The sequence below is a fragment of the Pseudomonas sp. GW823-FHT02F05 genome (genome assembly GCF_058797315.1).
Genome location: NZ_JBXAJM010000017.1, coordinates 1 through 113,770, shown reverse-complemented (window position 1 = coordinate 113,770; position 113,770 = coordinate 1). Strand labels below are relative to the sequence as shown.

Sequence of the window (113,770 nt, the reverse complement as noted above, 5' to 3'; positions counted from 1 at the left end):
CTTGGTTGCTACCAGCACCAACGGCTGGCCGAGCGTGAACAACGACATGATGGGGATTCTCGGCAAGGTCGGCGGCAAGCTGATGCCGCCGGGTTTCTACTACAAAACCTTCATGTACCCGCAATCGTTCTGGATGACCTACGAGAAGTACATCCGCAAGGCGGCAGGCCTTGGCCGGTCGCCCACCGAGAACGACCCGGACACCTATGACAACTTCAACCGTCATTGCGACGTGCTGGTCGTGGGCGCAGGCCCTGCGGGCCTCGCGGCTGCGCTGGCCGCTGCGCGCAGCGGTGCCCGTGTGATCATCGCCGACGAGCAGGAAGAGTTCGGTGGTTCGCTGCTCGATTCGCGCGAAAGCCTCGACGGCAAGCCGGCCACTGAATGGGTTGCCAGCGTCATTGCCGAATTGAAAGCCCTGCCGGACGTGGTGCTGCTGCCCCGCGCCACCGTCAACGGTTACCACGACCATAACTTCCTGACCATTCACGAGCGTCTCACCGACCATCTCGGTGATCGTGCGCCGATTGGCGTGGTGCGTCAGCGTATCCACCGTGTGCGTGCCAAGCGTGTGGTGCTGGCCACCGGTGCGTGCGAGCGTCCGCTGGTGTATGGCAACAACGATGTGCCGGGCAATATGCTCGCGGGTGCGGTGTCTACCTACGTGCGTCGCTACGGCGTGGCACCGGGTAAAAAGCTGCTGCTGTCGACCAACAACGATCATGCCTACCGCGTTGCGCTGGATTGGTTCGATGCGGGCCTCACCGTTGTTGCGGTGGCCGATGCGCGCCACAACCCACGCGGGGCTCTGGTTGAAGAAGCTCGCGCCAAAGGCATTCGCATCCTCACCGGCAGCGCCGTGATCGAGGCCCGTGGCAGTAAGCACGTGACCGGTGCCCGCGTGGCAGCCATCGACGTCAAGGCGCACAAAGTCACCAGCCCCGGCGAGTGGCTGGACTGCGACCTGGTCGCCAGCTCCGGCGGTTACAGCCCGGTGGTGCACCTGGCCTCGCACCTGGGCGGCAAGCCGACCTGGCGTGAAGATATTCTCGGGTTTGTACCCGGCGAAGCACCGCAAAAGCGCGTGTGCGTGGGTGGCATCAACGGTGTCTACGGCCTTGGCGACTCCCTCGCCGATGGCTTTGAAGGCGGCGTGCGTGCGGCCAGCGAAGCCGGTTTTGCCCCGGTTGAAGGCACGCTGCCAAAAGCCTTGAGTCGTCTTGAAGAACCCACCCTGGCGCTGTTCCAGGTACCCCACGAAAAAGCTACCGCACGGGCGCCAAAGCAATTTGTCGACCTGCAAAACGACGTGACCGCCGCCGCCATCGAACTGGCCACCCGCGAAGGTTTCGAGTCGGTGGAGCACGTCAAACGCTACACCGCGCTGGGCTTCGGCACTGACCAGGGCAAGCTGGGTAACGTCAACGGCCTGGCCATCGCCGCCCGTTCGTTGAACGTGACCATCCCGCAGATGGGCACCACCATGTTCCGTCCCAACTACACGCCGGTGACGTTCGGCGCCGTAGCGGGCCGTCACTGTGGGCATATCTTCGAGCCGGTACGCTACACCGCGCTGCAAGCCTGGCACGTTAAGAACGGCGCCGAGTTTGAGGACGTTGGCCAGTGGAAACGCCCCTGGTATTTTCCGCGTAACGGTGAAGACCTGCACGCCGCCGTGAAGCGTGAATGCCTGGCGGTGCGTGACAGCGTCGGCCTGCTGGATGCCTCCACCCTCGGCAAGATCGACATTCAAGGTCCGGATGCCCGTGAGTTCCTTAACCGCATCTACAGCAACGCCTGGACCAAGCTCGATGTGGGCAAGGCGCGCTACGGCCTGATGTGCAAGGAAGATGGCATGGTCTTCGACGACGGCGTGACGGCCTGTCTGGCCGATAACCACTTCCTGATGACCACCACCACCGGCGGCGCCGCCCGCGTGCTGCAGTGGCTGGAAATCTACCAGCAGACCGAATGGCCGGACCTCAAGGTGTACTTCACCTCGGTCACCGACCATTGGGCAACCATGACCCTGTCGGGCCCCAACAGCCGCAAGCTGCTCAGTGAAGTCACCGACATCGACCTGGACAAGGACGGCTTCCCGTTCATGACCTGGAAGGAAGGCCTGGTGGGCGGCGTGCCGGCGCGGGTGTTCCGTATCTCGTTTACCGGTGAGCTGTCGTACGAAGTCAACGTGCAGGCCGACTACGCCATGGGTGTGCTGGAAAAGATCGTCGAGGCCGGCAAAAAGTACAACCTGACCCCGTACGGCACCGAGACCATGCACGTCCTGCGCGCTGAGAAGGGCTTCATCATCGTCGGGCAAGACACCGACGGCTCGATGACCCCGGACGACCTGAACATGGGCTGGTGCGTTGGCCGTACCAAGCCGTTCTCGTGGATCGGCTGGCGCGGGATGAACCGTGAAGACTGCGTGCGTGAAGAGCGCAAGCAGTTGGTGGGGCTCAAGCCGATCGACCCGAACGTGTGGCTGCCGGAAGGCGCGCAGTTGGTGTTCGATCCGAAGCAGACGATTCCGATGAAGATGGTGGGTCACGTTACCTCAAGTTATGCGCATAACTCCCTGGGCTATTCGTTTGCCATGGGTGTGGTGAAGGGCGGCTTGAAGCGCATCGGTGAGCGGGTGTTCTCGCCGCAAGCGGATGGCAGCGTGATCGAAGCCGAGATTGTGTCTTCGGTGTTCTTTGACCCCAAAGGTGATCGGCAGAACGTCTGACACCTGATCGTTCCCACGCTCTGCGTGGGAATGCATTCCGGGGCGCTCTGCGCCCCAAGGGCGGACGCAGAGCGTCCATGGCGGCATTCCCACGCAGAGCGTGGGAACGATCAACAGAATTCAGAACAGGTGCTTTATGACAGCAGCCAATGTTTACCAACAACGCCCCACCACCGGCGCCAAGGCCGAGTCGTCGCTGCACCATGCCGACCTCGCAAGCCTGGTCGGCAAGGGCCGCAAGAACGCCGGCGTGACCGTGCGTGAAAAGAAACTCCTCGGCCACCTGACTATCCGTGGCGATGGCCACGACGCCGCCTTCGCCGCCGGCGTACACAAGGCCGTCGGTATCGAACTGCCCGGCCCGCTGAGCGTGGTCTTCAAAGGTGAAACCAGCCTTCAGTGGCTCGGCCCGGATGAGTGGCTGTTGATTGTGCCGAGCGGTGAAGAGTTTGCCGCCGAGCAAAACCTGCGCGCCGCCCTGGGCGACCTGCATATCCAGATCGTCAACGTCAGCGGCGGCCAGCAGATTCTTGAACTGAGCGGCCCGAATGTGCGCGATGTGCTGATGAAGTCCACCAGCTACGACGTACACCCCAACAACTTCCCGGTCGGCAAAGCCGTGGGTACGGTGTTCGCCAAGTCGCAACTGGTGATCCGTCATACGGCTGAAGACACCTGGGAACTGCTGATCCGTCGCAGCTTCTCGGATTACTGGTGGTTGTGGTTGCAGGATGCCTCGGCTGAGTTCGGCCTGAGCGTTGTCGCATGATGATCATTCCCACGCTCCGCGTGGGAATGCATACCGGGACGCCCCGCGTCCCAAAAGCGGACGCAGAGCGTCCATGGCGGCATTCCCACGCAAAGCGTGGGAACGATCAGCCTGAGGAGTGACCCATGAGCCGCGCACCCGATACATGGATTTTGACCGCCGACTGCCCCAGCGTGCTCGGCACGGTGGACGCGGTCACCCGCTACCTGTTTGAGCAAGGCTGCTACGTCACCGAGCACCATTCGTTTGATGACCGCCTCTCGGGTCGTTTTTTCATTCGTGTTGAGTTCCGTCAGCCTGACGGCTTTGACGAGCAGGCGTTCCGCGATGGCTTGGCCAGCCGTGGTGAAGCCTTTGGCATGATCTTCGAACTGACGGCGCCGAACTACCGGCCCAAAGTGGTGATCATGGTCTCCAAGGCCGATCACTGCCTCAACGACCTGCTGTATCGCCAGCGCATCGGCCAGCTGTCGATGGACGTAGTCGCGGTGGTGTCCAACCATCCCGATCTGAAGCCCTTGGCTGATTGGCACCAGATTCCCTACTACCATTTCCCCCTCGACCCCAACGACAAACCGTCCCAGGAGCGCCAGGTGTGGCAAGTGGTGGAAGACACCGGCGCCGAACTGGTGATCCTTGCGCGCTACATGCAAGTGCTGTCACCAGAGCTGTGTCGCAAGCTGGACGGCAAGGCCATCAACATTCACCACTCGTTGCTGCCGGGCTTCAAGGGCGCCAAGCCTTATCACCAGGCGTACAACAAGGGTGTGAAACTGGTGGGCGCCACGGCGCATTACATCAACAACGATCTGGATGAAGGGCCGATCATCGCCCAGGGCGTGGAAGTGGTGGATCACAGCCACTATCCCGAAGATTTGATTGCCAAGGGGCGGGATATCGAAGGGCTCACATTGGCGCGGGCGGTGGGGTATCACATCGAGCGGCGGGTGTTCTTGAACGCCAATCGCACGGTGGTGCTCTGACTGACGCCTTCGCGAGCAAGCCCGCTCCCACATTCGACAGCATTCCAAGGTTGGAACCCGATCCACTGTGGGAGCTGGCTTGCCTGCGATGAGGCCCTTACAAGCAACACAAGAAACAGCATCTGTACCCGAGCACTTAACGCGCTGCCCCAAGGGGCAACGCAGTTCCATAAAAACAACAGCGAGGTGAAAGCATGTCTGGTAATCGTGGTGTCGTGTATCTCGGCAACGGCAAGGTCGAAGTACAGAAAATCGACTATCCCAAAATGCAGGACCCCCGTGGCAGGAAGATTGAGCACGGCGTCATCCTGCGCGTGGTCTCCACCAACATCTGCGGCTCCGACCAACACATGGTGCGTGGGCGCACCACGGCCCAGACCGGCCTGGTGCTCGGTCATGAAATCACCGGTGAAGTCATCGAGAAGGGCAGCGACGTCGAGAACCTGAAAATCGGCGATCTGGTGTCCGTGCCGTTCAACGTCGCGTGCGGCCGCTGCCGTTCTTGCAAGGAACAACACACCGGCGTCTGCCTGACCGTCAACCCGGCCCGTGCCGGTGGCGCCTACGGCTACGTGGACATGGGCGACTGGACCGGCGGCCAGGCCGAGTACGTGCTGGTGCCGTATGCCGACTTCAACCTGCTGAAACTGCCGGACCGTGACAAGGCCATGGAGAAAATCCGTGACCTGACCTGCCTCTCCGACATCCTGCCCACTGGCTACCACGGCGCTGTTACTGCCGGCGTCGGCCCAGGCAGCACTGTCTACATCGCGGGTGCCGGCCCGGTGGGTCTGGCGGCTGCCGCCTCCGCTCGCTTGCTGGGTGCAGCGGTGGTGATCATCGGCGACGTCAACTCGATCCGCCTGGCCCACGCCAAGGCTCAGGGTTTTGAAGTGGTCGACCTGTCCACCGACACCCCGCTGCACGAACAAATCGCCGCGCTATTGGGCGAGCCCGAAGTGGACTGTGCCGTTGACTGCGTGGGCTTCGAAGCACGCGGCCACGGCCACGACGGCGTCAAGGCCGAAGCCCCGGCCACCGTGCTCAACTCGCTGATGGGCGTGGTACGTGTGGCAGGCAAGATCGGTATCCCAGGCCTGTATGTGACCGAAGATCCAGGTGCTGTCGATGCCGCCGCAAAAATGGGCAGCCTGAGCATTCGCTTTGGTCTGGGCTGGGCCAAATCCCACAGCTTCCACACCGGGCAGACGCCAGTGATGAAGTACAACCGCCAACTGATGCAGGCGATCATGTGGGACCGTATCAACATCGCTGAGATCGTCGGCGTGCAGGTGATCAGCCTTGATGATGCGCCACGTGGCTATGGCGAGTTCGATGCGGGTGTACCGAAGAAGTTTGTGATTGATCCGCACAAGCTGTTCAGTGCGGCGTAAAGGCAAAGCAAACAAAGGGCGACCCGCGGGTCGCCCTTTGTTTAACAAAGACGCGCATCATTCTCGCGATGAGCTGCCAAGGCTCACCTGCCCGGGTGCAAGACCAAAAACTTCTACGCCCTCGGCGTTGGCATGGCCCACCTCTACGATCCGGCGTTCAATCGGCTGGCCCTCGCCTTTACGGTAAATCACGACCATTTCACTGCCTTCCTGGCTTATCGCTTCGGGCGCCACGATGATGGCCTGTTCATTGTGGTAGGCCGTGATGTTCAGGCGTGCGCTCATACCGGGACGGATACGCTTGGCCTGTCCTGGCGTCAATGCCGCCACGCTCAGTGTGACGGGAAACAGTGCACTGTCACCGGGGTCATCGCTGGGCAAGGCCAGGTTGCCGACCGCTTGCACATGGCCAAGCAGCGGCTCGCCGAGAAATCCATCACCCAGGATTTCAACGCGCTGTCCCGGTTGCAGCTGGTTGATATCCAGCTCGGATGCCGTAGTGACGATCTTCAGTGTTTCGGTATTGGCCAAACCCAGCAGAGCCTGATTCTGACTGACCCTTGAGCCGGTCTGTACGAGAGGCGTTACTTCGGCCCCTTGTGCGGCATTTACAGGAACAATAACGCCGGTGAACGGTGCTACCACGACTTGTTTGGCAATCAACCGTTGCAGCTGTTCGTACCTCACCGTGGCATTGGTCAGCTCCATTTCGGCAATCTGCCGAGCCTGCCCTTTCCCTTCGTCTAATAACGCGTTCAGCTCGTTTTGAGCGCTGCTGCGTTCAAGTCGTTGCAACTTCGTTTGCTGCTCCAGTTCGTCAAGTTCGTTGCGCGCAATAATGCCGCGTTCGAACAGATGGCGGTTTTCTCGTAGCCTGCCTTCCAGGTTGCTCAGTGAGATGTCGGCGGTGCGTAACGCACGACGCGCTCGTGTGACTTGAGTGCCATTTTCCCAATTGTTCAACTCGTGCACGGTTCGTTGGGCTTTGAGTTGCCCGGACAGGGCTTCGCGTAACTGCAGCTCGATCAGCGTAGGGTCCATGCTCAGAAGCGCTTGGCCTTTCTGTACCCACTGGCCCTGTTCGGCTTCGAGGGACTGGATAACGCCTTCGAATGGTGCGTTGAGCACTATGGTTTGGATAGGCTCGAATTTTCCGACCAGGCCGATATGTAGTGTCATTGGCTTGGTTTGCACGCTCACCCATTGCGGTGCGGGGGGCGGCGCAATCGCAACTTTTTTCACGATCAATGCAGCGCCAATCAACGCTATCAGCATCATCGAACCTATGCGCCAATAGTGCGAGTGACAGGCCTTTTCAGTGTGGGCCTTCAAGTGCAATCTCCCATTTTTCCAAGGTCATGCCGAGGGTTTCGTCCAATTGCGTCTGGGCGTTCAGATAAGCGATGAGTGCGTTGATACGTGCATTTTCCGCATCGCGCAGATCGTTTTCGAAACTGATGATTTGAAAATTGCTGGAGCGCCCGACGCTGAGTTTTTCGCGCTCGATGTCCAGCTTGCGCGTGGACAGTTCGTTGGCACGCAGGGCGATTTCATATTGACGCCAGCGGGTGCCCAGTTCGCGCACTACGTTGCTGACGTTGCGTTCCAATTCTTGACGGGCGTCGGCGATTAGCAACTGCTGTTGTTCTACATTGATACGCGCACGTGTCTGCGCTTGGCGGGTGCTGATGTCGCCAATGGGGATTTCCAACTGAAGGCCGGTATAGCTTTCCCAGCGCCGAGCAGAGCCGGTGCCTGGGTGCTCACGCACCTGACTGGCACCTGCCACCAGAGAGAGGTCCCAGCGAGCGGCATCCTTGGCGAGGATCATGTCCAACGCGGCCTGCTGGCCATTGAGCAATGTGGAGAGGTACTGAGGTTGCTGAGCTTGCGCCAGGTGAATGGCTTGTGGCAGATCGACCTCCAGGGGAGTTGCCTGTACGGCCTCGGTGGCCTGAATGTTCGTGGACAAATCCAGTGCCAGCAGGCGCAGCAGGGCGAGGCGTTGAATATCTAGCTGGTTTTGCGCTTCTTCGACACTCAGTTCCTGGACGGCGATGTCAGCTTCGGTCTGCACGATTTCAAATTGAGCCATGCGCCCGGCGTTGATCAGTGCTTTGTTCACCGTCAACAAGGCCTGCGCCCTTTGAAGCGACGCCTGGACGATGCCCAGTTGCTCCTGAGCCCTGATCAGCTCCCGATAGGTTGTGATGATGGTGGAGACCGTTTGAGAAATATTCGCCTTGAGGTTCAGGCGGTTGGCTTGCTCTGACAGTCTTGCGAGCCGCAGGGGGGCGGTGGTGACATCCGGGCCGGATCCGCGCAATAACGGTTGGATTATTTCCAGGTTTATCCCGTCGCTGCGCAGGTGGCCCACCTGCTCGGAATGGTTGAGCTGCTGGGTCCATCCCACGTTCAAGCGCGTGCCGTACTGTCCGAGCAACGTAGCCGTGGGGGTAAGTGCGAGTTGACGAGCTTGGTCTTCGCTGCTTCTGATGTTTGTGTATTCACTCTTGAGCAAGAGTTTTGGCTTGAACGCGTCCTCAGCCACGCGCAGGTCGAATTTTTGGCCCTCCCTTTGCAAGTAAGCGCTGCGTATTTCACGGTTGTTGCGCAGGCCAAGGTAAAGGGCATCCGCCAGACTCATGCCGATAGTCTGCTCGCTTAACAGCGAGGAGGCTTTGGCATTCTGGACACACAAGAAAAACGCTGCGGTCAGCACCAAGTATCTACTCGTCTTCACGCAGCGCTTCCACAGGTTGTAGCCGCGAGGCGGAAAGGGCGGGGTAAAGCCCAAAAAACATACCGACTACTATCGCGCTGCCAATGCCCAACGGCACCGACATTGGCGACAGCGCGAAGCTCCATCCCGATACACGGGCATAAATGAGGGCCAAGCCGACGCCCAGGATGGCTCCGGTAAGTGCTCCCAAGGTGGTCAAGGTCAGTGCTTCGATCATGAACAGGTTGCGGATATCGCGGGGACGAGCGCCCATGGCCATGCGCAAACCGATTTCTCGGCGCCGTTGCGCGATGCTCATCAGCATGACGTTCATCACCCCGACACCACTGGTGATAAGCGAAATGCCAGCGAGGGCGGCTAGCAGATAGGTGAAGGTTCGATTCTGTTGGGACAGGCCGTCGATGATCTGCTGGGGGACCAGAACGTCGATGTCCTGGCCGGGAAATAGCTGTCTTAATCCGTGTTTGAAGTCGGACGCCACGCTACCAATAGGACGCGCGCCCGGAGCACGTGCGAAAACGTGGGTGACTGGCGCCCAAGCTTGTAGTCGGCTGACACCTTGCAGTGGAATAAACATGGAGGTGTTGGGGTCGAACGGAGCAATCGCCGACGCAAACCGTGGATGCAGAACGCCTATGACTTGGAACAGTGCATGTTGCACTCGTAGTGTGTCGCCTATGCGCACCGGCGTGCCAGCGCTGGAGAGTTCATTGGCGAGCTGGCGGCCTATCACTGCATGAGTGGCTTGGTCATCGAATTCGCTCAGAAAACGCCCTTCATGCACTTCCAAGCCCAACGCCTGTTTCAGTGGGGGCGTTGAGCCGATCAGTTGGATAGAAATGTCGCGCCCCTTGAACGTCACTGAGTTGCCCATCAGGGCAACGGGTGCAATGTTCACTAAATCAGGGACTTTATTGCGCAGTTGAGTAATGCCTGCGGGCAGCGGCGAGGCTTGCCTCGTATCTGCGGCATTTGAAACCTGTGCAACTAGTGTATCGACACCCATTCCCTGGAAGATTGCAGCGGCTTCTTCGGCGGCGTTGTGACCGATATTGATGAGGGCGACCACCGAGCAGCTCCCCATGACGACGCCGAGAAGGGTGAGCACTGCGCGTTTGCCCAAGGTCCGCAGGTTGGTTCTGACGTCATGTATCAGGTCGCGAAAAGTTTGGCTCCCGCCGCTCATCAGTTCTGACACGGTTCGTGCTCACGCAGGGTTCGGTCCTGAACGAAGATTTGTCTGTCCAGGCGCGCGGCGATGTCTAAATCATGGGTGACGACAATCAGCGTGACGCGGTGCTCACGATTGATTGCCAGCAACAATTGCAGAATGTCGTTTGCCGTGCGGCTGTCCAGATTGCCAGTGGGCTCGTCCGCGAGAATCAGGGAAGGCTCCCCCACGAGAGCTCGCGCAATTGCGACTCGCTGTCGTTGGCCGCCAGACAGATCGGCGGGTAGGTGATGTGCCCGGTGGCTGAGGCCGACCTGGTCGAGTCTGTGCATGGCACGCTGCAGGGCTACTCGCCGGCCAAGGCCACGGTAGGAGAGAGGCAAGGCGACGTTGTCCAGTGCGCTGAGGCGTGGCATCAGGTTGAAGTTCTGGTAGATGAAGCCTAGGTGTCGGTTGCGTAACACGGCCAGTTGATCCGGTGTCGCCTTGGATGTGTCGTGTCCGTAAAACTCATACCGCCCTTCATCAGCCCGGTCCAAGAGGCCGAGTATGTTAAGTAATGTGCTCTTACCTGAGCCCGAAGTGCCAAGCACGGCACAGTGGTCACCTGCGTTTATCTGCAAGTTTATGTTCTCAAGAATTGAGATGGGCTGTTTGGCAAGTTGATAATACTTGCATACGCCCTGCAGCGAGAGGGCGAGCGGGGGGGCAGGGATCACGAGCATTTGAAGTTCAGGATGTTCGATAAAAGAGGCGGGATGGCGACAATGTATTTGACTGTTCGCATGCAAACAACAAACCGTGTGCGAGTTGTCTTTTCATTTGGCTAGGTGCCTGACGCCGGTGCTTTTGTAAATGCAAGAGCACCAGCGGCGAACAATCAGCGGCTTAGATCGAGATAAAGCATCTAGGGTCGGACCCGGACTTATCAAATATCATCTCAATTTCCGCACTTCGCAAACCGGGGTTATAGTTGGCCATTTTCAAATCATGCCATTGCCTGTCCTGCTTCATGGCATCTGCTGACTTTGTCACGCGGGTTCCATTTCGGCTGACGGTCTTTATATTGACATTGGCTTTGCTTCTGTCGGTGTGCCCGTCGGTTTTCACAATTCGGTACCTGTCTACGCGCACGTAATGTATGGTACTTCCGCTACCGGCAATAACGCCTTGAACGTAGCCGACAAACTTCCCAGTGCTGCATGAATGAGAAAATGCTGATTCAGTGACAGCTTGATTTGAGAAAGAGTTTCCAATCGGAACAGTGATGGTGCCGATAGCGCTCGCTAACCCGCTCGCACTTGCAACGGCCGGAAGGCCGAACAGCGCAATTGCAAGTAGTCCGGGTTTTAAGAAGGATTTAAACATGTCGTTCTCCGAAAAATTCATTGCTGTTTTCGGCACTTCGTGAGGGGCCTGGCCCGTGGCTTGGTTGTTGTTAGAACGGGTTGGCTGCAGTCTGATAGTTTTCTATTGTTAGTTAAGTAGGACTTGTCTGAGGTTTGCTATTTCCAGCAAACCCGCTTCTACAGGTTCTTTGGAAACTGCCAGTTGATGCGCAAGCAAACAAAGGGCGACCTGCGAGTCGCCCTTTGCATCACTTAAGCGCCGTCAACCGCAAATAGGGATCGGCCACCTCACCGTTTTTTATCAAACGTTTTCCACCGTAATCACAGTGCACCTTACCGTCGCGCACGTTGATGGCTTCTGCCTGCAGTGCGTATTCCGGGTCCAGAAAATCATCGTTGGTCCCGGCGGTTTGCCCCGTCCATGTTTTGCCTTGGGTTTGGGCTGAATACTGATAGCCCTCGCCATAGGGCGGCGGCAGGTCGGGGTCTGTGTAGGGTTTTGAATGGATGTCGCTGACGGCAGGGCATTGGCCCGTGTCGACGGCTGCGTTGCTGGCTGGCAGGTTGTAGGCGGTGACTAGGGAAAAGAGATTAGGTACCCATCCGATCATCGTTATAACTCCTTGTCCACGAGGTAGTCCTCCCTGCTCTGCGTTGGGAGGCCGATCTGGGTGGGGCGTTACACGGGTTAGGTTCCTTGGAAGCTGCTACAGCAGGTTACGGGACATGCAACGGGTCGGCCGGTGAGTCTGCAAATGAGACCATCTCTGGGAGCAGGCTCGCCCGCGAAGGCGATGTGTCAGTCACTGCATTATCGCTTTCGCAGGCAAGCCAGTTCCCACATTTGATCTTTGTTGCTTTGAACATTGCGTTCGCTTAACAGATCGGCATCAGGGCAAGCCCACTCCTACATTTAAACCGAGTGTCAGCCGGTGATTAGCGCGTGGCCAGGGCGCCTTGGTAGACCGTCGGCCCTGTCGGTTGCTTGCTCACCGAGCCACCCTTGGTTTCCGAACTCACCATCAGCTCCACCGGCTTGCTGATGCTTTCTTGCTGGCGCGGATTCAGGCCGATGATGCCTTTGCCATCCTCCGGCAGCAGGCCAAGGGATACCGGTGTGCCGTCTTTGGGAATCGCCCAGAGTTCAAGGCTTTGGTCCGGTGCTGGCGCCGTGGAGGCAATCGGCTGCACTTCCAGGTAATCCTTGTGGGCCATGATTTGTGCGGCTGGCTGCTGGGTCGTGGTCACCAATGTCGCCGCGGATTTGACGCTGTCCTGGGTGTAGAGCGCGCCGCCGATACCGGCAACCACTACCGCACAGGCGCCGATGAACAGGCGAGGGCGGCTCCAGAACGCAGGCTTGTGCTCAATCACTGGGGGTTGGATCGCAGTCATAAGTCTCTTCTCGACAAATTTTGTAGTCAGTTCATGGACCCGCTTATCCCCGATGGGTTCCTCAGGGGCTCCGGAACAACCGACGGGATACCCAGTCCAACGCCTGCGTTTACCCCTATACCCAGAGGTTGTTTCGATGAAGATTTCACGCGGTTTTGCCCTGTCCTGCCTGTTGACCGTGGCCGCCGGCCCGGTGTTCGCCGCAGGTTTCAGCCTTGGCGATGCAGCCAATGCCATTTCCGGCATGCAGGGTGGCAACAACAAGGCTGCCGCCGCCGCGCCCACCTCGGAGACGGCCGACCTGCTGACGGCCTTGACCTCGCAACTGAACATCACCCCCGAGCAAGCAGTGGGCGGCACGGGCGCCATGCTGGGCCTGGCCAAGAACAAACTGAGCGGCAATGACTTCTCGCAGTTGAGCAGCACTGTACCGGGCCTCGACAAGTTGTCAGGTAATAACGCATTGGGCAGCCTCGGTGCCCTGAGCGGGATGCTCGGCCAAACCGGTGGCAGCAAGACCAGCGGCCTGGACGGCCTGTTGGGCAACGTGAAAAGCACCAATGACTTGAACACCGCCTTCAGCGCATTGGGCATGGACAGCGGCATGGTCGGCCAGTTTGCCCCGGTGATCCTGAAATACCTGGGAGGCGAGGGCGCCAGCAGTTCCGTGCTGGGCAAATTGGCTCAGGCCTGGGGTACCGGCAGCTAAGGCTCTTGGCGCAGTTGTTCGATGCGCGCATCCTTTTCCATCCAGAGCTGGTTGACCCAGTTCTGGACGGTCTGGCGAAACGCCGGATCGTTCTCGTAATCCCCTTGCCACAACGCCGGGTCCAGTTCGCGGGTACGGATATCCACGATCACCTTCGGCACTGCGCCGCTGATCAAGTCCCAGAACCCCGGAATCTTTTGCTGCGGATATACCACGGTCACGTCGAGGATCGCGTCCAGTTGTTCGCCCATCGCCGCCAGCACAAATGCCACGCCGCCCGCCTTGGGCTTGAGCAATCGGGTAAACGGTGACGCCTGCTGCTTGCGCTTGGCCTCGTTGAACCGCGTGCCCTCCAGGTAATTGACCACCGTGACCGGCTGGCGCTTGAACAGCTCGCAGGCCTCTTTGGTGATTTTCAGATCCTGCCCCGCCAGCTCCGGGTGCTTGGCCAGGAATGCCTTGGTGTAGCGCTTCATGAAGGGGTAATCCAGCGCCCACCAGGCCAGGCCGAGGAAGGGCACCCAGATCAGTTCTTTTTTCAGGAAGAACTTGAAGAACGGCGTGCGCCGGTTCAGCGCCTGGATCAGCGCCGGGATATCCACCCAGGATTGATGGTTGCTGATGACGAGGTAGGAGGTGTCCCTGCGCAGGTCCTCACCGCCGCGAATATCCCATTGGGTTGGAATGCACAGCGAGAAGATCAGCTTGTCGATCTCGGCCCAGGTCTCGGCGATCCACATAACCGCCCATGAGGCATAGTCACGCGAGCGCCCTGGCGCCACCAGCTTGAGCAGGGCGAAGACCATCAAGGGGCCGATCAGGATCAGCGTGTTGAATAACAGCAGCAGTGTAACCAGACAGCCGGTGAGCAGGCGGCGCATAAGCAACTCTTGGAATTCTGTGGGCGGGCCATGATAAGCAAGGTGAGTCTAGAGGCCAAATCGCAAATTGCCCGACGAATGTTTCACACTGTGCGCGATATGCTCGGTCATCCAACTAAGTGCTGTGTTTGCGGTCTAGACTCCGCCCACTTCTTTCGAGGAAATCCTGCCGTGAAATTGCTCCTTGCCGCGTTCGCCCTGGTTGCTGTGCCTGTCATGGCCGCCGAACCGACCCTTTACGGTCGCTACGAATACATCCAGTTGCCGGAGATCGGCCAGACGTTCAAGGCCAAGATGGACACCGGCGCGCTGACCGCCTCGCTGTCGGCGCGCGACATCGAAACCTTTCAGCGCGACGGCGATGACTGGGTGCGCTTCCGCCTCGGCGGTGAAGACGCGGGTAACAAGGTCTATGAGCACAAGGTGTCGCGCATCAGCAAGATCAAGAGCCGCGCCGACGAAGATGATGACAAGGACGAAGCCAGTGTGGCCAAGCGCCCGGTGATCGATCTGGAGATGTGCCTGGGCGACGTCAAGCGCACCGTCGAGGTCAACCTCACCGACCGCAGCAGCTTCAACTACCCGCTGCTGATCGGCGCCAAGGCCCTGCGTGAATTTGGCGCTGCGGTAAACCCGGCACGTCGCTACACTGCCGACAAACCGGACTGCTGATTGAACCCATGCCGCACATCCTGATTGTCGAAGACGAAGCGGCAATAGCCGACACGCTGATCTTTGCCCTGCAAGGCGAGGGCTTCACCACCACCTGGCTGACGCTCGGCCAGGCGGCGCTGGAACATCAGCGCCTGACCCCGGCCGACCTGATCATTCTCGACATCGGCCTGCCGGACATCACCGGCTTTGAAACCTGCAAGCAATTGCGCCGCTTCAGTGAAGTGCCGGTGATGTTCCTCAGCGCACGGGATGCTGAGATCGACCGGGTGGTAGGGCTGGAGATCGGTGCCGACGATTATGTGGTCAAGCCTTTCAGCCCGCGGGAAGTGGCGGCGAGGGTCAGGGTGATTCTCAAGCGGGTCGGCCCGGGTGTGGCGCCAACCCTGTTCCAAGTGGATCTGGAACGCATGCAGATTCTCTATCGCGGCCAACCCTTGAGTCTCACGCGTCATGAGTTCCGCCTGCTGCAAAGTCTGCTGGACCAACCCGAGCGCGTGTTCAGCCGCGAGCAACTGCTGGACGCGGTGGGCGTACCCTTTGATGCCGGTTACGAGCGCAATATCGATAGCCATATCAAGAGTGTGCGCAGCAAACTCAGGAGCGTGGCGGCGGATGCCGAGCCGATCCAGACCCATCGTGGCCTTGGCTATAGCTACAGCCCGAGACACAGCTGATGCGTCTTGGGCTGCGGATTTTCCTGGTGTATGCGCTGTTTATCGGCCTGACCGGCTACTTCGTGCTCAACACCGTGATGAAGGAAATCCGCCCCGGCGTGCGCCAGTCCACCGAAGAAACATTGGTGGACACCGCCAACCTGCTGGCTGAAATCCTGCGTGCAGACGTTAAAAACGGCACCCTCGGCCAGAGCCATTGGCCCGAGCTGCTCAAGGCCTATGGCAACCGTCAGCCGGGTGCGGTGATCTGGGGGCTGCCGAAAAACCAGGTCAACCATCGCATCTACGTGACCGACGCCAAGGGCAGGGTATTGCTCGACTCCAGCGGTGAAGCGGTGGGCCAGGACTATTCGAAATGGAACGACGTGTACCTGACCCTGCGTGGCGAATACGGTGCGCGCTCCACCCGCAGCGATGCAGACGACCCCACCTCATCGGTGATGCACGTGGGGGCGCCGATTCGCGATAACGGCCAGATCATCGGCGTGGTCACGGTGGCCAAGCCCAACAGCTCGTTGCAACCCTACGTGGATCGCACCGAGCGGCGCCTGCTGTGGTACGGCGCCGGGCTGGTCACCCTGGGGCTGCTGCTGGGCGCGCTATTGTCATGGTGGCTGACGGCGGCCCTCAGGCGCCTTACCGCCTATGCCGAAGCCGTGAGCGAGGGCCGCCGCGCCGAGTTGCCGCATTATCGCGGCGGCGAGCTCAAGCAGTTATCCACCGCCGTGGAACACATGCGCACGCAGCTGGAAGGCAAGGCTTACGTAGAGCGCTACGTGCATACGCTGACCCATGAACTGAAGAGCCCGTTGGCGGCGATTCGCGGTGCAGCAGAGCTGTTGCAGGGTGACATGAGCCGCGAGCAGCAGCAGCGGTTTGTCGGCAATATCGACAGCGAAAGTGCGCGCCTGCAACAGTTGATCGAACGCCTGTTGAACCTGGCCCAGGTGGAGCAGCGCCAGGGTCTGGAAGAGCAGTCGAGCATTCCTTTGGCAACGCTGGTTGAAGATGTGCTGAAGGCTCAATGTGCACGAATCGAAGGCGCCGGCTTGCAGGTGGAGCAGGCCATTGCTGGCGATGTGAAGGTGTTTGGTGAGCCCTTCCTGTTGCGCCAGGCCCTGGGCAACCTGCTCGACAATGCTCTGGACTTCACCCCACCCGGCGGCACGCTGCGGTTTAGCGCCCAGGTGCAGCATCACGATGTGCAGGTCAGCCTGTTTAACCAGGCCAAGGCGATTCCCGATTACGCCTTGCCGCGCCTGAGCGAGCGGTTCTACTCGCTGCCACGTCCGGCCAGCGGGCGCAAAAGTACGGGCCTGGGGCTCAACTTTGTCGAGGAGGTGATGAAGCTGCACGGCGGCTCGTTGCAGATCGGCAACGTACCGGGCGGCGTGCAAGCGGTGCTGCATCTCCACACAGTCTCCACATTGCCCACATAAATCTCCCATACCGACTGGGCAGACTCTCCCCATCAAAACAGGGAGAGACCCATGAACCGCAACCTGCTTTTCAAATTGGGCGCGATTGCGCTGCTGATCCTGCTGTTGCTGATTCCATTGTTGATGATCAACGGCATCATCAGCGACCGCCAGCAACTGCGCGACGGCGTACTGATGGACATTGCCCGCAGTTCGAGCTTTGCCCAGCGCCTCACCGGGCCGGTGATGGTGGTGCCGTATCGCAAGACCGTGCGTGAGTGGAAGCTCAATGAAAAGCTCAACAAGCGCTACGAAGAAACCCGTGAAGAACGCGGCCGTCTGTATTTCCTGCCGGACCGGTTTGAGCTCGACGGCAAGGTGCAAACCGAACTGCGTGCGCGGGGCATTTACCAGGCGCGGCTGTTCCATGCCGACAACCGTATCAGCGGGCGTTTCGACTTGCCGGCGCAGTTGGGGATCACCGAAGACTTTGCCGACTACCGCTTTGAGCCGGCGTTTCTGGCGGTGGGCATCAGTGATATTCGTGGTATTGAAAACGCGCTGAAACTGGAGCTGGGTGACCAGCGGCTGGAGTTCTCGCCAGGCTCCCAAGTCGACTGGCTGGGCGAGGGCGTGCATGTGACGCTGCCGGCGCAGGACGGCAAGAAACCCGCCGTGCTGGAGTTCGCCTTCGACCTGCGCCTGCAAGGCACCGAGCAACTGCAAGTGGTGCCGGTGGGCAAGACCAGCCAGGTATCACTGGCGTCCAACTGGCCGCACCCGAGCTTTGTCGGCAACTTCCTGCCGGCTCAACGTGAGGTGACCGACCAGGGCTTCAGCGCCAATTGGCAGACGACATTCTTCTCCACCAACCTCGAACAAGCCCTGCAGAACTGCCTGGACGGGCAAGGCTGTGAAGACTTCAGCAACCGCAGCTTTGGGGTGAACTTCATCGACCCGGTAGACCAGTACCTCAAGAGCGATCGGGCGATCAAATATGCGCTGTTGTTTATCGCCCTGACCTTTGCCGGCTTCTTTCTCTTCGAGGTGCTCAAGAGTCTGGCGGTGCACCCTATCCAGTACGCCCTGGTGGGCGTGGCGCTGGCGTTCTTCTACCTGCTGCTGTTGTCGTTGTCCGAGCATCTGGGCTTTGCCCTGGCCTACCTGATATCCGCCAGCGCCTGTGTGGTGTTGATCGGCTTCTACGTATGCCATGTGCTGCGTAGCGTCGCCCACGGTGTGGGGTTTTCGGCCGGGCTGGCGGCGTTGTATGGCTTGCTGTACGGCTTGCTCAGTGCCGAGGATTACGCACTGTTGATGGGCTCGCTGCTGCTGTTTGGCCTGCTGGGTACGGTGATGGTGCTGACGCGCAAACTGGATTGGTATGGGGTGGGCAAGCGTAAGGTGGGGGAAGTGCAATGATCGGGCTGCGCGAAGATCAGCGGATGAAAGCGAGGATGGTCAACTTCCTCAATCACACCGCCTCTCACTGTAGGAGCGAGCTTGTGGTGGCGAGCAAGCTTGCTTGCGCTGGGGTGCGAAGCGCCCCTGATAAAGCCGGCTCCAGCTGCGCTGTCGAGCGGGAGCAAGCTCCCTCGCCACAACAAACTCGCTCCTGCAGGGGACTGGTCAAACCGGGGGTTGGGTCTGCTGCATCGAAGCCCGCTGGCTGACTTCGGCGTACCAGGCGGCGAGCTTGGGAGTGTCCGAGCGCCACTGAATATCCGGGTGGCGAAAGTCGATATAGCCCAGGGCACAGGCCACGCTGATGGCGGCGACGTCAAAGTGGCTGGCCAGTTCGGCAATGGCGTCCCGCTCCAGCTCGGCGAGGGCGCGGCGGATCTTGTTGCGCTGCTCATCCAGCCAGGGAGCCCAGTGTTTTTCTGGCGGACGCATGGCAGTCTCGTAACGTAGCAGCACGGCGGCATCCATGATGCCGTCAGCCATCGAGGCCAGGGTCAGGCGCCGCCAGCGGGCCGAGCCGTCGCGGGGGATCAACGGGTTGCCGACATGCTGGTGGTCGAGGTAGTCGAGAATCACCCGGCTGTCGTGCAATACCGAACCGTCGGCCAGGCGCAGGGCCGGGATCTTGCCCACGGGGTTGCCTTGCAGCACTTCGGCATCCGGGTTGACCGGCGTGGGCAGGCACGCGTGCAGGGCCACACGATCCTGCTGGCCGGTCTCGATCAGCAGCACGCGCACTTTACGCACGAAGGGCGAAGCGGGGTTGTGGAACAAGGTCATGCTGGGGGCGGACATGGGCATTCCTCTGTAGGAGCGAGCTTGCTCGCGAATAACGCCAACGATAACGCAGCTCGCCTGGTTTAACGCGGTGCTCTCAGGTTTTTCGCGAGCAAGCTCGCTCCTACAGTAGTTTGTAGACGGCAATGGCCGCGGGTATGCCCAGCCCGATCCAACTCAACGAATCCCACCACCCATCGCCCAGCAACGCCGCAAACAACCCGGCGGCACTGAGCAGGCCGATCCCCAGCGGTATGGCAAAGACCTTCCAGAAATTCGACTGCCGTGGCTTCATACCTTGGCCGCCTTGCGCCGTACGATCCATAAGTAAATGCCGCTCACCAGCACGATGATGGTCAGCACATCCAGCACCGCCCACAAAATCTTCATCGGCATGCCGCCGTAATCACCGAAATGCAGGGGTTGGGACATGCCCATGGCATCCATGTACCACGGCCGTTCGGCGATGGCGGTGACGGCCAGGGTGCTGGCGTCGATCAGGACCGGGGTCAGCAAATGGGAGGTCAGGTGGGTGCTGCCCTTCATGAACACGGCGTAGTGATGTTCGCTGGAAAAACGCGTGCCGGGGAAGGCGATAAAGTCTGGCTCCATACCCGGAGCGGCCTTGGCGGCAATGCTCAACAGCTCCGTGGCGGGCGCGCGTTGGGTCAGTGGCGGGGCGTTCTTGTAGGGTTCGATCATGGCGCTGAGGCTGTCCTCGCGCCACGCCGCGATGATCAAGTCGGCGCAGGCGCTGATCACGCCGGTTACCCCCACTACCAGCGCCCAGGTCAAAGTGACCACGCCGATCAGGTTATGCAGGTCGAGCCAGCGCAGGCGAGTGGACTTGTCCTGGCGCACGGTGGCGAACTTCAAGCGACGCATGAAGGGCAGGTACAACACCGTGCCCGAGATAATCGCCAGCACAAACAGAAGGCCCATGAACGCCAGCAACAACTTGCCGGGCAGGCCGGCAAACATATCCACATGCAGGCGCAGCAGGAACAGAGTGAAGCCCCCATTGGCAGACGGCATTTCGACGGTTTCGCCAGTGCGTGCATCGAGCATGAAGGTGTGCGACGAGTTCGGCTCAGTACCGGCTGTGGCCGCCATGATCGCGATCACGCCGTTATTGTCGTCTTCGTCCCAGGCAAGGTACTGCATGGCCTCGCCGGGGCGATGGGCCTGGGCTTTGGCTACAAGCTGCTCAAGGTTGAGCCGGGGCGTATCGGCAGGCATCTGCGCCAGTTCGGGCTCATTGCCCAGCAGGTGGTCGATCTCGTGGTGAAACACCAACGGCAGGCCGGTGAGGGCGAGCAGCAGCAGGAATACGGTGCAGATCAGGCTGGTCCAGGTGTGGATGAAGGACCAGCGGCGGATGGTTTTGCTTTTCATTGTCTAGCCTTCAGATGCACCAAAGCCGCCTTGTTGGGCGGCCTGGTGGTTAGCTCAGCTGATTACCACTGGTAGGTGGCGCTGGCGACGACGCTGCGTTGGTCGCCGAAGTAGCAATAGGAGCCATCACAGGTGGAAATGTAGTCTTTGTTGAACAGGTTGGTCGCGTTCACTTTCACCGATGCGCCCTTGAGGCTGTTGTCCAGGCGACCGAGGTCGTAATGCACGGAGCCGTCGAACACGGTGTAGGCGTTGGCCTTGCCGGCCCAGGTATTGGCTTGGTCGCCATAGGTATTGCCGGTGTAGCGTGCGCCGAAGCCGATACCGAAACCGTCGAGGGCACCGGTGTGCCAGGTGTAGTCGGTCCACAAGGACGCTTGTTGGTTAGGCATCAGTTGCAGGCGGTTGCCTTTGTACTGACCTTTTTGCACCTCGGACTTGGCCAGGGTGTAGGCCGCGATGACCTTGAGGTTTTCGGTCACATCAGACACGGCTTCCAGCTCCAAGCCCTTGACCTTTACTTCTCCGGTCTGGTCGGTCACGGAGGCACCACCGGACTGGAAGCTGGTGACTTGCACGTTCTTCTGGGTCAGGTCGTAGACCGCCGCACTCAGCAGGGTGTTGGAGCCGGGTGGCTGGTATTTGATCCCCAACTCCCACTGCTTGCCTTCCGTCGGCTTGAACGACTGGAGGGGGTCGACGCTGGCGTTGCTCGCAGGCTGGAACGACTCGGCGTACGAGAGGTAGGGGACGAAGCCCGAGTCGAACACATAGCTCAGCGCCGCATTGCCACTGAAATTCTTGCTGCGGTCGGTATTGGTCGCGTCGTTCTTGTTGAAGTAGGTGGTGCCCTGGTGCACCCAGTCTTCACGACCACCAAGAGTCAGGCGCCAGTTGTCCAGGGCCATCTGGTCCTGCACGTAAAGGCCGGTCTGCACGGTTTTCTGGTTGTAATCGTAGAACGCGGTGGAGCGCGCCGGGCGCACGATCGGCTGGCCATAGACCGGGTTAAAGATGTTCGTGGTGCCACCGTCGCCGAAAATCGCCAGGTACGAGGTGTCGGTGCGTTGATGATCCAGGCCCAGCAGCACGGTGTGGGAGATGTCGCCAGTGGCGAAGTCAGCCTGGAAGTTGTTGTCCACCGCGAACTGGCTGATGTCCTCGTCCACATTGGTCGAAGAGCGGCTGATGTCGCCATTGGCATCGGCGGGGGAGAAGGCAAACGAGCCTACCGTCAGTTGCTGGAACGCCAATTCGGATTTGGTGTAGCGCAGGTTCTGCTTGAATTGCCAGGTATCGTTGAAGCGGTGCTCGAACGCGTAGCCCAATGCGTAGTAGGTGCGGTCGTAGAAGTCGTAGTCCGGGTCGCCGAGGTTCTTGTGGTGGGAAACCTCGCCTAGCGGTGATTTGATTTTGGTGCCTTGGATCGGCAGGAACTGGCTGGTCGCCCCGGTATCGTCACGGGTGAACTGTGACAGCAAGGTCAGCTTGGTATCGGTGTCGATATTCCAGGTCAAGCTCGGTGCGATGTTGTACCGCTTGTTGTCGATGTGATCGACCTGGGTACCGGCATCGCGTACCACGCCGCCAACGCTGTAGAGAAACTGGCCCTCATCATCGATCTTGCCAGTGCTTTCGAAATTGATCTGGCGGTAGTTGTCACTGCCGTATTGCATCTGGATGGCGTGGCTCGATTCAGCGCTGGGGCGGCGGCTGACCATATCCAGCAGGCCGCCCGGAGGGGTCTGGCCATAGACTGACGAGGCCGGACCGCGCAGCAGGGCGAGGCGGTCGAGGTTCCAGGTTTCGGCTTTCGGGTTGGCGTACACGCCACGGGGCAGTGGCAGGCCATCAAGGAATTGCGTCGGCTCGAAGCCGCGTACGCGCATCCAGTCGTAACGGGTGTCGCTGCCGTAGCTGGCAGACACGATACCGGGCATGTATTTGACCGCATCGTCGAGGTTCTGCACGTTACGGTCCTGCATTTGCTCGCGGGTGGCTACCGAGATCGAGCGTGGTGCCTCGACCAGCGCGGTATCGGTTTTGGTGCCGGCGGCGGTGCGCTTTGCTACATATCCCTCCACCGGCCCCCAAGCGCTTTCATAGCTGCCTTGGCCGGTGATGTTGGTGGTCGGCAAGGCAACGACGCCTTCCGGGACCGGCATCAGGGTGTAAGTGCCCGCACTGCTCTGCTCCAATTGCAACCCCGTCCCCCGCAACGCTTCCCGCAACGCGCCCTGCGCATCGAACTGGCCTTTGACCGGCGCCGAGGTCTTGCCGGCGGCGAGTGCGGGGTTGAGGGTCAGCGCCAGGCCGGCCTGGCTGGCGATCTGGTTCAGGGTGGTGGCCAGGGGCGCAGCCGACAGGTTATAGGCGCGCACGCTGGAGGCTTGTTCGGCGGCGATCAGCGGGGTGCTGGCGAGCGGGGCGCTGAGGGCGATCGCCATGGCTAACAGGCTGGGGCGCAACAAGGTGTCTAGCGTGCGGGACATAAGGGTGGCTCCTGAATGGAAATATTTCTCAATTGCCTAGGTGCCGAGCGAGAATCGAAAAGTGATAGGGGTGAATGAAAATATTTTTCGCAGGTGTGCTTGAGGGTGTGATCGTTCCCAAGCTCCGCGTGGGAACGCCTCGTGTGACGCTCTGCGTCACGGCCTGGGACGCAGAGCGTCCGGGCTGCATTACCACGCGGAGCGTGGGAACGATCAAGCCTAAGGCTTACCCTTGACGGTCACCCACCACGGCGTGTGCTGCTCGATCTGCACCGGCAAAGTCGGCAACAGCGCATTCAATGCCAACGTGGTGTCGTGCAGCGGGAAACTGCCGGTGATGCGCAGGTCGGCCACGTTCTTATCCACCCCCAGGTAGCCGGTGCGATAGCGCGCCAATTCCTCGATCACATCCCCCAGCCGAGCGTTGTCCACTACCAGCATGCCGCGGGTCCAGGCATCGGTGGCGGGGGTGACGGCCAACAGTGGCCCGAGCCCGTCGCTGCGCATCAGCACTTGCTGGCCCGCCTTGAACACTTGTTCCTGGTGCAGCGCCTCGGGCTGGGCGGCCACGGCAGACTGCAACACACTCAGGCGCGTAGCGTCGTCTTCGCGCTTGACGATAAACCGGGTACCCAGCGCCCGCAGGCTGCCGTCGCGGGTTTGCACGTAGAAAGGGCGCGAATCGTCGTGGCCGGTTTCGACGAGAATTTCGCCTGCCTGCAACACGATCAAGCGGCGTGTTTCGTCGAAGCGCACATCAATGGCGCTGTGGGTGTTGAGGTTTATTCGCGTGCCGTCCGCCAGCTTCAGCGTGCGCTGTTCACCGGTGGCGGTGCGCTGGTCGGCCAGCCAATAGTGAATAGGCACGTAACGCTCACCGGCAAACAGCGCCAGGCCGCACACCAGCACGATACTGGCCAGGCCCCGGCCCAGCTTGAGCACGCGCTGGCGAATGCCGTGGCGCGACTGCAGCAGCGCCGCCCGAGCCGGGCCCGAGGCCACACTGAAACGCTGGTCGAGCATGCCCAACTGGCGCCAGGCGCGAGCGTGTTCCTCATCGCTGGCCAGCCACTTGCTGAACTCTTCCTGTTCCACCGCGCTGCCGTCGCCCGAGTCGAGGGACAGTTGCCAGGCAATCGCGGCATCCAGCACGCGCGACGACACCGGTTTGGAGCCGATCGCGGTCACGACGGCTCGCCATACAGTGCGATGTAGCACTGGCGAATGCCCTGGGCCAGGTATTGGCGCACGCGCGGCACCGAAACCCCCAGGCGCTGGGCGATCTCGGCATGGCCCAGGCCGTCGAGGCGGTTATAGAGGAACGCGGCGCGGGCCTTGCTCGACAACTTGCCGAGCAGGCGGTCGATGGCCTTGAGGTCTTCGAGGATCAGTTGCTGGGCTTCCGGCGAAGGCTGTTCGTTTTCCGGGATCAGCATCAATTCGGTGAGGTAGGCCTGTTCCAGGGCCGCACGACGGAAATAGTCGAACAGCAAACCCTTGGCGATGGCCACCAGGAACGCCCGCGGTTCGCGAGGCTCGCGCAACTCGTCACGGCCCAGCAGGCGCATGAAGGTGTCCTGGCTCAGGTCTTCGGCGCGGCTTGGGCACCCCACGTTGCGTCGCAGCCACGCCAACAGCCAGCCACGGTGGTCGCGATATAACGCACCAACAAGCTCACTGCGTGGGGTATGGACCGACGACAAGGCATCACCGAATAAGGTTTAAACTAACGAGAATTATTCGCGATTGTGTCAGAGGCGTAGGGTGGGCGCAATTGGCGTCTGTCGGGTGATCGTTCCCGCGCTCTGCGTAGGAATGCATCCCGCGATGCTCCGCGTCGGGCGCAAAGCGTTAAAGGGAAGGGGACTGCTTGCGTCGTTTCCATTGGGCCAAACGCTCATACAGCGCCTGGGGCGTATCGATCTGTTGCTGCCGCGCCCGGCTGAACAGGATCAACATCAGCTCCGCCGTCGCCAGTGCATCGGCGCTGGCATGGTGGCGTTCGCCGGCCTGTAGCCTGAAGTGGTTGAGCCAGTCGTCCAGCCCGGCTTCGCGGATATGCGCCTCTGGGCATAACAGCGGGGCCAGGTCTGCTACATCCATGAACGGATGGGCCAGGCGATAACCCAGGCTGTCCTTGAGCGCCCGGCACAGCATGTGTTGATCAAACGGCGCATGGAAGGCCAGCAGCGGACTGTCGCCCACGAACGCCATGAAATCCAGCAACGCCTCGGTCGGGTCGCTGCCAGCGGCGATTGCACTGGGCCCCAGCCCGTGGATCAGCACACTGGGGCTGAGCTTGGTGTCGGTGCGCTGCAGGGTGCGTTCGAACAGTTGGGAGAAATCCACCGCACCGTCTTCGATGACCACGGCGCCGATGGACAGCACCTGGTCGCGGTGAAGGTTCAGGCCGCTGGTTTCCAGGTCCACCACTACCCAGCGCTGGCTGCGCAATGGGCCGTTGCCCACTTCGGCGGGCTTGGGTAACTGTTCCAGGCGCTGCTGTTGCGCAGCGTTGAGCCCAGGTTTTTTGGCACGCAGCCAGCCAAACAAACTCATAGCTGATACCGCAAGCTCAGGCTGCTTTGCAGGCGTTGGGCCTGGCGCAGGGACTCACGCAGGATGCGCCGGTCCAGGTGGTTGAGGCTGTCGGGGTCGACGCGGTTGGAATAGGGCAGGTTCTCGCGGGTCTGCAATTGGTGCTGCTGCATGCGGGTCTGCTGGATAAAGTGGTAGGCCTCTTCATAGGCGGCGCCATCCAGGGGGTCGATCACGGCCTTGTCCACCAACTGGCGCAGGCGTTCCAGGGTGTTGTTGGCGTGGATGCCATTGGCCAGGGCCAACAGGCGCGCGCCATCTACAAAAGGTGTAAGGCCCTGCACCTTGAGGTCGAGGGTGGCCTTTTCGCCATGTTTGCGGGTCAGCACGAACTCGCGGAAACGCCCCACCGGCGGGCGCCGCAGTAGTGCATTTTCGGCCAGCATCCGTTGGAACAAGCGGTTATCCGCCACCTGATCGAGAATGCCCTGACGCAGTTGCTCGCACCCGCGCTCGTCGCCCCATACCACGCGCAAGTCAAAATAGATGCTTGAGCCCAGCAGGTTTTCCGGCGTCGCCTCACGAATGAACGCGCCGAAGCGCCGCGCCCACTCCACGCGGGACAAGCACAGCTCGGGGTTGCCGGCCATGATATTGCCCTTGCACAGGCTGAAGCCGCACAGCGCCAGGCTTTGGTTGATGTGCTGCGCCAGCGGTAGCAAGCGCTCACGCCTTTCGGCGGCTTCGACGGCGTCCTTGGCCTCGAACAGGATGCCGTTGTCCTGGTCGGTGTACAGCGTTTGTTCGCGGCGGCCTTCACTGCCAAAGCACAGCCAACTGAAGGGCACGCCGGGGTCGCCTTTTTCCGCGAGGGTCAGCTCGATCACCCGGCACACGGTGTGGTCGTTGAGCAGCGTAATGATGTGGGTGATCTGGGTGGATGAGGCGCCATGGGCGAGCATGCGCTCCACCAACTGGCCGATTTCACCGCGAATCGCCACCAGGTTTTCCACCCGGGGCGCGTTGCGGATGGTGCGGGCCAAGTGCACCAGGTCCACACGCTGCAAGGAAAACAAGTCACGCTCGGAGACCACGCCACACAGGCGCTGGTCTTGCACCAGGCACACATGGGCGATATGCCGCTCGGTCATGGCGATGGCTGCGTCGAAAGCGCTGTGCTCCGGGCTCAAGTAAAACGGCGCCTGGGTCATGTGCCCGGCAATGCTCTGGCCGAAGTCGCTGGCGCCATCGGCGACCACCTGACGCAGATCGCGCAGAGTGAAGATGCCCAGGGGCGCCTTGTGTTCGTTGACGATCACAATGCTGCCGACCTGTTGTTCGTGCATCAAGGTCACCGCTTCGCGCAACGGTGTGTGCGGGCTGCAGGTGACCGGGTGGCGCATGGCCAATTCACCCAGGCGGGTATTCAAGGAGTATTGGGTGCCGAGGGTTTCCACGGCTTTTTGCTGTACCTGCTGGTTGACCTGGTCGAGCAGGCTGCTGACCCCGCGCAAGGCGAAATCACGAAACGGGCTGGACAGCGCGAACAGCTTGATAAAGGCCGGTTTGTTCAATTGCAGGCAGAAGGTGTCTTCAGCGGCTTTGTGTTCTGTACGGGTCGCGCGCTCACCCAGCAAGGCGGCGAGGGGGAAGCATTCGCCGGTGGCGATTTCAAAGGTGGTGTCCGCCGAGTCTGGACGCTCACCCACGACCCGGCCCTGCTTGACGATATAAAAGTGCTCGACCGGGCCGCCCGACGGTTTGAGGATGCTGTCGCCGGGGCCGTAGAAACGCAGTTGGCACTGCTCCACCAGGAAAGCCAGGTGCGCCTGTTCCATCTGGTTGAACGGCGGGAAGCGTTGCAGGAATTGCAGGGTGCCGTGGATGTTCTGCAACACAGCGGTTTTACCCGCCTGTGCGAATGCATCAGCTTTACTCATAACAGTGACCGCAGTGTTTTTGTCGTTATCGTGCTGCATGGTCGACTCCTGCGCAGTGGGTGCCCATTGGACGTAAGTCTAGGTCGAGGAGTACCGCGCAAAACTAGGGAAAAACCTTACATGACAATCGTCCAAAACCCGTAGAAAGCCCACTAGGCAAACTTTCCGACGAAGTGCACATTGTTCGCCCTTCCGCAGATGTCTGACGAGTGTGCTGGGAGATTGATGAGAACTGCTGAGAAACGTATGTCCGACCACGATATTTTGAGTGATGCCGAGCGCGAGGCGCTGAGCGCCGTGATGCTGGAGCCCGATTTACCCCCCCAACGCGTTTTGATCGTGGACGACGACAAGGACGCGCGTGAATTGCTGGCGGAAATCCTTGGGCTCGATGGTATTCGCTGCATGACTGCCGAAAGTGGCGAGGCTGCGTGGGATTTGTTGAAGACGAGCAGTTCCATCGGTTTGCTGATCACCGACCTGCGCATGGCGCCCAGCAATGGCCTGGAATTGATCCGCCAGGTGCGTGAGTCCACCCGTGCGGCGTTGCCGATCATCATCATGTCTGGAGACGCGGAAGCGCCGGATGTGATTGATGCGATGCATTTGAGCGTGGTGGATTTCTTGCTCAAGCCGATTGATAGCGTGAAGTTGGCGAAGTTGGTGAAGCGGGAGTTGGGGATGGTGCCCTGAGTGTGGGGTGACTGGCCTGGCCTCTTCGCGGGCAAGCCCGGCTCCCACATTTGAAATGCACTCCCTGTGGGAGCTGGCTTGCCTGCGATTCAGGCAACGCGGTCTAACTGACACTGATAAAAAAGCCCCGATCTTTCGATCAGGGCTTTTTCCATTACAGGCCGTTCTTGGCCTTGAACTCCCGACGCCTGCGGTGCAACACCGGCTCGGTATAGCCATTAGGCTGCTTGGTCCCTTCAATCACCAACTCCACCGCTGCCTGGAATGCGATGTTGCTGTCGAAGTCCGGAGCCAGTGGGCGGTACAACGCATCCCCGGCATTCTGGCGGTCTACCACGGGCGCCATGCGCTTGAGGCTTTCCATCACCTGGTCTTCGTTGACAATGCCGTGGCGCAGCCAGTTGGCGATGTGCTGGCTGGAAATACGCAGGGTGGCGCGGTCTTCCATCAGGCCGACATCGTTGATGTCCGGCACCTTGGAGCAGCCCACACCCTGGTCGATCCAACGCACCACATAGCCGAGGATGCCCTGGGCGTTGTTGTCCAGCTCGTTGCGGATCTCTTCCTCGGACCAATCGGTGTTGCTGGCCAGAGGAATGGTGAGGATATCGTCCACCGAAGCGCGCTCGCGTTTGGCCAGCTCGGCCTGACGGGCGAACACATCAACCTTGTGGTAGTGCAACGCATGCAGGGCCGCGGCGGTCGGCGACGGTACCCAGGCGGTGTTGGCGCCGGCCAACGGGTGGGCGATTTTCTGCTCGAGCATCGCCGCCATCAGGTCGGGCATGGCCCACATGCCTTTACCGATCTGTGCACGACCTTGCAGGCCGGTGCTCAGGCCGATATCGACGTTCCAGTTCTCATAGGCGCCGATCCACTTTTCTGCCTTCATGGCCGCCTTGCGCACCATCGCGCCGGCTTCCATGGAGGTGTGGATTTCATCGCCAGTGCGGTCGAGGAAACCGGTGTTGATAAACACCACGCGCTCGCTGGCCGCCTTGATGCAGGCCTTGAGGTTGACCGTGGTGCGGCGCTCCTCGTCCATGATCCCGACCTTGAGGGTGTTGCGCGCCAAGTTCAGCACCTCTTCGATGCGACCGAACAGTTCGTTGGTGAACGCGGCTTCTTCCGGGCCGTGCATCTTCGGTTTCACGATGTATACGGAACCGGTGCGGCTGTTCTTGCGGGTGTTGTTGCCGTTGAGGCTGTGGATCGCCGCCAGGCTGGTGATCAGGCCGTCGAGGATGCCTTCGGGTACTTCGTTGCCGTCTTTATCGAGGATCGCGTCGATGGTCATCAAGTGACCAACGTTGCGCACGAACAACAGCGAACGGCCGTGCAGGGGCACGTCGCTGCCATCCACGCCGGTGTAGACGCGGTCAGGGTTCATGGTGCGGGTGAAGGTCTGGCCGCCCTTGGCCACTTCTTCGGCCAGGTCGCCCTTCATCAGGCCGAGCCAGTTGCGGTAGATCACCACTTTGTCATCGGCGTCGACGGCGGCGACGGAGTCTTCGCAGTCCATGATGGTGGTCAGCGCGGCTTCCATCAGCACGTCTTTGACGCCTGCGGCGTCGGTTTGGCCGACTGGGGTGCTGGCGTCGATCTGGATTTCGAAGTGCAGGCCATTGTGCTTGAGCAGGATCGCAATCGGCTCGGCCGCAGGGCCCTGGAAACCGATCAACTGGGCATCGTCACGCAGGCCGCTGTTGCTGCCGCCTTTGAGGCTGACGATCAGCTTGCCATCGACGATTTTGTAGCCGGTGGAATCGACATGGCTGCCGGCGCTGAGCGGTGCGGCCTCGTCGAGGAAAGCGCGGGCGAAGGCAATGACCTTGTCGCCACGCACTTTGTTATAGCCCTTGCCCTTCTCGGCGCCGTTGGCTTCGCTGATGGCGTCGGTGCCATAGAGCGCGTCGTACAGCGAGCCCCAGCGCGCATTCGAGGCGTTGAGGGCGAAGCGGGCGTTCATCACCGGCACGACCAGCTGTGGGCCGGCCATGCGTGCGATCTCATCATCGACGTTTTGGGTCGAGGCCTCAAAGTCTGCGGCTTCTGGCAACAGGTAGCCGATGTCTTGCAGGAAGGCTTTGTAGGCCACCGGGTCATGGGCCTGGCCGGCGTGGGTCTGGTGCCAGGTATCGATCCGCGCCTGGAAGTCGTCGCGTTTGGCGAGTAGGGCTTTGTTCTTCGGGGCCAGGTCATGGATGACCTTGTCGGCACCGGCCCAGAACTGGTCGGCAGTGATGCCGGTACCGGGAATGGCTTCGTTGTTCACGAAGTCGAACAGGACTTTGGCGACCTGCAGGCCACCGACTTGAACGTGTTCAGTCATTGCTTGCCTCACTCTGCGGAGCTTATGCGCTTTTTCAGATTTTCATTATGTAGTGCACGGTTGGGCATACTACATGATGACTTGCGGTTGTGAAAATTAGACTAAATACGTCGTTTAGCGACCCACTTTGGTCGTACGGTCACAGCGGAGAACAGGATGTTCTCAAAAAACTATTGGATTGTTCCAGATAAATATCAAAATGGTACACGATTTGTCTGTGAGAGCTGGCTTGCCTGGGATGGACGTTAACGATCACGCGTACCTTCTGGATATACGCGGCATGTCTATAATCGAGGATCAACCAACCGAGGGACTGCGCCATGGACCATCTTGTACTCACTATTATCGCCGCCGACAAACCCGGCCTGGTTGAACGCATCGCGCAGAACATTGCCAGTCATGGTGGTAACTGGCTGGAAAGCCGCATGGCGCACATGGCCGGGCAGTTTGCCGGGATCCTGCGGGTGAGCGTGCCGAGCGAGCAGCGACAGGCATTGGTGGGGGCATTGGAGGATTTATCCACCCATGGCATTCGCGTGTTGGTGGGTGAGGGCAGCAGCGGGCAGGCATCGGCGTCCAAGCCGATCCTGATGACCCTGGTGGGCAATGACCGCTCGGGCATCGTGCGTGAGATCACCGCGCTGCTGAGCCAGCAGGGCGTCAACCTGGAACGCCTGAGCACCGATGTGCGCCCGGCGCCCATGAGCGGTGATCCGCTGTTCAATGCCGAGGCGTTGTTGCAAGTGCCGGCCACGCTGTCGCTGGAAACCCTGCAAGAGGCTTTGGAAACCTTGGCCGATGATTTGATGGTGGAGTTGCGTCAGGAGGAATAACGATCCACAAGGTTATGCAGGGAAATCTTGCATGGGCCTGTGGATAACCTGTAGAGACCCGACGCCAGGCCACGCCCGCCGGCCTTCTGCGTAAGTTGAGCAAAAAACGAGCAGTTTCAAGGGCTTGTGCACAAATGGCGGGGATCAGGTTGTGGATAACCTTTGGGTGGAACGCTGCAAGCCACGAAAGCCGTGGCTTGCAGAGGTTTGTACGTTATTTGATCAGCGTTTGCGCACGGTCAGCCAGGCATCCAGGCTGTACACCACCAACCCGGCCCAGATGAAGGCGAAGGCGATCAGGGTGCTCGGCGCCAGGTGTTCACCGAACAACAGCACGGCTTCGAGCAACACCAGCGTCGGCGCCACATACTGCAAAAAGCCCAGGGCGGTGTAGGGCAAGTGCCGTGCAGCGGCGTTGAAGCACACCAGGGGAATCAGCGTCACCGGGCCTGCGGCCACCAGCCACCAGGCCTCGGAGGTGCTCCAGAACGCCAGTTGCGCGCTGTGGGCGGTCGGGTTGAACAGCAACCAGGCGACGGCAATGGGTACCAGCATCCAGGTTTCCACCACCAGGCCTGGCAGCGCCTTGACCGGCGCCTGCTTGCGGATCAAACCGTAGAAGCCGAACGTCAACGCCAGCGCCAGCGACACCCACGGCAGGCTACCGACTTGCCACACCTGCTGCGCCACACCTACCGCTGCCAACCCCACCGCCACCCATTGCAAACGGCGCAGTCGCTCGCCGAGGATCAGCATGCCCAGCAGCACATTCACCAGCGGATTGATGTAGTAACCCAGGCTCGCTTCGAGCATGCGCCCGGTGTTCACCGACCACACATAAGTCAGCCAGTTAGCGGCGATCAACGAACCGCTGAGAGCCAGGATCGCCAGGCGCTTGGGGTTGTCGCGCAGTTCGCGAAACCAGCCGGGATGTTTCCACACCATCAGCAACAGCCCACCGAACAGTGCCGACCACAATACGCGGTGCACAATGATCTCGGCGGCGGGCACGCTGGCGATGGCTTTGAAGTAGAGCGGGAATAGACCCCAGATGACATAGGCGCTCAGGCCCAGGATGTACCCCTTGCGGGGGTTGGCGGCTTGCATTGCAGAATCCTTGCTCAGGCAGCTAACAAAGCGCAATTGTAAGGATATTTGTCAGACAACGCTCGTTCCCACGCTCTGCGTGGTAACGCCGCCTTGGACGCTCTGCGTCTGCTCTTAAATCGTGACGCGGAGCGTCACAGGATGCGCGCCCATGCAGAGCGTGGGCGCGATGATGGAACGCGTTCAGAAGAGTTTTAGCGGCTCTTCATTGAGCGCCGACAGTTGCTCACGCAACGCCAGCACCTGGTCGCCCCAATACCGCTCGCTGCCAAACCACGGAAAGCTATGGGGAAACGCCGGGTCGTCCCAGCGTCGTGCGAGCCAGGCACTGTAGTGCATCAGGCGCAGGGCGCGCAGCGGCTCGATCAGCGCCAGTTCGCGCGGGTCGAAGTCGTGGAATTCCTGATAGCCGTCCATCAGTTCCGAGAGCTGGCCGAGGCATTCCTGGCGGTCGCCAGCCAGCATCATCCACAGGTCTTGCACCGCCGGGCCCATGCGGCAGTCATCCAGGTCGACGATATGGAACATCTCGTCGCGGCACATCATGTTGCCGGGGTGGCAGTCACCGTGCATGCGGATGTTCTTGTGCGGCGTGGCCTTGTAAACCTCTTCCACACGCTTGAGCAGGTCGCGGGCCACGGACTCGTAGGCCGGCAACAGGCTTTTGGGAATGAAGTTGCCTTCAAGCAAGGTGGTGAGGGAGTCGTGACCGAAATTCTTCACCCCCAGGGCTTCGCGGTGTTCGAACGGGCGGGTGGAGCCCACCGCGTGCAAACGCCCCAGCAGTTGCCCGAGCCGGTAAAGCTGATCGAGGTTGCCCGGCTCCGGCGCGCGGCCGCCACGGCGCGGAAACAGGGTGAAGCGGAAACCTGCGTGTTCGAACAGGCTCTCGCCGTTGTGGATCAATGGGGCGACCACCGGTACATCGCACTCGGCCAGTTCGAAGGTGAAGCGGTGTTCTTCGAGGATCGCCTCGTTTGTCCAGCGCTGGGGGCGATAGAACTTGGCGATCAGCGGTTCGGCGTCTTCGATGCCCACTTGGTACACGCGGTTTTCGTAGCTGTTGAGCGCCAGAACCCGCGCGTCGCTGAGGAAACCGATGCTTTCGACGGCGTCGAGCACCAGGTCTGGGGTGAGTGTTTCAAACGGGTGGGCCATGCGAACTCCTGCGCGCAGCAGGGCGCCGCGTCCGGCCGGGTATGGTAACAGCATAGATAGGCGGTGGCTGTGCGGACGCCTTCGCAGGCAAGCCAGCTCCCACACTGGCATGTATTTACACATCGAGATGTGGGAGCTGGCTTGCCTGCGATAGCGGTCTATCAGGCGCCTACGATCCCGCCATCATCCCGCCGAATCGCCATCACCGACGACCGCGGTTTGCCATTGGGCAGGTGTTCCGGCCAGGTCGAGCCACCGGTTTCCCCTGGGTGCTGAATGCCCACGAACAATGTTTTCTGGTCCGGCGAAAAGCTGATCCCCGTCACTTCACACGCCACCGGCCCCACCATGAAGCGACGGATTTCTCCAGTGCTCGGGTCGGCGCACAGCATCTGGTTATTGCCCATGCCCGCAAAGTCGCCGGCGTTGCTGTAGTCGCCATCGGTCAGGATCCACAGGCGCCCGGCTTTGTCGAAGCCCAGGCCGTCGGGGCTGTTGAACATGTTTTGCGGGTTGATGTTGGACGAGCCGCCCTTGGGGTTGCCGGCATGCACGCCGGGGTTGCCGGCCACCACGAACAGGTCCCAGGTGAAGTCCGTGGCACCGTGGTTATCGGCGTCGGCTTTCCAGCGCAGGATCTGGCCGTAGACGTTCTTCTCCCGTGGGTTGGGGCCGCCTACCGGCTGGCCCTCTTCGCCGCGCTTGGCGTTGTTGGTCAGGGTGCAATAGACCTGGCCGTCGGTGGGGCTGACCACGATCCATTCCGGGCGGTCCATGCGTGTGGCTTTCACCACGCTGGCGGCCAGGCGCGCATGAATCAGCACCTCGGCCTGGTTGGCGAAACCGCTGCTGGCGTCGATGCCGTTTTTGCCATGGGTGAGTTCAACCCACTGGCCTTTGCCCTTGGGGTGGTCGGCATCACCGTCGCCTGCGTCGAAGATCGCCACGTACAAGGTGCCGTGGTCGAGCAGGTCTTTGTTGGCCTTAGGGTTGTTGTGGTTGATCTGATCGCGGCTGATGAACTTGTAGATGAATTCACCGCGTTCATCGTCGCCCATGTACACCACGGCGCGACCGTCACGGGTTTCGGCGAGGGCCGCGTTTTCGTGTTTGAAGCGCCCCAGGGCCGTGCGTTTGACTGGCGTGGATTGCGGATCGAACGGGTCGATTTCCACCACCCAACCATGGCGATTGAGTTCGTTGGGGTTCTTAGCCATGTCAAAGCGCGGGTCGTGCTGATGCCAGTTGATGTCTTTGCTGGCGGCCACCACGCCGTAGCGCTTCTGCCCTGCGTCGAAGGTTTGCTGCGGGTTGCTGCTGCCGAAGCAGTCGGTGAAGTTTTCTTCGCAGGTCAGGTAGGTGCCCCACGGCGTCTTGCCGTTGGCGCAGTTCTGGAACGTGCCGAGGACTTTTTTGCCGCTCTTGTCGGCGCCGGTTTTCAGCCAGTCATGGCCGGCGGCAGGGCCACTCAAACGAATCGGTGAATTGCCGTGGATGCGCCGGTTGTAGCGCGAATCCTGGACGAACTGCCAGGTGTCACCCTTGCGGCGCACTTCGATCACCGACACGCCTTCGCTGGCCAGGGCCTTGCGCACGTCTTCGGCAGATTGTGGCGCGCCGCCGTGGGCGTAGAGGTAGCGATAGTTGGTGTATTCGTTGTTGATCGCCATCAGCGCGCGGTTGTCGTCACCGGGGAATGGAAACAGGCTCATGCCGTCGTTGTTGTCGCCGAACTGTTGTTCCTGAGCCTTGGCGGTGCCATGGCCGGACGGGTCGAAAGCCGGGGCGTTCTTGTGCAGGGGCTGGCCCCAACTGATCAACACCGAAGCACTGTAGCCCGGTGGCAGGGTGATGGTGTCGCTGGTGGCGGCGGCGATGCTGGTGAACCCCAGCAACGGGCTGGCGGTAGCGGCATTCACGGCCAGGGCGCTGCGGCTCAGCAGGTTGCCGCCGAGGAACATCGCGGCGCCGCACAGGGCGCCTGCGCCGATAAAGCGACGGCGGGTCAGGCCCACCATCTGTTCAAGGTCGGTGGCTTGGTTTTCTTCTAATAGGCTCATCACAGGCTCCTTAAGGTTTTTGCAGACACCTTAAGCAGCGCTTGTGACCGAATTGTTGCAGCTTGAAGACGCGCGCCCGTTACACCGGGGTGCCAAGCAATACATGGCTGGGTGCAAACTGCACGCGGATTGGCTGGCCCTGCGCTGCATTAATGGCCTTGAGTGCGACGGGCGGCGCCAGCGCGCACAACACTTGGCCGTTGGCTAGGGCAATACGCACCTCGCTGGGGCCGTCGTCGGCGGCGAGAATGGTCTCGATCCTGCCTTCCAGGCAATTGTGTCCAAGTGTTTCAGCTTGTCCGTCCGCCAGTAATTCAAGCCACCCGGCCTTGATCAGGGCCACTACTTCCACACCGGTCTGCAGCTCCAGGCGCAGGGTGCTGTCGTGGGTGATCTGTGCGTCGAGGTGCAGGCCGCCGGCCAATTGCAGGCGGATCATGTCGTTGTGGCCATGGCTCTCTATGGTGCTGACCTGGCCGTGCAATTGGTTGCGCGCGCTGGTGCGCAGCATCAAGCGGCCCAGCAGGTTGAAGTCGCTGGCCGCTTCGTCCGAGCCAAGGATCTCGGCCTGAAGCAGTTGCAGGCGCTGATAGAGGCGCAGCACCCGTTCGCCTTCCTGAGTCAGTTTGGCGCCGCCACCGCCCTTGCCACCGATGCTGCGTTGCACCAGCGGTTTTTGCGCCAGGTTGTTCAGTTCATCAATGGCGTCCCAGGCGGCCTTGTAACTCAACCCGGCACTCTTGGCCGCACGGGTGATGGAGCCCTGCTCGGCGATATGCCCCAGCAAGGCAATACGCTGGGGGCGGCGGATGATGTGTTGGCTGAGAGGGCTGGGCACAGACATGGCAGATACGCTTGGGTGAGATGCGCCGACGTTGCCGCGCTGGCGCAGGGGAGTCAAGTCAGCTGCCGGGTTTGGGCGTACGGGCCAGGCAATACACATCCACCTGGCGCGCGCCGGCGTTTATCAACAAGCGCGCCAGGCTGTGGGCCGTGGCGCCGGTGGTGAGGACGTCGTCTACCAGCGCCAGATGTTGCCCTGCAACCTGGATGCCGGGGGCCAGTGCGAAGGCGTTGAGCAGGTTGCGTTTGCGCGTCTTGGCATCGAGGTCTTGCTGCGCCACGGTTTCATGGGGGCGTAAGAGCGCGTGTTCATCAAAGGGAATGTCGAGGGTGTGATTGAGCCAGCGGGCCAGCATCAACGCTTGATTAAAGCCGCGTTCGCGCAGGCGTTTGCGCGCCATGGGCACCGGTAGCAGGCAGTCGGGGCGCTCCAGTTCGGCGTTATCGAAGCGATGTTGCAAGTGCTGCCCCAGCAGGCGCGCCAGCAAGTGCCCTAGCGGCCAACGCGCCTGATGCTTGAAGCGGCTGATCAAGGTGTCCACGGGAAAACTGTAGGTCCATGGCGCGACCACCTGGTGAAAGGCCGGTGGCTGTTTTTGGCACTGGCCGCAGAGCAGTCCGTCCATGGGTAAGGGCAGTGCGCAGCGTTCGCACTGTTCCATCAGCCATGGCAATTCTGTTTCGCAGGCGCTGCACAGGGGCTCGTCTGATTCGATGCACTCATCGCAGATCAAACAGGTCTGTATGCTTTTTAACCAGATGTAAACTTGGTGTTTGTGCTCAGGTTGACAGTGCATGAATCTTCCTTAAATATGCCGAGCATCCGTGTCGTGCCTGTGGGTATTGCCTTTCCCGCAGCGCTTGCCAAAGCATAATCAAGGAATCGCCCATGAGCGCCAGCACCTCTGCCACCCTGCGTCACGATTGGTCTTTAGCTGAAGTCAAAGCCCTGTTCGTGCAGCCCTTCAACGACCTGTTGTTCCAGGCGCAGACCGTGCACCGCGCGCATTTCGACGCCAACCGCGTGCAAGTGTCGACGCTGCTGTCGATCAAGACCGGCGCCTGCCCGGAAGATTGCAAATATTGTCCGCAGTCGGGCCACTACAACACTGGCCTGGAAAAAGAGAAGCTGATGGAGGTGCAGAAGGTCCTCGAAGAGGCCGCACGTGCCAAGGCCATCGGCTCGACGCGTTTCTGCATGGGCGCGGCATGGAAACATCCGTCGGCCAAAGACATGCCCTATGTGCTGGAAATGGTCAAAGGCGTGAAGGCCATGGGCCTGGAAACCTGCATGACTCTCGGTCGCCTTGACCAGGACCAGACCGAAGCCCTGGCCCAGGCCGGCCTGGACTACTACAACCACAACCTCGACACCTCGCCGGAGTTCTACGGCTCGATCATCACCACCCGCACCTACAGCGAGCGCCTGCAAACCCTGGCGTACGTGCGTGACTCGGGGATGAAGATCTGTTCGGGCGGCATCCTTGGCATGGGCGAGTCTCTCGACGACCGCGCCAACTTGCTGATCCAGTTGGCCAACCTGCCGGAGCATCCGGAGTCGGTGCCGATCAACATGCTGGTGAAAGTGGCGGGCACGCCGTTGGAAAACGCCGATGACATCGACCCCTTCGATTTCATCCGCATGCTGGCGGTGGCGCGCATCCTGATGCCGCAGTCCCACGTGCGCCTGTCGGCTGGCCGCGAAGCCATGAATGAGCAGATGCAGGCCCTGGCCTTTTTTGCCGGCGCCAACTCGATCTTCTACGGCGACAAACTGCTGACCACCGCCAACCCCCAGGCTGACAAGGACATGCAACTGTTCGCACGCCTGGGCATCCTGCCCGAAGCCCGTGAAGAGCATGCCGATGAAGTGCACCAGGCGGCGATCGAGCAGGCGTTGGTGGAGCAAAAGAGCAGCGAGCAGTTCTACAACGCTGTGGTGTAACCACCTTTGGAATGCATTCCAGCTCCTCCAGTGGATTGAGTTGAACCTGTTAAATCGAGGCCAGCATGTCTTTCGATCTCGCCGCGCGCCTCGCTGTTCGCCGTGCCGACCATCTTTACCGCCAGCGCCCCTTGCTGCAGAGCCCCCAAGGCCCGCATGTGGTGGTGGACGGGCAACCGTTGTTGGCCTTCTGCAATAACGATTACCTGGGCCTTGCCAATCACCCGCAAGTGATCGAAGCCTGGCGCGCCGGTGCGTCCCGTTGGGGCGTGGGCGGTGGAGCTTCGCACTTGGTGGTGGGCCACGCCACACCGCACCATGAGCTGGAAGAAGCTCTGGCTGACTTGACCGGTCGCCCGCGTGCCTTGCTGTTCACCACCGGCTACATGGCCAACCTCGGCGCGGTCACGGCGCTGGTGGGGCAGGGCGATACGGTATTGGAAGACCGGCTTAACCACGCGTCCTTGCTGGATGCTGGTTTGCTGTCCGGTGCGCGTTTCAACCGCTACCTGCATAACGACGCAGGCAGCCTGGCCAAGCGCCTGGAGAAAGCCACCGGCAATACCTTGGTGGTCACCGACGGTGTGTTCAGCATGGATGGCGACCTCGCCGACCTGCCCGCGCTGGCCCGTGAAACCCGGGCCAAAGGGGCCTGGCTGATGGTGGATGACGCCCATGGCTTCGGCCCGCTGGGCGCCAATGGCGGCGGTATCGTCGAGCATTTCGGCTTGAGCCAGGACGACGTGCCCGTGCTGGTTGGCACCTTGGGCAAAGCGTTCGGCACCGCCGGGGCCTTCGTGGCCGGCAGTGAGGACTTGATCGAGAGCCTGATCCAATTCGCACGCCCGTATATCTACACCACCAGCCAACCACCGGCACTGGCCTGCGCCACCCTCAAAAGCCTGGAATTGCTGCGCAGCGAACATTGGCGACGCGAGCACCTCAACGCGTTGATCCGCCAGTTCCGTCGCGGCGCCGAGCAGATAGGCCTGGGGTTGATGGACAGCTTTACGCCGATCCAACCGATCCTGATTGGCGACAGCGCCCGGGCACTGCGCCTCTCGCAGATGCTGCGCGAGCGCGGCCTGATGGTGACTGCCATTCGCCCACCGACCGTGCCCGCCGGCAGTGCCCGTCTACGGGTGACATTGACGGCGGCCCACAGCGAAGCGCAGGTGCAGCTATTGTTAGACGGGTTGCAAGCGTGTTTTCGCTTGTTAGACGTCTCGGAGCCCGGCTATGCGTAATCGACTGATCCTGCTACCGGGCTGGGGCCTGGGTGTGTCACCGCTGGAACCGTTGGCCGCTGCGCTGCACGGCCTGAACGAGCATTTACAGGTACAGATCGAACCCTTGCCGGCGCTGCAGGCCAGCGAACTCGGTGAATGGCTCGATGAGCTCGATGCGACGCTGCCGGACAATGCCTGGCTCGGGGGCTGGTCGCTGGGCGGCATGCTCGCGTCCGAGTTGGCGGCGCGCCGTGGCGAGCGGTGCTGCGGCTTGCTGACCCTGGCGAGCAATCCGTGTTTCGTCGCCCATGACGGCTGGCCCCATGGGATGCCTGCTGAAACCTTCGATGCATTTCTGGCCGGCTGCCACGCCGACTCCCAGGTCACGCTCAAGCGTTTTGGGCTGTTGTGCGCCAAGGGTGCCGAAGACCCGCGCGGCTTGTCGCGGTTGTTGGTCAGCGGTGCGCCGAATACCTCCCCCAGTGTCTTGATGCCCGGCCTGGAGCTGTTGGCCCAACTGGATACGCGGGCGGCCTTGCAGGCCTTTCGTGGGCCGCAGTTGCACCTGTTTGCCGGCCTGGACGGGCTGGTGCCTGCCGAAGCCGCCAGTGACCTGCTGGCCTTGCTCCCCGATGTAGAAATCGGCCTGATTGAACAGGCCGGTCACGCGTTTCTTCTGGAAGACCCTCACGGAGTAGCCGGGGCCATCCAGGCTTTTTTGCATGAGTGTGTCGATGACTGACCTATCCCACCCGCCCTTGCCTGGGGGCTTGCCGGACAAGCGCCAGGTCGCGGCCTCGTTCTCCCGTGCGGCGGCCAGTTACGACAGCGTGGCCGAGTTGCAGCGTGCGGTCGGGCATGAACTGCTCAGCCGCTTGCCGCACGGCCTGGTGCCCCAGCGTTGGCTGGACATGGGCTGTGGCACGGGTTACTTCAGCCGCGTATTGGGCGAGCGTTTGCCCGGCAGCCAAGGTGTGGCGCTGGACATTGCCGAGGGCATGCTCAACCACGCGCGTCCGCTGGGTGGCGCCGCGCACTTTATAGCCGGTGATGCAGAACGCTTGCCGCTTACAGCTGACAGCGTTGAGCTGCTCTTCTCCAGCCTCGCGGTACAGTGGTGTGCCCATTTTGATGCGGTGCTCAGCGAAGCCCGGCGTGTGCTGCGACCAGGTGGCGTGCTGGCCTTTGCCAGCCTGTGCGTAGGCACCCTCGATGAGTTGCGCGAAAGTTGGCGGGCGGCGGATGGCCTGGTCCACGTCAATCGCTTCCGCACCTTCGAGGCTTATCAGCAACTGTGTGCGGCCAGTGGTTTGCGCGTGATCAGCCTGGAGCGAAAGCCCCATGTGTTGCATTACCCGGATGTGCGCAGCCTGACCCATGAACTCAAGGCACTGGGCGCCCATAACCTCAACCCAGGCCGCCCGGGAGGGTTGACGGGCCGTGCGCGGATTGTCGCGCTGGTAGAGGCCTACGAGCAGTTCCGCCAGGCCCAGGGCCTGCCCGCCACGTACCAGGTGGTGTATGCCGTACTGGAGAAACCGTTATGAGCGCCGCTTACTTCATCACCGGTACAGACACCGATGTTGGCAAGACCACCATCGCCGCCGGCCTGTTGCATGCGGCCAGGCTTTCCGGCAAAAGCACGGCCGCCGGAAAGCCGGTGGCGTCGGGCTGCCAACTGACGGCCCAGGGGCTGCGCAATGCCGATGCGTTGGCGTTGCTGGCCGAGTGTTCAGTACCGCTCAGTTATGCCGAGGTCAACCCGGTGGCCTTCGAGCCAGCTATCGCGCCGCATCTGGCAGCGCGCGAGGCGGGCGTCGGGCTCACGGTGCAATCGCTGCTCAAGCCGATGCAGCAGATCCTGGCACGGGGCGCGGACTTCACCTTGATCGAAGGGGCAGGCGGCTGGCGCGTGCCCTTGGCCGACCAGGCCAACCTGTCGGACCTGGCCATGGCGCTCAAACTGCCGGTGATCCTGGTGGTAGGCGTGCGTCTTGGGTGCATCAGCCACGCGTTGCTCACCGCCGAAGCCATCGCACGGGATGGCTTGCCGTTGGCGGGCTGGGTGGCAAATATCATCGACCCCAAGACCTCTCGTCTGGAAGAAAACCTCGCCACCCTGGCTGAGCGCCTGCCCGCGCCTTGCCTGGGGCGAGTGCCGAAACTCAAGCACGCCGGGGCTGGCGCGGTGGCCGAGTACTTGGAACTGGACCTGCTTGACTGATTTTGGCTATCGCTAAGGCAATATGCCATTAGTGTTTTTGACGAGCCTTTTGCCAAGATGTCTGGTTCAATCGGGCTTCACGATTCTCTAAAGGCAGGCTTACGCCATGGAAATCTCTGGAAGCAGCGCGTTTTATTCGGGCCTGAGCAGCATTCAGACCGGGCAGAACCGTGTCGACCAGGCGGCCGGCAAGATTGCCAGCGCCGCGACCACCCAGCCATCGGCCGCGCAAAGCGACCGTCTGCAAGCCAATGACCGCGCCCAAGCGTCCAATTCGGCGAGCAACATGGTGGAAATGGCCCAGGGCAAGTTTCAAATCGAGCTGGGGGCGAAAGTCGCCAAGGCTTCGGACGAAATGCTCGGTACGTTGATCGATACCTACGCTTAACGTCTCTATCGCACGCCCGCTCTCCTGTGGGAGCTGGCTTGCCTGCGATAGCATCCACGCCTATCACCTGATACACCCTGGTGGCTGCATCGCAGGCAAGCCAGCTCCCACAGTCGTTCTGCGACATTCTGCTCTGTACTTTTACCTTCCTTGAATCATGAGGCATCCCCCGCCGCAGGCCTCGCCGTGCCTGGCTGACCCGCGTCAAGACAAACGGCATCTGGCCGACGCTTGACAACCCTGGGTCGTAAACGTATGTTTCAAACACCTGTTTGACCGCCATAAAAAATCCATGCGGTTGTTCATCCCAGTTACATCAGCAGAGGTTTATCGCTATGCCTGACTACAAGGCCCCCTTGCGTGATATTCGCTTCGTTCGTGACGAACTGCTCGGTTATGAAGCGCACTATCAGAGCCTGCCGGCTTGCCAGGACGCTACCCCGGACATGGTCGACGCCATCCTCGAAGAAGGCGCCAAGTTCTGTGAGCAAGTACTGGCACCGTTGAACCGCGTGGGCGACATCGAAGGGTGTACCTGGAGTGAGTCAGGCGTTAAGACCCCAGCGGGCTTCAAAGAAGCCTACAAACAATTCGTCGAAGGCGGCTGGCCAAGCCTGGCCCACGACGTGGAGCACGGTGGCCAAGGCCTGCCGGAATCCCTGGGCCTGGCCGTGAGCGAAATGGTCGGCGAAGCCAACTGGTCGTGGGGCATGTACCCTGGCCTGTCCCATGGCGCGATGAACACTATTTCCGAACACGGCACCCCCGAGCAGCAAGAGGCTTACCTGACCAAACTGGTGTCGGGCGAATGGACCGGCACCATGTGCCTGACCGAGCCACACTGCGGCACCGACCTGGGCATGCTGCGCACCAAGGCCGAGCCTCAGGCTGACGGCTCCTACAAAGTCTCCGGTACCAAGATCTTCATCTCGGCCGGCGAGCACGACATGGCCGACAACATCGTCCACATCGTACTGGCCCGCCTGCCGGATGCACCGGCAGGCACCAAAGGCATCTCGCTGTTTATCGTGCCCAAGTTCCTGCCCAACGCCGATGGCTCTGTGGGCGAGCGCAACGCGGTCACCTGTGGTTCCCTGGAACACAAAATGGGTATCCACGGCAACGCCACCTGCGTGATGAACTTTGACGCGGCCACCGGTTTCCTGATCGGCCCGGCGAACAAAGGCCTGAACTGCATGTTCACCTTCATGAACACGGCTCGCCTGGGCACCGCGCTGCAAGGCCTGGCTCACGCCGAGATCGGTTTCCAGGGCGGCTTGAAATATGCGCGTGATCGCCTGCAAATGCGCTCGTTGACCGGCCCGAAAGCGCCGGACAAAGCCGCTGACCCGATCATCGTGCACCCTGACGTACGCCGCATGTTGCTGACCATGAAAGCCTTCGCCGAAGGTAACCGTGCGATGGTGTACTTCACCGCCAAGCAAGTGGACATCGTCAAGTACGGTACCGACGACGAAGCCAAGAAACAGGCAGATGCCCTGCTGGCCTTCATGACCCCGATCGCCAAGGCATTCATGACCGAAGTCGGTTTTGAATCGGCCAACCACGGCGTGCAGATCTACGGTGGCCACGGCTTTATCGCTGAGTGGGGCATGGAGCAGAACGTGCGCGACAGCCGCATTTCTATGCTGTACGAAGGCACCACCGGCATCCAGGCGCTGGACCTGCTCGGCCGTAAAGTGCTGATGACCCAAGGCGAAGCGCTCAAGGGCTTCACCAAGATCGTGCACAAGTTCTGCCAGGCCAACGAAGGTAACGACGCGGTTAAAGAGTTCGTTGCACCGCTGGCGGCACTGAACAAAGAGTGGGGCGAGTTGACCATGAAGGTCGGCATGGCCGCGATGAAAGACCGTGAAGAAGTCGGTGCTGCCTCGGTGGACTACCTGATGTACTCCGGCTACGCCTGCCTGGCTTACTTCTGGGCCGACATGGCACGCCTGGCCGCCGAGAAACTGGCCGCCGGCACCAGCGAAGAGGCGTTCTACACCGCCAAGCTGCAGACTGCGCGCTTCTACTTCCAGCGCATCCTGCCGCGTACCCGCACCCACGTGGCAACCATGCTGTCGGGCGCCAACAACCTGATGGACATGAAAGAAGAAGATTTCGGCCTGGCTTACTAAGCCTTACCAGGTTCTTCTAGAAACCGCCGCCTCCCTCGGGATGCGGCGGTTTTTTTGCATTTGTGTGGGAGCGCGTCTAAAAAACCGCAGTCTTGCACTCAGGGATTATGATGAGCTGCCGTTACAGTGATGGCAATGTGATACATGGCCGGTCGGTTGTGCTTAACTGATCGCTTAGCGGCACAGTGCCATCATTTGTTAGCGGGTCGGAGCTTTACCCTTGTCACGCGTGTCCGCTGTACGTTTCAGCCATTTTCTCCCTTCGCTGCTGCTGTTGCTGGCCGGGCTCTCGGCTGCGTACGTCAAGGACCTCAGCGTCTTCTTCACCTCGCTGTTCAACGTGCTGCCCACCCTGGTGCTGTTGCTCGGCGGCGCCTATTGCGCGGTGTATCGACGCCAGCGTGAACTGTTCTTGATGGTCACGGTTTACGTCGCCTATTACCTGCTGGATACCCAGACCGACTTCTACCGCGACAATGGTCGCGTGCGTGAAGACGCTGCGGTGGTGTTCCACCTGTGCTGCCTGCTATTGCCCTTGCTGTTCAGCATTTATGCGCTGTGGCAGGAAAAGACCCATCTGTTCCGCGACTTCGTCGCCCGCTGTGCGGTGCTGCTGGCGGTGGGCAGTGTGGCGCTGGCCCTGGAGCAAAGTTTTCCCCAGGCCTTGCTGGGCTGGTTGGCGGAGATCCGTTGGCCGATGCTGCATGGCGCCTGGATGAGCCTGATCCAACTTTCCTACCCGATGTTCCTGATCGGCTTTCTCACCCTGGCCGCCCAATACTGGTACCAGCCGCGGCCGCTGCACGCGGCACAACTGGTGGGGTTGCTGGGCATGTTCTGGATGTTGCCGCAAACTTTCATCCTGCCGTTCACCCTCAACATCATGTGCAGCCAGGTGATGCTGATGATCGCTGCGGGGGTGGCGCACGAGGCGTATCAAATGGCGTTTCGTGATGAGCTCACTGGCTTGCCGGGGCGACGTGCCCTCAACGAGCGCATGCAGCGGCTAGGTCGCAACTATGTGCTGGCGATGAGCGACGTCGATCACTTCAAACGTTTCAATGACACCCACGGCCACGATGTGGGCGACCAGGTGCTGCGCCTGGTGGCGAGCAAGCTGTCCAAGGTCAATGGCGGCGGGCGGGCCTATCGTTACGGCGGTGAAGAGTTTGCCGTGGTGTTTGCCGGCAAGACCCTGGATGAGTGCATGCCCCACCTGGAGGAGATCCGCGAGATCATCGCCAGCTACGACATCAAGTTGCGCAACCCGGACCGCCCCCAGGACGATCATCAAGGCCGCCAGCGCCGTGCCGGCAGCGGCGCGTCCAGTGTGTCGGTGACGGTAAGCATTGGCGTGGCCGAGCGCCAGGCCGAGCAACGCAGCCCCGACGAGGTGCTCAAATCCGCCGACCAGGCGCTTTACACCGCCAAGGGGGCGGGGCGTAATTGTGTGGTCGCCGCCGGGCAAACCCGCCGTGGCGCGGTGCGCATGGAGAGCGCTGCCGGTTGAGTAATGGCGCTGTATTCAGCAGCGCTACAGTGATTGTCCACGGCCATGGCCGGCAGTAGGTTAACCCTATCTGCTGCCGGAGACATTGCCATGCCTGAGTACAACGCTCCCCTGCGCGACATGCGCTTTCTGATCGACACCGTATTCGATTTCCACGGCCACTACGCGGCCCTGGGCGCCACGGATGCCAGCCCGGACATGGTCAGTGCGATCCTGGAAGAAGGCGCCAGGTTCTGCGAAAATGTACTCGCGCCGCTCAATCGCAGCGGCGATGAAGAGGGCTGCCATTTCGATAATGGCGTGGTGACCACTCCCAAAGGCTTCAAGCAAGCCTTTGCCCAGTATGTGGAAGGCGGCTGGCACGGCGTGGCGGCAGACCCGGCCTACGGTGGCCAGGGCCTGCCTCATTCCCTCGGCCTGGTGTTGAGCGAGATGATCGGCTCCAGCAACACCTCCTGGGGCATGTACCCGGGCCTGACCCACGGTGCGATGTCGGCCATCCACGCCCACGGCACCGACGAACAGAAAGCCACCTACCTGAGCAAGCTCACCGTTGGCGAATGGACCGGCACCATGTGCCTGACCGAAGCCCACTGCGGCACCGATCTGGGCTTGATCAAGACCCGCGCCGTGCCGCAGGCGGACGGCAGTTACGCGGTCACCGGCAGCAAGATCTTCATCTCGGCCGGCGAGCACGACATGAGCGCCAATATCATCCACCTGGTGCTGGCCAAGCTGCCGGACGCGCCGGCGGGTACCAAGGGCATCTCGTTGTTTATCGTGCCCAAGTTCCATGCCGACTCCGGCGAGCGCAATGCGGTGCACTGCGGCTCCATCGAACACAAGATGGGCATCAAGGCCTCGGCCACCTGCGTGTTGAACTTCGATGGCGCCAAAGGCTATTTGATTGGCGAGGCGAACAAGGGCCTGAACTGCATGTTCACCATGATGAACCACGCCCGCCTGGGCACGGGAATGCAGGGCCTGTGCAACGGTGAAGCGAGCTTCCAGGGCGCGATCAAGTACGCCAACGACCGCTTGCAGATGCGCTCGCTGACCGGTGCCAAGGCGCCGGAGAAAGCCGCCGACCCGATCATCGTGCACGCCGATGTACGCCGCATGCTGCTGACCATGAAGGCTTTCAACGAGGGCAACCGCGCGTTGACCTATTTCACCGCGCAACTGCTCGATACCGCGCACCTTGGCAGCGACGCTGGCCAACGCCAGGAAGCCGAGGACCTGTTGGCCTTCCTCACGCCGATCTGTAAAGCCTTCATGACCGAAACCGGCCTGGAGGTGACCAACCACGGCATGCAGGTATTCGGTGGCCATGGTTATATTCGTGAGTGGGGCATGGAGCAACTGGCCCGTGATGCACGGATTGCGCCGATCTATGAAGGCACCAACGGCATCCAGGCCCTGGACCTGCTCGGGCGCAAGGTGCTGGGCAGCCAGGGCAAGTTGCTGCGTGGGTTTACCAAGATTGTGCATAAGTTCTGCGCGGCCAATGCCGAGCATGCGCAACTCAAGGCCCATGTGGCGCAACTCAATGAACTGAACCAGCAATGGGGCGAACTGACCTTGAAGGTCGGCACGGCGGCGATGAAAAACCCTGATGAAGTGGGCGCGGCGGCCATGGATTACCTGATGTACAGCGGTTACATCATCCTCGCCTACCTGTGGTTGCGCATGGCGATCGCGGCGCACGGCCAGGACGACCAAGAGTTTGCCCAGGCGAAGCTTGCGACCTGCGACTTTTATTTCAAGCGCTTGTTGCCGCGTACGGCCATGCACCGTGCTGCGGTAGAGGCAGGGAGCGAATGCCTGATGAGTCTCCCAGCTGAAGCTTTCTCCCTGTAGGAGCGAGCTTGCTCGCGAAGAACGTCAACGATAACGCGTGCTTGCTGAATGAACGCGGCGCCTGTGAGTTTTTCGCGAGCAAGCTCGCTCCTACAGGAAAGCTTCCTTGTGTGACTGGTAAATACTTAATGGTCACGAACGGACCCTATGTGTCTGAAAAGTTGTTCGGGTACACTCGGCGTCTGTAAAACCGATCCTATCGAATTACTTTTCACGTTCTCACGAGGTTTGCCATGGCTGATTACAAAGCGCCGTTGCGTGATATGCGCTTCGTCCTCAACGAAGTGTTTGAGGTCGCTGATACTTGGGCCCAGTTACCGGCATTGGCAGACAGCGTTGACGCCGAAACCGTCGAAGCGATCCTGGAAGAGGCCGGCAAAGTCACCGCCAAATCCATTGCCCCGCTCAGCCGCGGCGGCGATGAGCAAGGCTGCCACTGGGCGGACGGCGCCGTGACGACTCCCGACGGTTTTCCCCAGGCCTACAGCACCTACGCCGAAGGTGGCTGGGTAGGCGTGGGCGGCGACCCGACCTACGGCGGCATGGGCATGCCCAAGGCCGTGTCGGCGCAGGTTGAAGAGATGATCAACTCGTCGAGCCTGGCTTTCGGCCTGTACCCGATGTTGACCTCCGGTGCCTGTGTATCGATCAACACCCACGCCAGTGAAGAACTCAAGGCCACCTACCTGCCGAAGATGTATTCCGGTGAGTGGGCCGGTTCCATGTGCCTGACGGAAGCCCATGCCGGTACAGACCTGGGGATGATCCGCACCAAGGCCGAGCCTCAGGCGGACGGCTCCTACAAGGTCAGCGGCACCAAGATCTTCATCACCGGTGGCGAGCACGACCTCACCGAAAACATCATCCACCTGGTGCTGGCCAAACTGCCGGACGCACCGGCCGGGCCCAAGGGCATCTCGCTGTTCCTGGTGCCGAAGTTCCTGGTAAATGCCGATGGCAGCCTGGGCGCGCGTAACCCGGTGAACTGCGGCTCCATTGAACACAAGATGGGCATCCAGGCCTCCGCCACCTGTGTGATGAACTTCGACGAAGCCGTGGGTTACCTGGTCGGTGAGCCCAACCGTGGCTTGGCTGCGATGTTCACCATGATGAACTATGAGCGCCTGGGCGTCGGTATCCAGGGCTTGGCTTCTGGCGAGCGGTCCTATCAGAACGCGATTGAATATGCCCGTGACCGTCTGCAGAGCCGTTCCCCGCTAGGCGCGCAGGCCAAGGACAAGCCGGCAGACCCGATCATCGTGCATCCGGATGTCCGTCGTATGTTGCTGACCATGAAGGCGGCGAACGAAGGCGGCCGGGCGTTTTCCACCTACGTGGCGACGCAGTTGGACATCGCCAAGTTCAGCGACGATGCGCAGGCGCGCGAGCGTGCCGATAACCTGGTGGCGTTGTTGACGCCAGTTGCCAAGGCGTTCCTCACCGACCTGGGCCTGGAAACCACCGTACTCGGCCAGCAGGTGTTTGGTGGTCACGGTTACATCCGCGAGTGGGGCCAGGAGCAATTGGTGCGTGACGTGCGCATCACCCAGATCTACGAAGGTACCAACGGCATTCAGGCCCTGGATCTGATGGGGCGCAAGATCGTCGGCAGCGGCGGTGCGTTCTATACCTTGTTCGCCGATGAGATCCGCCAGTTCATCGCCGCATCGGGCCCTGAGTTGGCCGAGTTCACCAAGCCGCTGGGCGTGGCAGTAGGTAACCTGGATGAGCTGACGGCCTGGGTGCTGGACCGCGCCAAGAGCAATCCTAATGAAATCGGCGCAGCCTCGGTGGAATACCTGCATGCGTTCGGCTACATGGCCTATGCCTATATGTGGGCGCGCATGGCCAAGGCGGCGTTAGGCAAGGAGGGCGAAGAGGATTTCTACGCCAGCAAACTGGGGACTGCGCGTTTCTACTTTGCCCGCCTGTTGCCGCGTATCCACTCGTTGAGTGCATCGGTAAAAGCCGGTAGCGAATCACTGTTCCTGATGGATGAAGCCCTGTTTTAAGGGGGAAGAGGGCGTGTAAGCATTCTCTTACATGACGTGCTGCTAATCGTCCTCTATCGCCACATTGGATCCACGGCTAATCTACTTCACATGGACGTCGCGCAGGAAGCGCAAAGCAACAACACGGACACGTAGGATTCTGCCAGGACGGCGGAGTGAAATGGATGTCAGGGAAACAGTCTGCAAAGCCCCGCTTCGGCGGGGTTTTCTTTTGCCCGCGAAAAAGTCAGGCGGTTGCCGGCGGGGCATTCATCACGTCTTCCAGCAGGGTACGCAGCAACGCCACCGTCGCCTGCTGGCGTTGCACATCGCGGCATACCAATCCTACTTTCAGCGGTACCCTGGGCTCGCTCAAGGGTTTCCACAGCAGCGCCTTGCTGTTGTGTTCATCCTGGGACCGCCCAGGCAGCACGGTCGCCAAGCGGGTGTGAGGCAGGCTGTCGAGAATGCCCACCATGGTATTGAGTTCCGCCTGCACTTGCGGACGCCGCCCGAGGTTGGACAGTTGGCCTTGCCAGATCTGCCTAACCTGAAACTCTTCCCCCAGCAGCAACATCGGTAATTCGGCGGCTTGTTTGAGCGAGACTTTCTTGAACTCGCGCAACGGATGATCTTCGGGTATCACCACCTTCAACTCGTCTTCATACAGCAGCACGCCATGCAGGCCCGGCTGACGGGGTGGCAGGTAGCTGATGCCAATATCGAGTGAGCCATTGAGCAACCGCCGCTCAATCTCAAGCCCGGTCAGCTCGTAAATCTGCACCACCAGATGGGGCTGGGCCTTGCGCACGCGCTCAAGCATCTGCGGTACCAGGCTGGTGTGCACGGTTTGCAGCACGCCGATGGCCAGGCTGCGCATGGCCTGGCCCTTGAAATTGCGCAGTGCCTCGACGGCTTGCTGCATACCATCAATGAGCGGTAATGCGTGGTTGTATAAGGTGTGGGCCGCCAAGGTCGGCAACAGACGCTTGCTGCTGCGTTCGAACAGGCTGACGTCGAGGTTCTGTTCCAGTTGGCGAACCTGTTGCGACAGCGCTGGCTGGGAGATCGACAGACGCTCCGCGGCGCGACCTACGTGGCCTTCCTCATACACCGCGACGAAATAACGCAGTTGCTTGAAATCCATAAGGTTTGCTTATCGAAAAAGCTGGAAAATCGAAATGGCCGCTGGCCCCCGAGGCGCCTAGTCTAGCGCCTATTCGCAGGGCTTACAGGGCCGGATCGGACAATGAACAGCGTTTTTGTTGATAGCGTTTACATAGGCAAGGCAAAAAATCTGAAGGCCTCATTGGCAGGTGGCATCGACCAAGGTCAGGTTGCCAGCGGGGGTGAAGTGTGAACTTGTTCCGTCGCTGCGCGCCGAGTCTGGATGACCTGGTTGTGCATGCCCCGCGTGCAGATGTTTCCAGCCAGTGCCTGATGCCCACTGTGGCGCGCCCGCCCCAGGTGTTTGTACAGGGGCAGGGTTCCTGGCTTTCGGACGCTGACGACCGCGCTTATCTGGATTTCAGTCAAGGCGGTGGGGCCAACAGCCTGGGTCACAGTCCCCAGGCCGTACGCGACGCCATTGCCCAACAGATGCACACCGTGATCAACCCTGGCCTGGGTTTGCACAACCGCGCGCAACTGGATCTTGTCGATCGTCTGTGCCACCACACCTGCAGCGACCAGGCCTATTTGCTCAACAGCGGTGCCGAAGCCTGTGAAGCGGCCATCAAGTTGGCACGCAAGTGGGGCCAACTGCATCGCGGTGGCGCTTACCACATCATCACCGTAAACAATGGCTGTCATGGGCGGAGCCTGGGGGCGATGTCGGCGTCGGCTGTGGCCTGCGAAAACCGATTCGAACCGCAGTTGCCAGGTTTCAGCCAAGTGCCGTTTAACGATCTGCCGGCCCTGCATGCAGCGGTCGATGCGCAGACCGTCGCCATCATGCTGGAGCCGATACAAAGCGGCGGCGGTGTCCTCCCTGCGACAGAACATTACCTCAAGGGCGTCGAACGCCTGTGTCGTGAGCTGGGGATCCTGCTGATCTTCGACGAAGTGCAAACCGGTATCGGCCGCTGCGGCAGCTTGCTCGCCGAGCAGCAATACGGCGTGCGCGCCGACATCATTGCCCTGGGCAAAGGCCTGGGCGGCGGCGTGCCCCTGGCGGCGTTGCTGGCGCGTGGCACTGCCTGTTGCTTCGAACCGGGCGAGCTGGACGGTACACATCATGGCAATGCACTGATGGCATCTGCGGGTATCGCAGTACTCGACGCTCTATTGGAGAACGGCTTTCTCGAGCACCTACGTGAATCGGGCTTGTACCTGGCAGAAGGCCTTGCCCGCCTGGCCTATCGCTACGGCCATGGGCCCTTGCGCGGCAACGGGCTGCTTTGGGGCCTGACACTGTCGGACGATTGCGCCGCTGCAGTGGTCAAGGCCGCGCTGCACGAAGGCTTGATTCTCACTGCCGCGCAACCTGACTGCCTGCGCTTTACCCCTGCGCTGAACATCAGCAAAACCCATATCGACGAAATGCTTCTTCGGCTTGCCCGCGCCTTTTCTCGGGTGCGTACCGCTCAAGTGCAATGCCGCAAGGGCATCGCGGTGTGACCCCAGTTTCCTGAACCGTCTCGCGGCATACGCGGCGCCTCCAGCCTGATTCTTTTGGTTGGGGGCGTTTTTTTGTCTGCGTAATTTCTGGTGTGAAAACGTTGATTGAGCCTCCCTGGGAACAGTGGTTTCTTAGCGGACGTCGGCAAGGACCGCCGATGGGGCACAGCGTGCTCGACTTTTAATCTATACCACTGGGTGGTATGTTTTTGTGAAGGGACCTCCGTGAAGCTCAGGTTGTTTAAAACACGGCGATTTGCCGAGGCGGCCAACAAAGCCTGGATCTGCGATTCGGAGTTGAGGGAGGCGTTTGGCGAAATGCTGAGGGGGCAGGCAGATAATCTGGGCGGTGGTGTCTGGAAAAAACGCCTCAACCAAAATCGACATCGTTCAATCATATTGGCCAAGGGTAGGCACTATTGGGTTTATCAGTTGCTGTTCGCGAAGAAGGATCAAGGCAACATTACGCAGAGCGAACTTGTTTGGTTTCGATCACTGGCCAAAACTTATGAAAGGTTAAACGAAGCACAGATTCAGCAAATGCTGGATCTCAAGGAGTTTGTGGAGATACATCATGACCAAGAAGTATAAAAGCGAGGCGTTTGAGTCCATTCACCAGTCAGCCAAGGCACTTCATGCTGTCGGCGCCATCAGCAAAACCACTCTGCGAGAATATGATGAGGCGTGCTTATCCATGCCAGATCAAATCCCTGCCGAACAGATCAAGCAACTACGTGAAAGCAGCCATGTCAGCCAACCTGTGTTCGCCCGCTACCTGAACACCAGCGCGTCCACGGTCAAAAAATGGGAGTCGGGAGAGAAGCGGCCCAGTGGCATGGCGCTCAAGTTATTGAGTATCGTGCAAAAACATGGCCTGCAGATTCTGACCTGAGATGGCCCAATGCCAGAATCCACTGAACCCTCACGAACCGCCAAGGTCGATTAGCTACACGGCTCACACGAGCCGATTTTCTGGAGCTGACCCATGGACATCATTCGTATCATCATCGCCATTCTGCTGCCGCCATTGGGTGTGTTCCTGCAAGTAGGTTTCGGCGGTGCATTCTGGCTGAATATCCTGCTGACCCTGTGCGGTTACTTCCCTGGCATCATCCACGCGGTGTACATCATCGCCAAGCGTTGAGGCCCTCAGCCTTTTGCAATGAGCCTTGAGTTGCGCTCATTGCGAAAGGCAAGTTGCTCGATGGTCTGGGTGGCATGTTCGGCCTCTTCCCGCGCTTGCAGGATGATGCCGTGCTGCTCGGACTTGCTGCATACAGGGTCGGCATTGCTGGCGTCACCAGTGAGCATGAAGGCCTGGCAACGGCAGCCGCCGAAGTCCTTTTCTTTTTCGTCGCATGAACGGCATGGCTCAGGCATCCAGTCGTAGCCACGAAAGCGATTGAAGCCAAACGAGTCGTACCAGATGTGCTGCATGCTGTGGTCGCGCACATTGGGAAACTGCACGGGCATTTGCCTCGCGCCATGACAGGGCAGGGCGGTGCCGTCGGGTGTGACTGTCAGGAAGATGCTGCCCCAGCCATTCATGCAGGCTTTGGGTCGCTCCTCGTAATAATCCGGTGTCACGAAGATCAGCTTGCAAGGGTGGCCTTCGGCTTCCAGCTTGGCACGGTATTCATTGGTGATGCGTTCGGCGCGCACCAACTGCTCGCGGGTGGGCAGCAAGCCCACGCGGTTGAGCTGTGCCCAGCCGTAGAACTGGCAGGTGGCGAGTTCGACGAAATCCGCTTCCAGCGCAATGCACAGCTCGATGATGCGGTCGATCTTGTCGATATTGTGGCGATGGGTGACGAAGTTCAGCACCATCGGGTAGCCGTGGGCTTTCACCGCTCGGGCCATTTCCAGTTTTTGCGCGAAGGCTTTTTTGGAGCCGGCCAGCAGGTTGTTCACCTGTTCGTCACTGGCCTGGAAGCTGATCTGGATATGGTCCAGGCCGGCTTTCTTGAAGTCGCTGATTTTTTGTTCGGTGAGGCCGATGCCAGAGGTGATCAGGTTGGTGTAGAAACCCAGCTTGCGAGCCTCGCCGATCAGCTCGGCCAAGTCCTGGCGCACCAGCGGCTCGCCGCCGGAAAAACCCAACTGCGCAGCACCCATTTCACGGGCTTCGCGAAATACCTTGATCCATTGTTCGGTGCTCAGCTCTTTGCCCTGCTCGGCGAAATCCAGCGGGTTGGAGCAATACGGGCACTGCAGCGGGCAGCGATAGGTCAGCTCGGCCAGCAGCCACAGAGGCAGGCCTATGGCTGGCTTTTCAGGCAAGGGTGATCCAGTGCTCAGCACGGGCGACCTCCATGAATTGCTCGATGTCGTCACTCAGCTCTGGCACACCGGGGAACTGCTTATCCAGCTCGGCAATGATTGCCGCAACGTCGCGCTCGCCGTCGATCAGGCCACCGATCAATGCGGCGCTATCGTTGAGCTTGATCATGCCTTCGGGGTAGAGCAATACGTGGCCTTTCTGAGCAGGCTCGTACTGGTAGCGATAGCCCTGGCGCCAGGTCGGTTTTTTGCTGCGATCAAAGCTCATAGGGTGATCCCTTTATGCCATACCCGCTGTTCGGTCACGCTGTGATACGGCGGGCGTTTGAGTTCGTAGGCCATGCTCATGGCGTCCAGCATGCTCCAGAGGATGTCCAGTTTGAACTGGAGAATTTCCAGCATGCGCTCCTGCCCCTCGCGGGTGGTGTAGTGCTGCAGGGTGATCGCCAAGCCGTGTTCCACATCGCGACGGGCTTGGCCCAGGCGTGTGCGGAAGTATTCGTAACCGGCCGGGTCGATCCACGGGTAATGCTGGGGCCAACTGTCGAGGCGCGACTGGTGGATTTGCGGCGCGAACAGCTCGGTCAGCGAGCTGCTGGCGGCTTCCTGCCAGCTGGCGCGGCGGGCGAAGTTGACATAGGCGTCCACGGCGAAGCGTACGCCGGGCAGCACCAACTCCTGGGAGCGCAGTTGATCGGGGTCCAGGCCCACGGCCTGGCCCAGGCGCAGCCAGGCTTCGATACCGCCGTCTTCACCGGGCGCGCCGTCATGGTCGAGCAGGCGCTGGATCCATTCGCGACGGATTTCACGGTCTGGGCAGTTGGCCAGGATCGCCGCGTCTTTCAGCGGGATATTCACTTGATAGTAGAAGCGATTGGCGACCCAGCCCTGGATCTGCTCACGGCTGGCGCGGCCTTCGTACATCGCCACATGGTAGGGGTGATGGATATGGTAGAAGGCGCCCTTGGCGCGCAGGGCGGCTTCGAACTCAGCCTTGCTCAACGGTGTGTCGGTCATTTCGATCGCTCCTACAATTCAATGCTCATGCCGTCGTAAGCCACTTCGACATTGCGCCGCACCAGCTCCGCTCGCTCGGGGGAGTCTTCATCGAGGATCGGGTTGGTGTTGTTGATGTGGATAAGCACTTTGCGCTGTTTGGGCAGTTGCTCGAGCACTTCAAGCATGCCGCCGGGGCCGTTCTGTGCCAGGTGGCCCATCTCACGCCCGGTGCGGGTGCCGACGCCACGGCGCTGCATTTCATCGTCGTCCCACATCGTGCCGTCCACCAGCAGGCAGTCACTGCCGGCCATGATGTCCAGCAGCGGTGCGTCGACCTTGCCCAGGCCCGGGGCGTAGAACAATTTGCCGCCGGTGCGCAGGTCTTCGACGATCAGGCCAATGTTGTCACCGGGGTGCGGGTCGAAACGGTGCGGCGAATAGGGCGGTGCGGCGCTGCGCAACGGCAGCGGGGTGAAGCGCAGGTTGGGGCAGGCCGGGATGGTGAAGCTGGCGTCCAACTCGATGCGGTTCCAGGCCAGGCCACCGTTCCAGTGGGTCAGCATGGTGAACAACGGGAAACCGGTGCTCAGGTCTTCGTGGACCATGTCGGTGCACCACACCTGGTGCGGGCAGCCTTCGCGCAGGCTCAGCAGGCCAGTGGTATGGTCGATCTGGCTGTCCATCAGGATGATTGCGCTGATGCCGGTATCGCGCAGGGCGCGGCCCGGTTGCATGGGCGCAAAGCCCTGGAGTTGTGCGCGGATATCCGGCGAGGCATTGCAGAGCACCCAATTCACGCCATTGTCGGAGATCGCGATGGATGACTGGGTACGCGCCTGGGCCCGCAGGCTGCCATCGCGAAAACCTGCGCAGTTCACGCAGTTGCAGTTCCACTGCGGGAAGCCACCGCCGGCGGCGGAACCTAGAATCTGGACAAACATGATCGCTCCATCAAGCACAGCTCAAAACAAAAACGCCCCGGGCGAACCGAGGCGTTGTGTCACTCAGCCAATTAACGGCTGGCGAAGTACATGGTGACTTCGAAACCAATACGCAGATCAGTGTAAGCAGGTTTGGACCAGGTCATATTCTTACTCCTATCAAGGGATGGGACGTTCACTACCAAGTAATACATATAGTCCACCTCCCATTGGAGATGTTCAGATATTGCTGCGCAATGTTACGCAATTTTATTCAAGTTAGCGCTGTCTCGGTGGAGAAAGCCTGTTGCAGGGTTGGCAATGATCACGGCGCTGCTTGCCAGTCGTCGCTGATGCGCGGCCCGTTGGCCACACATTGCCAGCCGCCTGCAGCGTCATTGAGTCGTTGCGCGGCGCGCTGCACATCCTCGCGCGTGCACGCTTGGATCAACTGTTGAAGCTGATCCAGATAACCCGACGAATGGCCTGCCAGGTGCGCATGCCAGAGCAAGTCGGCAGCTTCGTTGATAGGCAGCGTCTGGGCCGCGAACTGCTGTGCGAGGGCCTGGTTACCCAAGTCGGGACTGCGCTCGATCAACGACGGCAGTTGCCCCAGGAAGGCCTGCAACTGTTGGACGATGCCGTCTAGGGAGAGGGTGGGCGACTGCACCCCAAACAACAGGCCTGTTTGGCCGTTGATCTGTCGGATGCCGCTGAACACGGCGTAGCCGATTTGCAGTTCGACTCTCAAGCGCTGGTAGAACGGCCCCTGGAGCACGTGCCCGAGCAACCGCCAGTTGGCTTCATCTGCTAGGGATTGAGTCGGCGTCGGGCAGAATAACAGTAGCGCTGCTTCGCTGGATTCGGTGCTGACTGCGTGCCAGCGCTTTTGTCCGTCAAGGACGTGAGGTGTATAAGGCACGCTTGCCGGTTGCCCAGGCAGCCGGGCCGCTGCGGCTTTGATCGCGGCTTCACTGGCGGGAGGCAGGCCAGCGCCCAGCGCCTGCCAGCGCGCGGTAGCCCATGATGCTGTTGTCTCCTGAGGCTGGGGCTGAACACCCGCGCAGCAAGCGGGCAACGCCTTGAGCAGTTCGCGGATGGCGATCATCGGCACGGGAGCGGTCGGTGGCAAAGGTTCATCCGAGTCACTCAGACACCGCGCCAACGCTTCGAGCACCGCCGGCATGGGCTCGTGGAGGCCGTGCATCTTCACTTGCCAGTCAGTGGCGATCGTTTCGCAAGACAACTCGACGCCGGCCTGGCGTGCCTGTTCGCGCAACGGCCGCAACAGGCTTTCCAGCCCGGTGGGTACCGCCGAGTCAAACCGCCACTGCAGGTACAGCGCGCCTTCGCCAGTGTCATCCGCCAACGCCTGGCTGAAGGTCAACGCTGACAGCTCCCGTCGGCCCCGTGAGCGATCCTGGGCAAAGGTGCGCAAGCCACGGTGGGCGCTGGTTTGGCCACGAATCAGGCCCGCGCGTTCTTCCTTGGCGGGCGCACGAAGCAAAGGGTTATTGGGCGGCAGTTGCCAAGGGTGCCGGGAGGCGGGCAGGTGCAGTGAATCGAGCATGGCCTTGAGGACTGCGGCGCCTTGTTCCGACAGGTCTTGGGCATCGTTGCGCGCCAACGCCAGGGCGCCTTGGACCTGTTGCTGGCGAGCATTGAGTAAGGCGAACTCTTCGCGTAATGCTGTCCAGTCGCTGTGTGCGAAGAAACTCAGCCAGTCGTGCAGCAACTCTTCGATCGACGTGGCCGGTTCGCGCGCGCTGCCGAGAGTGAAGTGGATATCCAGCACGGCTTGATCCGCGAATTGGTACAGCACGGACGCCTGCAGCGCGGTGGCCAGTCGTCGTGCTTGCAGCTCGGCGAGCAACCCACCGGCGGCCGAGGCGTTGAGCCAGGTGCAGAGAAACGCCAGCGCTTCCCGTGGCGCGTTACAGGTAATGACCTGATGCAGGTGTTGGCCGGCGACGTGCTGATAACGGTGTGCCGGGCCATGCATCAAGGCCGGTGGAGCGGCCTGCGGGTGCAATGGGCCGGGCGTCAGTTGGTCACTGAACTGCTGGGCCAAGGCCTGCAGGTCGGCCAGCGATTGTGGACCGGCGAGGCTCAAGGTCATCTGCCCGCTTTGATAAAAGCGTGTATGGAACCCTCGCAAGGCATGCTGAAAGTCGTCGCTTTCCACCGGCAGGCTGTCGCGGTTGCCGGCATGAAAACCGCGCAAGGGATGATCCGCCGCCAAGCCTTGCAGCAGCGTCACTTGCTGTTGGGCCTTGGCATCCTGGGACCAGGCGATGAACTCCGCCTCCAGCACTTCGCGTTCACGTTGTTGATCGTCGAGGGCCAGGCGCGGGTGAGCCAGCATATCCGCCAAACGCGCCAGCCCGTCTGCAAAAACCGGCACCGGCAGTTCAAAGAAGAACTCGGTGGTGCGCTCACGGGTGCTGGCGTTGACCTGCCCACCGTGGCGCTGCACGTAGGCCATCAGCCCTTCGCCGGCTGGAAAACGCTCGGTACCGAGAAACAACAAGTGCTCAAGAAAATGCGCCAGCCCAGGCCAGGCCAATGGCACGTCATGGCTGCCGGCAGCCACGTGTAAAACGGCGGCGCAGCGTTTCAAGCGTGGCGCATGGCGCAGGCAAACCCGCAGGCCATTGGCGAGGGTCAGGTGAAGGGGATGAGGGTGAACCGGCGCAGGCATGGGCACTTCCGAGGCGTGGGAAGTGCCTATGCTAGCAAACCCAATGGGTCAGGGCTTGTGCAGTGCGCCGTAGAGTTCGGCGCGACGGTCTTGCAGGTAGTGGTTGGCGGCGCGGGCGTCGACAATAGATTGGCGATCCAGGGTGCCGACGATCAAGGCTTCATCCAGGCCGGCCTGGGCAATTCGCTGGCCGTCCGGCGCGGCAATGCTGCTTTGCCCGCAGTAGCGAATCTCGCCTTCGTGCCCGCAGTAGTTGGCATAGGCTACAAAACACTGGTTTTCAAAGGCTCGCGCCCGCACGGTGACGTCGGCAACAAAGTCGAACGGCACCATATTGGCGGTGGGCACCAGAATCAGTTCGGCACCGGCGAGGGCCAGGCGCCGGGTGTTTTCCGGAAACTCCAGGTCGTAGCAAATCAGCATGCCCACCTTCCAACCGTTCAATTCCACCACCGGAAAATCATCGGAGCCGGCGCTGAACATCGAATGGTCAAGATCGCCAAACAAGTGGGTCTTGCGGTAGTTGCACAGGCGCGTGCCCTGGGCGTTGATCAACTGCACGGCGTTGTAGACCTGGCCGTCTTCGGCCCGTTCCGGGTAGCCATACAGGATCGCCAGCCCGGCACTTTGCGCCAGTTCGGCAATCGCCTGCGCCGATGGCCCATCCTGTGCCTCGGCCAGTGCGCCAACGGCTTCGGCGCCAATGTTATAGCCGGTGAGGAACATCTCTGGCAGCACCAGCACATCGGCGCCGTGTGCCTCATGGGCCAGTTGATGCAGGCGCTGCAGGTTGGCGGCCACATCCAGCGGCAGCGGCGGGCATTGGTACAGGGCGACACGCATGCTCAACTCCTTATTCTGCCAGGGCGATTGGCCCTATTTCATCGAACACGTCGCCTGGGCCTGGGTTCTCCGGGTGGGTGCTGCCACCGAAGTGGTTCATGATGCCCCATACCGCGTTGAGCGAGGTTTGTACCGCGCCTTCGACCCAGGCAGGCGTCCACGATACATCATCACCCGCGATGAAGATCCCGCGTTGTTCGGCGGGCATATCCTTCTGCATGAAGTGCGCATACATCCGTTGGTTGTAACGATAGTGACCGGGCAAGGCACCTTTGAAGGCCCCGAGGAAATGCGGGTCGGCCTCCCAGGACACGGTGATCGGGTCGCCGATGATGCGCGCCTTGATGTCGACCTTGGGGTAGATTTTCTTCAGTGCATCGAGGGCCAGTTTCACCCGCTTGTCGATAGGCTGGGGCAGCATCTTCAGCGCGTCGCTCATCCACGAGTAGGACAGGCAGATCACCCCCGGCTTGTCGTCACCGTTATCGAACAGGTAGGTGCCACGGGTAAGGCGGTCGGTGAGGGTCATGCTCATGAGGTCGCGCCCGGTTTGCGGGTCTTTGTCTTTCCAGAATGGGCGATCAACCATCACGAAGGTTTTCGAGGACTGCATGTAGCGAGTGCGATCCAGGGCCATCCACATTTTTTGTGAGAACAGGGTTTCGTCGCATTCGATCTGGGTGGTCAGCAACCAGCTTTGGCAGGTGGTCAGCACCGCCGCGTATTCGCGGGTGTCGCCATAGTTGTCGGTAACAGCAAAGCGGCCATCGGCGGCGTGGGCAATGCGCTTCACGCCTGCCCGTGGTGCGCCTCTATGCAACGAGCTCAGGCTGGTGCCGGCCGGCCAGTGGGCGCAGCGTTCCGGCACATGGCGCCAGATGCCCATGGGCACTTGTGCCACGCCACCGACGATCAAGTGTTGATGATCATCGCAGTTGGTCATCACCACGCGGAAGATTTCCAGCATGGAGTTGGGGAAGTCAGAGTCCCAGCCGCCGGTACCGAAACCGACCTGGCCAAACACCTCGCGGTGGTGGAACGACAATTTGGCGAAGGCTTTGGAGGTGGCGACGAAGTCGTAGAAGGTACGGTCATCCCACAGCGGCACGAGCTTGTTCCACAACTCTTTGAGGCGCGGCACGTCGCGGTCGCGGATCGCCTGCTGGATATCGCCGAACTGCGAACCGGCCTCCAAGGCGTCGGCCCAGGCATCGGCGACTTCCTGGAACAGTGCCGGTAAATCGGAAAGTTTTTGCGCGTAGTGAGTCTGGCCTTCCAGATCGATCACAGTGCTGCCGGACGCCGGCGTCAGCGGGTTGGGAAAGGGCTTGGTTTCCAGTCCCAGCTTGTCCACGTAATGGTAGAACGCCGTGGACGACACCGGGAACCGCATGCCGCCCAGCTCGGCGATGATGCCTTCGGCGCCTTCAAAGGCCTGCGAGCGCAAGCGGCCACCCATCTTCGAGGCTTCATACACCACGGGCTTGAGCCCGAGTTTCATCAGCTCGTAGGCCGCCACCAGGCCCGCGATCCCGGCACCGACGATCGCCACTTCGGCGCCATGGTTAGCCGCAGGAATACTGCCCAGTCCGGCGGGGTGTTCAATCCAGTCATCAAAGGCAAACGGGAAATCCGGGCCGAAGATAGTGATGGGTTTCTTGCCGTCGCCCGGGTGGCGATTGGGTTTGCTGAGGGTGCTGGACGGAATGCTCATGGCTGACCTTACTGACGGCTCGGCGGGAGGAGGGCCCGTTGAGTATAGGAAAAGATGGCAGCCAGTTTAGGGAGCGTTGCGCTCGTTAATAAGACGCAATGTGTCGTCGGATTGCGCTAGTTTTAGTCAATATGACGAAGATAGTGATCAGATTGGTTGTCCGCGATCCAATTTGTTACTGAGGATGATTGAGGTGGTGGTTTTCTCCACACCGTCGACACTGCCGATCTGGTCCAGCAATTGGTCCAGTTGCTCCGGCGAATCGGTGCGCAGCCAAGCCACGTAATCGAACTCCCCACTCACCGCGCACAACTGCTGCACCTGCGCCATGGCGCTTAGCCTGCGCAACACCTCTTTGCCCGAACGGGGTTGCACGGTAATGCCCACGTAAGCCTGCAACCCACCATCCGCAACGCGCTGGCCCAGGCGCACGCCGTAACCGGTGATGACCTGGGTTTTCTCCAGGCGTGCCAGACGCGACGTGACGGTGGTACGCGCGATGCCCAACTGCCGGGCGAGCATGGCCACGCTTTCACGGGCGTTGAGCTGCAGGGCGGCGATCAGTTGGCGGTCGATTTCGTCTAGGGCGGGCAAGGGGAGAGCTCCAGTGCGGGAGGGCAATGGGCAAGCATGGTACAGGCTTGGCCTGGCTGAAAGAACCGTGATGCCAGATACGCAAAAGCCGCGCAGTGCGCGGCTTTGAGTATGGTGGGCCCAGTAGGACTCGAACCTACGACCAAGGGATTATGAGTCCCCTGCTCTAACCAACTGAGCTATAGGCCCTCAGTAGGTCGCGGATTATAGCGATGGTTTGTTCACTGTGCCATCCGAAAAATCCTTGTGCCGTGTACGAAGGAAGCTGGCGGCAAAAAGCTCCGGCGGCAGGGGCAGGCTGACGATGTAGCCTTGCATCTGTTCACACCCCTCGCTTGCGAGGAATGCTTGTTGTGCCGGGGTTTCCACGCCTTCGGCGATGATGGTGAATTGCATGCTGTGGCCAAGGGCGATGATGGCGCGCACGATGGCTGCATCGTGAGGGTCGTCGGGCAAGCCGCGGACGAAGGATTGATCGATCTTGAGGAAGTCCAGAGGCAGGCGTTTGAGGTAGCTGAGGGACGAGTAGCCGGTGCCGAAATCATCGATTGCCAGCTGTACGCCCAGGCGCTTGAGTTGGTGCAACACCGCCAGTGCTTCTTCGGCTTGGCTCATGATGAAGTTTTCGGTGATCTCCAACTGCAGGCAGCCAGGTTCGAGGCGGTAATCGCGCAGCAGTTGTTCGATGCGTGATAGCAGGTTGGGGTGACGCAGTTGCGCGCCTGCAAGGTTGACCGAGAGGGGGCCGAAATCCTTGAAAGCCGCTTGCCAGGCGTGCAACTGCCGGCACGCCTGTTCCAGTACCCAGTCGCCGATTTGCAGGATCATGCCGTTCTCTTCGGCCAGGGCAATAAAGTGTTCGGGCGGGACCTCGCCCAAGGTCGGGTGGTGCCAGCGGATCAAGGCTTCGGCACCGATCAGTTGTTGGGTGACCAGGCTGCGTTTGGGTTGGTAATACAGGCTCAATTCTTCACGTTCGATGGCGCGGCGCAGTTCGTGCTCCAGCGCTACGCGTTCATTGGCCTGGGCGGTCAGGTCGCGGGTGTAGCGCTCGACCCGGTTGCGCCCCTTGGCTTTGGAGCGATACATCGCGGCGTCGGCATTTTTGACCAGGGTGGCGACGTCGGTACCGTCTTGCGGATACAGACTGGTGCCGATACTCGCGCTGATGAAGAACTCATGCTCGCCGGCCTGGAATGGCGGGGTAAAACAGTCGAGCAGTTTGTTCGCCAAGTGCTGGGCGTCGCTGGCCTGTTGCAAGCCGGGCAGCAGGATGATGAATTCGTCGCCGCCCAGGCGAGCAACGGTGTCCACGTCCCGCAACTGCTCCTTGAGGCGTACGGCGATGTCTTTGAGCAGCAGGTCGCCGACCGGGTGGCCGAGGCTGTCGTTGATGTGCTTGAAGCGGTCGAGGTCGAGAAACAGCACCGCGCCCTGTTTACCACTTTCCTGCTGGCCGTTGAGTGCGGCCTGCAGCCGGTTTTCAAACAGGGTGCGGTTGGGCAGGCCAGTCAATGGGTCGTGGTGGGCCTGATAATCCAGGCGGGCCTGGGCCAGCTTGAGGCTGGAGATGTCGGCAAACACAGCAACGAAGTGCGTGACCAATTGCTCGCGGTTACGCACAGCGCTGATGGTCAGCCAGCTCGGATACACCTCGCCGTTCTTGCGGCGGTTGGAGATCTCTCCTTGCCAGTGGCCATGGCTCGTCAACTGGTGCCACATCGCCGCATAGAACGCGCTGTCGTGCAGGCCGGAGGCGAGCAAGCGCGGGGTATGGCCAAGGGCTTCAACCTCGCTGTAGCCGGTTATCTCCGTGAAGGCGCGGTTGACGGCGCTGATGTTCTGTCGTGTGTCGGTGATCAAGACGCCTTCGGCGGTGCTTTCGAACACCGTGGCGGCCTGCTGCAGTTTTTCCTGCATCAACTGGCGTTCGGTGATGTCCCGGGCGATGGTCAGCATGCAATCTTCGTCGCCAATCGGCAGTGGGCGGCTGGACACTTCGCAGAGGCGAATCTGGCCATCGGCACGACGGATATGACAGATGAAATCGCGGACAAAGCCGTCGCGTTGCATCAATTCCAGCATGTGCTTGCGTTCGTTGAGGTCGACCCAGATGCCCAGGTCCAAGGCAGATTGGTCGAGTGAAGAGGCGCTGGTGAAGCCGGTCAGGTGGCTGAAACCTTCGTTCACTTCAATCAGCAGGCCATCCCTTTGGCGACTCAGTAGTAAACCGTCGGGGGAAGCATGGAATGCCTTGGCGAATTTCTCTTCGGAGGTTTGCAACTGCTGTTGGGTTTCCTTGAGCTCGGTGATATCGCGCACCACCACCACTAGGGCTTCAGTGGTATCGAGTTGGAACGGCTCAGCTGAGATCAGCCCGGTAAATGCCTGACCATTGCTGCGCAGAAAGGACATTTCCAGGTTACGGATACTGGTGGTCTGTACCCGCTGCAGCAAATCCGGACCGACGCCCTGAATGCCCCATATATTCAGATCTGAGGCGGTTTTGCCCACGACCTCATCAAAGCTCAGGCCAATCTGGTCCTCGAATGCCTTGTTGACCTCCAGCAGGCAGCCATCAGACATCCGGGCAATCACCAGGATGTCCGGGCACTGCTGAAACACCGAGGCAAATTTCTGCTCGGACAATTGCAGGGCTTCTTCGGTGCGCTTGGCTTCGCTGATATCGATCATCAGGCCGCGCAGCACTGGCTCGTGGCCGTGTTCGATCAGGCTGACAATGTCACGTACCCACAGGCAGCGGCCATCAGCGGTGATGACCCGGTAATCAATACTGTGATCACGGTTGGCACGAGTTTCCCGATAGCAATAGGCCTCGGCGCGGGTCAGGTCAGCGGGATGGATGATGTTGCGCCAGAAGCCTGGAATCAGCCAATGGGCGCGGGGATAGCCAAGTAGGTCTTCGGCATGGGGCGACACATAGCTGTAGGTGAAGTCGCTGATGCTTGCTTCCCAGGCGATGGCGGACAAGCTCTCCACCAAGCCGCGATAGTGGTACTCGCTGCTTCGCAGTTCTTGCTCAAGGGCGACCCGACGGGAAATTTCCGAGCTGAGCCGGCGATTGATCCGAATGACGATCGCCAGCACCGTACTCAACAGCAGCACCGCTGGCAGGCCGTACGTGAGCAGGTCAGCCCAGAAGGTACGGTGATCGGTGAAGCTGCCGACCCAGTGTTGCTGGATCGCATCAGTTTCCGCTGAACTGAGATCGGCGAGGACTTTGTCCAGGATGCCCACCAGGATTTTCTCATCCCGCGGCACGCCCATCGCCAGTTGGTAGCGGTAGGGCGTTTCGCCGCTGACGTACAGGCCGTCGAGCTTGAGTTGGCGCAGGCTCCAGACGCTGGAGGCGAGGTCGCCGACCACGGCATCCACTTCATCGGTGGCCAGGGCTTGCAGCGTCGAACTGACGTTGGGTAGGGCGACCAGATTCAGGTCCGGATGGTGGGTGCGGAGCAATTCATGGGGGGCGTAGTTCTCCACCACGGCAATTTTCAGCCCGTACAAATCCTTGAGGCTGCGTGGTTTCGCGCCGCCTTCATGGGCCAGGATGACGATGGGAAAGTCGAGATAGGGGCGTGTGAAGGCCAGGAAGTTTTGGCGTTCGGGGGTGGACATAATGCCCGGCAGCAGGTCGAGCTGATTATTGCGGGCTTGTTCAAGCACTGCGGTCCAGTTCACCGGTTCGATCAGTTTGATTCGCACACCCAGGCGGTCCTGAAGCAGGCGTACGTAATCGGCTGCCAAGCCCTGATATCGGCCATTTTCATCGCGATATTCAAAAGGTGGCCAAGACGCATCCACGCCTAGGCGCAGCTCCTGATGGTCCGCCAACCAGCTACGCTCATCATCCGTAAGAGTCAACGCGCCAGCCGTTGCGGTCCAGGTCAGCAGCGACAGCAGTATCACGGTCGGCAATCTGGGCATAACGGTCTCGTTATGGCACGGGGAATGTCTCGAGTGTAGACGGGCATTGCGAGGGTGGGGTGGTGCGGGGCAGTTAATCTGTCAAAGCAATCGGTAGAAAGCAAAACCCCCGGCCTGGGCCGGGGGTTCTGGTATCACTCGTCGAGGAAGGAGCGCAGATGCTCGCTTCGCGTCGGGTGGCGCAACTTGCGCAGCGCCTTGGCTTCGATCTGACGGATCCGCTCACGGGTCACGTCAAACTGCTTACCGACTTCCTCAAGGGTGTGGTCGGTATTCATGTCGATGCCGAAACGCATGCGCAGTACCTTGGCTTCACGGGCAGTGAGGCCGGACAGTACGTCGCGAGTCGCTTCTTTCAAGCTCTCAACAGTGGCGACATCGATTGGCGACTGCATGGTCGAGTCTTCGATGAAGTCACCCAGATGGGAGTCTTCGTCATCACCAATCGGCGTTTCCATGGAGATCGGCTCTTTGGCGATCTTCAGTACCTTGCGGATTTTATCCTCAGGCATTTCCATGCGTTCGCCCAGCTCTTCCGGGGTCGGTTCGCGACCCATTTCCTGCAACATCTGCCGGGAAATGCGGTTGAGCTTGTTGATGGTCTCGATCATGTGCACCGGAATACGGATGGTGCGGGCCTGGTCGGCGATCGAGCGAGTGATCGCCTGACGGATCCACCAGGTGGCATAAGTCGAGAACTTGTAGCCGCGACGGTATTCGAACTTGTCCACCGCCTTCATCAAGCCGATGTTGCCTTCCTGGATCAGATCAAGGAACTGCAGGCCACGGTTGGTGTACTTCTTGGCGATGGAGATCACCAGACGCAAGTTCGCTTCAACCATCTCTTTTTTCGCGCGGCGGGCCTTGGCCTCACCGATCGACATGCGACGGTTGATGTCTTTGATTTCTGCAATCGTCAGGCCGGTTTCGGTCTCAAGCGCGGTCAGCTTCTGCTGGCAACGGATGATATCGGGCTGCAGGCGACCTATGGCTTCGGCGTATTTCGCCTTGCCCTTGGCCAGTGCGTCGCTCCAGCTTTCGTCAACTTCGTTGCCCGGGAACTGGCGCAGGAAATCGGTACGCGGCATGCGCGCATCACGCACACAGAGCTGCATGATCGCACGCTCTTGGGCACGCAGACGCTCAAGAGCACTGCGAACACGCTCAACCAGGCCTTCGAATTGCTTGGGCACCAGCTTGATCGGCATGAACAGCTCAGCCAGGGCCACCAGCTCGGCAATTGCCTGCTTGTTGCCGCGACCGTGCTTCTTCAGGGCCTTGCGGGTGATTTCCATTTGATCGGAAACCGCACCGAAGCGCTGGGCCGCGATGACCGGGTCTGGACCGCTTTCGGCTTCTTCTTCGTCGTCGCTGCTTTCAGCTTCGTCGTCGTCGGAGTCGTCGTCCGCTTTTGCGGCTTTCGCATCAACAGGCGGCGGTACTTCGGCGGCAGGCGGCGCAATGCCGTCGTCCGGGTCGATATAACCGCTCAGGACGTCGGACAGGCGGCCACCTTCGGTGGTGACGCGGGTGTACTCGGCGAGAATGTGGTCAACCGTGCCAGGGAAGTGCGCAATGGCGCCCATCACTTCACGGATACCCTCTTCGATACGCTTGGCGATTTCGATCTCGCCTTCGCGTGTCAGCAGCTCGACGGTACCCATTTCGCGCATATACATGCGCACAGGGTCTGTCGTGCGGCCGATATCGGTCTCTACTGCAGCCAGCGCGGCAGCAGCTTCCTCAGCGGCGGCCTCGTCGGTATCAGCGTCGGCCAGCATAAGGGAATCCTTATCTGGCGCGACTTCGAATACGTTGATCCCCATGTCGTTAATCATGCGGATGATGTCTTCCACCTGCTCAGGATCTGAAATATCCTCAGGCAGGTGGTCGTTGACCTCCGCGTAAGTCAGGTAACCCTGCTCACGACCAAGAAGTATCAACTCTTTGATACGAGACTGCTGTTGCGCTTTTCCGGACATAACACCCTATCCACTGAAGGTCTTGGCGGGCAAAAAACAAGCCGAGGATTATACCCGAGCTATGACCTCACACGCCAGCTGAGGTCGGGTTTGATGCGTAAACATTCTGTTTTAAGAGGTCGCGCATCTGTTTTGCTATCTGAATTTGCTCTTCAGCCGATAATCCCGGCTGCCTTGCTCTCTTGATAAGTTCGTCGAGGGTCTGAGTGTGTTGACCCGCGGATAACCTATTAATGGTGTCTAAAAACTGTTGTTCAAGGTTGTCGCCGTCAATTAGCCACTCCTTTTCCGCCAGTGCCCGCAATAAACGGCCCTGTTCCGTGCCATGCCAGCGAGCCATCAACTGGATTGAGTTTAGCTTAGGGTTTTTCTGCACGGCTTCGATCAGTGCAATAAGCACCTGGGCGTAGGTGTTGCTCTCGTTGGCAAAATGGTCGGCGCTTTCAACCTTACCGGCCAATTGCGGGTGGTGAATCAGTGTGCGCAGTGCAATCAATGTGGGGGCTTCCACCGCTACGGGTGTGCGTGGAGCGTAGGCTTCATCGCGATCACCGCGTTTACCGTTTTTGCTCCACGGCTTTTTATCCCACTTCTTGCCGCCTGCGCCGGGCTTCTTCGGCGTCCATTCCTGCTGGGGGGCGAAGGCCTCCTGAGGTTGGTGAAAGTCAGCGTAGTCCGGCATGGCGTCGTAATCCATGCCGGGGTCGTAGGCTGGCGGCGCCTCTTGCGGAGCGCTGTGTACCAGCTGGCTGACGGCTTCACCGCTCAAGCCGGTGATCTCCAGCAGGCGCTGGCGCATCAGTGTGCGCAAATTGGCGCCCGGGACTTTGTCGATCAGCGGCGCCGCAAGGGTGGCCATATGGGCCTTGCCCTCCAGGGAGCGCGGGTCGGCTTCTTCGGTCAGTTGCTGGAAAAAATAATCCGCCAGCGGCTGTGCATGTTGATTGATGCGTGCACGGAACGCATCGGTACCTTCCGAGCGCACGAGCGTGTCCGGGTCTTCGCCTTCGGGCAGGAACAGGAAGCGTGCGCGACGCCCATCCTGCAGGCTCGACAGCGTGGCTTCGAGCGCGCGCCAGGCGGCGTTGCGGCCAGCCTGGTCGCCGTCGAAGCAAAACAGCACGCTGGGCACGACACGGAACAGGCGCTTCAGATGTTCTTCGCTGGTGGCGGTGCCGAGGGTCGCGACCGCGTTGCGCAGGCCTTGTTGGGCCAGGGCGATCACGTCCATATAACCCTCAACCACGATGATTTCGTCGAGGTTGCGGTTGTTCTTGCGCGCCTCGAACAGGCCGTAGAGTTCCTGGCCCTTGTGGAACACCGGGGTCTCCGGAGAGTTCAGGTACTTGGGCTTGTCGTCCCCGAGTACACGGCCGCCGAAGGCGATGATGCGGCCACGGCTGTCGCGGATCGGGAACATCACCCGGTCGCGGAAGCGGTCATAGCGCTTGCCGGTCTCGGCGTTTTCCACCAGCAGGCCGGCATCGATCATGGCCTTTTGCTGGAGGGTGTCGCTGCTCAGGTGTTTATACAGATTGTCCCAGCCCGGCGGAGCGAAGCCGAGACCGAAGTCCCGAGCGATTTCGCCGGTGAGGCCGCGCCCTTTAAGGTAATCGACAGCGGCCTTGCGCTGCGGATGGCTCTTGAGTGCCTGGCGGTAAAAGTCGGCAGCAGCGGTGAGCAGCGGATACAGCGGCGAATCGGTGGGTTGCCGCGGTTTGTGCGGCCGGCCACTTTCTTCGCGGGGCACTTCCATGCCGGCGGCTTTCGCCAGGTCCTCGACAGCCTGGGGGAAGTCCAGGTTGTCGTGGTCCATCAGGAAGCCCAGGGCATTCCCGCCCGCCCCGCAACCGAAGCAGTAATAGAACTGCTTGTCGGGGCTGACGCTGAAGGATGGGGTTTTTTCTTTATGAAAAGGGCAGCAGGCGGTGTAGTTTTTGCCGGCTTTTTTCAGCTGTACGCGTGAGCTGACAACATCGACGATGTCGGTGCGGTTCAGAAGGTCGTCAATAAAGCTCTGGGGAATCAGCCCGGCCATGGCGTTCTCGTCATCACTGCGTGTAAATGAGGGCCCGTGACGTGTTCAAGCGCACGTAAGGGGTGCTCGATCATCATCGTCTGCATGGGTCATCAGGAAGTGTATCTGCCGAATATTCACTGAGGGTAGTTTCTGATCAGTCTTCGGCATGGAAATGTTGCCCGGGCGTCCGGTCTTGGCCAATGGCAGCCTCGGAAACGCATCGATGGGCACAGCCGACACGGTTGATCGTCTGTTTGAAGAATAGGTGTGCTCGTCAGTAGCCTTGTTAGGCTCGTCAGAAGAGACGTGCACCGCTGGCAAAAGAGCCAGCCCTGACGTGTGAAGCAGTGTCTCGGTCGCATGTGCGGCGTCGACGGTGAAGCATCAAGCGATATCCGCAAATGCCAACAGCCCGGCTGAGGGCCGGGCTTGGCAGAAGCTTGCTACGAACGTCTGTGTATTAGTACAGACGAACGGCGCGGCGCTGTTCGCGCTGAACTTTCTTAGCGTGACGCTTAACAGCGGCTGCTGCTTTGCGCTTACGCTCAGAAGTTGGCTTCTCATAAAATTCGCGGCTACGAACTTCAGCCAGAACACCGGCTTTTTCGCAGGAGCGCTTGAAACGACGCAGAGCTACGTCGAAGGGTTCGTTCTCTTTTACTTTGACGGCTGGCATCCAGAGCTACCTTCTTTCATTACCGGGAATCAACGTTCTCGTCGCAAAAAATTCGCGGCTGAGGTCGTCGGTTTTTAAGGGTTGCGGATGTTAACCCCTCATTGCCCGGAATGCAAAGCCTCTGATCGAAAACCGCTAGTCGGGAGGGGGAGTGGCGACTATTATGCGCGCCTTCGAATTCAGCCTCTACAAGGCGCAAACCCATGCTAGTACTGGGACTTGAAACCTCCTGCGACGAAACCGGAGTCGCACTATACGACAGTGAACGCGGGCTTTTGGCCGATGCACTGTTCAGTCAGATCGACCTGCATCGCGCCTATGGCGGCGTGGTGCCGGAGCTTGCCAGCCGCGATCACGTCAAGCGCATGCTGCCGCTGATCCGCCAGGTGCTGGATGAAGCCGGCTGTGTGGCAACCGAGATCGATGCCATCGCTTACACCGCCGGCCCCGGATTGGTCGGAGCCCTGCTGGTTGGGGCCTCTTGCGCCCAGGCGTTGGCGTTTGCCTGGGGCATTCCTGCCCTTGGTGTGCACCATATGGAAGGCCATTTATTGGCGCCCATGCTGGAAAAAACACCGCCGGAGTTCCCGTTCGTCGCTTTGTTGGTGTCGGGGGGGCATACGCAGCTGGTTCAGGTGGACGGGATCGGCCAATACACACTGTTGGGCGAGTCGCTGGACGATGCCGCCGGTGAAGCGTTCGACAAAACCGCGAAGATGATGGGACTTAATTATCCGGGTGGTCCGGAAATCGCCCGCCTTGCCGAGAACGGCGTTGCCGGTCGCTACACCTTCCCGCGGCCGATGTGTGATCGCCCTGGCTTGATGTTCAGTTTCAGCGGCTTGAAAACCTCTGCCTTGAACACCTGGCAGCAGAGCGTCAGCGCCGGGGACGACGGCCAGCAAGCCCGTTGCGACATCGCGCTGGCGTTCCAGCAGGCTGTGGTGGAGACTTTGACCATCAAGTGCAAGCGCGCCCTGAAACAGGCGGGCATGAAGCGGCTGGTGATCGCAGGCGGCGTCAGCGCCAACAAGGCGTTGCGCAGTTCCCTGGAAAAAATGCTCGGCGACATGAATGGCAATGTGTTCTACGCACGCCCTGAGTTCTGCACTGACAACGGCGCAATGATCGCCTATGCCGGTTGCCAGCGCTTGCAGGCCGGGCAGCACGAAAGCCTGGCGATCAGCGTGCAGGCGCGCTGGCCGATGGAGCAATTGCCGCCGTTGTAAGATTCAAGGGCGCCGAATCCAGGCGGGATATTTAAAAATGCCGTTCGCGCCCGGCAAACAGGTCGCGTAGATTGCCGCGGTGGCGCCAGACGATCAGCAGTGTCAGCACGCTCATCGGTAACAGCGCTTGCGGTTCCTGCCAGGCCAGCAACGGCAGGGTCAGCGGCGTAGCAATCAGCGCGGCCAGCGAGCTGGTACGGGTCAGGTAGAACGTCAGCAGCCAGGCGAGCATGGCCAGTAACGCCGCAGGGGGGTGAATACCCAGCAGCATGCCGGCCGCCGTGGCTACGCCCTTGCCGCCGCGAAAACGGAAGTACAACGGGAACAGGTGGCCCAGGACGGCACATAGGCCCACCCAGGCTTGCTGCTGCAAGCCAAGGCCGACGAGGCTGGCGATCAGCACGGGCAGCAGGCCCTTGCAAACGTCGCCCAGCAAGGTCAGGACGGCGAGTTTCTTGCCGGCCAGGCGCAACATATTGGTGGCGCCGGCATTGCCTGAGCCACTCATTCGCGGATCGGGGTTTCCCGTCAAGCGGCTGAGCAAAATGGCGAAGGACAGCGAGCCGAGCAGGTAGGCGAAAATCGCCAGTGACCAAAACATGCTAACTATTCCGGGCGAGGACGCCCTGATTCTAACGGGGCATCGCGCCCTTGTCGTGCTGCGGAGAAAAGTGCTTGGACAGAGTGTTTATCGAAGGCCTGGAAGTCGACACCGTGATCGGGGCTTACGACTGGGAGCGCGGAATCCGGCAATGCCTGCGCCTGGACCTGAGCTTCGCCTGGGATAATCGCCCAGCTGCGGCCGGTGATGACCTGACCCTGGCACTGGATTACGCCAGGGTGTCTGCGCGTATCCAGGCCTTTGCCGAGCAGTCCCAGTACCAACTGGTGGAAACCTTTGCCGAGCGTCTGGCCGAAGTGCTGATGAGTGAATTCCAGATTCCCTGGCTGCACCTCAAGTTGACCAAGCCCGGCGCGGTGCCGGCTGCCAAGGGCGTGGGCGTGGAGATCGAGCGCGGATGTCATTGACTCAGGTTTACCTCGGGCTTGGCAGCAATATCGACCGCGAGGCTCGTCTATGTGCCGGCTTGGATGCGTTGGCCGGTTTCTTGACGGATATGCGCTGTTCGGCGGTGTTCGAAAGCCAGCCGGTGGGGATCAAAAGTGGGCCGTTTTTCAATCTGGTGGTGTCGGCTTATACCGACCTGCCGTTGATGGAGTTGGATCGTCGTTTGAAATCCATCGAGGCTGACAATGGCCGCTACGCGCCAGACCGCAAAGGCCTGCCGCTGGATATCGATGTGTTGTTGTATGGCGATCTGGTGGGCAATTTCGATGGCTTGATCTTGCCGCGAGCCGAAATCCTGAAAAACGCCTTTGTGTTGTGGCCGCTGTCGATGATGGCGCCGGACCGTATGCACCCTGAGGCTGGCAGGACAATGGCCGAATTATGGCGAGACGCGCAGATTGATCAGGTATTGGCACCGGTTGCGTTCGAATGGCAGGGTCAGCCACTCACGCCACGAGCTGTTTTGTAGGAGCCGAGCTTGTTGTGGCGAGGGAGCTTGCTCCCGCTGGGCTGCGCAGCAGCCCCATTATCTTGGGAGCGCTTCGCACTGGAGCGCCAGCCCGGTCCCGCGGGAGCAAGCTCCCTCGCCACAACGGCCATCGCCTAAGGAGAGGGGTTTTCCTTGTAGGCTTTCAATGCGCTTAACCGTTCGCGCTTGAGCGCATCGCCCAGTTCGGGACCTTTGAAACCCTTTTCTAGCAGCGGCGCGACCGGCACTTCGCGTGCAGCCTTTGCCGCTCCGCGCAAATAATCGGCCTGTGGATAACTGCGCTGTTCAAAACCCTTGCGGCCACGAGCGTCCATTTCGCAGGCCACCACGAACTCCTCAAAGCGTTGCGGCCGACGGTACACGTCGAAGCTTTGCAGCAACTCCAGCAATGTCGAGGCCTTGAGTTCAAGCGCTCGATGCCCGTGAGTATGATATTGCCCCACCAGCAAGGCCAACTCCTGGCAATCCCTCGGCACCTTGAAACGCTCGTTCACCGCTTTGATCAGCTTCAAGCCGCGATGTTCGTGGGCAATGTGCTGCGGCAACTTATCCACAGGTGTCAGGCCTTTGCCCAGGTCGTGCAGCAGGCAGGCCCAGCGCACGCTCAGCGGTTGCTTGTGCAGGGCAGCTTGTTCCAGCACGCTCAAGGTGTGCACGCCGGTGTCAATTTCCGGGTGGTGAGCTGCGGGCTGCGGCACGCCGAACAGCGCATCCACCTCCGGCATCAAGGTTTTCAGCGCGTCGCAGTCACGCAGTACATGGATAAATACCTGGGGTTGATCTTCCATCAGCGCCCGTGAGATTTCCTTCCAGCTACGCTCGGGGGTAAGGGCCTCCAACTCGCCGGACTCACTGAGTTGGCGCATTAACTCCAGAGTCTCAGGGGCGACTGTGAAGCCAAGAGGCGCATAGCGCGCGGCGAAACGCGCAACGCGCAATACGCGGAGGGGATCTTCGGCGAATGCGGGAGAAACATGCCGTAAAATACGCGCTTCAAGGTCGCGTTGGCCCTGATAAGGATCGGTCAGGTTACCCTCGTCGTCCTCCGCCATGGCATTGATGGTCAGGTCACGCCGGATCAGGTCTTCTTCCAGCGTAACGTCGGGGCTCGCATGGAATATAAAGCCACCGTAACCCCGGCCATTCTTGCGTTCGGTGCGAGCAAGGGCGTATTCGTCACCGTTCTTCGGGTCGAGAAATACCGGGAAATCGGCGCCTACCGGTTTATAACCCTTGGCGAGCATCTCTTCGGCCGTCGCGCCAACGACGACGCGGTCTATATCGGTGACCTTGATGCCCAGTAGGCGATCACGCACGGCGCCGCCGACTTTGTAGATTTTCATGAAAAAGCCTCCATTAGCGGCACAGGATAACGCCTGAGCTTGGCCAATGGAGGCTTTGCTGTTTCAGAGATGAACGACGGCCATGTCGAGGCGGCCGTAGTCGTTGTCGTTATGATCGCTGCGCGGTGGCACATGATGGGTTTTCATCACTTGGTCGCCCTGAAGGGTTTCCAGATGAATATCAAAGCCCCAGAGCCGATGCAGATGCTTGAGCACTTCCTCAGTGGATTCGCCCAAGGGTTTGCGGTCGTGCTGCTGGTGACGCAAGGTCAGCGAACGGTCGCCACGCACATCGATGCTGTAGATCTGCACGTTAGGTTCGCGGTTACCGAGGTTGTATTGCGCGGCCAGGGTTTCGCGAATGATGCGGTAGCCGGGTTCGTCGTGGATGGCGGGTACGACCAGATCGTCCTTGAGGTCGTCGTCCAGGATACTGAACAGCTTGAGGTCGCGGATCACCTGGGGCGACAGGTACTGCAGGATGAAACTCTCATCCTTGAAGCTGCTCATGGCGAACTTGATGGTCGAGAGCCAGTCGCTGCCGGCGATTTCCGGGAACCAGCGGCGATCTTCCTCGGTGGGGTGCTCGCACATGCGGCGGATATCGCGGTACATGGCAAAACCCAGTGCATAGGGGTTGATGCCGTTGTAATACGGGCTGTCGAAGCCTGGCTGGAAGACCACGCTGGTATGGGACGTGAGGAACTCCATCATAAAGCCGTCAGTGACCAGGCCCTCGTCGTACAGGTCGTTCATCAGGGTGTAATGCCAGAAGGTTGCCCAGCCCTCGTTCATCACCTGGGTTTGGCGCTGTGGATAAAAATATTGTGCGATCTTGCGTACGATCCGCACGATTTCACGCTGCCAGGGCTCCAGCAGCGGTGCGTGTTTTTCCAGGAAATACAGGATGTTTTCCTGAGGTTCGGCGGGGAAGCGTGCATTGTCCTTGTCGCTGTTCTTGTCGGCGCGCTTGGGGATGGTGCGCCACAGGTCGTTGATCTGTTTCTGCAGGTGCTCCTCGCGTTCCTTCTGGCGCAGGCGCTCCTCTTCTGCGGAAATCGGATAGGGGCGTTTATAGCGGTCAACGCCGTAATTCATCAGCGCATGGCAGGAGTCCAACAGGTCTTCTACCGCATCGATACCGTGGCGCTCCTCGCACTGCATGATGTATTGCTTGGCGAACACCAGGTAATCAATGATCGAACTGGCATCGGTCCAGGTTCGAAACAGGTAGTTGCCCTTGAAGAAACTGTTATGCCCATAGCAGGCATGGGCTACTACCAGCGCCTGCATGCAGATGGTGTTTTCTTCCATCAGGTACGCGATGCACGGGTCGGAGTTGATCACGATCTCGTAGGCCAGGCCCATCTGGCCGCGTGTGTAGGACTTCTCGGTACTGAGGAAGTGTTTCCCGTAGGACCAATGGTGATAGCCCAGGGGCATGCCCACCGAGGCATAGGCATCCATCATCTGTTCAGCGGTGATGACTTCTATCTGGTTGGGGTAGGTGTCCAGGGCATAACCCGCCGCGATACGGCTGATTTCCCGGTCATAGGCCTGGATCAGTTCGAAGGTCCACTCGGAGCCAGTGGAAATGGGTTGGCGCTTGTTCTCTTTTTTGGCGGTCATGTCACTAACCTGCGCTGGAAGAGTTCACGGAAGACCGGGTAGATATCGCCGGCCGAGACCAGTTGCTGCTGGGCGAACGTGTCGGCAAAGGCTTCGCCGATGCGCTCGTATTCGAACCACAGGGCCTGGTGCTCACGGGGGGTGATTTCGACGTAAGTGTAGTACTGCACGAACGGCATGATCTGGTTGATTAAAATGTCCCGGCAGATTGGGGAGTCGTCGTTCCAGTTATCGCCGTCGGAAGCTTGGGCGGCGTAGATGTTCCAATCGTTGGCGGGGTAGCGCTCGGCCATGATCTCCTGCATCAGCTTCAGTGCGCTGGAAACAATGGTCCCGCCGGTTTCCCGCGAGTAGAAAAACTCCTCTTCGTCCACCTCTCGCGCGCTGGTGTGATGGCGGATGAACACTACGTCAATCTTGTCGTAGTTCCGTTTCAGGAACAGGTACAGCAGGATAAAGAAGCGCTTGGCGATGTCCTTGGTGGCCTGGGTCATGGAGCCGGAAACGTCCATCAGGCAAAACATCACAGCCTTGGAGCTGGGGTTGGGTTGCTTGACCAGCAGGTTGTATTTCAAGTCAAAGGTATCGAGGAACGGCACGCGGTGGATGCGCGCGCTGAGTTTTTCGATTTCCGCCTCTATTTCCTGGATATCGCCGAAGTTGTCCGGTTCTTCGCGCTTCAAGCGTGCCAACTCTTCCTTGGCCTGCTTGAGTTTGGCGCGGCTGCTGCCGGACAGGGCGATACGCCGTGCATGGGCTGAGCGCAGGGTGCGGATGATGTTGATGCGCGACGGGTTGCCCTCGTTGCTGATCCCTGCGCGTACGGTCTTGAAGGTATCGGTGCCGGTCAGGTTGCGTTTGACCAGGTTGGGCAGTTCGAGGTCTTCGAACATGAATTCGAGGAATTCTTCCTGAGTGATCTGGAATACGAATTCATCCATGCCTTCGCCAGAGTTGCCGGCTTTGCCCGGACCTTTGCCGCCGCCACCGCCCTGTGGGCGCTGGATATGTTCGCCGGTGGTGAATTCCTTGTTGCCGGGGTGCACCACGGTCTGTTTGCCGCCGCGGCCATGGTGAAGCACCGGTTCGTCGATGTCCCGTCCGGGAATGCTGATTTGTTCGCCATGCTCCATATCGGTGATGGAGCGGCGGCTGACGGCCTCTTCTACCGCCTTTTTGATGTGGTCACGGTAACGCCGCAGGAAACGCTGACGGTTTACCGTGCTCTTGTTCTTGCCATTGAGGCGTCGGTCGATCACATAGCTCATGGGGAGCCCTCCGGGCAGCTTCACGTTACAAGCTTCAAGCCGCGGGCTGGAAGCTTAGAGACAAGCGGTCAACTGCCAGGCCGGATGCCTGGCAGTGCGCGCTTGCCGCTGCCTTACTGCGATTTGCGAACCCGCAGGTACCACTCGGAGAGCAGTCGTACCTGTTTGTCGGTGTAGCCTCGCTCGACCATGCGTGTGACGAAGTCGTTGTGTTTTTGCTGATCCTCCTTGCTGGCCTTGGCGTTGAAGCTGATGACGGGCAGCAGGTCCTCGGTGTTGGAAAACATTTTCTTCTCAATGACCACCCGCAGCTTCTCGTAGCTGAGCCAAGTGGGGTTCTTGCCGTTGTTGTTGGCACGGGCGCGCAGTACGAAGTTGACGATTTCGTTGCGGAAATCCTTCGGATTGCTGATGCCGGCGGGTTTCTCGATTTTTTCCAGCTCTTCGTTGAGGGCCACGCGATTGAGGATTTCGCCGGTTTCCGGGTCGCGGTATTCCTGATCCTGGATCCAGAAATCTGCGTACAGCACGTAGCGGTCGAAGATGTTCTGGCCGTATTCGCTGTAGGACTCCAGATAGGCGGTCTGGATTTCCTTGCCGATGAACTCGATGTAGCGCGGCGCCAGGTATTCCTTGAGGAAGCGCAGGTAGCGCTCACGGGTTTCGGCCTGGAACTGCTCTTGTTCAATCTGCTGTTCCAGCACGTAGAGCAGGTGCACCGGGTTGGCGGCAATCTCGTGGGGGTCGAAGTTGAAGACCTTGGACAGGATCTTGAACGCAAAGCGCGTCGACAGGCCATTCATGCCTTCGTCTACACCGGCCGTGTCACGGTATTCCTGGATCGACTTGGCCTTGGGATCGGTGTCCTTGAGGTTTTCGCCGTCGTAGACGCGCATCTTCGAATAGATATTGGAGTTCTCCGGCTCCTTGAGGCGCGACAGCACGGTGAACTGGGCAAGCATCTTCAGAGTGTCCGGCGCGCAATGGGCCTTGGCCAGGGAGCTGTTGAACAGCAGTTTGTCGTAGATCTTGATTTCGTCGCTGACCCGCAGGCAGTACGGCACCTTGACGATATAGATCCGGTCGATGAAGGCTTCGTTGTTCTTGTTGTTGCGGAAGGTATGCCATTCCGATTCGTTGGAGTGAGCCAGCAGGATCCCGGTAAACGGAATCGCCCCAAGGCCTTCGGTACTGTTGTAGTTACCTTCCTGGGTAGCGGTGAGCAGTGGGTGCAGCACCTTGATCGGTGCCTTGAACATCTCCACGAATTCCATCAGGCCCTGGTTGGCCCGGCACAGTGCGCCCGAATAGCTGTAGGCATCGGCGTCGTTCTGCGGGAATTCTTCCAGCTTGCGGATATCGACTTTGCCCACCAGCGCAGAAATGTCCTGGTTGTTTTCATCGCCCGGTTCGGTCTTGGCCACGCCGATCTGGTTGAGGATCGACGGGTAGAGTTTCACCACGCGGAACTGGCTGATATCACCGCCGAACTCGGCCAGGCGCTTGGTGGCCCAGGGCGACATGATGGTGTTGAGGTAGCGCCGCGGGATACCGAAGTCTTCCTCGAGGATCGCGCCATCTTCCGTGGCGTTGAACAGGCCCAAGGGGGACTCGAAGACGGGCGAGCCCTTGATCGCATAGAAGGGCACCTTTTCGATCAATTGCTTGAGTTTTTCCGCCAGGGACGACTTGCCGCCGCCGACCGGGCCCAGCAGATAGAGGATCTGCTTCTTCTCTTCCAGGCCTTGGGCGGCATGGCGGAAGTAGGAAACGATCTGGTCGATGCATTCTTCCATTCCATGGAAGTCTTCAAAGGCCGGATAGCGGCGGATCACCTTGTTGGAAAATATCCGCGACAGGCGCGAATTATTGGCGGTTTCCACCAGTTCTGGCTCGCCAATCGCCAGTAGCAGGCGTTCGGCGGCAGAGGCGTAGGTGCTGCGGTCCTGCTTGCACAGCTCGAGATACTCCTGAAGCGTGAGTTCTTCCTGCTGTGTGGACGCGAAGCGTTGTTGGAAGTGGCTAAAGATACTCATGACGTCGTCACCTCGCTCGATACGTGGAGCCGACGCCGGATCAATCAGTCGATGCTGGCAGTCATTGACGCACGCCAATGGCTGTTTTCCCCCCAGAACACCCTGAAACGTTACCGATGACCCGTACGCCGGTGTACCGGCTCTCCCCTGATTCGGATGGCCTGCGCTTAAGGATAGTTCGGAATCCGGGAGGTCAAGGCGTGATGCGCAATTAGTTTGGCCGCGCCGTTCGTCAGAAACGGCGCAAGCCCAAGCGTCACGCGGGGTAGCGGGGTGTGAAAAAAATTATTGCGAATCGCCTGAAGAAATTTCCGCAGGATAGGTCGTACGCCACAGCTCAAACCCGCCGTCCAGGCTATAGACGTCAGAGAAACCCTGGCTGATCAAGTACGCGGCTGCGCTCTGGCTGGAATTGCCGTGGTAGCAGGCGACGATCAGCGGCGCATCGAGGTCGGCGGCGCGTATGAAGTCGGCGATGTTGACGTTGTCCAGATGCTGCGCGCCGCTGATGTGGGCGGCGGCGTAAGTAGGCTGGTCGCGGATGTCGACGACTACAGCACCTTGCTCACGCAGGGCCTGGGCTTGTTCGGGGGGGATACGTTTGAATTCGGTCATGGCGGGCTCCTATGGCTTGGTGGCGGCCGGCTGGGTAATGGAAAGGGGGGATTCGCACTGGCAGTCGTCGCGCTCGCCCGTGTCGATGTTCATCAGGGTCATGGCGCCGCCCCACACGCAACCGGTGTCGAGGGCGAACACGCCGGGTTCATCGCACTTGCCTTCCAGCGCGGCCCAATGACCAAAGATGATCTTCGTGTCACGGGTCTTGCGTTCCTTGTAGGCGAACCAGGGCTTATAGCCGGGGAGGGCGCTGTCGGCACCTTCCTTGCTCTTGAGGTCCAGTTTGCCTTCGGCCGTGCAGAAGCGCATGCGTGTGAAATAGTTGGTGATCACTCGCAGGCGGGCGACGCCGGTGAGCTCGTTGTCCCACTTCACCGGGTCGTTGCCATACATGCCGTCGAGGTAAGCGGTGTACAGGTTGTCATCGGCCAATGCACTTTCAACTTCGGCGGCGCACTTGAGGGCTTTTTTCAGCGTCCACTGCGGCGGGATACCGGCATGCACCAAGGCCATGTTGCGGTCCTCGTCGTAGTGCATGAGTTTTTGCCGGCGCAGCCAGTCGAGCAGTTGAGCGCGGTCCGGGGCTTCGAGGATTTCCCGCAGGGTGTCACCTTTTTTGAGGCGCTCGATGTTGTTGCCGGCCGCAAGCAAGTGCAGGTCATGGTTGCCCAGCACGCATACCAAAGAATCACGCAGGCTATAGAGGTAGCGCAGGGTTTCCAGGGACTGGGGGCCGCGGTTGACAAGGTCGCCCACCAACCACAAGCGATCATTTGCGGGGTCGAAGGCTACGCGATCCAGCAGGCGCTTGAGAGGGTCCAGGCAGCCTTGCAGGTCGCCGACAGCGTACGTCGCCATCAGTGCAGGGCTCCTGGCACGGCCAGGCGGAAGGGCTTGATGATTGCATCGAACAGTTGGCCGTCAGTGGCCTTCATTTGATACGAGCCTTGCATGGTGCCGACCTTGGAGGTCATCACCGTGCCGCTGCTATAAGTGTGGCTGGCGCCGCTGTCGATCAACGGTTGCTGGCCGACGACGCCTGCCCCGCGCACTTCCTCGACCTGGCCGTCGCCATCAGTGATGACCCAGTGGCGCGACAGCAGCTTGGCCGGCACCAGCCCGTTGTTCTTCACTGTAATGGTGTAGGCAAAGGCGAAGCGGTTATGTTCGGGTTGCGATTGGTCCGCCAGGAAGCGGGTGACGACGCTGACGTCTATCTGATAGCGAGGGTCGGACATGCAAGAGGCCTTAAAAGCGAAGGACAGCAGATGCGGGTCAGTCTAGGCCAAGAGGAGGGCGCTAGGCCAGACATGTGTCGGGCAGCCGGCAAGCGTTATCGGTATAACGCGGAGCAAATGTGGGAGCGGGCTTGCTCGCGAAGGCGGTGCATCAGTTACACATTTGGTGACTGACACTGCGCATTCGCGAGCAAGCCCGCTCCCACATTGGATTGCATCGAGTTCTTACGGCCTATTCCACTACGGATGCAGGCTGGATGGCAAGTTGGTCGGCCAGGTGTACGAACGCGGCCAGGTCCAGTTGCTCAGGGCGCAGGCTTCCATCAACGCCGGCAGCTTCGATCTCGGCATTGCTCAGCAGGGCCTTGAGGGTGTTACGCAAGGTCTTGCGGCGCTGGTTGAACGCCTCCCGCACGACGCGTTCCAGCAGTTTGTGGTCCTTGGCCGGGTGCGGCAGCACGGCATGCGGCACCAGGCGTACGATGGCCGAATCGACCTTCGGCGGCGGGTTGAACGCGCCTGGACCGACGTTGAACAGGTGCTCCACGCGGCAGTGATACTGGACCATGATCGACAAACGACCCCAATCACCACCGCCAGGGCCTGCGGCCAGGCGCTCCACCACTTCCTTTTGCAGCATGAAGTGCATGTCTCGGATGATTCCGGCGTTGTTCAGCAGGTGGAAAATCAGCGGCGTGGAAATGTTGTACGGCAGGTTACCCACCACCCGCAGGCTGTTGGGCGCAGCGCCAAGGCTGTTGAAGTCGAACTTCAGCGCGTCGCCCTGGTGCAGGTTGAAGTTGGCTTTGCCGGCGAACTGCTGGTTGAGGATCGGGATCAGGTCCTTGTCCAGTTCCACGACGTCTAGTTGTCCGCCGCTGGCCAGCAGGCCCTGGGTCAGCGCGCCCTGGCCCGGGCCGATTTCCAGCAGGCGGTCTTCTGGCTTGGCGTGGATTGAGCGCAGGATGCGATCGATCACGCCAGCGTCATGCAGGAAGTTCTGCCCGAAGCGCTTGCGCGCCCGGTGTTGGTAATGCTCAGTCATATACGGGTCTCGGCCATCTGATAGGCGGTTTCCAGGGCCACGTGCAGGCTGCCGGTATCGATCTTGCCGCTGCCTGCGAGGTCCAGGGCGGTGCCATGGTCGACGGAGGTGCGGATGATCGGCAGGCCCAGTGTCACGTTGACTGCGGCGCCGAAGCCTTTGTATTTCAGCACGGGCAGCCCCTGGTCGTGGTACATCGCCAGCACTGCATCGCAGTGCTCCAGATATTTGGGGGTGAACAGAGTGTCTGCAGGCAATGGGCCGCGTAGGTCCATGCCTTCTTGGCGCAGGCGCTCTAGTGTTGGTTCAATGATGTCGATTTCTTCATGGCCCAAGTGGCCGCCTTCACCGGCGTGGGGGTTGAGCCCGCAGACCAGGATGCGCGGTTGGGCAATGCCGAATTTGTGTTGCAGGTCGCTATGCAGGATGCGCGTGACACGCTCCACACGCTCGGCAGTGATGGCATCGGCGATTTCACGCAGCGGCAAGTGGGTAGTCACCAGCGCCACACGCAGGCCACGGGTGGCGAGCATCATCACCACTTGAGCGGTATGGGTCAGTTCCGCTAGGAATTCGGTATGGCCGGAAAAGGCGATGCCGGATTCGTTGATCACGCCTTTGTGCACCGGTGCGGTGATCATGCCGGCGAAGTCGCCGTCGATGCAGCCTTGGCCCGCACGGGTCAACGTCTCCAGCACAAATGCCGCGTTGGCCGTATTCAACTGCCCGGCAACCACTTTGGCTTGCAGCGGGGTGTCCCACACATACAGGCTGCCGGCGGGGGCCGGCAGGTCGGGCCAGTTGCCTGGCCCCACGTCCAGCAGGTTGACGGCCACACCCAGCTGCGCGGCCCGCTCGAGGAGCAGGTCGCGGCTGGTAATGGCAATCAGGGGGTGTGGCTGGGGTTGCGAGGCGAGCAGCAGGCACAGGTCTGGACCAATGCCGGCCGGCTCGCCGGGTGTCACCGCGAAACACTGGGGTTTCACTGGGTTGCCTGGTCGGTGCCTGTTTGCTCGGCGCCTGGCAGCTTGTTCTCTACATAAGCTTCGTCACGGATCTGACGCAGCCAGGTTTGCAGCTCTTCGTCGTATTTGCGGTTACGCAACACGGTCAGGGCTTGCTGCTCGCGCGCCTGGGTGGTGTTGTCAGTGGCGCGACGGCCAAGGACTTCCAGGACATGCCAACCGTATTGGGTCTTGAACGGCTTGGACAATACACCTTGTGGCGTGTCGGCCATGACCTGCTGGAACTCGGGCACCAGTGCCCTCGGGTCGATCCAGTTCAGGTCGCCGCCGTTAAGGGCAGAGCCTGGGTCTTCCGAGAAGCTTTTAGCCAGGGTGGCGAAGTCTTCACCGCTTTCAATGCGGTCATAGATCTTCTGGGCCAGTTCCTTGGTTTGTGCTTCGGTGCGGATTTCGCTCGGTTTGACCAGGATGTGACGAACATGAACTTCGTCTTTCAACGAGGTTTCGCCGCCGCGACGTTCCAGCAGCTTGAGGATGATAAAACCACCCGGGGTGCGGGCTGGCTGGGTAATGCCGCCGACTTCCATGGCGCTCAATTCGCGATCAAACGGAGGTGGCAATTGAGCGGCTTTACGCCAGCCCATATCACCGCCTTCGAGGGCGTTATCGCTGCCGGACTGAGCAATGGCCATTTGGGCAAAATCTGCACCCGCTTTCAGGCGCTCGTAGATCGCCTGGGTTTTAGCGGCAGCGGCATTGAGCTGCTCCGAGTTGGCTCCGTCCGGGGTTGGAATCAGGATATTGGCCAAGTGCAACTCTTCGGAGAGCTGCATCTTGCCCAGGTCCGAAGCCAGGAAGTTCTTCACTTCCTGCTCGGACACCTGAACCCGTTCGGCCACACGGCGCTGGCGCACACGGCTGATGATCATTTCGCGCTTGATCTGGTCACGGGCGTCCTCATAGGACAGGCCATCGTGGGCCAGGGCGGCGCGGAACTGATCAATGCTCATGTTGTTGCGTTGAGCAATGGTGCCAACAGCCTGGTTCAGTTCTTCGTCCGAAATACGGATGCCGGAACGTTCGCCAATCTGCAGTTGCAGGTTTTCGACGATCAGGCGTTCCAGTACCTGAGATTCCAGGACGCTGGTCGGTGGCACCCCACCGCCACGTTTGGCGATGGTCTGCTGAACTTCCTTGACCCGCTGGTCCAGCTGGCTCTGCATGATCACGTCGTTGTCGACGATGGCCGCTACTTTATCCAGCTGTTGAACTGCGGCGTGTGCCGAAACAGTACCCAGGAACAGCGCGCCCAGCACTAGCGGGCGCAAACACTCAGAAAGCTTTGTCTTCACGTTCACGATAACCTTCAATGCCTTTGTCGAGGAAGCTCTCTACCTTGGCGCCGGTCAGGCCGCCGAGTCCTTTGAGGACGATCTGGAAGAAGAGCCCGTGGTCACCCTTTTCGTTGAGCGGGGCGATCTGGCTGTACTCGTCGTTGGAAACCCAGTAGCGGTTGATGACGCGCAGTTTCCAGCAGCAGTTGTCGTACTCGAAACCACCGAAGGCTTCCAGGGTGCGGTTGCGTGCATAGTCATACTGCCAGCGAGTGATCAAATTCCACTGCGGAATGATCGGCCACATCATCGAGAAGTCGTGTTGCTGGATTTTGTAGTAATCCTTCACGTAGTTCTCTTGACCTGGCGTGCCGTAGTCCCCACCGAACTGCCATTTGCCGGTCAGTTGGTTGTAGACCACTTGGTCATTGCGGTAGCGATAGCCGAGGTTGACGACCTTGTTCGGGTTGTCTTCTGGCTGATAGTGGAACATCGCACTACCGGAGCGTGGGGCATGGCTTTCGGTGTCCCAGTTGTAGTCGGCCGTGGCGCGCCAATCGCGGTTGAAGCGGAAAGCGTATTCCAAAGCGATAGGCGAGACATCTGTTTGGGAGTCATCTCGGTCAGCGGCCAGGACTCCTGGCAGTTGAACCTCGCGATCCTTGAAGTACAGTGCTTGACCCACGGAAACACGCTGGCGTTCAAAGCCATTTTCTTCGATCCAGCGGCTGGTTACGCCCAGGGATAACTTGTTCTCGTCTCCAATCCGATCGTTACCGGCAAAGCGGTTATCACGGAATAGAGAGGCATAGCTGAACGAATATTCACTGGTGTCGAAAACCGGAATATCGCTTTGGTCTTTGTTCGGTACGTAGAGGTAGAAGGCTCGCGGCTCAAGGGTCTGGTTATAGTCTTTACCGAACCAGTTAGTTTTGCGGTCGAAGTACAGCCCGCTGTCGACGCTCGCGATAGGAACAGCGCGATCTTGCGAACTCTTGAACACTCCGCCAGCGTAAGGCGCTGCGCCGGGCCGGGTAGCGGCCAGTTGCGCGGCGACAATGTCATCCTTGCCTTTGCTGTCCAGGTCAAGATCATATTTGGTATAGACGTATTTGAGCTTCGGCGTAATAAAGCCATAGCTCCAGTTCATTGGGTACTCGACAGCGGGAGCTACGTTCAAGCGTGTTCCGTTTGCACGGGTCAGGCCGTTTACGTAGGTGTCCAGGCGTCGTTCACCTATAGTGCCATCAGGATTGAACGGCCCGCCGTCTTCGTTAACCACATTACCGTTTCGAAGGTCTCGGTCAAATCTTACGGCTTCAGTCTCGTAGGAGAAGTTGAGCCCCCCCGGATGGTACGGCAACTGACCATTGAAGGTGATCTGCGGCAAACGGTCATACGGAGTGATCTGCGAAATCGTCGCCAGTTGATATGACTGCAGGTTCACGCGAGCTTGATAGTTATCACCATTATAGGTCACGGAGCCCTGCTGGTTCAGGAAGTCCTGGCTCTGGATGCCTTCCTGATACGACTTCAAATCCTGGAAGTAGAACGGATCACTGATCTTGGTGTAATCGACCTGGGTCGTCAGACGCGAATCCAGCCCACCTTTATGCTGCCAATTGAGCATATAGCGGGTCTTTTCGTAATCAGTCTGCTTCTTCCGCTCGTCGCTATCATCATTGAGATACGCCCCACCAAACTGCCCTTCACTCGACTTGGTCAGATAGCGGAATTCGCCCTCCATCAACAAGCCGCGCTTGGTCATGTACTGCGGGTACAACGTGGCATCGTAGTTCGGTGCCAGGTTGAAGTAGTACGGCGTTACCAATGTAAAGCCAGTCTCACTGCCGGTGCTGAAGCTCGGCGGCAGGAAGCCGGATTGACGACGGTCATCGATCGGGAAGTAGATGTACGGGGTGTACAGGATCGGGATGTTCTTGACCCGCAACGTCGCGTTGGTCGCCGTACCGAAACCGGTGGCCGGGTTCAACGTAATGTTGTTGCCCTTGAGCTGCCAGGCGTTGCTGTCCGGCTCGCAGGTGGTGTACGTACCGTCCTTGAGACGGATGATCGCGTTTTCTGCACGCTTGGCGTACAGCGCGTTACCGCGGATGCGTGACTTGTGCATCACGTATTCGGCGTTGTCGATCTGGGCGGCACCGGTGTCGAGCTGGACCTGGGCATGGTCACCCACGATCAGGGCGCCGTTATCGCGCAGGCGCACCTTGCCATTCAGTTCGCCACGGTTCTCCGCCTGGTACAGGCTGGCTTCGTCCGACTCCAGCTGCATGCTGCCCTGGCGCATGACCACGTCACCGGCCAGGGTAGCGACCTGCTGCTCCTGCTCGTAACGAGAAGCCTTGGCGCCGATGAAGGTCGGCGCATCGCTCTTGTTCGTCTTGTCGTTCATGCCAGGACGAGTCGGCTCGATGTAGGCGCCGCCGCAGTAAGGGCCGGTTTCGGCCAGCTGTGCTGCGGTCAGCTTGTCGCGAGGTACCCAGTCAAGGTGGCTGTAGTCGGCACTGCGCGAACGCAGGCCACGGCCCTTGGCTTCGGTGACCAGCATGGTCTTGGGTTCGGCGTCGACGCTGCCGCCAGCTTTGCCTTGCGGCGTGCTGTTGGCCGAGCTGACGGCAGCACCGTCATGCACCGGGCGCGGTGGCAATGGGGCGGCGGCGGTCTTCGGCGCGCAATCCCAGGCACCCGAAGCAGAGACTGAGCAGTCATACTGTTCCGCGGCGACCACGAATGAGGTGGCGAAAGGTTGCAAGGCCAGCAGACTGCCGGTTACCAGCAACGGAAATTTTCTACGAAACGCGGGGGATTTCAATGCCATCTTATTAGTCCGGGCTTCCTGCGTGCCATCTGCCCGCGGTTTGGGCCGCACGCCTCTCGATGGTCTGAAAAAGATGCGTGATAATAAAGCATGCCCCGCTTGACGGCTAGCGCCGTCGGAGACCCTTGTAATGCCCGAGCAAGATCTACGTTTACAACAGCTGGAAGTCTGGCTGGATGAGCAGTTGCCGATCCTCTTCAACGCTCAGGACTGGGGCCCCGTGCCCCCGGCCACATTGACCGCGGCCAGCAGCGACGCGAGTTTCAGGCGTTATTTTCGATGGGAGGGCGGTGCCCATACGTTCGTCGTCATGGACGCGCCACCCCCCCAGGAAAACTGCAAACCTTTCGTCGATATTGCGCATTTGCTCGCGAAATCGGGAATAAATGTGCCAAAAATTTATGCAGAAGATCTGCCCCGTGGCTTTCTTTTGCTCAATGACCTGGGCAGAAAAACCTATCTGGACGTGATTGACGGTGAAAATGCCGATCAATTATTTGCCGATGCCATCGACGCGCTGCTGGCTTTCCAGCAATTGCCGATGGATGCGCCGTTGCCCAGCTATGACGTGGCCTTATTGCGTCGCGAGCTGGAACTGTTCCCGGAATGGTACGTGCGTCGTCACCTGGGCATCGACCTCGACCCTGAGCAACAAGCCCTCTGGCAACGTGCCAGCCAGCAGTTGATCGACAGCGCGCTGGCCCAGCCCAAGGTGCTGGTGCACCGCGACTACATGCCGCGCAACCTAATGGTCAGTGAGCCAAGCCCAGGCGTGCTGGATTTTCAGGACGCGGTCTACGGCCCGGTGACCTATGACATTACCTGCCTGTTCAAGGACGCCTTCCTCAGTTGGCCCCAGGCCCGCGTTCGTGAATGGCAGCGCGGCTATTGGCAGCGCGCCGGGCAGCTGGGGATTCCCGTACAGGACGACTTTGAAGAGTTCCTGCGTGCCAGCGACCTGATGGGCGTGCAGCGTCACCTCAAGGTTATCGGCATTTTTTCGCGTATCTGCCACCGCGACGGCAAGCCACGCTACCTGGCCGACGTGCCGCGTTTCTTTGCTTATATAGAAGCGGTGCTGGCCGACCGACCTGAGTTGAGTGACCTGGGCGAATTGCTCGCCAGCCTGCGCGAACCTGCTGAGGCCAGCGTATGAAGGCGATGATCCTGGCGGCGGGCAAGGGCGAGCGCATGCGCCCGCTCACCCTGCATACGCCCAAGCCGCTGGTGCAAGCCGGCGGCAAGCGGCTGATCGAGTATCACCTTGAAGCCTTGGCGACGGCCGGCTTTACCGAGATCGTGATCAACCACGCCTGGCTCGGCGAGCAGATCGAAAGCTACTTGGGCGACGGTGCCCAGTTCGGTCTGCGCATCCGCTACTCCCCGGAGGGAGAACCGCTGGAAACGGGGGGCGGCATATTCCAGGCATTGCCGCTGCTGGGCGACGAACCGTTTCTGGTGGTCAATGGCGATATCTGGACTGACTACGATTTCACCCAGCTCAAGCAGCCGATCCGGGGCCTGGCGCACTTGGTGATGGTCGACAACCCTGCGCACCACCCGTCGGGCGGGGATTTCTACCTGGATCACGGTGTGCTTCATGATGCCGCGCCCGGTGCCGATAACCTGACCTTCAGTGGCATTTCAGTGCTCGACCCCAAGTTGTTCGCGGGTTGCAGCGCCGGTGCCTTCAAGCTGGCCCCGCTTTTGCGCGAGGCCATGGCCAAAGGTTTGGTAACGGGGGAGCACATGGCAGGACGCTGGGTGGATGTGGGGACGCTGGAGCGACTGGCGCAGGTCGAAACCTTGCTGACAAAGGGACGCTAGGATGTTGTGGCCAGGGACGCTGATCGGCGCCGGGGCTGGCTTTGCCATTGCCAGTATTCCGGGGGCTTTGTTGGGGGCATTGCTGGGGCAGGCCTTGGATCGTCGCTTGCAATTGCACAGTTGGGCGCAGTTACGTGAGCGCCTGGGTGGGCGTCCGGCCTTGCGCAACGACGAGCTGTTGTTCGTGCTGCTGGGACGCCTGGCCAAGAGTAATGGCCGGGTTGTCGATGGGCATATCCAGCAAGCGCGCCAGGAAATGCGCGCACTGGACATGAGTGAGCCGGCCCAGCGCCGCGCGATCAGCGCCTTCAACCGTGGCAAGTCCGGCAGTGACCGTGTACGCAGTTACCTGCGGGTGCTCAAGACGCAGCCCCATGCGGCGGAAGGCGTGCTGCGCGCCTGTTGGCGCATGGCGTGGGCGGACGGTCGGGCGGATGCTGCCGAGCGCGACCTGATCGACCAGTGGGGCAAGTGGCTGGGCTGGACGCCGCAGCAGCTGCAGGCATTGGCGACCGATTACGCGCCGGAGCGCAAGCCAGTGGCCAATCGTGGGGGGGCCTATCAGGAGGCGTTGCGTATCCTGGGGGTGACGGCAACCACTGAGCCTTCGGTGATCAAGCGCGCCTACCGCCGCCTGCTCAGCCGTCACCATCCGGACAAGATCGCCGGCACGGGAGCCAGCCCCGCGCAAGTGCGTGAGGCGACCGAACGAACCCGTGAGTTGCATAACGCCTATGCGCTGATTCGCGAGCGGCGCGATTTTCGCTGAGGCTATCGCCACTCAACTCTATGTGGCAGTGGCAAGCCCTAATTGTAGGAGCGAGCTTGCTCGCGAAAAACTCCCAGGCGCCGCGTTTATTCAGGAAGCACGCATTATCGTTGACGTTTTTCGCGAGCGAGCTCGCTCCTACAGAAAGCGATGTTGCCCCCTATAGCGGAGTGTCAGTCTGCGCCGCCCTGCGGGCTCAACCACCCGCGAACCCTGCGGTACAACTGCTCTTGCTCCGCCGCGCTATTACCGGGCAACGCCGTGAGCGACACCTGTTTATAGCTGTCATTCTTCGAGCGCTTGGCCGCCTGGAGTCGTTCCTGGGCTTTTTTGCGTTCCAGGGCGCCTTCTTGATAGAACACGTCCGCCGTGGGTACCTTCAAGGCCGGCGCCAGTTGCTGCAGGTCCGGTTGGCGAGCTGCGGGCGTCTTGCCGGCCACCATCACCAACCTCTGCACCTGGGAGGGTTGTTTCTCGCTCAGGTAGCGTGCCGCCCACCAGGCCCCGGCTCCATGGCCGAGCAACACCACACTGCGGGCGCTTTGGGTCTGGGCGAAGGCGACGGCGGCGTCGATGCGGTCGAAGATGCGCTTGGCGTCGGTCTTGTCCTGTTCATCCGCCCCCGGCACCACCGCCGGGTCAGTGCCTTCGGCCTCGGCACTGGCGGCCTGTTCGACCGGCTTGGCAGCGGTGCTGCCTTCCTTGCTGCTGGTATCGACCGCCGCTTTCGGCGGTTCGATGAGCCGCGGCGGCAGGGTGTCCACACTGACGTCAGGCAATGACAGGCTGAGGGTGCCCCAGGCGGCGTCCGGCAACTTACGCCGCAGAGGCGCGATTGCTTGCGGCCAGTCCGCGTTCTCCCCAGCACCTGGTATGAGGATCACCACACCCTCGGCTTCGGCGCTGTTGGCGGGTTTCCACAGCGCCAGGAACGACTCGCTACCCGCCTGCAATTGCTGTTGCTCTTGCAGCGGCACCTGCCGTTCGAGCGCACTGGCTTCTTGTTGGCTACGCTCGGACAGTGGCTGGCGTTCAGCCGGTTTTTCGACGGCAGGCGAGGGCGCATCCTCGGCCTGAACAGGCAAGACACTGGTAAACAGGAGTGACAGGCACAGTGCTGGCAGTGCCGAACGGTGAAGAAAAAGCATCGTTGATTCCCGGCCAGAAGTTATTCCAGCAGCCTAATGGGTTGGTCGGTATTTGTCAGGGGTATGAGGCGTGGTTCTCGTTACCAACAAGCTATCGGCGGTTTGTTGGCTGCCTTGATGGGCGCGGCGCGACCATTCAACCAGTGAATGGCAGACAACACGCCAGGTGCGGCTATTCTTGTGCCAGCCCATCATTCATAAGAGGCCGCGCACATGAGTACTTCCTCATTCAAGATCGCCCACAAACTGCTGACCGGCGCAGGTGCCATAGAACAACTGGCTGCCGAACTCACGCGCCTGGATGTGGATAATCCGTTGATCGTCACCGACGCCGCGCTGGTCCAGTCCGGCACCGTGGCGCTGGCCCTGGAGCATCTTGGGGACCGAGCCTACGAAATCTTCGACCGCGTGCTGCCCGATCCGGAAATTGCCATCGTTGAAGACTGCATGCGTGCGTACCGCGAAGGCGGGCACGACGGCCTGATCGGTGTGGGCGGCGGCAGTGCCATCGACATCGCCAAGAGCGTGGCGGCCTATGCCGGTTATCACGGCGCGCTGGCGGACTTGTTTGGCGTCGATCAGGTGCCGCGCAAAGGCCCGCCGTTGATCGCCATCCCCACCACGGCCGGCACCGGCTCGGAGGTGACCAACGTGGCGATACTGTCCGACAAGGCGGCACAGCTGAAAAAAGGCATCGTCAGCGATTACTTGCTGCCGGATGTCGCGCTGATCAGCCCGCAAATGACCTTGACCTGCCCACGCGGTGTCACGGCCGCCAGTGGCGTGGACGCCTTGGTGCACGCCATCGAGTCCTACCTGTCGCTGAATGCCTCGCCGATTACCGACGCCCTGGCCATCGGTGCGATCAAGCTGATTGCCAGCGCGTTGCCCAAGGCTTACGCCAACCCGGCCAACCTGCAGGCCCGTGACGACATGGCCACCGCCAGCCTGATGGCCGGCATGGCCTTTGGCAACGCTGGCGTCGGTGCCGTGCATGCGCTGGCGTACCCGTTGGGTGGGCGCTTCAACATTGCCCATGGCGTAAGCAATGCGCTGTTGTTGCCGTATGTGATGCACTGGAACAAATTGGCCTGCGTCGAGCGCATGCAGGACATCGCCCAGGCCATGGGCGTCAATATCGCCGGGCTGAGTGTGAATGACGCTGCTGACCAGGCTGTAGCGGCGATGACGCGGCTGTGTGCGGCGGTGGAGATCCCGTCCGGCCTGCGCAGTTTCGGCGTGCCCGAGGACGCCATCCCGGCCATGGCCAGTGAAGCCGCAGGCATTGAGCGCTTGATGCGCAACAACCCGCGCAAGCTCAGCGCCGCCGATATCGAAAAAATCTACCGCGCAGCTTACTAACCGTTGAGATAGGTCACGGTGCGCGCAGCAAAGCATGAGGTATACAATGCGCGCCATCGTGATTTAGCTCAAAAAAGGTGCGTCATGCAGCCCTTCGTCATTGCTCCATCGATTCTCTCTGCCGACTTCGCCCGCCTGGGTGAGGAAGTGGACAAGGTGTTGGCCGCCGGTGCCGACTTCGTGCACTTCGATGTCATGGACAACCACTACGTACCCAACCTGACCATCGGCCCGATGGTGTGCGCCGCGTTGCGCAAGTACGGCATCACTGCGCCGATTGATGCGCACTTGATGGTCAGCCCGGTGGACCGTATCGTCGGTGACTTCATCGAGGCGGGTGCGACTTACATCACCTTCCACCCTGAAGCCACGCTGCACGTTGACCGCACACTGCAACTGATCCGCGAAGGCGGCTGCAAGGCGGGCCTGGTATTCAACCCGGCTACTCCGCTGAGCGTGCTTGAGTACGTGATGGACAAGGTCGACATGGTCTTGCTGATGAGCGTCAACCCAGGCTTCGGCGGGCAGAAGTTCATCCCTGGCACCTTGAACAAGCTGCGTGAGGCCCGTGCGCTGATTGATGCGTCGGGGCGTGACATTCGCCTGGAAATCGACGGCGGGGTCAACGTCAACAATATCCGTGAGATCGCCGCAGCGGGCGCCGATACCTTCGTGGCCGGCTCTGCTATCTTCAACGCCCCGGACTACCAGGCCGTCATCGACAAGATGCGTGCCGAACTGGCGCTGGCGCGTCCATGAGCGGTTTTGAGCAGTTGTTCCCCGGCAAATTGCCACGGCTGGTGATGTTCGATCTGGACGGTACCTTGATCGACTCGGTGCCTGACCTGGCGGCCGCGGTGGACCAGATGCTGCTCAAGCTGGGGCGCAAGCCGGCAGGTGTCGAGTCGGTGCGCGAATGGGTCGGCAATGGCGCACCGATGTTGGTGCGCCGGGCCCTGGCCAACGACATCGATGCCACGGGTGTGGATGAGGTAGAGGCAGAGCATGCCTTGGAACTGTTCAATGCCGCTTATGAAAGCAGCCACGAACTGACCGTGGTTTACCCCGGTGTGCGCGACACCCTCAAGTGGTTGAGCAAGCAGGGCGTGGAAATGGCCCTGATCACCAACAAGCCGGAGCGCTTCGTTGCGCCGTTGTTGGACCAGATGAAAATCGGTCGCTACTTCCGCTGGATCATCGGCGGCGATACCTTGCCGCAGAAAAAACCCGACCCTGCGGCGCTGTTTTTCGTAATGAAAATGGCCAATATTCCGGCATCTCAGTCGCTGTTTGTCGGCGATTCACGCAGTGATGTGCTGGCGGCCAAAGCGGCGGGCGTGCAGTGTGTGGCCTTGAGTTATGGTTACAACCATGGCCGGCCGATTGCGGAGGAGTCCCCAGCGCTGGTCATTGATGACCTGCGACTGCTAATCCCCGGTTGCCTGGGCGCTGGCGCTGAGATAACGTTGCCCGACATTGATTCGTCCCCTTCTGGAAATTCCATCGTGGTGGTCACTCGCAAACTCTGGATGAAAGTCATCAAGGCCCTGGCCCGCTGGCGTTGGCGCGCCTGACTGATCCTGGCCGCGTTTGCGGCACGTTTGCCTACCTGACTGTTTGACCCTCACACCACGAGGCACCTCATGACCCGCGAAGAATTCCTGCGTTTGGCCGCTGCCGGCTATAACCGTATCCCCATGGCTTGCGAAACCCTGGCCGACTTCGATACGCCGCTGTCGATCTACTTGAAGCTGGCCGACGAGCCCAACTCCTACCTGCTCGAGTCGGTACAGGGCGGTGAGAAGTGGGGTCGTTACTCGATCATTGGCCTGCCATGCCGCACGGTGCTGCGGGTACACGACCATCATGTGAGCATCACCCATGATGGCGTGGAGATCGAAAGCCATGACGTAGAAGACCCGCTGGCTTTTGTCGAAACCTTCAAGGCGCGCTACAACGTGCCGACCATCGCTGGCCTGCCGCGCTTCAATGGCGGCCTGGTGGGGTACTTCGGCTATGACTGCGTGCGCTATGTGGAGAAGCGCTTGGGCAAATGCCCGAACCCGGACCCGCTGGGCGTGCCGGACATTTTGCTGATGGTGTCCGACGCGGTGGTGGTGTTCGACAACCTCGCCGGCAAGATGCATGCGATTGTTCTTGCCGACCCTGCCCAGGCTGATGCCTTCGAGCAAGGCCAGGCCAACCTGGAAGCGCTGCTTGAGAAACTCCGCCAGCCGATCACCCCGCGTCGCGGCCTGGACCTCAGCCGCCCACCCGCGGCCGACCCGGTGTTCCGCTCAAGCTTTACCCAGGATGACTACGAGCGTGCCGTCGATACCATCAAGGAATACATCCTCGCCGGTGACTGCATGCAAGTGGTGCCATCGCAACGCATGTCCATCGACTTCAAGGCGGCGCCGATTGACCTGTACCGCGCACTGCGTTGCTTCAACCCGACGCCGTATATGTACTTCTTCAATTTTGGCGACTTCCACGTCGTGGGCAGTTCGCCGGAAGTGCTGGTGCGGGTTGAAGACAACCTGATCACCGTGCGCCCGATTGCCGGCACGCGCCCCCGTGGCGCGACCGAAGAAGCCGACGTGGCGCTGGAAGAAGACCTGCTCAGCGACGACAAGGAAATCGCCGAACACCTGATGCTGATCGACCTGGGGCGCAACGACACCGGGCGTGTCTCGGAAATCGGCTCGGTGAAACTGACCGAGAAGATGGTCATTGAGCGGTATTCCAATGTGATGCATATCGTGTCCAACGTCACCGGCGAGCTGAAGGCCGGGCTGACGGCGATGGACGCACTGCGGGCGATTTTGCCGGCGGGCACATTGTCGGGGGCGCCGAAGATCCGTGCGATGGAAATCATCGACGAACTGGAGCCGGTCAAGCGTGGCGTCTACGGCGGCGCCGTCGGGTATTTTGCCTGGAACGGCAATATGGACACCGCCATTGCGATCCGCACGGCCGTGATCAAGGATGGCGAACTTCATGTGCAGGCTGGCGGCGGGATTGTGGCGGACTCGGTGCCGGCCCTTGAGTGGGAAGAAACCCTGAACAAGCGCCGAGCGATGTTCCGTGCCGTGGCATTGGCAGAGCAAACGCCACAAGACTGAAGCTGGAATAAAAAATGTGGGAGCGGGCTTGCCCGCGATGGCGGTGTGTCACTTGAGATATTCAGTGACTGATCCACCGCCATCGCAGGCAAGCCAGCTCCCACATTTGTTTTGCGCAGTATTTAGAAATCCAGACTGACCCCGACATTGATGCTTTGCTGGGTCAAATTGTCATCCTTCCTCAGGTTATACGCCGCGCGCAGTGCCAGGTCCTGAGTCAGCTTGTGGCTGACACCCAGGCTCAAGCGGTCAGAGTTACTGCGAGGCGTATAGCCGTCCAGCTTGAAGTCGATTCCCTGGACGCTGTTGAGCGAAATGTTCACCTTCTGGGTGTCATTTTCAAACTCATGCTCGTGTGCAACTTCGCCAAAAACCTGGGTTTGCGGCGCGATGCGGTAGCTGCCTTGCAGGCCGACGCCCAGGCGCTTGGAGTCGCGTTGTTGATCATCAAAGGTCAGGGCGGTGGAGCGGCTGTTTTTCTCCGAGTAACCATTGACTTCAACCCGCGCGTAATCGGCGCTGATGAACGGCGACAGGTGCCAGTCGCCGCCCGGTGTGGCGATGTCATACCCCACGCGGCCGCTCAGTGCCCAGAGCCAGCCATCGGTATCACCTTTCTCCGAGCCTTCACTGACACCCAGGGCGAACTTGCGCTTGAGGCTGTCGAAGTCCAGCTTGCCGCCGGTCAATGCGGCATCGGCCCACCAGTGATTTTGCTGATACTGAGCGAAAGCCGTGCCCATATAGCTGTTGAGCTTGTAGTCCGAATCATTGGCACCGGCTTCGAGGGTCTGCCGATACAGGCCAGCGGCAACGCCCACGCGCCAGTTTTCATCGAGCCGGTAGCTGCCACCGATATTCAGGTTGTAGCCGCTGCCGTCGCCACTGGCCGAGCTGCTCTGATCATCGAAATCCAGGCGTTGGCCGCCGCCGGCCACTATGGCGCGCCATTGGCCGACGGCTTGCCAACTGCCGTTGTCTGCTTGCCATTGGTTACGCAGCTCGTCCTGGTGGGCGCGCAATGTGCCTTGGGCCATTTCCGGCAGCAAGGTCAGTTCCCACGGCGCGGCGAGTAGCGAATAGGCGTAGTCGGCAATCAAGCGTTGCCCGGCCACAGTAGGGTGGACCGAGTCGTTGTAGATCAGCTTGGTCGGGTCCGGATTGGTACCGCCGATGCCGTAGGTTGGGTTGGCGGTGCAACTGTTGCCGCTGAAGCAGGTGCCGGTCAGGTTCTGGCCGGTGGCGAGGCCGAAGCGGGCCGGATCGGCGAAAGCCTCGTTCAACAACAGCGGGATGTTCAGCGGGATAACCTGCGCATCCACTTGTGACAGGCGCTGTACCAGGGACTGGTTGAAAATATTGCTCAGGGCCGAGGTCGCTGCTTGCTGTGGGGTGCCGTTGATGGCTGGCGTCAGCCCCAGGTCGGGTAGCATCCAGACCATGATGTAGCGTGCGCCGGCCTGTTGCAGAGCCTGGGCGCTGTCCGCCAGACGCCCACCTGCGGCGACCGCTTGAGCGGGGCTGAGTACCCGGCCTTGGAGGAAGTCGTTGCCCCCACCGGAAAGGAAGTAGAGCGCGTTCGGGTCAGCTCTCCCACCATTGGCCGGCAAATAGCCCTGCCGGCTGCGCAACACGGTGCCACCACCGGCATTGCCGGGGGGAATCGCAGCATCGGAGACTGAGGTAATAGAGTCGAGGATATTGTCGGTACGGTAACCACCCACTGCCCAGTTGTTCCCGTCTGGCAAACCTTGGGCTGCGCGAACGGGTGAGGTGGAGGCATTCAGGTCATTGGGGGCTACCCCCAATTTGGCACCCAATAGGGTTGAGGAGACCAGGCCGTACTCACCCTGGAAGTTCGCCCCGGTTCGATTGGTAAAGCGCAACGTGGCACCGGCCGAACCGTCGGGAAACTGGCCTGCATCAGCCAGGCTGTCGCCGAAAACCACCATAGTTGAATAAGGTGACGGGGCTGCGAACGCCTGGGCGCAGGCCAATGACAGGAGGCAGCCGGCAAGGGGCGTGAAAAACGCTGGTCTGAGCATGCAAGATTCCATTCGGTTGTTTTTATGTTGGAAGTGAAACACTAGCAAAATTTCTAGCATTTTCTGTAGGGATATGTGGAATCTGCCTACGTTGGCCCCCGTATTTGCGGCTCCATATTGCACCGCTGGCGAGCCTACGTTACTGTGCCTGAACGTATGAATGAGACCCTCCCCGTGTTGATCATCAGCAAACTCTTGATGCGAGTAGTCAAGGCACACGCCCGTTGGCGTTGGCGCGCCTGACATTTTTCTCTGCCGGCCTGGCCGGACCTGTACCGATTTGCCTTCTTCACCCGTTGCCTGACGCCCCTTGCCAACTCACCCTGGCAACCGGAACGTGCGTCTGGCAGCGGGTCACACTCTTGGAAGGCGGTCATTTGAAATCAGTGAATTCAAGAGGTTTGAACCCACATGTTGCTGATGATTGATAACTACGACTCCTTTACCTACAACGTTGTGCAGTACCTGGGCGAGCTGGGTGCCGAGGTCAAGGTGGTGCGCAACGATGAACTCACTGTTGCCGAAATCGCCGCGTTGAACCCCGAGCGCATCGTCGTCTCACCTGGCCCGTGCACGCCGACCGAAGCGGGCATCTCTCTGGAAGCTATCCAGTATTTCGCCGGCAAGCTGCCGATCCTGGGCGTCTGCCTGGGCCACCAGTCCATCGGCCAGGCGTTTGGCGGTGATGTGGTGCGCGCGCGGGAGGTCATGCACGGCAAGACCAGCCCGGTGTTCCATCGTGACCTGGGTGTGTTCCACGGCCTGAACCTGCCGGTGACCGTGACCCGTTACCACTCACTGGTGGTCAAGCGTGAAACCTTGCCCGAATGCCTGGAATTGACCGCCTGGACCCAATTGGAAGACGGCTCGGTCGACGAGATCATGGGCTTGCGTCACAAGACGCTGAACATCGAAGGGGTGCAATTTCACCCTGAATCAATCCTGACCGAGCAGGGCTACGAGCTGTTCGCCAACTTTCTCAAGCAGAGCGGCGGCACGCGCTAAGGACTTTTCATGGATATCAAGACTGCCCTGAGCCGTATCGTCGGCCATCTGGACCTTAGCACCGCGGAAATGAGCGATGTGATGCGCGAGATCATGACCGGCCAATGCACCGATGCCCAGATCGGCGCCTTTATGATGGCGATGCGCATGAAGAGCGAAAGCATCGACGAAATAGTCGGTGCGGTGTCGGTGATGCGTGAGCTGGCGGACAAGGTCGAGCTCAAGACTCTCGACGGCGTCGTCGATGTGGTGGGCACCGGCGGTGACGGTGCGAATATTTTCAACGTGTCGACCGCCTCATCTTTTGTGGTGGCCGCCGCTGGTTGCACCGTCGCCAAGCACGGTAACCGTGCAGTGTCTGGCAAGAGCGGCAGTGCCGACTTGCTGGAAGCGGCCGGTATTTACCTGAACCTCACGCCGGTGCAAGTAGCGCGCTGCATTGACAGCGTTGGTATCGGCTTCATGTTTGCCCAGTCCCATCATGGCGCAATGAAACACGCTGCCGGCCCGCGTAAGGACCTTGGCTTGCGTACCCTGTTCAACATGCTCGGCCCGCTTACGAATCCGGCCGGTGTGAAGCACCAGGTGGTAGGCGTGTTCAGCCAGGCGCTGTGCCGGCCGCTGGCCGAAGTCTTGCAACGCCTGGGCAGCAAGCATGTGCTGGTGGTGCATTCCAAGGATGGCCTCGACGAGTTCAGCCTGGCGGCGCCGACCTTCGTGGCGGAGCTGAAGAACGACGAGGTCACCGAATATTGGGTCGAGCCCGAAGACCTTGGTATGAAAAGCCAGAGCTTGCACGGCCTGGCGGTGGAAAGCCCGGCAGCTTCGTTGGAATTGATTCGTGATGCCCTGGGGCGTCGCAAGACCGAAAACGGTCAGAAAGCTGCGGAAATGATTGTGCTCAACGCTGGCGCAGCCCTTTACGCCGCCGACCATGCCTATAGTCTCAAGGAAGGTGTCGCCTTGGCCCACGATGCGCTGCACACCGGCCTGGCTCGTGAGAAGCTCGAAGAGCTGGGAGCATTCACCGCCGTATTCAAGATGGAGAATGAAGGATGAGTGTGCCAACCGTTCTGGAAAAGATCCTGGCCCGCAAGGCTGAAGAAGTGGCTGAGCGCCGCGCCCGTGTGAGCCTGGCCGAGTTGGAAGCGCGGGCGAAAACCGCCGATGCGCCACGCGGCTTTGCCAATGCCTTGATCGCCCAGGCCAAGCTCAAGCAGCCGGCCGTGATCGCCGAGGTCAAGAAAGCCTCGCCGAGCAAAGGCGTGATTCGCGAACACTTCGTACCCGCTGAGATCGCCGTCAGTTACGAGAAGGGTGGGGCAACCTGCTTGTCTGTGCTGACGGATATTGACTACTTCCAGGGTTCCGACTCGTTCCTGCAACAGGCGCGCGCTGCGTGCAAGCTGCCGGTGATCCGCAAGGACTTCATGGTCGACCCGTACCAAATCGTCGAAGCTCGTGCCTTGGGTGCCGACTGCGTTTTGCTGATTGTCTCGGCATTGGATGACGTGAAGATGGCGGAGCTGGCGGCCGTGGCCAAAAGCGTCGGCCTGGACGTGTTGGTCGAAGTGCATGACGGCGACGAGCTGGAGCGCGCATTGAAGACCCTCGATACTCCGCTGGTGGGCGTCAACAACCGTAACCTGCATACCTTCGACGTCAGCCTGGAAACTACCCTCGACCTGCTGCCGCGTATTCCGCGCGATCGCTTGGTGATTACCGAGAGTGGCATCGTCAATCGCGCCGATGTGGAATTGATGGAAATCAGTGGTGTGTACTCGTTCCTGGTGGGCGAGACCTTTATGCGCGCCGAGAACCCGGGGGCGGAACTGCAGCGTTTGTTCTTCCCGGAGCGCGGTACGACGATCAGCGGTTCGACACTAGACTGATTTGAAATACGCTCGGAACTGTAGGAGCTGGCTTGCCTGGATAGCGGCGGGTCAGCCAACCTCTGTGTAGCTGACACACCGCTATCGCAGGCAAGCCAGCACCCACATTGGTTTTGTGTTTATTCAGGTAGGTAGGTGTTCGATGCTCCAGCCCGTGATCATGACTGTCGAAGCTGGCCTTGCCGCCGAGCAAGACCTATTGGCAGCCGTTTGCGCGGGTGAGCAGGCATTCGGATTGCTGTTCTGGCAGCCCAGTGACCAAGCGCTGGTCATGCCGCGCCGTTTGAGCCGGCTGCCGGCATTCGCGGTGGCGAGCCAGGTCTCGGCCGATGCGGGTTGGCCGGTATTGCTGCGTGAAACCGGCGGTGAGCCGGTGCCGCAGTCCGGCGCCACGGTCAACATCGCCCTGGTCTATGCCCCACCGCGTAGCGAAGGCGACCAGGGGCGCATCGAAACCGGCTATCAGCGCTTGTGCCAACCGATCTGTGATCTGTTGATCGAGTTGGGTGGCGATGCGTCCGTCGGCGAAATTGACGGTGCGTTTTGCGACGGTCGTTACAACGTCAACCTCAATGGCCGCAAAATGGTGGGCACTGCCCAGCGTTGGCGGCAAAGCGGTGGCCGCCCGGTCGGGTTGGTGCACGGGGCGATGTTGCTGGAGAATGATCGTGAGGAATTGATTGCGGCGGTCAACCGCTTCAATCAAGCCTGCGGCTTGGAGCAGCGGGTTCGCGCCGATAGCCATATCGCACTGCACGAAGCGTTTCCCGCGCCGGACGCGATCCGTCGGCTCGACACGTTGTACCGGCAGATGCTGGCTGGCTTCCTGCCGCTCTAGCGAGTACCGAACACCACCATCGTCTTGCCTTTGACGTGCACCAGGTTGCGTTCTTCCAAATCCTTGAGCACGCGGCCGACCATTTCCCGCGAACACCCGACAATACGTCCGATCTCCTGGCGCGTGACTTTGATCTGCATGCCGTCGGGATGGGTCATGGCGTCGGGTTGTTTGCATAATTCCAGCAGGCAGCGAGCGACGCGGCCAGTGACATCAAAGAACGCCAGGTCGCCGACCTTACGCGTGGTGTCGCGCAGGCGCTGGGCGATCTGACCGCTCAGGGCGTACAAGATGTCCGGATCATGCTGGGCCAATTCGCGAAATTTCGCATAGCTGATTTCGGCCACTTCGCACTCAACTTTGGCCCGTACCCAAGCACTACGTTCCTGCTCTTTGCCTGCTTGTTCAAACAAACCCAGCTCCCCGAAGAAGTCTCCGGCGTTGAGATAGGCAATGATCATCTCACGGCCATCCTCATCCTCGATCAGGATGGTGACCGAGCCTTTGATGATGAAGAACAGGGTTTCTGAACGCTCGCCGGCGCAGATGATGTTGTGTTTGGCCGGATGACGTCGGCGCTGGCAGTGAAGCAGCAGCTTGTCGAGGTTCTTGATCTTGGATGTGGGAGTAAGAGCAACCATGGTTGTATCCCGAAAAAGACTGCGCGGTGTCGTTGGCGTTGTTTTTATCCAGCGGCATCTCATTGATACACGCCGTACAAGACATGGCAATGCGCCATTCATTTGGCGCCAGCTTACCAGACACCTTCTGTCGCGATTAGCCAATTTAGCGGGCAAACGCTGTCATTTATCGATTTTATGCAGGGCGCTGCTGTTTCAAGGCCCTGTGCTAAGCTGGCGACCCTTTTTTAGCAGTGGAGTCTGGGCGATGAAGGCACGCATCCAATGGGCGGGCGAAGCCATGTTCCTCGGTGAGTCGGGCAGCGGCCACGTGGTGGTTATGGATGGCCCGCCGGAAGCCGGCGGTCGGAACCTGGGTGTACGCCCCATGGAAATGTTGCTGCTGGGTGTGGGCGGTTGCAGCAATTTCGACGTGGTCAGCATCTTGAAGAAGTCCCGGCAAGCCGTGGAAAGCTGCGAAGCCTTCCTGGAAGCCGAGCGCGCCACTGAAGACCCCAAGGTTTTTACCAAGATCCATATGCATTTCGTGGTCAAGGGCCGGGCGCTGAAAGACGCTCAGGTCAAGCGTGCCATCGAGCTGTCGGCCGAGAAGTACTGCTCAGCATCGATCATGCTGGGGGCCGCGGGCGTGGTCATTACCCACGACTACGAAATCATCGAGTTGGGTTGATTGCAGCCGGCAAAAGAAAGGGCGCTTCGGGCGCCCTTTTTTTCGGTTCAGATTCGATAGGTGCTTTTGGTCATGACCTTGGCCAGCAGGCTCATGCCGAACCGTACCGGGGCTGGAAAGCGGAAGCCGCCCGCGTCCAGCGCGCTCTCTGCGTGGTGTTCTTCATCGATGCGCATCTGCTCAAGAATGGCCCGTGACTTTTCGTCTTCGGCCGGCAGTTGCTCCAGGTGTTCGTCCAGGTGCTTGCACACCTGATGTTCTGTCGCGGCCACAAACCCCAGGCTGACTTTGTCGCTGATCAGCCCGGCAGCCGCGCCGATACCAAACGACAAGCCATAAAAAAGTGGGTTGAGCACGCTGGGATGGCTGCCCAACTGGCGGATGCGTTGTTCGCACCAGGCCAGATGGTCGATCTCTTCCTCGGCCGCATGCTCCATCGCCGTGCGTACCTGTGGCAACTTGGCGGTCAGCGCCTGGCCCTGGTACAACGCCTGGGCACAGACTTCACCGGTATGGTTAATGCGCATCAGGCCAGCGACGTGACGGGTATCGGTGTCGCTCAGCTGTACATCCGGCTGCACGATGGCGGGCGAGGGACGGTAGGGCTGGCCGCTGAACGGCAGCAGGGTGCGCATGGCCGTGTCGGCTTGCAGCAACAGACGGTCAATCGGCGAGTAGTGACGTTGGGTAGTCATGCTGACCTCCGGGAAGAATCTCGGCGGCCAGTTTACCGCAAGAGAGCGTCCAGCGTTTGTGCTGAGTCAATTTGCCCTTGTGCACTCAGCCCGGTGGCCAGTTCATCTGGCGCTGACCCAGCACGTGCATATGGATGTGGTAAACGGTTTGCCCGCCGTCTTCATTGCAATTCATCACCACACGAAAGCCTTTTTCGCAGCCTTGTTCCACGGCCAGGCGTTGGGCGGTGAACAGGATATGGCCGGCCAGCGCCTTGTCGTCCTCGGTCAGGTCGTTGAGGGTACGAATGGGCTTTTTCGGGATAACCAGGAAATGCACTGGCGCCTGCGGGGCGATATCGTGAAAAGCCAGGACTTGGTCATCTTCATAGATGATCTTCGCCGGTATTTCCCTGTTGATGATCTTGGTGAACAGAGTATCCACAGCTGTATCTCCATCGTGAAAGGTGAGGTGAGTGTACGTAGGCCATCAGCGTGGGCAATAGGCCTTGTTGATGGCGCCGGCAATTTTGCGGGTGAGCCAGCGGGGGCTCAGGCGTGGGCTGAACGTCAGCCAACGATTGCGGCGCCCGGGAATGATGATGGCCTTGTTCTTTTCCAGCGCCCGCACGGTGTACAGCGCGACTTCTTCCGGGCTCATCAGTTGCTGGCTGCGGTCGAGTTTCGCCGTATCCATCTGCGCGGTGCCGAAGAATGCGGTGCGCGTGGGGCCGGGGCACAGCACTGAAACCTTGATGCCGCAGGTCTTCAATTCCTCGCGCAGCCCTTCGGAGAAGTGCAATACGTAGGCTTTGCTGGCGTAGTAGCTACTCATCCACGGCCCAGGCTGGAAGGCGGCGACCGAAGCCACATTGAGGATTTGCCCGCCGCCATGCAGGGCCATCGCATTGCCCAGTGCGTGGCACATGCGGGTCAAGGCCAGGATGTTGACCTCGATGAGGTCCTGCTCGGTCATCCAGTCCTGGGCCAGGAACGGCCCGCTGGTGCCGATGCCGGCGCAGTTGACCAGCAGGTCGATCTGTCGCTCACCCTCTTCGAGCTCCAGCAAAAAGCCGGACAAACGCAGCGGCTCGCCCAAATCACAGGCACGAAACAGCACCTCGACGCCGAAGCGTTGGGTCAACTCCAATGCAATGCTTTCCAACTGATCACGCTGGCGGGCCAACAGAATCAAGCTACGGCCGCGCCGTGCCAAGGCCTCGGCCAATGCCAGGCCGATGCCACTGGAGGCGCCGGTGATCAGAGCGTAACGGGTCATGCCTTTCTCCATCGCTACGCCACCGGCCTATGACAGTGCGTCACAGGCGGCGGGCGTTTCTTCACTGTTCTGGAGAGTCTACAGGTTCGGCTGCATCGTCAGCACTTTGCGCTTCGGCTTCGTCAACGATAGCGCTTTGATCGGCGTCTGCATCGGAGGTAATGGAGCTGCTTTCGTAGCTGCTGTCCATGTTGGCTTCAAGCTGGTCCAGGTAGCCATTCATACCCAGGGTGACGACGATGATGAGCATCAAGGGAATGAACGCCAGCCACAGCGAGGCCAGGATTTTCACCGCAGTGGAGTTGCGTGGTGGTGGCGCGCCGTATTGGTTGGCGCCCGTGTTGCCTGGCAATACCAGCAACAGCAACGGGAAAACACTGTTAACCAGCGGAACCAGGTTGAGCAGGTACAGCCAGCCAGACCAGCCCAGGTCATGCAGGCGCTGCACGCCGATTTGCACGCTCACCACTACCAGTGCCACAAACAGCGCGAAACCCAGCAGCGAGCCAATAATGATGGCGATGGTTGGCGAGGCTGTCGCCACCGCGAAGCCCACCGTACTGATGATGCCCGCTGCCACCAGCATCGCGACGGTCAGTGCCAGCGTCCAAGCCAGGTAGCGCAGGCGCCCGATGCGCCCGTGGATGGTGAATACCTTTAGGGTGGCGAACTCCGGCAGGTCGTCGCCAACTGCGGCGCGTGGCGGTGCATAAGGTGACGCAGCGGCGGGGTCAGAGGTTGACGAGTCCGTCTCGTGGGTTTCTGCAAGGTTGAACGCCACGGGTTGTTCGGCCTCGATGCGAGCGTCGATCCCGGCATTGTGCAGTGCCGTCAGGTAAGTTTGCGCGTCGGGCTGGGACAGGTCGCGCTTGAGCGCGACGGGGCGGCCGGTGAAGAGTTTTTCGATTGCTTCAACATCGCTTTTGAATAGTTCGGCGAGGTTCAGCTTGGCGGTGGTGCTTTCGACACCTGGGCGCAAGGCTCCGTCAAACACAATCTTGAAACGGCTGTCGCTCATGCGGGCATCCTTGTCACTTAATCAGGGAGAGTATGCAGGCCTGTCCAGTTGGCAGGCCCGGCAGTGGGTCAGCGTGGCCAGCGCAGTTGCGCGGCGTGCTCGCGTGCTTTGCGGTATTCGGCATCCAGGCGCGCTATGAGCTCATCCACAGTGGGTACATCATTGATCTCACCGACGCCTTGGCCAGCAGACCATACAGTTTTCCACGCTTTGGCCTCATCGCTCAATGGCTTGAGCTTGGAACCGAAATTGACTTCACCCTTGCCTTGAAGCGCAGCAAGGTCAAAACCGGCATTTTCCAGGCTCTGGCGCATAAAGCTTGCAGGTACGCCGGAGACTGCAGGAGTGTGCACGATGTCGGCAGCGCGGGATGTGAGCAGCATCTCCTTATAGGCATCCGGTGCCTGACTTTCGGTGGTGCCGATAAAGCGCGTACCGAAATATGCCAGGTCTGCCCCCAGCATCTGGGCGGCAAGAATTTCGTGCCCATGGTTAAGGCAGCCCGCCAGCAGCAGGGTTTTGTCGAAGAACTGGCGAATTTCGGCAATCAGCGAAAAGGGGCTCCAGGTGCCAGCGTGGCCACCCGCGCCAGCGGCTACGGCAATCAGGCCGTCTACGCCGGCTTCAGCGGCTTTTTCCGCATGGCGTCGGGTAGTAACGTCATGAAATACCAGGCCGCCGTAGCTATGAACCGCGTCCACCAGTTCCTTTACCGCACCGAGGCTGGTGATGACGATGGGCACCTTGTGCTCGACGCAGATCGCCAGGTCAGCCTCCAGCCGCGGGTTGCTGTTGTGCACGATCAGGTTCACGGCATAGGGCGCAGGATTGTCCAGCAGCGCCAAGCCCGCTTCGATTTCTTCCAGCCAGGCCTTGAAGCCGCTGCTTTCGCGTTGGTTGAGCGCCGGGAAACTTCCCACTACCCCGTTGCGACAGCAGGCCAGGACCAGTTGCGGATTTGAGATCAGAAACATCGGCGCGGCCACCACGGGCAGGCGCAGACGTTGTTCCAGCAGAGCGGGCAGCGACATTGGAGGTTCCCCGAGTAATTGACGTTAGAACGGTTTGACCACGACCAAAATTACGATAGCCAGCAATATCAGAACCGGGACCTCATTGAACCAGCGATAAAAGACATGGCTGCGGGTGTTTTCGCCACGGGCGAAGCGCTTTACCTGTGCGCCGCACATGTGGTGATAGCCAATCAGCAGGACGACCAGGGTCAGCTTGGCGTGGATCCAGGCCCCCGACTGGAAAATGCCGGGGTTGAGGGCCAGCATCCAGATGCCGAAGACCAGTGTGGCAACCATCGCCGGGCCCATGATGCCACGGTACAACTTGCGCTCCATGATGCTGAAGCGCTCCTTGCTGACGGTGTCTTCGCTTTGGGCGTGGTAGACGAACAGGCGCGGCAGGTAGAACAGCCCGGCAAACCAGCAAACGATGCTGACGATATGGAAGGCTTTGACCCATAGATAGAGCATTTTAGTTATTCCCAGGTTCACGGTAGCGAAGATAGTAGTGGCTCATGCGCCCGTACGTCACGTTGACGGTTGTCGCAGGACGATACGGCCCCTATTATCGACGGCTTTCCAGTGGGTTCGTTGAGGGCAGGTTTATGGTCAAGGTCGGTATCGTCGGCGGCACGGGTTACACCGGTGTCGAATTGCTGCGTCTGTTGGCTCAGCATCCGCAGGTTGAGGTGGTGGTCATCACTTCCCGATCCGAAGCCGGGCTGGCCGTGGCCGATATGTACCCGAACCTGCGAGGCCACTATGACGGTCTGGCGTTCAGTGTGCCGGACACCAAGACCCTGGCTGCCTGCGACGTGGTGTTCTTCGCCACGCCTCACGGTGTGGCTCATGCGTTGGCCGGCGAGCTGCTGGCGGCCGGCACCAAGGTTATCGACTTGTCGGCAGACTTCCGTCTGCAGGACGCCGATGAGTGGGCCAAATGGTACGGCCAGCCCCATGGTGCGCCGCAGCTGTTGGAAGAGGCGGTTTACGGCCTGCCGGAAGTCAATCGTGAGCAGATCAAGCAAGCGCGCCTGATTGCCGTGCCGGGTTGCTATCCGACGGCGACGCAATTGGGCTTTCTGCCATTGCTGGAGGCTGGCTTGGCGGATGCGTCGCGCCTGATCGCGGACTGCAAGTCGGGCGTCAGTGGTGCGGGCCGTGGTGCGGCGGTAGGTTCGCTTTACTCCGAAACGTCGGAAAGCATGAAAGCCTATGCGGTAAAAGGTCATAGGCACTTGCCGGAAATCCGCCAGGGTTTGCGTCGCGCTGCCGGCCAGGATGTGGGGCTGACCTTCGTGCCGCACCTGACACCGATGATCCGCGGGATTCACTCCACGCTGTATGCGACCGTCACCGATCGCTCGGTAGACCTGCAGTCGCTGTTTGAAAAGCGTTATGCCAATGAGCCGTTCGTCGATGTGATGCCGGCCGGTAGCCATCCGGAAACGCGCAGCGTGCGTGGTGCCAATGTGTGCCGTATTGCGGTGCATCGTCCGCAGGATGGCGACCTGGTGGTGGTGTTGTCGGTGATCGACAACCTGGTCAAGGGCGCTTCGGGCCAGGCGGTGCAGAACATGAACATCCTGTTCGGCCTGGACGAGAAGTTGGGCCTGTCCCACGCGGGGATGTTGCCTTAACGCGGGCTCACCGTTGCGCAAAAGGCCCGTTGATCGGGCCTTTTGCATTTTTAATGGTCGCTGGGCGGATTGATATACCGTAACAATAGTTGACCGCTTTTCTAGGAGAAGCGGATAATACCGGCCATTACGCATATGGCGGCGCTACGCCGGGAGATTATCAGCATGAGCGTTGAATCCTTCACCCCCACGGCTTTGCAATTCACCCACGGTGCTGCGCACAAGGTGAAGAGCCTGGTCGATGAAGAGGGTAATGATCGCTTGAAGCTGCGCGTATTCGTTACGGGCGGCGGTTGTTCAGGGTTTCAGTACGGTTTTACCTTCGATGAAGATGTGGCCGATGACGACACTATCGTTGAGCGCGAGGGTGTGAGCCTGGTCGTGGATCCGATGAGCTTCCAATACCTGACAGGTGCCGAGGTGGATTATCAGGAAGGTCTGGAAGGCTCGCGTTTCGTGATCAAGAACCCTAATGCCACCACGACATGTGGTTGCGGGTCTTCGTTCTCGATCTGATCGGTAGCAGATACAAAAACGCCGCTTGGCTTTTACGGGCCAAGCGGCGTTTTGCTGTCTGGGGTCAGGCGGGGTAGATCGCGCCAAGCACTCGAAGCCCACGTGCGCCAGTGACGCTGGGGCGATTGGCGGCGATGCCTTCCAGGCAGCAATGTGCCAGCCAGGCGAAGGCCATTGCTTCTACCCAGTCAGGATCTACGCCGTAGGCCGCTGTAGTGCTGACATGAGTGGAAGGCAGCAACGTTGTCAGCCGGCTCATCAGTGCCCCGTTATGGGCGCCGCCCCCGCAGATCAGCAAGGTTGTTGTGTCAATCTGGGCGCTTTGCAGGGACTCGACGATGGTCAGGGCGGTCAGCTCCAGCAGGGTGGCCTGTACGTCTTGGGGTTCAAAGGCGGGCAAACGGCCAAGGTGCTGCTGCAGCCAGGCCAGGTTGAACACTTCGCGGCCCGTACTTTTTGGGCCTTTGGTCATGAAGAACGGATCGCTGAGCAACGTATTGAGCAGTTGGGGTTGGACCTTGCCGCTGGCCGCCCATTGCCCGTCCCGATCAAAGTGTTCGCCGCGCTGCAGGTTAATCCAGGCATCGAGGAGGACGTTCCCCGGGCCGCAGTCGAAACCGGCGACAGGCTCGCCCGTCTCGATCAGGCTGAGGTTGCTGAACCCGCCGACATTCAATACCGCGCGATTGCCCGTCTGCTCGCCGAACAAGGCTTCATGAAAGGCTGGAACCAATGGAGCGCCTTGGCCGCCGGCAGCGACATCGCGGCTGCGGAAGTCGCTGACGACGGTGATGTCTGTCAGCTCGGTGAGAAGGGCAGGGTTGCCGATCTGAACGGTAAAGCCTCGGGCGGGTTCATGGCGAATCGTCTGGCCATGGCTGCCAATCGCCCGAATGTCCTGAGGCTTGAGGTTCTGTTGAGCCATCAAGGCGTGGATGCCTTGTGCAGCGAGCGTTACCCATTGTTGCTGGGCGATTGCCGAGCGGGCGATTTCATCCGGGCCGCTGGCGCATAGGCTCAGCAGTTCTGTGCGCAAGGCGTCAGGCATCGGGATGTAATGAGTGGCGATCAGATTGACCGCCGCGCCTTGTTCGATAAGGGCGATATCCAGGCCGTCGAGGCTGGTCCCGGACATCACACCGATATAGAGCGGCATACCTTAACGCTTCGCCGAAGCCAGCATGGTGGAGCGCTCTTGATCCATGCGTGCCATCAGCGGCTGGCTCTGCTGCATGAAGCGCGCGCGTTCGGCCTTGGCAATCGGGTCAGCCATCGGCAGCTTCTGGCCCAATGGGTCGACGTGTACGCCGTTGACCTGGAACTCGTAGTGCAAGTGCGGGCCGGTGGAGAGGCCGGTAGTGCCGATGTAGCCGATCACTTGCCCCTGTTTCACGTTGCCGCCAGTCTTGACGCCCTTGGCAAAGCCTTGCATGTGGCCGTACAGCGTGCGGTAAGTGTTGCCGTGCTGGATGATCACCGTATTGCCGTAGCCACCCCGGCGCCCTGCCAACAAGACCTTGCCGTCGCCCGCCGCTTTGATTGGCGTGCCACGCGGCGCGGCATAGTCGACGCCCTTGTGTGCGCGAATTTTGTTCAGAATTGGATGCTTGCGGCCCATGGAGAAACGCGAGCTAATACGAGCAAAGTCAACGGGGGTACGGATGAAAGCCTTGCGCATGCTGTTGCCATCAGCTGTGTAGTAGCTGCTGTTGCCTTGTTTGTTGGTGTAGCGCACGGCGGTGTAGGTTTTGCCACGGTTGGTGAAGCGTGCAGACAGGATGTTACCAGTGCCCACGACTTTTCCGTTGGCTACTTTCTGCTCGTAGATCACGTCGAACTCATCGCCTTGACGGATGTCCTGGGCGAAGTCGATGTCGTAGCCAAAAACGCTGGCCATGTCCATGGTCATGCTGTGCGACAGGCCCGCACGCGCGGCCGATTGCGACAGGGAGCTGTTGATCACGCCATGTACGTAGGCGGAACGCATGACGGGTTTGGTGGTGATTCGGTTGAATGCGAAGCCTTTGGCGCCTTTGCTCAGGCTGATGCTTTCCAGGTCGCTGATACTGGTGTGCAGGTTGTTCAGCTGGCCGTCTGGCGTCAGCTCAAACTCGAGCTTTTGGCCACGTTTGAGCTGAGTGAATTGCTTGGCTTGCTTATCGCTGGCGAGCACTTCATTTACAGCAGCGGCAGGCAATCCAACCTTTTCGAACAGGGTAGATAGTGTGTCGCCTTTGCCCACGATGACTTCGCGGTGCTGGGGATTCTTGGCTGCGGCTGCCGCAGGTGCTTCCTGGGTGGCTTGTTGAGTGTCTTCTGGAGTGCTTTCGATCTGTGCGAAAGGTGATTCGGCCGGAGCATTTGTGGCTTGTTGAGCGTCGGAAGCGTCTTGATCTTGTGTCAGTTGTTCAACTGGGCTTTCCAGATCGAGGCTCAGGGATGTTCGTTTGGCTTCAACGTCACTGGAAGGGAATACCAGCAGTGCCAGGCTGAGAAGGGCGGCGATACCACTTGCGGCGAGCAGGTGGGTCTTCGGGTAAAGCGGCGGCGCTTTAGACGGTTCAGTGGTCATAAGTAATTTTGACTTTGAAGATGAAATGGAAAAGATGAATGACATGATGAAGATGAAATAACTGTATAAAATATAACCAAATCATCTGTGGCGCAAGCTCGCGAACGCTGGGCTTGCTGAACGGTGTCCGTGCGCAGGGCAAAACTTGTAATTAGTCCCTGATCTTGTATGGTTGGTTCCCTTTTGAATCTGAGCCTTGCAGGTCTGTTATGAAGTCGGTTGAAGAGCAGCTAGCGCTGATAAAACGTGGTGCGGAAGAACTGTTGGTCGAGGCCGAGCTGATCGAAAAGCTCAAGCGTGGCCAACCCCTGCGTATCAAGGCTGGCTTTGATCCGACTGCGCCGGATCTGCACCTGGGTCATACCGTGCTTATTAATAAGCTGCGTCAGTTTCAGGAGTTGGGCCATCAGGTCATCTTCCTTATAGGTGACTTCACTGGGATGATCGGTGATCCAAGCGGCAAGAGCGCTACGCGCCCGCCGCTGACTCGTGAGCAGGTGCTCGATAATGCCGAGACCTACAAGACCCAGGTATTCAAGATCCTTGATCCAGCCAAGACTGAGGTGGCGTTCAACTCCACTTGGATGGACAAAATGGGGCCGGCAGATTTCATTCGTCTGACGTCCCAGTACACCGTGGCACGCATGCTCGAGCGCGATGACTTCGACAAGCGCTACTCGACCAATCAGCCAATCGCCATCCATGAGTTCCTTTACCCGCTGGTTCAAGGGTACGACTCGGTGGCGCTGCGCGCGGACGTTGAGTTGGGTGGCACCGATCAGAAGTTCAACCTGCTGATGGGGCGTGAATTGCAACGCGCCTATGGTCAGGAGGCTCAGTGCATTCTGACCATGCCGCTGTTGGAAGGCTTGGATGGCGTCAAGAAGATGTCCAAGTCTCTGGGGAACTATGTCGGTATCCAGGAAGCACCAGGTGTGATGTACGGCAAGTTGGTGTCTATTCCGGATGCGCTGATGTGGCGCTACTTCGAGCTGTTGAGCTTCCGCTCGATGGACGAGATCAATGCGCTGCGTGCGGATGTCGAGGCGGGCGCTAATCCTCGCGATGTGAAGATTAAGCTGGCTGAAGAAATCGTTGCGCGTTTCCATGGTGAGGAGGCTGCGGCCAGCGCTCACCGCGCGGCAGGTAATCGCATGAAAGACGGCGAGCTGCCTGACGATCTGCCGGAAATTGAATTGACTGCTGCTGAGGCGATGCCGATTGCGGCTGTGCTTAATAAAGCTGGCTTAGTGAAGAATTCGGCGGTCGCGCGTGATCTCTTGGGTTCGGGCGGTGTACGTATAGATGGTGAGGTGGTTGATCGCACCTTTATATATGAGCTGGGCGCGACTCACGTTTGCCAGGCGGGGAAGAAGGCATTTGCGCGTATTACGCTCAAATCCGAACAAGTCTGAAAATAGGTGTTGACGGCGAATTATAACTGTCTATAATTCGCCCCACTTCCGGCGCAGTCGAAACGGAAAACTCCTTGGTAAACAATGAGTTATGCAGTTTTCGGCAG

The 113,770-nt window shown here is 60.2% G+C and carries 101 protein-coding genes, 1 tRNA gene and 2 pseudogenes (1 of these 104 cut by a window edge); 43 read left to right on the top strand and 61 right to left on the bottom strand.

Going from position 1 to position 113,770, the window contains the following annotated elements; genetic code table 11:
• The 4 genes from AC1RAC_RS20460 to fdhA form a co-directional block, all read left to right on the top strand.
• Positions 1-2,734, top strand: the 3' portion of a protein-coding gene (locus tag AC1RAC_RS20460; protein ID WP_054896756.1) for a sarcosine oxidase subunit alpha. Its footprint begins 284 nt before the window's first position; the window shows 2,734 of its 3,018 coding nt (coding positions 285-3,018); its start codon lies beyond the left edge, outside the window; the stop codon is at positions 2,732-2,734.
• Between the two features lie 136 nt (positions 2,735-2,870).
• Positions 2,871-3,503 (top strand): sarcosine oxidase subunit gamma, encoded by a 633-nt coding sequence (locus tag AC1RAC_RS20455; protein WP_014720232.1) that lies wholly within the window; start codon positions 2,871-2,873, stop codon positions 3,501-3,503.
• Positions 3,504-3,628: 125 nt separating this feature from the next.
• On the top strand, positions 3,629-4,486 hold the full coding sequence (gene purU, locus AC1RAC_RS20450) for a formyltetrahydrofolate deformylase (RefSeq protein ID WP_057702207.1): 858 nt from the start codon (positions 3,629-3,631) through the stop codon (positions 4,484-4,486).
• Positions 4,487-4,680: 194 nt separating this feature from the next.
• The gene (gene fdhA / locus AC1RAC_RS20445; protein WP_014720230.1) at positions 4,681-5,880 is read left to right on the top strand and encodes a formaldehyde dehydrogenase, glutathione-independent; all 1,200 of its coding nucleotides are present in this window, start codon (positions 4,681-4,683) and stop codon (positions 5,878-5,880) included.
• Positions 5,881-5,937: 57 nt separating this feature from the next.
• Here fdhA and AC1RAC_RS20440 read toward each other — a convergent pair whose 3' ends face one another.
• The 7 genes from AC1RAC_RS20440 to AC1RAC_RS20410 all read right to left on the bottom strand — a co-directional run bounded on the left by AC1RAC_RS20440 (position 5,938) and on the right by AC1RAC_RS20410 (position 12,538).
• Positions 5,938-7,122 (bottom strand): efflux RND transporter periplasmic adaptor subunit, encoded by a 1,185-nt coding sequence (locus AC1RAC_RS20440; protein WP_372241999.1) that lies wholly within the window; start codon positions 7,120-7,122, stop codon positions 5,938-5,940.
• 73 nt (positions 7,123-7,195) lie between these two features.
• Positions 7,196-8,605, bottom strand: a complete 1,410-nt coding sequence (locus tag AC1RAC_RS20435) for a TolC family protein (protein WP_233101204.1) — start codon at positions 8,603-8,605, stop codon at positions 7,196-7,198.
• 4 nt (positions 8,606-8,609) lie between these two features.
• Complete coding sequence (locus AC1RAC_RS20430; RefSeq protein WP_492616936.1) at positions 8,610-9,821, bottom strand: ABC transporter permease; 1,212 nt, start codon at positions 9,819-9,821, stop codon at positions 8,610-8,612.
• Positions 9,809-10,519, bottom strand: coding sequence for an ABC transporter ATP-binding protein (locus AC1RAC_RS20425; protein WP_054896759.1), 711 nt, complete (start codon positions 10,517-10,519; stop codon positions 9,809-9,811). The genes AC1RAC_RS20430 and AC1RAC_RS20425 overlap by 13 nt, the downstream gene beginning before the upstream one ends.
• A 163-nt stretch (positions 10,520-10,682) precedes the next feature.
• Entirely contained in the window at positions 10,683-11,162 is a 480-nt protein-coding gene (locus AC1RAC_RS20420) for a hypothetical protein (RefSeq protein WP_054896760.1), read from the bottom strand.
• Between the two features lie 229 nt (positions 11,163-11,391).
• Complete coding sequence (locus tag AC1RAC_RS20415) at positions 11,392-11,754, bottom strand: hypothetical protein (protein WP_054920761.1); 363 nt, start codon at positions 11,752-11,754, stop codon at positions 11,392-11,394.
• A 325-nt stretch (positions 11,755-12,079) separates the two neighbouring features.
• The gene (locus AC1RAC_RS20410) at positions 12,080-12,538 is read right to left on the bottom strand and encodes an anti-sigma factor domain-containing protein (RefSeq protein ID WP_054896761.1); all 459 of its coding nucleotides are present in this window, start codon (positions 12,536-12,538) and stop codon (positions 12,080-12,082) included.
• 136 nt (positions 12,539-12,674) lie between these two features.
• Here AC1RAC_RS20410 and AC1RAC_RS20405 point away from each other — a divergent pair, with 136 nt between their 5' ends.
• Entirely contained in the window at positions 12,675-13,247 is a 573-nt protein-coding gene (locus tag AC1RAC_RS20405) for a DUF2780 domain-containing protein (protein ID WP_034128869.1), read from the top strand.
• Here AC1RAC_RS20405 and yihG read toward each other — a convergent pair.
• Complete coding sequence (yihG, locus tag AC1RAC_RS20400; RefSeq protein ID WP_236452397.1) at positions 13,244-14,128, bottom strand: 1-acylglycerol-3-phosphate O-acyltransferase, YihG family; 885 nt, start codon at positions 14,126-14,128, stop codon at positions 13,244-13,246. The genes AC1RAC_RS20405 and yihG overlap by 4 nt on opposite strands.
• Positions 14,129-14,299: 171 nt before the next feature.
• Between yihG and rloA2 the strand changes: the two genes are divergently transcribed.
• From rloA2 to creD, 4 genes are read left to right on the top strand one after another with little or no spacing between them, the layout of a single operon-like run.
• On the top strand, positions 14,300-14,800 hold the full coding sequence (rloA2, locus tag AC1RAC_RS20395; RefSeq protein ID WP_014720226.1) for a retropepsin-like aspartic peptidase RloA2: 501 nt from the start codon (positions 14,300-14,302) through the stop codon (positions 14,798-14,800).
• A gap of 8 nt (positions 14,801-14,808) precedes the next feature.
• Positions 14,809-15,477 (top strand): two-component system response regulator CreB, encoded by a 669-nt coding sequence (gene creB / locus AC1RAC_RS20390; RefSeq protein ID WP_054896765.1) that lies wholly within the window; start codon positions 14,809-14,811, stop codon positions 15,475-15,477.
• The gene (gene creC, locus AC1RAC_RS20385; RefSeq protein WP_294138534.1) at positions 15,477-16,916 is read left to right on the top strand and encodes a two-component system sensor histidine kinase CreC; all 1,440 of its coding nucleotides are present in this window, start codon (positions 15,477-15,479) and stop codon (positions 16,914-16,916) included. The genes creB and creC overlap by 1 nt, the downstream gene beginning before the upstream one ends.
• A gap of 51 nt (positions 16,917-16,967) precedes the next feature.
• Positions 16,968-18,317, top strand: coding sequence for a cell envelope integrity protein CreD (gene creD, locus AC1RAC_RS20380; RefSeq protein ID WP_252949297.1), 1,350 nt, complete (start codon positions 16,968-16,970; stop codon positions 18,315-18,317).
• 207 nt (positions 18,318-18,524) lie between these two features.
• Here creD and AC1RAC_RS20375 read toward each other — a convergent pair whose 3' ends face one another.
• From AC1RAC_RS20375 to AC1RAC_RS20340, 8 genes are all read right to left on the bottom strand, one after another.
• Complete coding sequence (locus AC1RAC_RS20375) at positions 18,525-19,154, bottom strand: glutathione S-transferase (protein ID WP_069868812.1); 630 nt, start codon at positions 19,152-19,154, stop codon at positions 18,525-18,527.
• 106 nt (positions 19,155-19,260) lie between these two features.
• Positions 19,261-19,431 carry a hypothetical protein gene (locus AC1RAC_RS20370; protein WP_087149549.1) on the bottom strand — a complete coding sequence of 57 codons (171 nt, stop codon included), beginning with the start codon at positions 19,429-19,431 and terminating at the stop codon, positions 19,261-19,263.
• Positions 19,428-20,531, bottom strand: coding sequence for a PepSY-associated TM helix domain-containing protein (locus AC1RAC_RS20365; RefSeq protein WP_034128863.1), 1,104 nt, complete (start codon positions 20,529-20,531; stop codon positions 19,428-19,430). The genes AC1RAC_RS20370 and AC1RAC_RS20365 overlap by 4 nt, the downstream gene beginning before the upstream one ends.
• Positions 20,532-20,593: 62 nt before the next feature.
• A complete protein-coding gene (locus tag AC1RAC_RS20360) occupies positions 20,594-23,023 on the bottom strand; it encodes a TonB-dependent siderophore receptor (RefSeq protein ID WP_089041446.1) in 2,430 nt (809 codons plus the stop codon).
• A 219-nt stretch (positions 23,024-23,242) separates the two neighbouring features.
• On the bottom strand, positions 23,243-24,211 hold the full coding sequence (locus AC1RAC_RS20355; protein ID WP_236452391.1) for a FecR domain-containing protein: 969 nt from the start codon (positions 24,209-24,211) through the stop codon (positions 23,243-23,245).
• Positions 24,208-24,726, bottom strand: coding sequence for an RNA polymerase sigma factor (locus tag AC1RAC_RS20350; RefSeq protein ID WP_073525848.1), 519 nt, complete (start codon positions 24,724-24,726; stop codon positions 24,208-24,210). The genes AC1RAC_RS20355 and AC1RAC_RS20350 overlap by 4 nt, the downstream gene beginning before the upstream one ends.
• Positions 24,727-24,874: 148 nt before the next feature.
• Complete coding sequence (locus tag AC1RAC_RS20345; RefSeq protein WP_181124740.1) at positions 24,875-25,582, bottom strand: 3'-5' exonuclease; 708 nt, start codon at positions 25,580-25,582, stop codon at positions 24,875-24,877.
• Positions 25,579-27,501: a putative nucleotidyltransferase substrate binding domain-containing protein gene (locus tag AC1RAC_RS20340; RefSeq protein WP_492616942.1), complete on the bottom strand. Its 1,923-nt coding sequence runs from the start codon at positions 27,499-27,501 to the stop codon at positions 25,579-25,581. Before AC1RAC_RS20340 ends, AC1RAC_RS20345 begins: the two co-directional genes overlap by 4 nt.
• 246 nt (positions 27,502-27,747) lie before the next feature.
• Here AC1RAC_RS20340 and AC1RAC_RS20335 point away from each other — a divergent pair, with 246 nt between their 5' ends.
• Entirely contained in the window at positions 27,748-28,194 is a 447-nt protein-coding gene (locus AC1RAC_RS20335; protein WP_019817416.1) for a response regulator, read from the top strand.
• A gap of 154 nt (positions 28,195-28,348) precedes the next feature.
• Here AC1RAC_RS20335 and AC1RAC_RS20330 read toward each other — a convergent pair whose 3' ends face one another.
• Positions 28,349-30,526: a malate synthase G gene (locus AC1RAC_RS20330; protein ID WP_492616935.1), complete on the bottom strand. Its 2,178-nt coding sequence runs from the start codon at positions 30,524-30,526 to the stop codon at positions 28,349-28,351.
• A 320-nt stretch (positions 30,527-30,846) separates the two neighbouring features.
• Here AC1RAC_RS20330 and AC1RAC_RS20325 point away from each other — a divergent pair, with 320 nt between their 5' ends.
• Positions 30,847-31,359: a glycine cleavage system transcriptional repressor gene (locus AC1RAC_RS20325; protein WP_003194815.1), complete on the top strand. Its 513-nt coding sequence runs from the start codon at positions 30,847-30,849 to the stop codon at positions 31,357-31,359.
• 222 nt (positions 31,360-31,581) lie between these two features.
• Here the strand turns inward: AC1RAC_RS20325 and rarD are convergent, their stop codons facing one another.
• The 5 genes from rarD to AC1RAC_RS20300 form a co-directional block, all read right to left on the bottom strand.
• Positions 31,582-32,466 carry an EamA family transporter RarD gene (gene rarD, locus AC1RAC_RS20320; RefSeq protein WP_034128856.1) on the bottom strand — a complete coding sequence of 295 codons (885 nt, stop codon included), beginning with the start codon at positions 32,464-32,466 and terminating at the stop codon, positions 31,582-31,584.
• A gap of 183 nt (positions 32,467-32,649) precedes the next feature.
• A complete protein-coding gene (locus AC1RAC_RS20315; protein ID WP_034128855.1) occupies positions 32,650-33,624 on the bottom strand; it encodes a serine/threonine protein kinase in 975 nt (324 codons plus the stop codon).
• Between the two features lie 161 nt (positions 33,625-33,785).
• A complete protein-coding gene (locus tag AC1RAC_RS20310) occupies positions 33,786-35,684 on the bottom strand; it encodes a PhoX family protein (protein WP_072445560.1) in 1,899 nt (632 codons plus the stop codon).
• A gap of 79 nt (positions 35,685-35,763) precedes the next feature.
• Complete coding sequence (locus AC1RAC_RS20305) at positions 35,764-36,528, bottom strand: TOBE domain-containing protein (protein WP_072445559.1); 765 nt, start codon at positions 36,526-36,528, stop codon at positions 35,764-35,766.
• A 58-nt stretch (positions 36,529-36,586) separates the two neighbouring features.
• Complete coding sequence (locus AC1RAC_RS20300) at positions 36,587-37,324, bottom strand: ComFC family protein (RefSeq protein ID WP_072445558.1); 738 nt, start codon at positions 37,322-37,324, stop codon at positions 36,587-36,589.
• Between the two features lie 92 nt (positions 37,325-37,416).
• Between AC1RAC_RS20300 and bioB the strand changes: the two genes are divergently transcribed.
• From bioB to AC1RAC_RS20250, 10 genes are all read left to right on the top strand, one after another.
• Positions 37,417-38,472: a biotin synthase BioB gene (bioB, locus tag AC1RAC_RS20295; RefSeq protein WP_014720209.1), complete on the top strand. Its 1,056-nt coding sequence runs from the start codon at positions 37,417-37,419 to the stop codon at positions 38,470-38,472.
• Positions 38,473-38,537: 65 nt separating this feature from the next.
• Positions 38,538-39,719 (top strand): 8-amino-7-oxononanoate synthase, encoded by a 1,182-nt coding sequence (gene bioF, locus AC1RAC_RS20290; protein ID WP_492616934.1) that lies wholly within the window; start codon positions 38,538-38,540, stop codon positions 39,717-39,719.
• Positions 39,712-40,443, top strand: a complete 732-nt coding sequence (locus AC1RAC_RS20285) for an alpha/beta fold hydrolase (protein WP_014720207.1) — start codon at positions 39,712-39,714, stop codon at positions 40,441-40,443. The genes bioF and AC1RAC_RS20285 overlap by 8 nt, the downstream gene beginning before the upstream one ends.
• A complete protein-coding gene (bioC, locus tag AC1RAC_RS20280) occupies positions 40,436-41,248 on the top strand; it encodes a malonyl-ACP O-methyltransferase BioC (RefSeq protein ID WP_197880495.1) in 813 nt (270 codons plus the stop codon). Before AC1RAC_RS20285 ends, bioC begins: the two co-directional genes overlap by 8 nt.
• Positions 41,245-41,925, top strand: coding sequence for a dethiobiotin synthase (gene bioD / locus AC1RAC_RS20275; RefSeq protein WP_034128848.1), 681 nt, complete (start codon positions 41,245-41,247; stop codon positions 41,923-41,925). Before bioC ends, bioD begins: the two co-directional genes overlap by 4 nt.
• A gap of 106 nt (positions 41,926-42,031) precedes the next feature.
• Positions 42,032-42,313 (top strand): hypothetical protein, encoded by a 282-nt coding sequence (locus AC1RAC_RS20270; protein WP_054896780.1) that lies wholly within the window; start codon positions 42,032-42,034, stop codon positions 42,311-42,313.
• A gap of 335 nt (positions 42,314-42,648) precedes the next feature.
• Positions 42,649-44,454, top strand: a complete 1,806-nt coding sequence (locus tag AC1RAC_RS20265; RefSeq protein WP_034128845.1) for a phenylacyl-CoA dehydrogenase — start codon at positions 42,649-42,651, stop codon at positions 44,452-44,454.
• A gap of 220 nt (positions 44,455-44,674) precedes the next feature.
• Entirely contained in the window at positions 44,675-45,964 is a 1,290-nt protein-coding gene (locus AC1RAC_RS20260; RefSeq protein WP_034128844.1) for a GGDEF domain-containing protein, read from the top strand.
• A gap of 90 nt (positions 45,965-46,054) precedes the next feature.
• A complete protein-coding gene (locus AC1RAC_RS20255) occupies positions 46,055-47,824 on the top strand; it encodes an acyl-CoA dehydrogenase C-terminal domain-containing protein (protein ID WP_492616933.1) in 1,770 nt (589 codons plus the stop codon).
• A gap of 233 nt (positions 47,825-48,057) precedes the next feature.
• The gene (locus tag AC1RAC_RS20250) at positions 48,058-49,836 is read left to right on the top strand and encodes an acyl-CoA dehydrogenase C-terminal domain-containing protein (RefSeq protein WP_034128842.1); all 1,779 of its coding nucleotides are present in this window, start codon (positions 48,058-48,060) and stop codon (positions 49,834-49,836) included.
• 226 nt (positions 49,837-50,062) lie between these two features.
• On the opposite strand, the gene AC1RAC_RS20245 is transcribed toward AC1RAC_RS20250, so the two are convergent.
• Positions 50,063-50,962 carry a LysR family transcriptional regulator gene (locus AC1RAC_RS20245; RefSeq protein ID WP_034128841.1) on the bottom strand — a complete coding sequence of 300 codons (900 nt, stop codon included), beginning with the start codon at positions 50,960-50,962 and terminating at the stop codon, positions 50,063-50,065.
• Between the two features lie 209 nt (positions 50,963-51,171).
• Between AC1RAC_RS20245 and AC1RAC_RS20240 the strand changes: the two genes are divergently transcribed.
• From AC1RAC_RS20240 to AC1RAC_RS20225, 4 genes are all read left to right on the top strand, one after another.
• The gene (locus AC1RAC_RS20240; protein WP_054896784.1) at positions 51,172-52,434 is read left to right on the top strand and encodes an aspartate aminotransferase family protein; all 1,263 of its coding nucleotides are present in this window, start codon (positions 51,172-51,174) and stop codon (positions 52,432-52,434) included.
• Between the two features lie 225 nt (positions 52,435-52,659).
• Positions 52,660-53,025 (top strand): type II toxin-antitoxin system RelE/ParE family toxin, encoded by a 366-nt coding sequence (locus AC1RAC_RS20235; protein ID WP_014720198.1) that lies wholly within the window; start codon positions 52,660-52,662, stop codon positions 53,023-53,025.
• Positions 53,009-53,326 carry a helix-turn-helix domain-containing protein gene (locus AC1RAC_RS20230; protein WP_492616932.1) on the top strand — a complete coding sequence of 106 codons (318 nt, stop codon included), beginning with the start codon at positions 53,009-53,011 and terminating at the stop codon, positions 53,324-53,326. The genes AC1RAC_RS20235 and AC1RAC_RS20230 overlap by 17 nt, the downstream gene beginning before the upstream one ends.
• A gap of 93 nt (positions 53,327-53,419) precedes the next feature.
• Positions 53,420-53,578, top strand: coding sequence for a YqaE/Pmp3 family membrane protein (locus AC1RAC_RS20225; protein ID WP_003194776.1), 159 nt, complete (start codon positions 53,420-53,422; stop codon positions 53,576-53,578).
• Positions 53,579-53,583: 5 nt separating this feature from the next.
• Here the strand turns inward: AC1RAC_RS20225 and pqqE are convergent, their stop codons facing one another.
• The 14 genes from pqqE to rpsU form a co-directional block, all read right to left on the bottom strand.
• On the bottom strand, positions 53,584-54,714 hold the full coding sequence (gene pqqE, locus AC1RAC_RS20220) for a pyrroloquinoline quinone biosynthesis protein PqqE (protein WP_052200001.1): 1,131 nt from the start codon (positions 54,712-54,714) through the stop codon (positions 53,584-53,586).
• Positions 54,707-54,982 (bottom strand): pyrroloquinoline quinone biosynthesis peptide chaperone PqqD, encoded by a 276-nt coding sequence (pqqD, locus tag AC1RAC_RS20215; protein ID WP_034128838.1) that lies wholly within the window; start codon positions 54,980-54,982, stop codon positions 54,707-54,709. Before pqqD ends, pqqE begins: the two co-directional genes overlap by 8 nt.
• Positions 54,979-55,731 carry a pyrroloquinoline-quinone synthase PqqC gene (gene pqqC / locus AC1RAC_RS20210; protein ID WP_003194770.1) on the bottom strand — a complete coding sequence of 251 codons (753 nt, stop codon included), beginning with the start codon at positions 55,729-55,731 and terminating at the stop codon, positions 54,979-54,981. The genes pqqD and pqqC overlap by 4 nt, the downstream gene beginning before the upstream one ends.
• An 11-nt stretch (positions 55,732-55,742) precedes the next feature.
• Entirely contained in the window at positions 55,743-56,654 is a 912-nt protein-coding gene (pqqB, locus tag AC1RAC_RS20205; protein WP_034128837.1) for a pyrroloquinoline quinone biosynthesis protein PqqB, read from the bottom strand.
• 71 nt (positions 56,655-56,725) lie between these two features.
• A complete protein-coding gene (gene pqqA, locus AC1RAC_RS20200; RefSeq protein ID WP_003194766.1) occupies positions 56,726-56,800 on the bottom strand; it encodes a pyrroloquinoline quinone precursor peptide PqqA in 75 nt (24 codons plus the stop codon).
• Between the two features lie 158 nt (positions 56,801-56,958).
• Complete coding sequence (gene pqqF, locus AC1RAC_RS20195) at positions 56,959-59,334, bottom strand: pyrroloquinoline quinone biosynthesis protein PqqF (RefSeq protein WP_492616931.1); 2,376 nt, start codon at positions 59,332-59,334, stop codon at positions 56,959-56,961.
• Between the two features lie 48 nt (positions 59,335-59,382).
• Complete coding sequence (locus AC1RAC_RS20190) at positions 59,383-60,177, bottom strand: carbon-nitrogen hydrolase family protein (protein WP_492616930.1); 795 nt, start codon at positions 60,175-60,177, stop codon at positions 59,383-59,385.
• A gap of 10 nt (positions 60,178-60,187) precedes the next feature.
• On the bottom strand, positions 60,188-61,891 hold the full coding sequence (locus AC1RAC_RS20185) for a flavin monoamine oxidase family protein (protein ID WP_034128835.1): 1,704 nt from the start codon (positions 61,889-61,891) through the stop codon (positions 60,188-60,190).
• Positions 61,892-62,038: 147 nt separating this feature from the next.
• A complete protein-coding gene (locus AC1RAC_RS20180) occupies positions 62,039-62,485 on the bottom strand; it encodes an Lrp/AsnC family transcriptional regulator (protein ID WP_003194755.1) in 447 nt (148 codons plus the stop codon).
• Between the two features lie 112 nt (positions 62,486-62,597).
• Positions 62,598-62,674, bottom strand: a tRNA-Ile gene (locus tag AC1RAC_RS20175).
• 15 nt (positions 62,675-62,689) lie between these two features.
• A complete protein-coding gene (locus AC1RAC_RS20170) occupies positions 62,690-66,433 on the bottom strand; it encodes an EAL domain-containing protein (protein WP_492616929.1) in 3,744 nt (1,247 codons plus the stop codon).
• 134 nt (positions 66,434-66,567) lie between these two features.
• Complete coding sequence (gene rpoD, locus AC1RAC_RS20165) at positions 66,568-68,415, bottom strand: RNA polymerase sigma factor RpoD (RefSeq protein ID WP_054896790.1); 1,848 nt, start codon at positions 68,413-68,415, stop codon at positions 66,568-66,570.
• A 67-nt stretch (positions 68,416-68,482) separates the two neighbouring features.
• Positions 68,483-70,453, bottom strand: a complete 1,971-nt coding sequence (dnaG, locus tag AC1RAC_RS20160) for a DNA primase (RefSeq protein ID WP_014720188.1) — start codon at positions 70,451-70,453, stop codon at positions 68,483-68,485.
• A 442-nt stretch (positions 70,454-70,895) separates the two neighbouring features.
• On the bottom strand, positions 70,896-71,111 hold the full coding sequence (rpsU, locus tag AC1RAC_RS20155; RefSeq protein ID WP_002551877.1) for a 30S ribosomal protein S21: 216 nt from the start codon (positions 71,109-71,111) through the stop codon (positions 70,896-70,898).
• Between the two features lie 203 nt (positions 71,112-71,314).
• Between rpsU and tsaD the strand changes: the two genes are divergently transcribed.
• Complete coding sequence (gene tsaD / locus AC1RAC_RS20150; RefSeq protein ID WP_003194748.1) at positions 71,315-72,340, top strand: tRNA (adenosine(37)-N6)-threonylcarbamoyltransferase complex transferase subunit TsaD; 1,026 nt, start codon at positions 71,315-71,317, stop codon at positions 72,338-72,340.
• Positions 72,341-72,371: 31 nt separating this feature from the next.
• On the opposite strand, the gene plsY is transcribed toward tsaD, so the two are convergent.
• On the bottom strand, positions 72,372-72,941 hold the full coding sequence (plsY, locus tag AC1RAC_RS20145; protein WP_492616928.1) for a glycerol-3-phosphate 1-O-acyltransferase PlsY: 570 nt from the start codon (positions 72,939-72,941) through the stop codon (positions 72,372-72,374).
• A 74-nt stretch (positions 72,942-73,015) separates the two neighbouring features.
• Between plsY and folB the strand changes: the two genes are divergently transcribed.
• Together folB and folK are read left to right on the top strand one after the other, a co-directional pair.
• Complete coding sequence (gene folB, locus AC1RAC_RS20140; RefSeq protein ID WP_054896792.1) at positions 73,016-73,369, top strand: dihydroneopterin aldolase; 354 nt, start codon at positions 73,016-73,018, stop codon at positions 73,367-73,369.
• Complete coding sequence (gene folK, locus AC1RAC_RS20135; RefSeq protein ID WP_054896793.1) at positions 73,360-73,878, top strand: 2-amino-4-hydroxy-6-hydroxymethyldihydropteridine diphosphokinase; 519 nt, start codon at positions 73,360-73,362, stop codon at positions 73,876-73,878. Before folB ends, folK begins: the two co-directional genes overlap by 10 nt.
• Positions 73,879-74,012: 134 nt before the next feature.
• Here folK and AC1RAC_RS20130 read toward each other — a convergent pair whose 3' ends face one another.
• The 11 genes from AC1RAC_RS20130 to AC1RAC_RS20080 form a co-directional block, all read right to left on the bottom strand.
• The gene (locus tag AC1RAC_RS20130; RefSeq protein ID WP_252949314.1) at positions 74,013-75,242 is read right to left on the bottom strand and encodes a multifunctional CCA addition/repair protein; all 1,230 of its coding nucleotides are present in this window, start codon (positions 75,240-75,242) and stop codon (positions 74,013-74,015) included.
• 63 nt (positions 75,243-75,305) lie between these two features.
• Complete coding sequence (locus tag AC1RAC_RS20125) at positions 75,306-76,871, bottom strand: SpoVR family protein (RefSeq protein ID WP_003194736.1); 1,566 nt, start codon at positions 76,869-76,871, stop codon at positions 75,306-75,308.
• On the bottom strand, positions 76,868-78,139 hold the full coding sequence (locus AC1RAC_RS20120) for a YeaH/YhbH family protein (protein WP_034116083.1): 1,272 nt from the start codon (positions 78,137-78,139) through the stop codon (positions 76,868-76,870). The genes AC1RAC_RS20125 and AC1RAC_RS20120 overlap by 4 nt, the downstream gene beginning before the upstream one ends.
• 113 nt (positions 78,140-78,252) lie before the next feature.
• Positions 78,253-80,175: a PrkA family serine protein kinase gene (locus AC1RAC_RS20115; RefSeq protein WP_003194732.1), complete on the bottom strand. Its 1,923-nt coding sequence runs from the start codon at positions 80,173-80,175 to the stop codon at positions 78,253-78,255.
• Between the two features lie 285 nt (positions 80,176-80,460).
• Positions 80,461-80,790 carry a thiosulfate sulfurtransferase GlpE gene (gene glpE, locus AC1RAC_RS20110; protein ID WP_034128825.1) on the bottom strand — a complete coding sequence of 110 codons (330 nt, stop codon included), beginning with the start codon at positions 80,788-80,790 and terminating at the stop codon, positions 80,461-80,463.
• Positions 80,791-80,799: 9 nt separating this feature from the next.
• Positions 80,800-81,651 (bottom strand): symmetrical bis(5'-nucleosyl)-tetraphosphatase, encoded by an 852-nt coding sequence (locus AC1RAC_RS20105; RefSeq protein WP_492616927.1) that lies wholly within the window; start codon positions 81,649-81,651, stop codon positions 80,800-80,802.
• On the bottom strand, positions 81,651-82,031 hold the full coding sequence (gene apaG, locus AC1RAC_RS20100; RefSeq protein WP_003194726.1) for a Co2+/Mg2+ efflux protein ApaG: 381 nt from the start codon (positions 82,029-82,031) through the stop codon (positions 81,651-81,653). The genes AC1RAC_RS20105 and apaG overlap by 1 nt, the downstream gene beginning before the upstream one ends.
• Positions 82,032-82,263: 232 nt before the next feature.
• A complete protein-coding gene (gene rsmA / locus AC1RAC_RS20095; protein WP_197900140.1) occupies positions 82,264-83,076 on the bottom strand; it encodes a 16S rRNA (adenine(1518)-N(6)/adenine(1519)-N(6))-dimethyltransferase RsmA in 813 nt (270 codons plus the stop codon).
• A complete protein-coding gene (pdxA, locus tag AC1RAC_RS20090; RefSeq protein WP_054920698.1) occupies positions 83,073-84,062 on the bottom strand; it encodes a 4-hydroxythreonine-4-phosphate dehydrogenase PdxA in 990 nt (329 codons plus the stop codon). The genes rsmA and pdxA overlap by 4 nt, the downstream gene beginning before the upstream one ends.
• Positions 84,059-85,393 carry a peptidylprolyl isomerase gene (locus AC1RAC_RS20085; protein ID WP_136624693.1) on the bottom strand — a complete coding sequence of 445 codons (1,335 nt, stop codon included), beginning with the start codon at positions 85,391-85,393 and terminating at the stop codon, positions 84,059-84,061. Before AC1RAC_RS20085 ends, pdxA begins: the two co-directional genes overlap by 4 nt.
• Positions 85,374-88,214 (bottom strand): LPS-assembly protein LptD, encoded by a 2,841-nt coding sequence (locus tag AC1RAC_RS20080; RefSeq protein ID WP_054920695.1) that lies wholly within the window; start codon positions 88,212-88,214, stop codon positions 85,374-85,376. Before AC1RAC_RS20080 ends, AC1RAC_RS20085 begins: the two co-directional genes overlap by 20 nt.
• A gap of 130 nt (positions 88,215-88,344) precedes the next feature.
• Here AC1RAC_RS20080 and AC1RAC_RS20075 point away from each other — a divergent pair.
• Positions 88,345-89,058, top strand: a pseudogene (locus AC1RAC_RS20075) (aminoglycoside phosphotransferase family protein); the annotation flags it as partial.
• Between the two features lie 33 nt (positions 89,059-89,091).
• On the opposite strand, the pseudogene AC1RAC_RS20070 reads toward AC1RAC_RS20075, so the two are convergent.
• A pseudogene (locus AC1RAC_RS20070) lies at positions 89,092-89,184 on the bottom strand (hypothetical protein); the annotation flags it as partial.
• 182 nt (positions 89,185-89,366) lie between these two features.
• Between AC1RAC_RS20070 and murU the strand changes: the two are divergent.
• Together murU and AC1RAC_RS20060 are read left to right on the top strand one after the other, a co-directional pair.
• The gene (murU, locus tag AC1RAC_RS20065; RefSeq protein WP_492616926.1) at positions 89,367-90,041 is read left to right on the top strand and encodes an N-acetylmuramate alpha-1-phosphate uridylyltransferase MurU; all 675 of its coding nucleotides are present in this window, start codon (positions 89,367-89,369) and stop codon (positions 90,039-90,041) included.
• A 1-nt stretch (position 90,042) separates the two neighbouring features.
• Positions 90,043-90,810 carry a TerB family tellurite resistance protein gene (locus AC1RAC_RS20060; protein ID WP_054920689.1) on the top strand — a complete coding sequence of 256 codons (768 nt, stop codon included), beginning with the start codon at positions 90,043-90,045 and terminating at the stop codon, positions 90,808-90,810.
• A gap of 173 nt (positions 90,811-90,983) precedes the next feature.
• On the opposite strand, the gene AC1RAC_RS20055 is transcribed toward AC1RAC_RS20060, so the two are convergent.
• A complete protein-coding gene (locus tag AC1RAC_RS20055; protein ID WP_492616925.1) occupies positions 90,984-91,958 on the bottom strand; it encodes an alpha/beta hydrolase family protein in 975 nt (324 codons plus the stop codon).
• A 213-nt stretch (positions 91,959-92,171) separates the two neighbouring features.
• Between AC1RAC_RS20055 and AC1RAC_RS20050 the strand changes: the two genes are divergently transcribed.
• The 4 genes from AC1RAC_RS20050 to trpE all read left to right on the top strand — a co-directional run bounded on the left by AC1RAC_RS20050 (position 92,172) and on the right by trpE (position 96,445).
• A complete protein-coding gene (locus AC1RAC_RS20050; protein WP_003194705.1) occupies positions 92,172-93,320 on the top strand; it encodes an iron-containing alcohol dehydrogenase in 1,149 nt (382 codons plus the stop codon).
• Positions 93,321-93,404: 84 nt separating this feature from the next.
• Complete coding sequence (rpe, locus tag AC1RAC_RS20045; RefSeq protein WP_003194703.1) at positions 93,405-94,079, top strand: ribulose-phosphate 3-epimerase; 675 nt, start codon at positions 93,405-93,407, stop codon at positions 94,077-94,079.
• Positions 94,076-94,894 (top strand): phosphoglycolate phosphatase, encoded by an 819-nt coding sequence (locus tag AC1RAC_RS20040; protein WP_034128815.1) that lies wholly within the window; start codon positions 94,076-94,078, stop codon positions 94,892-94,894. Before rpe ends, AC1RAC_RS20040 begins: the two co-directional genes overlap by 4 nt.
• 69 nt (positions 94,895-94,963) lie before the next feature.
• Positions 94,964-96,445, top strand: a complete 1,482-nt coding sequence (gene trpE, locus AC1RAC_RS20035; protein ID WP_034128814.1) for an anthranilate synthase component I — start codon at positions 94,964-94,966, stop codon at positions 96,443-96,445.
• A 122-nt stretch (positions 96,446-96,567) separates the two neighbouring features.
• Here trpE and estP read toward each other — a convergent pair whose 3' ends face one another.
• The gene (gene estP / locus AC1RAC_RS20030) at positions 96,568-98,490 is read right to left on the bottom strand and encodes an esterase EstP (protein WP_054920684.1); all 1,923 of its coding nucleotides are present in this window, start codon (positions 98,488-98,490) and stop codon (positions 96,568-96,570) included.
• Positions 98,491-98,901: 411 nt separating this feature from the next.
• On the opposite strand from estP, the gene AC1RAC_RS20025 reads away from it, so the two are divergent.
• The 4 genes from AC1RAC_RS20025 (at position 98,902) to AC1RAC_RS20010 (ending at position 102,225) form a co-directional block, all read left to right on the top strand.
• Positions 98,902-99,495, top strand: a complete 594-nt coding sequence (locus AC1RAC_RS20025; protein WP_032895052.1) for an aminodeoxychorismate/anthranilate synthase component II — start codon at positions 98,902-98,904, stop codon at positions 99,493-99,495.
• 9 nt (positions 99,496-99,504) lie between these two features.
• Entirely contained in the window at positions 99,505-100,554 is a 1,050-nt protein-coding gene (gene trpD / locus AC1RAC_RS20020; RefSeq protein WP_003194694.1) for an anthranilate phosphoribosyltransferase, read from the top strand.
• Positions 100,551-101,387 carry an indole-3-glycerol phosphate synthase TrpC gene (gene trpC / locus AC1RAC_RS20015; protein WP_054920682.1) on the top strand — a complete coding sequence of 279 codons (837 nt, stop codon included), beginning with the start codon at positions 100,551-100,553 and terminating at the stop codon, positions 101,385-101,387. Before trpD ends, trpC begins: the two co-directional genes overlap by 4 nt.
• Positions 101,388-101,529: 142 nt before the next feature.
• A complete protein-coding gene (locus AC1RAC_RS20010) occupies positions 101,530-102,225 on the top strand; it encodes a lipoate--protein ligase family protein (RefSeq protein ID WP_054920679.1) in 696 nt (231 codons plus the stop codon).
• On the opposite strand, the gene crp is transcribed toward AC1RAC_RS20010, so the two are convergent.
• A complete protein-coding gene (gene crp / locus AC1RAC_RS20005) occupies positions 102,222-102,866 on the bottom strand; it encodes a cAMP-activated global transcriptional regulator CRP (RefSeq protein ID WP_054920677.1) in 645 nt (214 codons plus the stop codon). The two genes, AC1RAC_RS20010 and crp, sit on opposite strands and share 4 nt — an antisense overlap.
• A gap of 247 nt (positions 102,867-103,113) precedes the next feature.
• Here crp and AC1RAC_RS20000 point away from each other — a divergent pair, with 247 nt between their 5' ends.
• Entirely contained in the window at positions 103,114-103,536 is a 423-nt protein-coding gene (locus AC1RAC_RS20000) for an OsmC family protein (protein WP_054920675.1), read from the top strand.
• A 47-nt stretch (positions 103,537-103,583) separates the two neighbouring features.
• On the opposite strand, the gene coq7 is transcribed toward AC1RAC_RS20000, so the two are convergent.
• The 6 genes from coq7 to hemJ form a co-directional block, all read right to left on the bottom strand.
• On the bottom strand, positions 103,584-104,231 hold the full coding sequence (gene coq7 / locus AC1RAC_RS19995) for a 2-polyprenyl-3-methyl-6-methoxy-1,4-benzoquinone monooxygenase (protein WP_054920673.1): 648 nt from the start codon (positions 104,229-104,231) through the stop codon (positions 103,584-103,586).
• An 85-nt stretch (positions 104,232-104,316) separates the two neighbouring features.
• Complete coding sequence (locus tag AC1RAC_RS19990) at positions 104,317-104,655, bottom strand: histidine triad nucleotide-binding protein (RefSeq protein WP_003194682.1); 339 nt, start codon at positions 104,653-104,655, stop codon at positions 104,317-104,319.
• A 45-nt stretch (positions 104,656-104,700) separates the two neighbouring features.
• Positions 104,701-105,489 carry an SDR family NAD(P)-dependent oxidoreductase gene (locus AC1RAC_RS19985; RefSeq protein WP_054920670.1) on the bottom strand — a complete coding sequence of 263 codons (789 nt, stop codon included), beginning with the start codon at positions 105,487-105,489 and terminating at the stop codon, positions 104,701-104,703.
• Between the two features lie 61 nt (positions 105,490-105,550).
• Positions 105,551-106,507 (bottom strand): DUF805 domain-containing protein, encoded by a 957-nt coding sequence (locus AC1RAC_RS19980; protein ID WP_054920668.1) that lies wholly within the window; start codon positions 106,505-106,507, stop codon positions 105,551-105,553.
• A 68-nt stretch (positions 106,508-106,575) separates the two neighbouring features.
• Entirely contained in the window at positions 106,576-107,538 is a 963-nt protein-coding gene (locus AC1RAC_RS19975; RefSeq protein WP_054920666.1) for an NAD(P)H-dependent flavin oxidoreductase, read from the bottom strand.
• A gap of 24 nt (positions 107,539-107,562) precedes the next feature.
• A complete protein-coding gene (gene hemJ / locus AC1RAC_RS19970) occupies positions 107,563-107,991 on the bottom strand; it encodes a protoporphyrinogen oxidase HemJ (RefSeq protein WP_003194674.1) in 429 nt (142 codons plus the stop codon).
• A gap of 134 nt (positions 107,992-108,125) precedes the next feature.
• On the opposite strand from hemJ, the gene argC reads away from it, so the two are divergent.
• A complete protein-coding gene (argC, locus tag AC1RAC_RS19965; RefSeq protein ID WP_259038915.1) occupies positions 108,126-109,160 on the top strand; it encodes an N-acetyl-gamma-glutamyl-phosphate reductase in 1,035 nt (344 codons plus the stop codon).
• Between the two features lie 165 nt (positions 109,161-109,325).
• A complete protein-coding gene (erpA, locus tag AC1RAC_RS19960) occupies positions 109,326-109,676 on the top strand; it encodes an iron-sulfur cluster insertion protein ErpA (protein WP_492616924.1) in 351 nt (116 codons plus the stop codon).
• A 64-nt stretch (positions 109,677-109,740) separates the two neighbouring features.
• Here erpA and AC1RAC_RS19955 read toward each other — a convergent pair whose 3' ends face one another.
• Both AC1RAC_RS19955 and AC1RAC_RS19950 read right to left on the bottom strand, forming a co-directional pair.
• Positions 109,741-110,832 carry an anhydro-N-acetylmuramic acid kinase gene (locus AC1RAC_RS19955; RefSeq protein ID WP_054896810.1) on the bottom strand — a complete coding sequence of 364 codons (1,092 nt, stop codon included), beginning with the start codon at positions 110,830-110,832 and terminating at the stop codon, positions 109,741-109,743.
• Between the two features lie 3 nt (positions 110,833-110,835).
• Entirely contained in the window at positions 110,836-112,248 is a 1,413-nt protein-coding gene (locus AC1RAC_RS19950) for a peptidoglycan DD-metalloendopeptidase family protein (protein WP_054896811.1), read from the bottom strand.
• Between the two features lie 209 nt (positions 112,249-112,457).
• Between AC1RAC_RS19950 and tyrS the strand changes: the two genes are divergently transcribed.
• Positions 112,458-113,663 (top strand): tyrosine--tRNA ligase, encoded by a 1,206-nt coding sequence (gene tyrS, locus AC1RAC_RS19945; RefSeq protein ID WP_054896812.1) that lies wholly within the window; start codon positions 112,458-112,460, stop codon positions 113,661-113,663.
• Positions 113,664-113,770: the final 107 nt, after the last annotated feature.

Excerpts from the sequence above, each read along its gene's own strand:
- glpE (WP_034128825.1), bottom strand. The coding sequence starts at position 80,790 with ATGACCGAATTCAAACGTATCCCCCCCGAACAAGCCCAGGCCCTGCGT.
- AC1RAC_RS20425 (WP_054896759.1), bottom strand. The coding sequence starts at position 10,519 with ATGCTCGTGATCCCTGCCCCCCCGCTCGCCCTCTCGCTGCAGGGCGTA.
- hemJ (WP_003194674.1), bottom strand. The coding sequence starts at position 107,991 with ATGCTCTATCTATGGGTCAAAGCCTTCCATATCGTCAGCATCGTTTGC.
- rpe (WP_003194703.1), top strand. The coding sequence starts at position 93,405 with ATGCAGCCCTTCGTCATTGCTCCATCGATTCTCTCTGCCGACTTCGCC.
- AC1RAC_RS20050 (WP_003194705.1), top strand. The coding sequence starts at position 92,172 with ATGAGTACTTCCTCATTCAAGATCGCCCACAAACTGCTGACCGGCGCA.
- AC1RAC_RS20360 (WP_089041446.1), bottom strand. The coding sequence starts at position 23,023 with ATGTCCCGCACGCTAGACACCTTGTTGCGCCCCAGCCTGTTAGCCATG.
- AC1RAC_RS19985 (WP_054920670.1), bottom strand. The coding sequence starts at position 105,489 with ATGACCCGTTACGCTCTGATCACCGGCGCCTCCAGTGGCATCGGCCTG.
- AC1RAC_RS20325 (WP_003194815.1), top strand. The coding sequence starts at position 30,847 with ATGGACCATCTTGTACTCACTATTATCGCCGCCGACAAACCCGGCCTG.
- AC1RAC_RS20245 (WP_034128841.1), bottom strand. The coding sequence starts at position 50,962 with ATGGATTTCAAGCAACTGCGTTATTTCGTCGCGGTGTATGAGGAAGGC.
- bioC (WP_197880495.1), top strand. The coding sequence starts at position 40,436 with ATGACTGACCTATCCCACCCGCCCTTGCCTGGGGGCTTGCCGGACAAG.
- AC1RAC_RS20365 (WP_034128863.1), bottom strand. The coding sequence starts at position 20,531 with ATGAAAAGCAAAACCATCCGCCGCTGGTCCTTCATCCACACCTGGACC.
- AC1RAC_RS20225 (WP_003194776.1), top strand. The coding sequence starts at position 53,420 with ATGGACATCATTCGTATCATCATCGCCATTCTGCTGCCGCCATTGGGT.
- pqqF (WP_492616931.1), bottom strand. The coding sequence starts at position 59,334 with ATGCCTGCGCCGGTTCACCCTCATCCCCTTCACCTGACCCTCGCCAAT.
- AC1RAC_RS20285 (WP_014720207.1), top strand. The coding sequence starts at position 39,712 with ATGCGTAATCGACTGATCCTGCTACCGGGCTGGGGCCTGGGTGTGTCA.
- AC1RAC_RS20000 (WP_054920675.1), top strand. The coding sequence starts at position 103,114 with ATGAAGGCACGCATCCAATGGGCGGGCGAAGCCATGTTCCTCGGTGAG.
- AC1RAC_RS19955 (WP_054896810.1), bottom strand. The coding sequence starts at position 110,832 with ATGCCGCTCTATATCGGTGTGATGTCCGGGACCAGCCTCGACGGCCTG.
- AC1RAC_RS20415 (WP_054920761.1), bottom strand. The coding sequence starts at position 11,754 with ATGATCGGATGGGTACCTAATCTCTTTTCCCTAGTCACCGCCTACAAC.
- coq7 (WP_054920673.1), bottom strand. The coding sequence starts at position 104,231 with ATGACTACCCAACGTCACTACTCGCCGATTGACCGTCTGTTGCTGCAA.
- rpsU (WP_002551877.1), bottom strand. The coding sequence starts at position 71,111 with ATGCCAGCCGTCAAAGTAAAAGAGAACGAACCCTTCGACGTAGCTCTG.
- folK (WP_054896793.1), top strand. The coding sequence starts at position 73,360 with ATGTCATTGACTCAGGTTTACCTCGGGCTTGGCAGCAATATCGACCGC.
- AC1RAC_RS20270 (WP_054896780.1), top strand. The coding sequence starts at position 42,032 with ATGGAAATCTCTGGAAGCAGCGCGTTTTATTCGGGCCTGAGCAGCATT.
- tsaD (WP_003194748.1), top strand. The coding sequence starts at position 71,315 with ATGCTAGTACTGGGACTTGAAACCTCCTGCGACGAAACCGGAGTCGCA.
- fdhA (WP_014720230.1), top strand. The coding sequence starts at position 4,681 with ATGTCTGGTAATCGTGGTGTCGTGTATCTCGGCAACGGCAAGGTCGAA.
- AC1RAC_RS20105 (WP_492616927.1), bottom strand. The coding sequence starts at position 81,651 with ATGGCGACGTACGCTGTCGGCGACCTGCAAGGCTGCCTGGACCCTCTC.
- trpC (WP_054920682.1), top strand. The coding sequence starts at position 100,551 with ATGAGTGTGCCAACCGTTCTGGAAAAGATCCTGGCCCGCAAGGCTGAA.
- AC1RAC_RS20315 (WP_034128855.1), bottom strand. The coding sequence starts at position 33,624 with ATGGCCCACCCGTTTGAAACACTCACCCCAGACCTGGTGCTCGACGCC.
- tyrS (WP_054896812.1), top strand. The coding sequence starts at position 112,458 with ATGAAGTCGGTTGAAGAGCAGCTAGCGCTGATAAAACGTGGTGCGGAA.
- AC1RAC_RS20405 (WP_034128869.1), top strand. The coding sequence starts at position 12,675 with ATGAAGATTTCACGCGGTTTTGCCCTGTCCTGCCTGTTGACCGTGGCC.
- murU (WP_492616926.1), top strand. The coding sequence starts at position 89,367 with ATGAAGGCGATGATCCTGGCGGCGGGCAAGGGCGAGCGCATGCGCCCG.
- bioF (WP_492616934.1), top strand. The coding sequence starts at position 38,538 with ATGTCTTTCGATCTCGCCGCGCGCCTCGCTGTTCGCCGTGCCGACCAT.
- AC1RAC_RS20310 (WP_072445560.1), bottom strand. The coding sequence starts at position 35,684 with ATGAGCCTATTAGAAGAAAACCAAGCCACCGACCTTGAACAGATGGTG.
- AC1RAC_RS20410 (WP_054896761.1), bottom strand. The coding sequence starts at position 12,538 with ATGACTGCGATCCAACCCCCAGTGATTGAGCACAAGCCTGCGTTCTGG.
- bioB (WP_014720209.1), top strand. The coding sequence starts at position 37,417 with ATGAGCGCCAGCACCTCTGCCACCCTGCGTCACGATTGGTCTTTAGCT.
- AC1RAC_RS19980 (WP_054920668.1), bottom strand. The coding sequence starts at position 106,507 with ATGAGCGACAGCCGTTTCAAGATTGTGTTTGACGGAGCCTTGCGCCCA.
- AC1RAC_RS20025 (WP_032895052.1), top strand. The coding sequence starts at position 98,902 with ATGTTGCTGATGATTGATAACTACGACTCCTTTACCTACAACGTTGTG.
- AC1RAC_RS20455 (WP_014720232.1), top strand. The coding sequence starts at position 2,871 with ATGACAGCAGCCAATGTTTACCAACAACGCCCCACCACCGGCGCCAAG.
- AC1RAC_RS20345 (WP_181124740.1), bottom strand. The coding sequence starts at position 25,582 with ATGAGTTTGTTTGGCTGGCTGCGTGCCAAAAAACCTGGGCTCAACGCT.
- AC1RAC_RS20040 (WP_034128815.1), top strand. The coding sequence starts at position 94,076 with ATGAGCGGTTTTGAGCAGTTGTTCCCCGGCAAATTGCCACGGCTGGTG.
- creC (WP_294138534.1), top strand. The coding sequence starts at position 15,477 with ATGCGTCTTGGGCTGCGGATTTTCCTGGTGTATGCGCTGTTTATCGGC.
- AC1RAC_RS19950 (WP_054896811.1), bottom strand. The coding sequence starts at position 112,248 with ATGACCACTGAACCGTCTAAAGCGCCGCCGCTTTACCCGAAGACCCAC.
- AC1RAC_RS20370 (WP_087149549.1), bottom strand. The coding sequence starts at position 19,431 with ATGAAGCCACGGCAGTCGAATTTCTGGAAGGTCTTTGCCATACCGCTG.
- crp (WP_054920677.1), bottom strand. The coding sequence starts at position 102,866 with ATGGTTGCTCTTACTCCCACATCCAAGATCAAGAACCTCGACAAGCTG.
- AC1RAC_RS20130 (WP_252949314.1), bottom strand. The coding sequence starts at position 75,242 with ATGAAAATCTACAAAGTCGGCGGCGCCGTGCGTGATCGCCTACTGGGC.
- AC1RAC_RS20340 (WP_492616942.1), bottom strand. The coding sequence starts at position 27,501 with ATGAGTAAAGCTGATGCATTCGCACAGGCGGGTAAAACCGCTGTGTTG.
- AC1RAC_RS20190 (WP_492616930.1), bottom strand. The coding sequence starts at position 60,177 with ATGCGTGTCGCCCTGTACCAATGCCCGCCGCTGCCGCTGGATGTGGCC.
- estP (WP_054920684.1), bottom strand. The coding sequence starts at position 98,490 with ATGCTCAGACCAGCGTTTTTCACGCCCCTTGCCGGCTGCCTCCTGTCA.
- rarD (WP_034128856.1), bottom strand. The coding sequence starts at position 32,466 with ATGCAAGCCGCCAACCCCCGCAAGGGGTACATCCTGGGCCTGAGCGCC.
- AC1RAC_RS20115 (WP_003194732.1), bottom strand. The coding sequence starts at position 80,175 with ATGAGTATCTTTAGCCACTTCCAACAACGCTTCGCGTCCACACAGCAG.
- apaG (WP_003194726.1), bottom strand. The coding sequence starts at position 82,031 with ATGTCCGACCCTCGCTATCAGATAGACGTCAGCGTCGTCACCCGCTTC.
- rsmA (WP_197900140.1), bottom strand. The coding sequence starts at position 83,076 with ATGACTGAGCATTACCAACACCGGGCGCGCAAGCGCTTCGGGCAGAAC.
- trpD (WP_003194694.1), top strand. The coding sequence starts at position 99,505 with ATGGATATCAAGACTGCCCTGAGCCGTATCGTCGGCCATCTGGACCTT.
- AC1RAC_RS20330 (WP_492616935.1), bottom strand. The coding sequence starts at position 30,526 with ATGACTGAACACGTTCAAGTCGGTGGCCTGCAGGTCGCCAAAGTCCTG.
- pqqB (WP_034128837.1), bottom strand. The coding sequence starts at position 56,654 with ATGTTTGTCCAGATTCTAGGTTCCGCCGCCGGCGGTGGCTTCCCGCAG.
- purU (WP_057702207.1), top strand. The coding sequence starts at position 3,629 with ATGAGCCGCGCACCCGATACATGGATTTTGACCGCCGACTGCCCCAGC.
- AC1RAC_RS20255 (WP_492616933.1), top strand. The coding sequence starts at position 46,055 with ATGCCTGAGTACAACGCTCCCCTGCGCGACATGCGCTTTCTGATCGAC.
- AC1RAC_RS20300 (WP_072445558.1), bottom strand. The coding sequence starts at position 37,324 with ATGCACTGTCAACCTGAGCACAAACACCAAGTTTACATCTGGTTAAAA.
- AC1RAC_RS20335 (WP_019817416.1), top strand. The coding sequence starts at position 27,748 with ATGTCCGACCACGATATTTTGAGTGATGCCGAGCGCGAGGCGCTGAGC.
- trpE (WP_034128814.1), top strand. The coding sequence starts at position 94,964 with ATGACCCGCGAAGAATTCCTGCGTTTGGCCGCTGCCGGCTATAACCGT.
- dnaG (WP_014720188.1), bottom strand. The coding sequence starts at position 70,453 with ATGGCCGGGCTGATTCCCCAGAGCTTTATTGACGACCTTCTGAACCGC.
- pqqC (WP_003194770.1), bottom strand. The coding sequence starts at position 55,731 with ATGACCGACACACCGTTGAGCAAGGCTGAGTTCGAAGCCGCCCTGCGC.
- AC1RAC_RS20230 (WP_492616932.1), top strand. The coding sequence starts at position 53,009 with ATGACCAAGAAGTATAAAAGCGAGGCGTTTGAGTCCATTCACCAGTCA.
- AC1RAC_RS20010 (WP_054920679.1), top strand. The coding sequence starts at position 101,530 with ATGCTCCAGCCCGTGATCATGACTGTCGAAGCTGGCCTTGCCGCCGAG.
- AC1RAC_RS20055 (WP_492616925.1), bottom strand. The coding sequence starts at position 91,958 with ATGCTTTTTCTTCACCGTTCGGCACTGCCAGCACTGTGCCTGTCACTC.
- AC1RAC_RS20060 (WP_054920689.1), top strand. The coding sequence starts at position 90,043 with ATGTTGTGGCCAGGGACGCTGATCGGCGCCGGGGCTGGCTTTGCCATT.
- AC1RAC_RS20120 (WP_034116083.1), bottom strand. The coding sequence starts at position 78,139 with ATGAGCTATGTGATCGACCGACGCCTCAATGGCAAGAACAAGAGCACG.
- bioD (WP_034128848.1), top strand. The coding sequence starts at position 41,245 with ATGAGCGCCGCTTACTTCATCACCGGTACAGACACCGATGTTGGCAAG.
- AC1RAC_RS20305 (WP_072445559.1), bottom strand. The coding sequence starts at position 36,528 with ATGTCTGTGCCCAGCCCTCTCAGCCAACACATCATCCGCCGCCCCCAG.
- AC1RAC_RS20080 (WP_054920695.1), bottom strand. The coding sequence starts at position 88,214 with ATGGCATTGAAATCCCCCGCGTTTCGTAGAAAATTTCCGTTGCTGGTA.
- AC1RAC_RS20375 (WP_069868812.1), bottom strand. The coding sequence starts at position 19,154 with ATGTCCGCCCCCAGCATGACCTTGTTCCACAACCCCGCTTCGCCCTTC.
- plsY (WP_492616928.1), bottom strand. The coding sequence starts at position 72,941 with ATGTTTTGGTCACTGGCGATTTTCGCCTACCTGCTCGGCTCGCTGTCC.
- creD (WP_252949297.1), top strand. The coding sequence starts at position 16,968 with ATGAACCGCAACCTGCTTTTCAAATTGGGCGCGATTGCGCTGCTGATC.
- creB (WP_054896765.1), top strand. The coding sequence starts at position 14,809 with ATGCCGCACATCCTGATTGTCGAAGACGAAGCGGCAATAGCCGACACG.
- AC1RAC_RS20265 (WP_034128845.1), top strand. The coding sequence starts at position 42,649 with ATGCCTGACTACAAGGCCCCCTTGCGTGATATTCGCTTCGTTCGTGAC.
- argC (WP_259038915.1), top strand. The coding sequence starts at position 108,126 with ATGGTCAAGGTCGGTATCGTCGGCGGCACGGGTTACACCGGTGTCGAA.
- AC1RAC_RS20170 (WP_492616929.1), bottom strand. The coding sequence starts at position 66,433 with ATGCCCAGATTGCCGACCGTGATACTGCTGTCGCTGCTGACCTGGACC.
- AC1RAC_RS20420 (WP_054896760.1), bottom strand. The coding sequence starts at position 11,162 with ATGTTTAAATCCTTCTTAAAACCCGGACTACTTGCAATTGCGCTGTTC.
- AC1RAC_RS20250 (WP_034128842.1), top strand. The coding sequence starts at position 48,058 with ATGGCTGATTACAAAGCGCCGTTGCGTGATATGCGCTTCGTCCTCAAC.
- AC1RAC_RS20185 (WP_034128835.1), bottom strand. The coding sequence starts at position 61,891 with ATGAGCATTCCGTCCAGCACCCTCAGCAAACCCAATCGCCACCCGGGC.
- erpA (WP_492616924.1), top strand. The coding sequence starts at position 109,326 with ATGAGCGTTGAATCCTTCACCCCCACGGCTTTGCAATTCACCCACGGT.
- rpoD (WP_054896790.1), bottom strand. The coding sequence starts at position 68,415 with ATGTCCGGAAAAGCGCAACAGCAGTCTCGTATCAAAGAGTTGATACTT.
- AC1RAC_RS20125 (WP_003194736.1), bottom strand. The coding sequence starts at position 76,871 with ATGACCGCCAAAAAAGAGAACAAGCGCCAACCCATTTCCACTGGCTCC.
- pqqD (WP_034128838.1), bottom strand. The coding sequence starts at position 54,982 with ATGAGCTTTGATCGCAGCAAAAAACCGACCTGGCGCCAGGGCTATCGC.
- AC1RAC_RS19975 (WP_054920666.1), bottom strand. The coding sequence starts at position 107,538 with ATGTCGCTGCCCGCTCTGCTGGAACAACGTCTGCGCCTGCCCGTGGTG.
- yihG (WP_236452397.1), bottom strand. The coding sequence starts at position 14,128 with ATGCGCCGCCTGCTCACCGGCTGTCTGGTTACACTGCTGCTGTTATTC.